The sequence below is a fragment of the Methylobacter arcticus genome (assembly GCF_050917435.1).
Taxonomy (GTDB): Bacteria; Pseudomonadota; Gammaproteobacteria; order Methylococcales; family Methylomonadaceae; genus Methylobacter_A; species Methylobacter_A titanis.
In genome coordinates, this window is the sequence record NZ_CP159583.1 from 1,315,969 (window position 1) to 1,431,311 (window position 115,343).

The following is a 115,343-nucleotide window of genomic DNA, read 5'->3' on the forward strand; positions in this document are numbered from 1 at the left end:
AAAAAATGAATCCCAGCTGCTAAAAAAAGCGATGGAGGTTGGTGAAAATTATGCGAAAAATCGTGGCTACGCAAATTTTGCCTCGACGGATTCATCAAAAGACAAGACTGAATGTCTTTATCGTCTGTTGGTTAATGATCAACTTATTCAGCCGCTGGCGATTGACCAGGAAAACGGGGTGAATATGAAACATAAACTAGCCTTATGGATAGCGCGGCAATTGCCGAAAGATCACCCTCTTTTGTAGTAAACCCTAACTCAAGGTAAATCCGATGAATAACAAAACCAAACTGCGCTGGGGCATTTTAGGTGCGGCGCGCATCAACGAGCGTCTGATGCCTGCTATCGTCGAAGCATCCAATGCCGAGCTGGTTGCGATAGCCAGTCGTCGCCCCGGTGCCGCTGCACAAACGCTGGCGCAATACGCACCGCAACAGCAGCAGGTGCGCACTTACGACGACCTGCAAACCTTACTCGATGATCCTGAAGTCGATGCCATATACCTACCGATGGCCAACCACGAACATGCCGAATGGACGTTGCGCGCCATCGAATACGGCAAACATGTATTGTGCGAAAAGCCTATGGCGTTAACCGTAACCGACATAGCAGCCATTAAAGCCGCCGCACAGCGGCATAAAGTCACCGTCATGGAAGGCTTTATGTACCGATTCCACCCGCAACATCAGCGCGTGCAGGAATTGATTCAGTCGGGAATAATCGGCGAAGTCAGGTCGGTGCGCTCCAGCTTTTCTTTCATGATGAAACCTGCCCGGCTCTATCGCCTGACAGAAAGCGTCGAAAACGGCGGCGGCGCGATGTGGGACATCGGTTGTTATGCGATCCATTCAGCACGGATGTTTTTTAACCAGCCCGCTGTCGCGGTAACGGCCATAGCCAAATATGTCGACAGCGGCGCGGACATTGCGACCAGCGGCATCATCGATTTTGGCGACGGGAAATACGCGCATTTCGATTTCAGCTTTGAACGCGCAAGACGCTGTGAATATGAAATCATCGGCACCAAAGGCGGCATTAAATGTCATAACGTCTGGTCTATGCCGAGCGATGTGCCGGTGGTTTCATGGTGGACTGAAGACGGTCAACTCGGTGAAGAGCCGCTGCCTGCGGCAAATCACTTCCGGCTGGAAATCGAACATTTCAGCGCTTGCGTATTAAATGACACTGCTCCGAAGCTGTCGCTGGAAGATGCCCAAGCCAATTGCCAAATCATCGTTGCCGCCTTGCAATCTTCGGCTAGTGGGCAACGGGTTAAACTGGGTTAAACCACGGACATGCGACAGGGGTTGAGAAGATCGTCAGTGCGGTTCGCCCGTTAAAAATGTCCTCATCGGGATTGACATGACAAACTAGGGGCATCTTTCACTATGTTAGCAAAGTACAGCCGATGTTTTGAGCGCCCAAAGTCCGAATTCCCCTGTTCTTGGTTTATTCCTCAAGTTGCGTAATCATCTCCGCCCCTTGCGGCGTTTCTGCGTGGGGTTGAGGTGATAAAATTCGATTCTTATGTACCTTCCTTCATCACGCGTTTACTTTGTTCTTTTGCTTTGTACATCCTGGCATCTGCTTTCCTGAGTATTTCGCTCATCTCTGTGCCATCGTTGGGATAAACCGCAATGCCTAAACTGAGATTAATATTGAGCTCAATGTCCTGGATAAGCACCGGTCGGGCTAACTTGGCGTGAATTTTATGCGCGACCTTTTCTGCATTCGCATAAGACGTATCTTCCAGTAGGATCACGAACTCATCGCCACTGATTCTGCTCAAGGTATCCTCGTCCCTGATGCACTCATTTAGTAAACCGCCTAAGGTCTTGAGCAGCAAATCGCCAATTTGGTGACCATAGGTGTCATTCACTTTTTTGAAGCCATTCAGATCGAGAAACATAGTTGAAAATGTCAGGCCATTACGTTGTGTCCGGGAACAGGCCTGATTGAATCGATCTTCCAGTAGGGTTCTGTTGGGGAGTCCCGTCAAGGCATCGTGTGTCGCCATGTGGAGCAAGCGCTTTGCCGATATTTTCCTTTGGTCCTCCCGGCGTAAATGGGTGTTCATGAAGAGTAGCAGAAGCGCCAGGAACAAGAGCGAAGTACAGCCTATTGCGATCACAAGTGGAAAGTCAAGATCAGACCAACCCATTTGTTTGTCGACCCTGAATGCGAACGGCTGGCTTCGACTATCCAGCTTCATTTGGGCAGTTAGCTTTGGAAATAGCCAGGCTTCTAATCGATTCGGCGTGGATGCAGCAATATGTAACAACAAGCCTTCCGGTGCATCGCTCGAATAGCTCGCGTAATAAAGACGAAAATCAAGGTTTTTCACCAGAAAAGCAATATTTTTCTGAATCGTTTCAGCATTGACTTCTAGTAGCGCAAATGCTTGTTTCCGCCCGGAATAATCTCTTCCTGGAACATTGGGAACGGGAAGAGATAGGAGATATCCTTGAGACCCTTCGACGAGTTTGTAGGGGATGCTAGCGACGGAGGACTGTAATTCTTTCGATTGATTTAGGGTATCGCGTAGAAAGGGTTCCGAGTCCAGGTCTGCGCCGATCATCTGCTTGGTGTTAGGCGACATCGATTCAATAAAAATAATGGGGTAGTATATCGGCTTTTTTTTAACCCGTTGCTTAGTACGGCCATCAACCCCGTAACTGACCGCTTTCACGTTAAACGAGGGAAACCAAGATCGTTTTTGTCTTGCGATAAACTTCGCTAAATCATGCCGTTCCACGATAAGTGCAACCTCAAGCGCATAAACATGAGGGTAGCGGGAAAGGATTTGTCGTGCATAACGGGATGCGCTTTCTCTATCGGCATATTCAATAGCGCTCAGATAAGCGGAAAAACCTTCCAAAACCGACTCATTGTCCCGAGTCATGAGTTCAATGCTTTCGTGTAGTTGCATTACCCTCTGATTGAAGGCCACTTCCGCTTCGTGCAGCACAAGCTTGTTGAATACCAGACTCATTGTGATCGATATCACCGCAGTCCAAGCCAGAAAAATGAGACTGTAAATCCAGTAGGGTTTTGTCTTGAAAATGATTAGCAAAGTATTTTCCCATTTCTTATGCGTACCTGAGGCTTCAGTCATCGCGCATATTAGTTTAGGGCATTGTATAAAATTTGCCATTTTCTACAAAAAAATAATACCCCACCCATAACCATGATTAAAATCAAGGGTAAAAAACCACTTTGCATCTGCAAAAATTACAGGTATTTCAAGACATTCTTGCGTATCCTCAGATAAAAATCTTCCATAACATCGATAAAAGAGCTAAAACTCCCGTCTTTTTTAATTAACATAGCAGGGATAGTCGCCGGTTGGCTGGGTTCTATGCTTTTTGGCTGATTTCCTGGCGGAATTCTGCAAGTACAGGACGGGGGTAAAAACTATCCACTGACATTCATTCAACGACTGTATTGTTTTTAGCATCACTCAACACTGCCTAAAGGCATAGCTATCTACACAAGTTTTCCTGAATTATGCGTTCCCACGCTCCAGCGTCACTGCCATTAAGTTAAGCGGATTAGATAAAATAATGGCTAATGTGGGGGCGACTTCGCCTAAAGCGCTTACTGTTGGTAGTCGCCCCACAACCCTGTCTATACGTCAACTTAATGGTGGTGGCACTCTGGCGCGAAAGCGAGCGAATAACTTGTGTCGATAGCTATGCCCTGAACGGCAGGGTTTTGCGCTACTGATGATAAATACTTTATTGGGATCTTAGATTCAGAACGGTGTGCAAAAGAGGGTTTTCCAAACCTGTCCAATAAACGTTTAATAGGCGGTGACAGGCAGCTCACGACCCATCAGCGACATTCAGCTATGGATTTAGGCTTCCCTATAGCGGTCATTGGCAAATTAACACTATCAACCCCTTGCCATCGTCGAACCAAGGCAATCAAGTTATTTAAATTAAAGTAGTGGTATTGATACAAACCTCGATTTATCACTTTATCTTATCAATTTTTTTACTAAACGACCTAATGTGTCGCTTATCTCGATATACTGATTACCGTCATCAAAAACAATTGTTTCGGAGTCAGTCATGATCAATCAAAAAATGCCCGATTTTATGCCAGCCGTCAGTACTGCGCGACAAACCAGAGCGGGGCGCAATCAATATATCGCTTATCAACGCTTGGCGGCAATCTATCTGTTGCGGCTAACCCTGGGTTCACAAAAAAATATGAGACGAACCCAACTCTGCGATTTTTTTGAAGATGATTTGGGCCGTATTACAGGACTGGACGACTTTCACCGTACTGGTAATGGCGAAGATTTTAGCGATGATGAATTGCCCTTTTCACACGGCGTCAGTAAAGCGGTATTGGTAAAATGCATGCGTCAGCAGCTGAGTACCTTACTGGAAGAAGGTATCGGATCGTCTGAATCCTTGTTTGATAACATACGTTTGCTGAGCAATACCTTAAAACTTAGTTCAGTCGAACAGGAAATATTGGTGCTACGTTTACTGATGCCCTTGCTGGAAGTATTTCGCGAAACGGTGATCAATCAGTGTGGCACTTGTACCATGCAGTCTACTGTAGATTATTTGCGACTGATGACGACTCGCCCTGCCAGAGAGATTCTGAAGGCACTGCAACCTAATAGCCAATTACAACAAATGGGCTGGTTAAAAATCCATTCCGGAATAGTTGATCTGGAAGATAAGTTGATACTGGCAGAGGGTCTATTGGATATTATGCTACGCCAGCATGACAGTGCCGAAGCGTTGTTTGCCAATTTCTTCCGACCTTCCAGTCGCACCAAATTAGTTATTGATGATTATGGCCATCTGCAAAACGATTTGAATGTGCTGCAACCCTACTTGAGGGCAGCATTGGATGAAAAACAAGCAGGTGTAAACATTTTAATCTATGGCCCTCCAGGCGTTGGTAAAACCCAATTTGCAAAGTTATTGGCTCAAACAGTAAGCGCATCGTTATATGAAGTGTTGTGCGCCGATCAGGAAGGTAACGTTTTACGTGGCAGTGCCCGTTTTGCTGCCTGTAATCTTAGCCAGAAACTGCTTAGTAAAAGCCAAGACAGCTTGCTGTTGTTTGATGAGGCTGAAGATGTATTTCCCTCCCGACACAGTTTCTTTTTCGACGATGATGACGATGAGCAATCGGGCGGACAAGGCGATAAAGCCTGGATCAATCAGCAACTGGAAAATAATCCGGTGCCGGTACTCTGGATCAGCAATCGCACCCAAGGTATGGATAAAGCCTATTTACGGCGGTTTAGTTATTCAGTTGAAATTGACAAGATGCCTACCTCCATCCGTCGCCGTATTGTCAACAAGTACAGTAAAGGTTTAAAGGTGAGTGAAGGTTGGCGAGACAATATGGTTAGCCAAACCCACTTGACGCCAGCGCAAATTGAACAGGCTTGTTCAATTGCCAAAACGACGCAAAAACAGGTTACAGGCCAAGCTGAGCAGATTGCAGAACGGGTACTGGAAGCCAGTATGCGATTACTTAAACAAACCAGTAGTCTGCAAAAAACACCTGCCTGGACACAATATGACCGATCCTTTACTAATACGGACATTGATTTGGATGCATTATTAACTGGCCTTAAACAACATCAACGCGGTAACTTTTGTTTTTATGGCGCTCCGGGCACTGGCAAAACTGCATTAGCAAAACACATTGCCGAAACATTGGGTTTGCAACTGCACATTAAACGCGCGTCCGATCTGTTAGATAAATATGTGGGAGAAAGTGAAAAAAACATTGCGGCAATGTTTGCCGACGCACAAAAACAGGGTGGTATTTTATTGTTGGACGAGGCTGATAGCCTGTTAAGTGATCGCAGTCATGCCGGACAACAATGGGAAATTACTCAAATCAATGAGATGCTTACTCAGATGGAAACCTTTTCAGGTATTTTCATTTGCACCACCAACTTGATGGACAAGTTGGACGCAGCTTCGCTACGGCGTTTTGATTTTAAGGTGAAATTTGACTACCTCAGTCCAGAACAGCGTTGGACCTTGTTTCAGCAAGAAAGCCAACGCTTGGGCGGTAGTCTGCCCGATGATGCTGAAACCTTGGCGATACTCAAACACCAGATTCATCGCCTAACTAAACTGACCCCAGGTGATTTTGCTGTAGTCAGTCGTCAAGTGGCTGTGCTGGGTAAGACTCCGACTCCAGAAAGGATCATTGCCGTGTTAGCTCAAGAATGCAAAGCTAAGGGTGAGACCTTTTCACAAATTGGCTTTGTTCATTGATGTTCTAACGGTTTTTATTAGCTCCCAATAAATCAGAAATCAAAAAAAAACGAAGTCTCAGCTGCACTGCCATTACCCAATTATGCTTTGCTGCTAGATTTTAACAACGGTGAACAAAAGGTTCGACATGATCCCCTATATGAATTACCTTGTTTTTCAGTGATTGCAAAATCTAGGCTTTTTTAAGCTGGTTGAAGTTGATTACGGTTTAGTGGTCTGAACGGGCGCAATTGGTATTGCGCGGGAGACTTTGTATTTGGATTCGGAATTAGCGTAGGCTGGTTGCCCGATTGGATAAGTTATGCAGGATAAGCAATAGGAAACTAAATAGTGAATGCGATTTTGATTAGAACAAGACAACACAATGAACGCTGCCCACAGTGTAAATTAACCGTCAGAAATATGCTTACCAATGTTTTCGGTAAAGTAGAAGCTAATTGGAGTTCGGGGCTGCCGTGTAAGCTAGCTGACTACAATAATACCGATTTGGCTGACTCATTAGGAGCAGTTCATGAGGCGCTTCAAAATCACAGGGGAAATAACCAATTCGTTTTTGTAAATAAACTACCAAGGGTTGATTACTTTATTCCAGACCAGAACCTTATAGTTGAATTCGATGAATCGCAGCATTTTACAAAGCCGAGAAATATTGCGCTTAGTCATTATCCTCAAGGAAAAGATTACGGCTTTAACGTGGAAAAATGGCGTGAAATTTGTCAAAAATTAGACAAGCGTGATAATGATCCGAAATATAGAGACGAACAAAGAGCATGGTACGACACGCTAAGAGACATTGCCCCGCAACTTTTAGGGTGCAAGCAAACAGTTAGATTATATTCTCGCGACCTTGTATGGTGCTCTCTGAATCCCGACAGTGAATCCGATCTGCTTAAATTTAAGCAGATTATTCTTCAAGTAAACGAGTAATAATTATGTCAATGAACGGTAGTGGTTCGCAAAAAGAAAAAACAAACGTATCTGTTTCATTGCTACAACCTAGCTTGAACATTACCAAACTAGGTATTGTCTCTCGTAATTATTGCAATAAGATTGGAGACGACGGGAAGCGTGACTTTAGCCCCATATTAAAGGAAGTATTGGAACTACTGGATAATAAAAAGTGCGATGCTGTTCTTTTCTCATTATTCAGTATTCCAGGCAAAGATTATTATGACCCAATTCCTGCATTCAAGGGGCTTCAATCTATCAATGCGGTATTTATTGAAACGTTTAAAGATAATGTTACAGATAGATTTAATTCTAAAGAAATAGCTATAGAGAGAGAATATATACGATATAAAGTCTACCATAAAGGACCAAGTGGAGAATGGTCTGAGTACCCCTTTGATCAAGTATTTGGCACATTACAAGACATGCCTAAAGGTGGTATTGAAAAATTTGTCAAAGATGATATGCCCAAGAGAATGATGGGAAACTGCTGCGTTTTACTATGCGGGGAATCCAATGGAGTAAAATATTCTAAAGAAAATAAAATAGTGGAAGATACTTTTAAACTTCGACAATCCATTCAAGACGCGAATATAAATATTATTCTTAACCCTATACACGATCGCATGACAAGGTTTGAGATGCCGCTAAAAAGACAATTTTTATCTAAAAACAAGCGATGGGTAATATCTGTCTGGAATAAAGGGAAAAAAAATAAGAAAGGCCTTATTAGGGATGGAGAAAAACCAGCATGGATGGTGTTTTTTAATGGAATAGAAGTTGTTGTTGATCCGATAGTGAACGATTATGGGGTTGAAGTTGGAATATTAGAGTTAGATATACGAAAATATAAACTTGAAAATGGTCAAAAACCATCTGAAGGCAATGATACAGTGTATATCCCAATCAAAAGGTAGTTTTGCATCAACGATGCGGTCATTATGTGATCCATACAAATCAATTCATTATCATATCAGCGGATTGAGCAGGTGTTTTATCAACGTGATCAGTTCACGATAACATAAGCAAATTGTACCTCTATGGACACCATCCTCCGTTACTTTGAAATGCTGCGCTTTATTCCCAAGGAACCAGCCAGTATTTCCACTCCAGATTTACAAAAAAGGCTGCAAGACAACGGTTATAAAATTGATCTTAGAACGGTGCAGCGAGATTTGAATAAACTATCTGCATCGGGTTTGTTTCCCTTTACCAGCACTGAAGACACCAAGCCGCTAAGCTGGTTCTGGCCAAAAGAAACTCCACGATTACAATTGCCGTTAATGACGGCAGATGAGGCTTTGACCTTCAAGTTAGTTGAGACGTTTTTGGAGTCCTTGTTACCGCCTTCAATTAGAATGCACATGGCAGAGTATTTTCAACTTGCTGACAATACCTTAAAGGCGTCTCCTTTGGCCTGCTGGATAGACAAGGTTCGTATCATTCCTAATGGACTATCGCTATTACCTGCTGAAATTGATTCTGTTGTTTTGCCAGTAATTTATGAGGCATTACTAAAAAACTGCCGCTTCGATGCCACCTATCAAGGACGAAAGAGTGTGGCAAAAACTTATGAAATGAGTCCATTGGGCTTGGTCTTCCGCAATAATGTAATCTATTTGGTTGCAACTATTGGCGATTATTCCGACATTAAACAGTTTGCGTTACATCGTTTCAAATACGCAAAAATGGGTGAAAAAGAAATTGCAGTGCCAGTGAACTTCAAGCTAGATGAATACATTGCGCAAGGCGAATTTGATTATCCAATCATTACTAGCCATCAAGACATTGCACTAAAAATCAAAATAACCAAGTTTATGAGTACGCATCTTTTTGAAACGCCACTTAGCAAAAATCAGCACATTACTGAATTGGAAAATGACATGTATTTGTTAGCAGCAAATGTAAAAGATTCAGATCAACTACGGTGGTGGATACGGAGTTTTTCAACCCATATTGAAGTATTGGAACCTTTGGAATTACGGGCTAAATTTGCACAGGAAGCGCGAGCTTTAGGCGAGATGTATCGATAATCTTTCAACGCTAGATTTTGTCGTATGACCTTGGATAATTGTTAGCAACAGCTGAATTATCAATTCGTCTATCAAAACGAGTTATAAGCTCTAAGTCTATCTCCAGTGATGCGTGCCCCAAACATTCATCGAAACCGACCTACTTAAAAAAACATGAATGCATTGGATTGCCTCCATCAATTTATTAGTCAAACGTTTTACGAAAAAAACAGCATAAATACCTTGGATCGCTTCAGAGGCTGTTTACTAGGCTTGGCTGTAGGAGATGCGGTTGGAACTACTCTGGAGTTTAAACCCAAAGGTAGCTTTAAACCGATTAAAGATATGATGGGTGGTGGCCCGTTTCGTCTGAAAGCAGGGCAATGGACGGACGACACCTCAATGGCCTTATGTCTGGCAACCAGTTTGCTTGAATGCCAGGGATTTGATGCGAATGATCAAATGCAACGCTACTGCCGATGGCAGAATGAAGGATACCTCAGCAGCAACGGCAGATGCTTTGATATTGGCATTACAGTCAATAGGGCTTTACACGCGTATCAAAAAGATGGCAATCCTTATGCTGGAGCAATTAATTTCCAGCGTACCGGTAATGGCAGTCTGATGCGCTTGGCCCCGATCCCTTTGTTTTACTATACCGACAGAATCAAGGCGCAGACCTTTGCCGTAGAAAGCTCCAGAACCACCCACGGTGCATCAGAATGCCTTGATGCATGTCTTCTCTTTTGTAACATGCTGCTTCGAGCCCTCGCGGGTGGGGATAAGCAACACATTCTGTTTGCCGATGCAGACTCGTTTGACGGAGAATCCAAGATTATGGCTATTGCCAACGGCGATTATTGCCAAAAAACTGAGCAAGAAATTCGAGGCACCAGCTATGTTGTCGATTGTCTGGAAGCGGCTTTATGGTGCTTCTGGAATACCGATAACTTTGCCGATGCTATTCTTAAAGCAGCTAATCTAGGGGATGATGCTGATACGACGGCAGCCGTTTGTGGACAAATTGCCGGTGCTTATTACGGCTACTCAGCCATACCTCACTCTTGGAAAAAACGTTTAGCCAAGCGTCAAATGCTGGAGCAACTGGCTGACCGACTCTATGCAGTTGGACACGAATGTGGTGAGTCCGATTTCCTCTAATCACCATTCGATAGCCTTCTGTTTCCGGCGATGGTTTTTTGGGGTCGGCTACCAAACTTTTTCTACAATATTCATCGCCGTAAAGCTGCCGGTCGTGGCGGTCAGGTTTTGGCCGACAAGCGACCGTCAGGTTTTTGTATGTGGAAGAAGCTATTTTTAGTGACCGTTTTTTTGAAGTGTAACCCCAGCATCGCGTTATAAATTTTTCGGTTGTAACGGCTTTATTCTGCTAACAGTGTAGCAATAGCCGACTTGGCATTACACTGCGCTATTGCTTCTGCTAGCTGTAATTCATTCAATTTATGTTTGATAGCTTCAGTGCCATTGAAGTCAAATGCTTGATAATCCTTTTTGGCAAAGGTAGCGATTTGGCACTTCTTGAATGGCATATTTTCAAACGGCATTTTTATCGAATCCAGATTCAATGGTGCAGTCCCTTCCAAACTGGGCGCATAAATCAAAAATTCACCTTTCATCGCAAGTACAGCACGATATTGATTGACAGTGGTCAAATATAAACAGCCTACTTCAACCTCTTTTTCTTTTAATCTCATCTTGTTAAATTCCTTGATTTATTTCATCTAATTAAGCATCTGCCGGAGCCTTTATTCACTCAATGGACGATTAAGTTCAGTGCGCCATGTATACGGATCTGGGTTGGACTCAGGGTCTGTTAGATAGCATTCCCATAGGCTTTCTTGCACATTAAGCCCCTCGGCTTCAATCCATTTGCAAAACTCACCCCAGGCTGCACCAAGCCCTTCATATCCACCTTGATAAATAGTCCGGACGACTTTTACGGCGGGCAACTTTCTCATCTTAACGCGACCGGCAGGAGTGATTGGCTGACTAACGGGGAAACCCACCTCGAAATCAAAAATGTCGGTTGGTCTTTTCTGATGATAAGAAAAACACGGTCCGGTAATGGCGGCTCCCTGGGCGGCAAGGGTGGACATGATTTCAGCAATGGCCGGTCCCATAACATTGCTGATTTCAGCACGGGGAACGATGAGATGAATGACTGCGGTTAACTGTTCTTCTGTTTGAATGAGCAGTGGTGTATCAATCATATAACCGCCAAGTTACCTAGATAGTCGTTTTTCCTGGCTAGATATTCATCGACAAATGCCTGCATCGGCTCAGCTTCATAGCCACTCGGCACACTGATCGCTAGTTTTTTAAAGCCCGTGCCGACCACATCTCCGTCCGCCTTGATCTGAAAGTGCAAAAAAGCCGAAGCGCGTTTGCCGTTGACTTCTATCTTCGGTTCCAGCATTTCCACAGACGCCCGCTGAAAATCAAGATGATCAAATGACAGGGTCATGCTTTCGTAAATGACCAGTGGCCGGTTGATGTTAAACATAACGTTTTCCTGGGCTAATAACGGCACCAGCACATAGGGAAAATTTTGCCCTGAAAAAGCCACATAATCGCGAATAAAGCTTTCAATCAATGCTGAGTCCCTACTAAGGCCTCCCGAACGCTCGACCTGCAAATAGGTTTTACCCTGATTGTCGTTTACATCAATCAGTTCGGCATCGGTGTCGGGAAAGTTTAACAAGACGTCATGTCCGACCATGCCGGAAAAGATAAAGTGCATGTTTTGGCTAAGGCCATATTTCTCCAATGCCATTGAAAACAACAAATCGCCTGGTACGCAAAAACGTTTGGCGTCAACATCGTGTAAAGGGTTGAAATCATGCGCCACTTCTTTGGCAAACATGCTGGCTTGTTCGGCGACAATACTGACACTGTCATCATGAATACTATAAAAATCTTTTAAAAACATATTGTTATTTACTAATATGGGTGCAAGGAATAATTCTACGTCAGTAAGTGCTCATATCCGGTTTCATTAACCGGTTCCGCAGAGAATCTGTAGGGCGCTACATCATATCCTCCTAATTAAATTCAAACAATTCTACTGCTTATAGATCAGTGTAATTGAAAAGCTGCATGCGGCTGGTATGATGAGAGACAGTTATTATCGAATAGCAGATGCTCAAAACTGAATTGAAAGAATCAAAAATGTTTTATCAGTGCCATTTTTCCCTGCACCAGCGATCAAGTTGTTTTGCATCAATTAAAAACGTTACAAGCCGAACATCCACACGCCAATCATATTGCCTTTGCCTGCCGTATAAAAACAAATGAAGGCATTATTTATCGGTTTCATGATGCAGGTGAGCCTACAGGTACAGCAGGCAAACCGATCTTTCAACACCTTGAAGGTAAAAACATTATTAATGTACTCATTATAGTGATTCGCTATTTTGGTGGCGTGAAGCTGGGGGCCGGTGGACTTAACAGAGCTTATGGTCAACTGGCGAAACAGGTGATTGATACATCGACATTACAACCTTACATCGAAATGACAACACTTCATTTCACGCTGGATTATGAAAGATTTCAGTCTTTTGATTACGCATTGAAAAAAGTGAATGGGCAAATTCTTGAGCAGGTCTTTGCCGGACAAATTCATCTAACCGTTACACTGCCTGTTGAAAAGCAATGCGACTTGGAAAGCCAATTTACTCCTGTATAACCTGCTGCATGAATAAGAAACTTGATGCTAGAGTTATTAGCAATAACAGACAGGATTAGCCCAAAGGACCAGCGAATACTAATAAATAAGGTCTCGACCAGATTGGAGTCCTTGGAATTCATAGTGTGCACGGGCGGGATCGAATATTCCCAATCACGTGGTCTAAACTGGTTCCGGTGCCAGTTCCGGGGCAACAAAAGTTCAAAAAACTGCAATTGGAGTTCCAATGGACAAGACAGCCCCAGAAGCAGAGCTACACATATAGCCAACCGGATCAACGAAGACCATTGGTGAACATCCGGTTACGACCCACAAGAGACACACAACCCAGATTTCCGACTAGCCGCAAAACCACGGGGAGCGGACAATCGAATTTAGCGTGCTAAGTGGATTATAGGTATTTATACGAATTGTTTTTTTGGTTGTAGTGGTAGGCTGCGTTCCCAATCTGGAGATTGGGAACGAGCACAACAGGCACCGTACTGATGCTTGGTGTATTACTGATGCATTAGATTTATTGATCGGTTAATGGGTTCAAGACAAACTAAACTCTTCGGTAACTTGCCGGATTAAAATAGTGCTTTGTTGGTTAACTTGCATCTTCTCGCACCAAAAGCAAGCACCTTTTACTCGTTGCTGGTTCCCAACCTCCAAGTCGGGAACCAGCCTAACCTCAATCCCTCACCGATCTCGATTTCAAAGCCGCCCTGACGACCAGTATGACGGCAGTCAGAAACCCGATCGTCGTCAGCGTAAAACTCAACCCTGCCTGAAAAGGAAAATGCGGTTCAACCGGAATCGCAGCAACAACAGAGTGCTTCGGCGTCAGGCCTCTGACCAGAAATGCCAAAGGGTTGAAAAAAGCCCCATAGCAGCACGCGGCAACGACCCAGACTGGCGGATCGATGGAATACTGCCGAAACAGCAAGAAAAAGATGAACAGAAATTGGGCCATCATCAGATAGTCGACATGAGCCCTGATAATATCGGCTCGTTCGACAAGGAATCCGGCCAAAACCCCATCGGGAAAAAACAGCGTTATGCCGAGAGTCCAGGCTAGGGCAAGCGCTATCGCCAGACACAGTCCAGCAAATGTCAATAGAAAAAGATTTGTTATACTCATAATTTTTTGGTTTGTCATGGTTACCCTCATCGTTATACGGAGACTTTTGTCCCACCTTGTTGGACGTCAATATCGGCGAATTGCCCAGCCACCGTCACCTAGCCAGGAGTTGCCAATAGTCGGCGATTTGACTAAACTAGACTGCATTGCAACGTTTGCGTTGAATACAGGGCAGTCAAGACAATGTATGGAAGTATAAACAATGGTAGATAGTCCTCGCTTGTATGAACGTGCTGCGCCGGAGGCCGTCGAGTTCGACGCCCTCTGGGACATCAGCGACGGACGCACGTTTTTTACCGGACCACTGCACTACAACGCGAGCCATCAACATGGTGCGCCGGTTTTTCTTGCCGGAATTTATGGAAATTTTCGCCTGCGACTGCATGGCGGCGATTGGCTGTACTGCCGCACCGCCGTCATTCCCGCCGGTGTTCTGCATGAGCTGGATATTGGTGGCGATCCGCTGGCAGTGTTTTATATTGAGCCGAACATCGCCAGGGCCGATGCACTAAAACCGCTCATCCGCAATACGCGCGAGGTAAACGGCGCATTGGTTGGCACTGCCGGTGAAGTTTCGTTCATGCGCGACCTTTACGAAGATCGCTACAATCCTCAATGGACTGCGGAACCATTAGACGATCTAATGGGTTTTTTCAGGCGACGGGCAAGAACCGAACTGATCGATCCTCGCATATCCCAAGTGGTCGAATTTTTATTCAAACACGGCAACGATCTCACCTCGGTAACAACACTTGCCGGAACGGTCGGCCTATCCGCCTCACGATTTCAGCACTTGTTTACGCAACAAATAGGTGTTCCTTTCCGCCGTTATCGAGCTTGGAACCGAATAAGAAAGGCTATACGCGAGATCATAAAAGGCAACAATTTCACTACCGCGGCACACGCCACGGGTTTTTCGGATTCGGCCCATTTTAGCCATGAATACCGCAAAACCTTCGGTGCGCCACCCACGGTAGGACTGCAAAGGCTGGCGCGGTTGCAGCGTTGAAGAACAAGTAGCCCGATGGGGCTTGCGTTATACATGGATTCGTGGCTCCGTTGCTAACATATCAACCTGTCAATGACCGCTATATGCGAGTATTCTGCCATTCGAACAAATGGATTGAATGTCTACAAATGGCCGACAAGCGACCGTCAAGATTGATCAAAAATTGAGATGAGTTGGCTCTCTTTGTTCGTCGGGTGGTTAACGCCCCTTAGCAGTTAGCCGATAAACTACTTCTAAAAGGAGTAACATGAAAATCACCGGCTCATCCGGTGATTTATCGGTTAAATTTCAGGTTTTATGTATTTTTTCCATGAAAACATATTATTGACTTGGTCCGGCCCCATTCACTGGCACTCGATAGCTATTTAATTTTTAGAATTGAGTTGGCCACATGCTGCTAATACATCATCGCCTTTAGCACTTCTTATTAAAGTCGGGATTTTAAAAGTATCTAAAACTTCTTTAAACTTTTCAATTTTATCAAAATCAGGACTCTCATAATGCGATCCTGGGAATGAGTTAAAAGGAATTAAGTTTATATAAGCACTTTTACCCGCCAGTATCGTTCCCAATTTTTTAGCATCATCTGGAGAATCATTAAAATTTTTTATCAGAATATATTCATAAGTAATAAATTGCTTTTTATTTAAAGGTATCTTGTCAATAGTTGCCAATACCTCATCTAATGGATATTTTTTATTAATGGGAATAAGTTCATTCCTCTTTTCTTCAAAGGGTGAATGAAGAGATAACGCAAGGTTCACTCCAGGAATTTCCAGGCTCCATCTTTTAAGCCCAGGAATATAACCAGCCGTTGAAATAGTAATTTTTTGAACACCAATTGAAGTTCCGTATTGTGATAAAAATATTTCGCACGCTTTTTTGACGGCATCAAAATTATGTAAAGGTTCGCCTTGTCCCATAAAAACAATATTTAAAATTCTCTCTTCTCCAGGCCTGTTTTTCGCTAACCAACGCCAAGCCTGTAGAAACTGGCCAACAATTTCACTTGTCGTCAAATTTCTTTTAAGTCCTTGTTTTCCGGTAAAACAAAAAGAACAATTCATTGCACAGCCAACCTGCGATGAAAGACAAATAGAATATTTATTATGAAACGGAATAAGGACGGTTTCGATTTTATGATTGTCTTTAAGCTTAAAAAGAAACTTTACTGTTCGATCTTTTGACTCATGAACCGTATCGATTTCGGGTAGAGAAAAGTCGAAATTATTTTGAAAAAAGGCCAATGAACATTTGGCTATTTTATCGTAGCATTGAGTATTTTCTTTTTTCTTATAATGCCAATTAAAAAGAACTGCCGCTGCTGAGTGGTTTAAATTATTCTGATTTATAACTGTTTCTAAATCAGAATAATTTAGATCATAAAAGGATTGTTTCAAAAAATGTCTCCTGGTAATATCAATATTTTACCAATACCAAATAATTTGAAATATTGGATTTGATATCGCAATTATATTGAACCTGTTTATCATTAAGTAGCGTAAAACTCCGCCGTTCAGGGCGGGGATGTAAGCGGCTCAGTTAGCAAAATAATCTATTTTGGCGTTCTTTGTTGTTCAATGTATTGCCGAATAATAGCTATAGGCGCGCCACCGCAACTCCCGGCAAAGTAACTGGGCGACCATAATGCGCCCCTCCACAATTTCTTTTTGATTTCAGGATAATCCTTCTTGCGAATCATTCGGCTTGATACCCCTTTAAGACTGTTCACCAATGACGAGATCGAAACTTTTGGTGGATAGTTCACCAACAGATGAACATGATCGTCCTCGCCATCAAACTCTACCAGTTCCGCTTCAAAGTCAGCACAAACCTGGGTGAAGATGTCCCTTAGATCATCAATCACGCTTTGAGTGAATACGCCACGGCGGTATTTGGTCACAAAGACCAAATGAACATGAAGATTAAAAACACAGTGCCTACCAGGACGAATGTCTTGATTGTTTTGCATAGACCAATTAAAAATTATGCTAGTATAGCACTATGAAAAAGACTATACGCAAAGCCTTTAAGTTCCAGCTCAAAGCAACGCCAGCGGTTAGCCAGCAATTAGCTAACTTTGCGGGCGGAAGTCGCTTCGTCTGGAATAAAGGACTGGCGCTAAATCTTGATCGCCTTGAACAAAAAGCGCCGTTGCTGTGGTATCAGGAGCTTAACTTCTGGGCAACCTTATGGAAGTAAAACAGCTTATAATTTTTTCCATTGTCAGCACCTGTTTTTCCAGTAAAAGGGGACGATAAAAACCTGTAAGCCTCTGATTTATCATTGCCAGCGGCAAATTAGGACGCTCTTGACGGGCACATTTTCAAAGCTGTTTGACACTTTAAGGAGGTTTGTAATAGCGACTACTAAATTTTATCCGGTGCTGCTTATTGCCGCGTCGTTGCTTTTCAGTCACCGTGCTTGGGCTATTGAACTTAGGCCGTCTGGAGCTAATCTCGCTTTACAAGTAACCACGGCTTCCGAAAAGAAATCAGCTCTGATCAATCGTGGGGAGTATGTGGCCCACCTGGGAGACTGCATCGCCTGCCATACCGTACCCAATGGAAAATTGATGTCCGGCGGATTGGAACTCAAGACGCCGTTTGGCTCACTCTATTCCACCAACATAACACCCGATGTCGAAACAGGCATCGGTAAGTATTCTTTTGAGCAATTTGATCGCGCCATGCGCAAGGGAGTCGCCTCAGATGGGCGCAATCTGTACTCCGCCATGCCATACCCTTCCTACGCCAAGATGACCGGTGAAGACATGCGCGTGTTGTACGCTTATCTGACTCAGGGAGTTGCGTCAGTCAAGCAGCTCAACAAGCCTGCGGAGATGTCCTGGCCGTTCAGCATGCGTTGGGGACTGTCGCTCTGGAACGGGGCATTCCTTGATGGGACTCTCTTCAAGTCTGATACGACCAAAGATGCCAGATGGAACCGCGGAGCTTATTTGGTACAAGGTCCGGGACATTGCGGTGCCTGCCACACGCCCCGCGGCATTGGCTTTCAAGAGAAAGCTATGACTCAAGAAGGTTCTAACGGCAAATTCTATCTTTCAGGCGAAACGGTAGAGGCTTGGCGAGCACTCAGCCTGCGTAACTTATGGGCAGTGGAAGATACTGTCTTGCTGCTTAAGACCGGGCAGAATCGCTTCGGTAGCGTTTCCGGCAGCATGGTCGAAGTCATTCATCACAGCACCCAGTACTTTAGCGATGACGATTTGACAGCCATTGCCATCTATCTGAAATCGCTGCCACCCGGGAAGAACGATTTACCTATACCCGCAGTGCCAGTTGATGCGGCTACATCAACAATTCCTCTCAACCTTTTCTCCACGCGGGGTGGGTTAGGATATCTGCAATTCTGTGCCGCTTGCCATCGTCAGGATGGTGCGGGAGTAAAAGGAATCTTCCCGTCGTTAGCGCAAAACGCTTCTGTTGCATCGTCGGATCCATCGACACTTGTTCATATCACCTTGACGGGTTGGAAAACAGCGCAAACGGCGGCGCACCCGCGCGTATACACCATGCCGGCTTTCAGTCGATTGGCTGATCAGGAATTGGCTGAAATCCTGAGCTTTGTGCGTGAAAGTTGGGGCAATAACGCCGGGCCAATCAATGCAGCTCAGGTTAAGAAATTGCGCCGACAACTCGACTCTCAGACCATAGATTCCCCCAAATTTGAAACTCCGCGTCTAGCGAATCTGCTTACCCAACCCAACCCAGAACAGTTGATTCGCGGCATGCGTTTGCACCTTGAAAGCCAAGCATTATTGCCACAGAACGTCGGTAATGCACTGAATTGCACAAGTTGTCACCTGAACGCAGGCACCGTGGCTGATGGGTCGCCTTTCGTGGGTGTTTCTGCTTTCTTTCCAGGCTATGCCCCACGTGCGTCAAGAATCATCACAATTGAAGACCGGATCAATGGCTGCTTCAGGCGTTCAATGAACGGCAAACCGCTAGCGGTGGAATCCGCAGACATGAAGGCGATGGTGGCCTATTTCAATTGGATGAAAGGTGAAACCAAGTCGCAGGACAAAGTCGCTGGCCGTGGCGTGGGCAAGGTTGATACGGCAATCAAACCCGATATTGAAAACGGCAAAAAAGTCTATTCGCTACAGTGCGCTGTGTGTCACGGCAAAGGAGGCGAAGGCTTGAAACAGGCGGATGGTCGATACATTTATCCTCCGCTATGGGGAGATGATTCATTCAACATAGGCGCAGGCATGGCTCGCACCTATACAGCCGCGGCGTTTGTGAAAAGAAATATGCCAATAGGATTGCACGAGAAGTTTCCTCTGGGGCAAGGCGGTCTTTCTGATCAAGAAGCTGTTGATGTCGCCGAGTATTTCTCCCACCAGCCACGTCCGGATTTCCCGGACAAAGTAAAGGATTGGCCGAAGGATAAAAAACCGCAAGACGCGCGATATTGATTCCCGCTCAACTCAGCGCTCAAGCGGGCCAGTCGCTGAGGCGGCCAGAATGGCGGCAACCCTTACATCTACATTGCCGTGCCGGTAATATTCGAATGCTGCGGCGAGACCTATGGGCGGAAGCAGCACCGCAATGGACGTTCCCGTTGCCATATGCTGAGAGAAACCGGCCCAATAAATAAGTGCCGGTACGATGACGATGCCTCACCGATGCCGAAGAGGCCCGCTGATATACCACCGAGAACACCGATAATTACGAATGTGAGCCATGACGGCATCTGGATTCTCCCTTCAAATTAAAGATAGCTGCACAAGTAGGCGGATCAATAATACGTGCGGCATTCGGCGATATTTAAGGCATTTCATTCGTGAGGCGTATCCAGTAAAATCCGTTTATTGGATATACGTTGTGCGCGTCATTATACCTATTTCTTAGCGTCAGTTTTTATAGGCCACTCGGCTCCTGAGTCTATCCAGGCTTTGAGTAACGCTACGTCTTGTTCGGAAAGTTTGTGCCTTTCTGCCATAGGCATATCTTTTTTTGTACCAGACACAATCGCGATTAACGGGCTTATAGCGCTCTGTTTCGGCATAATCAGGGGGGGACGATCATTACTTCCGAAGAAATCCTCACTGCGATCAATACGAAAATGGGCTAGTTGTTTTTGCGGGCCATGGCATGGTAGGCAATTGTTCTCGAATATCGGATAGATATTTTTCCAAAACTCTATACTCTCTTGATCGATACTGCTCTGCACTTGGTCTGTGGCTAAAGATTCATTAACCTGACGGGTATGCGCCCAGTGTTTTCCCCGCATTGGCCTAGCTGTTTCTTTAACACTATTTTGAGCCGTCCACGCGAAGAGCGTAATCGTAAGAGTGACTATACTCGCTGTTAAGATGCCACTGCGGATGAGTGAAGGGTGTGCAGTCGTTACCAAATGGCAGCGCTTGCCTATAACGGTCACTATCCAGTTCCAATGCAGCACTAAATGAACCACAAGTACCATCAAAAGTCCCTGGCTTATCCAAAAATGGATATCACCCCACTGGTGGCGGGTGTAACCCCATAAACTCAAAGTTTTGTTGCTGCCTGGTGGCAACGGGAAACGCAGTAGGTAACCCGTTGCAATCATGCCTAAAAACAGAAATGCAGCAATTATGTCGATGATGATGTTGGCAATTGTGCGATTCATACTTTTTATTTATTCAATAACGCCGTTTCACAAGCAATCTGATAAACGATAAAATGGATCAACTTTGCTGAACGCAGTGCTATTAGATTAATGAACTTTGGGCTTAAGACGCGAATTTACACGCATTGCGCGGATAAGTCTGCACCGGCAGCCGTTTGTATGTTGGCTTAAAAGTTTAAGCCAACAGTATTGAGCTACATCGTCCCCATTGATTGCTGATAAATTTATTTGGCAGGTGTTAATTCAAAAATAATTAATTCAGCGGAGTCTTCGCCCATGTTTTCAACGGACATCAAATGCCCGGATTCCCAAAAAACATCGCCGACAGAATAGGTGTTGGTTTTGCCGCCTTCAACGACTTTTAGTTTGCCTTTGACAACATAACGAGGCCCCGGTCCTTCATGGGTATGGCGGGGTGTTTTAAAGGCGGGCGGGAATGTGACTCGTATTACTTTGGCATTAACGTTGTTGCCGGGAAGTTCAACCGTGTTTTCTAATAGAACAGCTCTGTTTAAAGTGGGTTTTTCCTGAGCCGAAACAATTTTGATATTGATGAAAAGTAGCGCGGTAAACGTAACCAGAAGTAATCCTGCTAATTTTATGGTTTTTATTTTAAACATCTGCTAGTCGCTCTGCCTTATGTTATAAAAAATAAATCCAGCTATGGGATAAGCTGAAAAGGTTCTTTAAACGGCCTCTAACGCATTTTTCAGGCACGCCACTTCGCTTATCCAAAGTTAATGGAACCGTTTATGTGTCGGGTACTTATTTCGCCTCGTCAACCATCTGGATGATTTTCTCCTCAACCTCTTTGGCAACTTCGACTAATTCGGCATCCTGAGATAGTGCCGAAAGCATTGGCAACGGCTTGATGAGGCCGATCATGGTTTTGCCTCTCTCCGTATACACCGAAATACGACACGGCAACGCCATGTTCAAGCGCATATCGGCGGACAAAACTTTTGCAGCCTGTCCCGGATTGCAGACTTCAAAAATTTTGCACTCGTTATCAAAAGCAATGCCTTTGCTGCGTAGCGTGGCACCCAGGTCGTGGACATGCAATACCCCGAAGCCATGATGTTTAACGGCTGATTCAAGGTCTGCAGATGCTTGGTCGAATGATTTATTGGTTTCAACTATGTAATACATGGAATAACCTCGATCTTTGTGGTCGAAAAAACTTAATAAAAGGATATCCTGTTTAGATAGGAATCGTCACCGCATGATTGAAATATCTTCTGGTCGCTGCACCGAAAACCGCTCTACAACTGTCGTGAAGTTATAACCGGACTGGTTTTCTATTTGTCTCTATAAGTAGCCGCTTCGATATGATGTTTTTTCAGTTTTTGATGGACAGCTCGTGGAGTCATTCCAATTTCTTTTGCGGTTGCACTCACGTTTCCAGAAAATTTCTTTAATGCATCATGAAGCATCTTAACTTCAATTTCACCAGCAACTTTCTTCTTTGTCATATTAAGACTTCCTGTGTAAATATGACCTACATTTAAATCAGTACAATCGACAGAAACATCCTCAATAATAGCTCCCTGTGCGAACAAAAACGCATGCTCCAAAACGCTTTCCAATTCCCGAATATTGCCGGGCCAATCATAGATCATCACTTTGTGCCATGCCTTTTCACCAAGAGTTTTTCTAGGCTTTTGATATTTATTCGATAACTGCTTTAGAAAAAAATTAATTAAAGTGCCAATGTCTTCGCGCCTATCTCGCAAAGGTGGGATCTGAATAGGAACAACGTTTAACCGATAAAAAAGATCTTTTCGAAAATCGCCTGCTAACACCATGTCTTTGATTGATTGATTAGCGGCAACGATAACCCGGACATCCGCTTTGATCGCCTGTCTGCCACCCACTCTTTCAAATTCGCCCTCTTGAAGTACACGTAGCAACTTTGCTTGCCCTGACAAACTCAAACTGTCTATTTCATCCAAAAACAGTGTACCAGTACAAGCCCTCTCGAAAAATCCCTTATGAACATTATAAGCTCCAGTGAATGCACCTTTTTCATGGCCAAATAAAGCACTTTCAATCAAAGTCTCAGCTATAGCCGCACAATTTACAGCGATAAACCTTTCCGGGTTACGTCCGCTTCCGACGTGTATTGCTCGAGCAATAATCTCTTTACCAACACCTGTCTCACCACCTATCAGTACATTAACCATGGTCGGAGCAACTATCTGTATTGAATCAAAAACTTCTCGCATCGCTTGCGATTGCCCAATAATGATATGTTGCGAATTTTGCCGAGGATCAGATTCAGTCGCCCCACAATGGCACCAATTTTTCTCTATCTCCTCTGTTACCTGCACAATAGTTTCGGTAGAATTCAATTTAGAAATGATAGAGCCTTCCTGGTTGTGGTATTCATCCCCAGATCTCGCCTGACTCAGCTCCTTATCCAAATGAATACTGATATCGCAATACGTATCGCCAGTAGCAATCCGTTTTTTTAATTCGACTTTTGCGTACCCGAAATTTCGCGCGGCAATACCACCAAAAACCGAAGATGTCATTTGACACAGCTCAGGCGTTTCTTTTACCATCTCACCAAACGGACAACGTGTATTTTCAACGCGGATAGTACCTACATCGCTTGATACCCTAGAAAATCCGCCACCGATTTGATTCTTAATTTCGATGATAACATCGGCATATTGGTCAGACGTTAATGTATTTTCATACTCTAATTGCTCTCTAACAATTTTTTCTAAAGAACTACTCGCCAACAAGCCAAGATGTTGGATATAGTTGTCATTGCTCTGTTGCCCTAAATTTTTCTTGCGCCATAACTTCATACTTTGAATCACAAAGGCCTGAAGAAATGAAGTTGGAGTTAAGCGAGACAATAATTTATTTTTCATTATCATCAAAGACCATGTCTATGAAAATTTAACTTTATGTATTGCTTGGCACAGCATGTCATGATGACGATGATTTACAACCGCAACTGGGGCCATGTTGATGCCTATTATTCGGTGCTTTCGGTTGTAACGAATGCATCGCCTGTTCGCGACCGATCGTTTTATAACCATGCGCAGCTGGGGGCGATAGAATGAGTTTCTCACATGCCTCGCCGCAAGTCGGACAAGTAGGACGAATAGCATTCATTCGATGATTTGCTTCAAACTGTACCTTGCATTGGGTACATCTATAATCATAAGTTGGCATACTTTACCCTCAACTATAAAAAAACTGGGGAACACATTAAGCATTCTCCAGTTATGTAGGCTTTCTAGCCCCAACGAGCAGGTTGTTTAGTATTCACTCCAAACGCAGTAGAAGAAACATCGGTTCTTAAGCGTTTTTCAGGATCAAGTGTAGGGGCTCTCAATCGCCGGGTTTCAACTTCCCAAATCCAACCACTGATAACAACATCCTTAGGTATAAGTGGGTGATTCTTAAAAACATCAATCGTTCTCATACACGTTACATCGACATCGTCCATCATTCCGATCCACTTTGCAAATGAGCCTTTTTCAAGCTTTAGTTCAGGCAATGTCGGATCAAGCGCTACATTGTCCGTATCGATCCCTTTGTCGCAAAACATTTTTTCAAGATCCTGGGCATTCGCCGAAAGCATACCGCACTGGGTGTGCTGCACAATTACAATTTCCTTGGTTCCGAAAAAATTACACGTCAACATAGCAGAGCGAATCGCATCGTCAGTTACAATTCCACCCGCATTACGAAAACAATGCGCATCTCCACCGCCGACAGGTGTATCTACATGAATGCCCAGTGCTTCGTCTACCGGCAAACGCTCATCCATACAAGCAAGAACCCACAAACTTGCGTTATTGTGTCCTTCAGCCCCATAACGGCGACGTTGCGCCCAATAATCATAATCTGTAGTCCGCTTTTCCAGCTTACCTTTCAATGTTGTCATAATCTTATTATCCTCAATAGTGAAGTAAAAAACTTAAAGCCTGAAATGGTGTCGCCACCACATCATACTTCAGCAATTCACATGCCAATCGTAAAGATAGTTATATGTCAATGACTTACAAAAATAATTAGTTTATACACTGACGCTTATTTCTTCGGAAAACATAACTAAAATAGATTTTTTCTTTAAAAATCAATTGGATAAATATAATTAAGTAAAATCCTTCAACTGAGAAGTAAAGGTTCTTACTAGGAAGTAGAATTTCCTTAAAAAATCCTATAACTCGATGTTCAAGTTTTTAAATTTTTTGCAACTGGGTTCTTGAAAAAGTCATCCGGAAACTCCGTACTGTAGCAAAGTCCTTTGTCCTAGGCGCCCCAAATCTCTCCCAACCCTATGTTTGCCAGAAGGAGCATTAACTGAAAAACATCGTCAACAAGTCCAGCCAATTGTTTAAGCTTATCTGCAAGGGTTTTGATGTTCTTTGGGTTCAATAACCCCAATCCGGGCTTCGTGTATCGGGATGTCGTGATATTCTATGCCAAGCACCTTGGATGCGCATGGCTTCTGTGTACATTCGCTGCGAGCCACGGCCGCTACCAATGCTTTGGAGCATAAAGCCGATATTGCCAAAGTCCAGAAATGGCTGGGCCATGCCAATATTTCAACCACCCGACTGTACGAAACGGCATAGTCGGCCGGAAGATAGTCCGAGTTTTAAGGTGGCGTATTAGGGGGTCGTAAACCCAATATCACTAATGGCAGAAATCAGTGCATCTAACGGAAACGGACAATCAAGCTTATTTTGATAAAACCAAAGCCAGAGAAAAAACCTGTGCCGTATGGTTAAAAGGGCAAAGCAAAGCAGTACGCAAGCCTATTCTCTTAGCCGCAGTTGCAGGAATCACCAACGGTTTTGGCGTCATTGTTCAATCGGCAGTGCTGGCTTTCATACTTCAAGCTATTATTATTGACAAGCTTCCGTGGGCGTCATTAATTACGCCATTCATAGTGCTGGCAGCCGTTTTCATCCTACGCAGCTTATGCATATACGGTCATCAAACCTGGGGATTTGAAGCTGGAGCGCAAGTCCGAGCGTCGGTAAGACAACAGTTGTTCGACAAGTTTTTAGCACTAGGGCCTGCCGAAATCAAGCAACATCAAAGCGGTGAATTGGCGGCGATTACTTTGGAGCAGGTTGATGCGCTGGAAAATTATTTTTCGCGTTATTTGCCTCAACAAATGATTGTCGGTGTATTACCGATCATCATGATTATCGTGGTCATGCCGGTCAATTGGGTGGTCGGGTTGATATTTTTAGTAACAGGGCCGCTGGTGCCAATTTTTATGGCATTAGTCGGTATGGGCGCCGCCTCTGCAAATCGCAGTCAGTTTTTGGCAGTGGCTAGAATGAGCGGCTATTTTCTCGATCGTTTGCAAGGGTTGGCGACACTAAAGATGTTTGGTCAGGCTGCCCGTGAATTGGGAAACATCAACACGATTGCTGATGAGTTTCGGGAAAAAACCATGGCGGTATTAAGGCTTGCGTTTTTATCATCGGCCATTCTGGAGTTTTTTAGCGCGGTTGCGGTTGCGCTGGTAGCCGTGTATGTGGGGCTGGGTTTATTGGGGCAGATTCATTTTGGCCCAGCTGAGCATATCAGTTTAAGGGAAGCGCTGTTTGTTCTGCTGTTGGCGCCTGAATTTTTTATACCACTCAGGCAATTGGCCATCAATTATCATGACCGGGCTGCCGCATTAGGCGCGACTGATGCTATACTCGCCATACTGGAGCAAAACGCTGATGCGATGATTACAATCTGTATTGACGATAGCCCGGCCAACACAATCAGCCTGATCGAATTTAACGATGTCAGCAAATCTTACGGCAAGCGTCAGGTTTTAACTGCCATTAACTTGCACATTGCCGCCGGGGAAAAAGTTGCCCTGGTCGGCGAATCAGGCGCTGGAAAAACGACTCTTTTAAATCTGTTATTAGGTTTTGAGTCAGTAACTGTCGGGCGGGTATTGCTTAATGGCCAGACTGTAAACCGTGAATGCGCCGCAAAAGCTATTGCCTGGGTGGGACAAAACACCTACTTCTTCCACGGAAGTATCAAGGACAATATCGTGCTGGCTAATCCAGATGCCTCTGAACAACACATTATTCATGCGGCACAGGCAGCCGGCGTAACTGAATTCAGCGCACAATTGCCGGAAGGTTTGCTCACCCCGATTGGCGAGCGGGGCTATGGTTTGTCGGGTGGACAGGTGCAACGAATTGCGCTGGCCAGAGCGTTTTTAAAAAATGCTGATATTATTTTACTGGATGAGCCGACTGCCAATCTCGATGCAACTAACAAAACGCTGCTATTGGATGTCATCGATCGATTGTTTATTGATAAAACGCTGATTATCGCGACTCATGATTCTGCAGTGATCGATAGAATGAAACGGCGGATAGAGTTACAGCAAGGACGGCTGGTGTTATGAAAGATTGTTGGTTTTTCCTGAAATTATTCAAACCGCATAGCATCTGGTTATCGGGTGGGATTTTCCTGTCATTGCTGACCGCATTGGCTTCTATTGCTCTATTAACGCTATCCGGCTGGTTTATCAGCTCTTCCGCTATAGCGGGATTAGTCGCTATTGGCGGCAATACACTTGCTTTCAATTTTATGCTGCCTGCCGCGCAGATACGAGCTTTGGCGCTCACCCGCACGGTGGGCCGTTATGGTGAGCGCTTGGTGACACATGAAGCAACTTTTCGGGTATTAGCAGGCATACGCAGCTGGTTTTTTCAACAGCTTATTCCCCTGGTTCCGGGGCGATTGTCGGCTATGCGCAGCGGAGATTTATTATCACGCATGACGGCGGATATTGACGCCTTGGACGCGCTGTATTTACGACTGCTCGCTCCGGCCATTGTAGCGGTAATTGGTGTAACCGCAGTTACCGTATTTTTGGCATTTTATTCGCCGGTAGTTAGCCTGACTACTGGTCTTATGCTGATTATTGCTTCGGTATGGACACCGTGGGTTTTTAATCGTTTGGGACGTGACGGAGCCGAAAAAATCGTCGTTTTGGCGGCAAATTTCAGGATTCGGCAACTCGATATGATGCAGGGTCTGGAGGACTTAATAGCCAATCAGGCTTACGGGCGATTCAGCGGTTTTCTTGAGCAATTTTCCGATGCGATGATTAACACCCAGCGCCGGAACAACTGCTTGTCGGCGATTTCTTCAGCGCTCACCTTGCTGCTGTCGCAGATAACCTTATTAACGGCATTAGTTCTTGCAGCGGTTTCATTTAAAGAAGGACTGTTATCAGGATCGGATTTAGCCCTGGTTATTTTTTGCGTGATTGCAGCTTTTGAGTTAGTGACACCCTTGCCGCAAGCCATGCAAATGCTGGCGAAAACCCAAGAATCCGCCCGGCGTATCAGGCAGGTTACAGAAATGCCGCCGACAATTACTTCGTCGGCTCAGCCGTTACCATTGCCGGGCCGTTATGATTTACAGTTAAACGGTGTGAGCTTTCGCTATTCCGATCAGCAGGATTGGGTGCTGAAAAACATCAGCCTGACTATTCCACAGGGCGGTAAAATTGCCATTGTCGGCCCTAGCGGCTCGGGTAAAACCACCTTATTACAACTGCTAATGCGTTATTACGATCCTGAACAAGGCAGTGTGTTATTGGCCGGACAAAATATCAGGCAATTGGATGCCGATGAATTAATGAGCTGTTTTGGCGTATTGTCCCAGCGCAGTCAATTGTTCGCCGCCACTATTAAAGAAAACCTGTTGATTGCCAAACCGGACGCCTCGGCAATGGAACTGGATGTTGCCATTAAAGCCGCAGGCTTGGAAAATTTTATCGGTTATCTGCCGGAAGGTCTTGATACCTGGGTAGGCGAAAGCGGCGTGAAAGTGTCGGGAGGGGAAGCGCGGCGTATCGCCTTGGCGCGGCTTTATCTTAAAAATGCGCCAATATTAATTCTGGATGAACCCACCGAAGGTTTAGATGGTGAAACTGAACGCGACGTATTCAAAGCGCTGGCGGATTTTGCCAGGGATAAAACCGTGGTCATGGTGACTCACCGCGAGGCCGGATTGGTTTTGGTCGATGTTGTCTATCGAATGGAGCGGGGCGTTTTGCGGGAGTTGTAATTCATTCAACCTAAAAACAGTGGAATTTAGCTCGTAGGATGGGTAGAGGCGATAGCCGAACCCAATAGCCTTATGCGATGGATTTAGCGTTTCTCTCCCATCCTGCGCGCTTTACCTCTATTTTAAACACTAGTTTACACCATCGGCGCAACTGAGGAGGTAGGGTATAGATGGTTAGAATGACGAGTAAATTAACAAGTTAAAATATAAGGAACTTAAAAATGTCTATCGGATGGCAAAACATCAAATCATTTAACAATTCTCAAAATAATGCTTTTGAAGAATTGATTTGCCAACTTGCGAGAGAAGAACCAATTGCCGATAAAAAGGAGTTCTATCGTATAGCAGCTCCAGATGGGGGCGTTGAAGCCTACTGTGTTTTAGAAAGTGGTGAAGAATGCGGCTGGCAAGCTAAATATTTCTCATCTATGGGAAGTTCACAATGGTCACAGCTTAGAGAATCTTTTGAAACAGCACTTAGAACTCACCCAAAATTAACCAAATACTACATTTGTATTCCTTTGGATAGGCAAGATCCAAGACGCGAAAACCAATCGTGGTTTATGGATAAATGGAACGAAAAAACTCAGGAATGGGGTAAATATGCAAATGATCTGGGAAGAAGTATTACTTTTGAATATTGGGGAAGTTCGGAGTTGATTCATCGGCTGTCTAAGGAAGAACATGCAGGCAGAAGATTATTTTGGTTTTCAAAAGAAGAATTCTCGGATAAATGGTTTCAATCACATATTGAAAATAGCATTCACAATTTAGGGCATCGCTATACGCCAGAACTAAATTTTGAGTTAGATATTGCAAAGCACTTCGATGCACTTAGTAGAAACGATAGATTTCGTGGCTATTTCAAAAACAGGCTTCACACCCTTCTTAAAAATTTAAAAAAATTAGATACAGAGTTTTTAGGTCAAGATGCAGCTAGAAATTTGATTGGTCTATTAGATAGAGAATTTGAAATTTCCCAAAAGTCAGAATTACTTTACTTTGACATCGAAGCTATTCAGAAAGATTGTAAATTTATTATAAATTCGCTACACGAATACCAAAATGCCTTAAAAAACAAAGAAAGCGAATTATCTAAAGACACGTTTAACTATAAAAATTTCAATATAAGAAACGCTTACGATGCCATATACGAATTCCAAGAATTTATTAACGAACCGACATTAGTTTTAGCCAATTTACCAATAATGTTGCTCTCAGGTGAAGCCGGAATTGGAAAATCCCATTTATTAGCGGATATTGCTTCAAAAAGGATCAATGAAAATAAATCGTGTGTTCTCTTATTAGGGCAACACCTCACTTCTGAAGAATCACCCTGGACGCAAATTCTTAATAATTCATTACGGCTGGAATGTAACGAAAAAGAATTATTAGGGGCTTTAAATGCTAGAGCGGAAGCACAAGGTGAACGCCTGTTGTTTATCGTGGATGCAATTAACGAAGGCCGAGGGCGTTATTTTTGGAACAATCACATAAGGGGATTTATCAATGATTTTTCAAATTACCCTTGGTTAAGTCTTGTGCTAAGTATTAGAACATCTTATGAAACATTATTAACTCCAAAAGACTTAATTCCTGATGATGTCATCATCAGGGTGGTGCATCATGGATTTGAAAATGTTGAATATCAAGCTTCGAGTTTCTTCTTTTCTCAATATGACATTGAGCAGCCCAGCATACCTTTATTACATCCAGAATTTAGCAACCCGCTATTTCTAAAATTATTTTGCGAAGGATTGAAACGTTCCGGTCAAAAGCAAATTCCAAAAGGTTATGGCGGCATAACCAGCATCATAGATTTCTTTTTAGCAAGTGTTGATGAAAAATTATCACCCCCCTCATTTTTTGACTATCAACCTGCGTCTGGTAAACAGCTGGTAAAAAAAGTAATCAACGCGCTCATCCAACATAAGCTACAAAATGATTTAAGTATCATTCCTTACGACTCAGCAGTTGATATAGCGAATAGCATAGTTTCGAAATATAGTGACAGAAAAGGTTTTATTGATAATTTAATTTCAGAAGGCGTTTTATCTAAAAATATCTATTGGAAAAATAATAATGAAGACATTATTTATTTTGCTTATGAACGCTTTGAAGATCACTTAACTGCCGCCTATTTACTCGAAAGCTATCTTGATAAAAGTAACCCTGAAATTGCTTTCCAAGATGAAGGTGCATTAGCCCAATATGTTAATCATATTTATCGGTATCAAGGTATAGTCGAAGCCTTATCAATTCAACTTCCCGAGAAAATAGACAAAGAATTACCTGATTACCCATAATCCTCAGCCATCTTCAGTAACCGCATAGGCATAGGTGGTGTTCTGACTGCAACGTAACATAGGCGGGGCAGCATATCCTCAAGGACAAATCGCCGATTGAAGCGATAACAAAATTCTGCCAAATAGCGCGGAAGGTGTTTATGATTGATAGCGTGATAAGTCCTGTCAATCGACCTTTTGACATTACCTATCATCGTATTGACCCAAGTGAAGGGTTCCAGCGAGACACATTCAGGGCCTCCACCGGTTACGATGCTGGTATGCTGGCATCCTGCCTTGGTAACAAGGCCAGTCCGTCCGAGACCACGTGACTGTCGGTGCTAAGATGGCGCTTCGCCCAACGAGTGATTTCTTTGGAGCGGAACCCGTTGACCACAGTCATGTTCATGGCAATAGGATGTCCTTTTTCGTTGACCGACACAGCCGCCACAAAAGGTGTTTTGTTGGGTGAACCCCGTCCACGCTTGCCTCCCCGATGTTCGCCGCCCCAATACACGTCATCCAGTTGGATGACGCCGGATAACGGCTTACTATCATCACGCTCCTTCATTACCTGCATCAGCTTCTGTTTGATGCTCCAGGCGGTATTGTATGAAACACCTAATTGACGGCGCAGTGAAAGGGCAGAAACGCCAGTTTTTGCTTGTGTGGTCAAGTGGATCGCGAGAAACCAAGTTGTTAACGGGAGTTTCGTCGCAGAAAAAATGGTGCCACTAATGAGGGAATGTTGATGGTGGCAGTGATTGCACTGATAAACCACTCGTGTTTTCAGGGAGCAGTAGCTTTGCCCACCGCATTCAGGGCAAACATAGCCTTGAGGCCAGCGCCACTGAAACAAGGCTTTTCGGCATTGCCCTTCACTCCCATAATTTTTCATGAACTCGCCCAGGCTATAGCCTTTTTGAAATTGAACTTTGTTTTTCATGACGTTATCCCATCCGTATGGTAGATACTGTCAGTATAGACATTCTTGTAACATTGGCTGTTCTTTATGGGTAATCAGGAAGAATTATATGAATTGGTTTCTGATGAGAAAAAGTCAAACAGGGCAATAGTTGAAGCATTTGTTAAAAGTCTAATCTGGAGAAAACCGGAAACTATCACAGAAAAAGTAAAAGATTATGTCAATCAGCAAGTCTTAGTTGACGATTATACTTTCGACTTGTTTTTTCAAATGGTCTATTCCGTATCGTCAGATCCTGACCATTTCTTTAATGCACATAGCTTGCATCGTTTCTTGATGAAATTCTCATTAGCTGATCGTGATGCTATGTGGACAGCTTATTTACATCATAAAAATGATGAAGTTTCAGCAATGCAAAGGCTTATCGATTGGGCATTGCATGATTGCAATAAAAATTATTTATCCGCTGAATCCAGATTATTATCCTGCAAAGCTTTAGCATGGCTGTTTACCAGTACTAATATCGGTTTTAGAGATATGGCAACAAAGGCATTAGTTTGCGTATTGGAAAATAATCTTCCAATAGTCAATCGGCTTCTGATTGATTTTCATACCGTTAATGATCCCTATGTTTATGAACGCATTCTTGCCGCAGCTTATGGTGCAGTATTACGTTCCGTCGATTTGAATGGATTACTAGAATTATCTGCATTTATTTTGGCAACTTTTTTCGAAAAAGAAGAAGTCTATCCTAATGTGCTAATTCGAGATTATGCCAGGAACATTATTGAATATGCTTTATACAAACAAGTTTTTGCTTTAAAAAATCCACAGGTCATACGTCCACCCTACAAAAGCCAATTTCCAGATGGTTTTCCCAGCAACGAAGAAATTGATGCTTACAAATACGACTACAAATTAAACGATGCAAAAGATCATTGGGGACAAAATGCAATACTGCGTTCTATGGTCACTGAGTATGGCAGAGGCATGTGTAGTTATGGTGACTTCGGAAGATATACTTTTCAAAGTGCTTTATCTGATTGGGGATATAAATTCGACCCTAATGATTTGAGCAATTATGCCTGCAAGTTAATTTTTGAAAAATATGGCTACGATGTCAAAAAACATGGCGAATTTGATAATCATGCCAGCTCTGGCGATAGGCACACGAATAAAAAAGAAAGAATTGGCAAAAAATATCAATGGCTTGCTTTGTATGAAGTGCTTGCTAGGGTGGCTGACAATTATCAAATGCAAGATGGATCAGCTGGCTGGCATGATGATAAAAAATATATTTGGTATCAAGGTACTTGGGAACCTTTTGTTAGGAATATAGACCCGACATCGGTTTGCCGTCCAGGCAATAGTTCTTCGTTTAATCGCAACGAATCTTGGTGGGATAAAGTCGAGTATAACGATTGGTATGGCAGTCATCAAAATTGGCTAATTAGCGCTGAAAACTTGCCGAATCCAAAAGAAATTATTGAGATCAAAGATACCCAAGGCAATGAATGGCTTGTTTTAGAAACCTATCCTAGCTGGGACGAATCGGTGCCTGTTGGGTATGAGCAGCATGAATATCCACACAAACATCTTTGGTATCAAATTAGAAGCTATTTTGTTTCTTCAGAACAAGCAGAAGGCTTGACTGCTTGGGCAAAGCAGCAACATTTAATGGGAAGATGGTTTCCTGAAAATAGTGATCAATATCATGTATTTTCTCGTGAATATTATTGGTCACCTGCTTATCGTTTTTTCGATAACCCTTACTATGGCCGCAGCCAATGGGAAGATGTGCATGAACAAAATGACCATGAACAAGTCATAGGCGAAGTAATGGTCACAACGGAAAGACATAATTGGGAATCAGGAGCCGACTATCGAGAACAACCTTCATATTTTGCTCCCAGAGAGTACATGTATGAAAAAATGCAGCTTCAATATTCAAAAAATATTGGCGAATGGTTAAATACTGAGGATGAAGTTGTTTGTTTCGATCCCTCAGTCAACCAAGAAGAGGGTTCTTGTTTATTAATTAGAAAAGATGCTTTATTGCGATTCTTGGACGAAAATAATTTAAAAGTATTCTGGACTTGTTTGGGCGAGAAACAAATCCTTGGAGACAGTTATGACCGGATTAAATACACACAATGGCTAGAGCTTTCAGGCGTTCTCACACTAAATACAAACGGAGCGGATGGTGTTATAAATCCCTTGATCAAATCAATGGGTAGTTAGGCCTAGCTGTATGAGTAGCTACCTCAACTGGACGGGTTGTTATAAACCCGTCCGTAGTGCTTGTTTCTATAATCGCATTGTTAAAAGTCTGAGATTTATAAACCGCTCTTTGCCGTTGCAATTCTGATCAATTCATCTACTTCATTGGCTGTAGTGGAAAATTTTTTAGGGTAATTGGCGTATTCAGCAACCCCGGTAGCTACTTCAACAATCAAGGCACTGGGCGCTTTAACACGCTCTAAAATTTGATTTTTAATCTGTGTCGCGATTTCCTCGGCTTTTTTCAATGAAGAACCCGGCATCGCAATCAGAAAATCCTGTTCATCTATTCTTGCCGCAATATCGACGCCCGCCCTGATGTCTTGTTTAAAACAATCGGCCACACCACGCAATATGGCGTCCATTTCATAGTCAGGGAAATTATTATGCTTAGTTTTAAAATCCTTTAAGCTGATAAAAATAATGGAAAAAGGAAAGCCGTTGCGTTTGGAGTTCTCGATTTTTTCCTTTAACCGCCCCAGCATCGTGTCTTTGGTCATTAACTGGGTTAGCGGGTCTAAGGGGATATGTTCTTTATCCCATGTTTCCTGCGCCTCCAGCCGAAGCACGTTGATAATGCCTAATGAGCAGGCCAGTAATAATCCAAGTATCCAGGTGAAATACCACATAGCAACCTCCTAATAAGCCGAATGATCGTTCTGATGAATGTGTTCCAGCGTTATTTTGCCGCGCAACACACGGAACACCCAAGTGGTGTAAGCCACAATGAGGGGTAAAAAAATCACCGTTGTCCAGAACATGATTTTTAAGGTGGTAAGACTGGAGCTGGCATCCCACACGGTCAACGAACTGTTCAAAGCCGAGCTTGATGGTATCAGGAACGGAAACATCGACACGCCCGCCGTCAAAATAACGGAAGCCAATACTAATGAACTGGTTATAAATGCCAGACCCGGACGCCCCATTTTCGATAGCGCTAGGGTCATAGCTCCGGCAATAAAAGCCAGTCCGGGAACAGCCCACAGTAGGGGGTAATTCGCATAGTTACCCAGCCATAATCCCGGTTCTTTAGACACTATTTTTGCCAGCGGGTTGGACGGCGCGTTAGGAAGAACTTCGGAGCTGATCTGGTAACCGTCAATATTGGCAACCCAGATGCCCGCCAAAGCAAAAACGGCTAGTGTTATTATTGCAGAAACAGTGGCCACTTTTTTACAGCGCTGATGAATGTCACCCTCGGTCTTAAGCTGCAAATAGACCGCACCGTGCATAATCAGCATCGCCAAGCTGAGCAGTCCCGCCGTCAACGCAAACGGGTTTAATAATGCCCAGAATGAACCGGTATAGAAAATACGCATATCGTTATCGAAATGGAACGGCACACCTTGTAATAAATTGCCGAATGCGACGCCGAAAATTAATGTCGGTACAAATCCGCCGACAAACAAGGCGATATCCCAGTTGCTGCGCCATCGTTGACTGGGCAATTTACTGCGGTAATCAAAGCCTATCGGTCGCAGAAATAACGCGAACAAGGTTAACAATAAGGCAAAATAAAATCCTGAAAACGCCACGGAATAGGCGATAGGCCAGGCAGCAAACAAGGCGCCGCCTGCGGTGATAAACCAAACCTGATTGCCTTCCCAGGTTGCGCCGATGGAATTGATAATCACGCGGCGTTCGCTATCGTTTTTCCCTAAAAAGGGTAATAGGATAGCTACGCCCAGGTCAAAACCGCCGGTAATGGCAAAGCCGATCAATAAAGCGCCTAATAAAGCCCACCAGATCAGGCGCAGGGTTTCATAATCGAAAATCATAGTGACGCTCCTGTGGCGATTTCAAAATGGTAGCGGCCTTTATGCAGGCTGCTCGGACCTAACTTGATAAACTTGAGCATCAAGAACATTTCGATAATCAAAAAAACCGTATACAAACCGATATAGCCCGCCAGACTCAAGTATAAATCCAGTTCGGTTAAGGATGATGCGCTTAAGAATGTCGGTAAAATCTCCGCAATAGTCCACGGCTGACGACCAAACTCTGCTACAAACCAGCCCAATTCAGAGGCAATCCAGGGCAAGGGCATCATATAGAGACTTGCACGTAATAACCAATCCTGTCTGCATTTGCGAATTGAGCTGGCTATAACCGCAAATATAAATATCGCCAGCATGATAAATCCGCATGCCACCATGATCCGGAAGGTCCAGAATAAAGGTACGACTCTGGGGATAGAATATTGCGCCGCCAGTTCTATTTGCTGGTCGGTCGCGTCGACCACGTTCTCCGTATAGCGTTTGAGCAATAGACCGTAACCCAGGTCCTGCTTGTAGTGGTCAAACTCGGCACGGACATTGGGATCCTTGTTGCCCGCTCTTAAGGTTTGCAACAGCGAATAGGCCTTCATGCCGTCACGAATACGCAAGCGATTTTTTTCCAGGATTTCCGATAAACCGGTAATCGGCTCATCGATAGAGCGCGTGCCGATCAAACCCAATACCCAGGGAATCTTTACTGCATAATGCGTTTCCATGGCTTCCTGATCCGGTATGCCGATGACCGTGAATGCAGCGGGCGGCTCTACGGTATGCCATTCGGCTTCGATAGCCGCCAGTTTGGTTTTTTGTACTTCGCCATCGGTATAGCCGCTTTCATCGCCCAAAACAATGACCGACAGGATAGCAGCCAGGCCAAAACCTGCGGCGATGGTATAAGAACGTTGCGCAAAGGCCGCATCACGGCCTTTCAGCATGTAATAAGCGCTGATGCCCAGCACGAAAACAGAGGCCGTGGTGTAACCTGCGGCAACGGTATGGACAAATTTAACCTGGGCGGCCGGGTTAAATAACAGCGCACCGAAGCTGGAAATTTCCATGCGCATGGTTTCATAATTAAACTCGGCTCCGACCGGATTTTGCATCCAACCGTTAGCCACCAGAATCCATAATGCGGATAAGTTGGACCCTAAAGCAACCAGCCAGGTCACCAGCAAATGCTGTCCTCTGCCTAGCTTATCCCAGCCGAAGAAAAACAGGCCGACAAAGGTGGATTCCAGGAAAAAAGCCATCAAGCCTTCGATGGCAAGCGGCGCACCAAAAACATCGCCGACATAATGCGAGAAATAGGACCAGTTCATGCCGAATTGAAATTCCATGGTCAGACCGGTGGTGACGCCCAGCGCGAAATTGATACCGAATAATTTCCCCCAGAACTGGGTCATATCCTTGTAGATTTCCTTGCCGGTCATCACATAGGTCGATTCCATGATTGCCAGTAAAAACGACAATCCCAATGTCAACGGAACAAACAAAAAATGGTATAAAGAAGTTGCCGCAAACTGCCAGCGCGATAAATCAACCACGGCCTCTGAAATCATAAATTCCCCTATATGTAGGTTGCAGTCTTGTAGATCAGAACTTGAGATGAATGGCATTGAAAACAAAGTAAACCACTCCTGTTTGCGATTAGAACAAATTACACTTTGAGAAACAACACATACTTTGAGCGTGCTTTATTCTAACAATTAGACTTGCATGCAAAAATAAAAGCGTGTTACCGTATATTAGTAACAACTAATATAGAGGTGGGCTTTTAAGTTTTTCGATACTTATCTGATCGGTTACGGTTTAATGACTTTTCTTTTTTATTACCTAGTAGACGTACTTATTCACTTTAATGAGATTTTAAATTAACGTTGATGATTAAGGATCGTAATAATAATTATTAATCAGGAGAACATCATGGCTCGTATAGTAATTTTAGGTGCAGGTATTGGCGGCGTACCGATGGCTTACGAAATGAAGGAAACGGTAGGAAAAAATCATGATGTGATTGTGATTTCCGATAGTCCCACTTTTCATTTTGTGCCGTCAAATCCCTGGGTTCCACCCAAATGGCGAACGCCTGAAGAGTTGAAGATTGAATTAGCCCCCATTTTTAAAAAGAAAGGCATCGAATTTATTCAAAAAGCCGCCGCAAAAGTTGATCCGGTTAATAATCAGGTGCAGCTGGATGATGGCTCAGCCGTCGCTTACGACTTTCTGGTTATTGCTACAGGGCCGCGTCTGGCCTTCGATGAAATTCCCGGCTTAGGCCCTGATGGATATACCTCCTCAGTTTGTCATGTCGATCATGCCGAAGTTGCCATAAAAGATTGGGATAAATTCATCGAAGATCCCGGCCCGATTGTGATCGGTGCGGTTCAGGGTGCATCCTGTTACGGCCCGGCATATGAATATTTAATGATTCTTGAAACGGAATTGCGCAAAAGAAGAATCCGCGATCAGGTGCCGATGACGTTTGTTACCGCAGAGCCTTATATCGGTCACTTGGGTTTAGGCGGTGTCGGCGATACCAAAGGTATGCTGGAAAGCGCGTTGCGTGACAAGACCATCAAATGGATAACCAATGCCAAGGTCGACAAAATCGAACCCGGCATGATGTTTGTTACTGAAGTCGATGATGAGGGCAAGGACAAGAAAAAACATGAATTGCCCTTTAAGCATTCAATGATGTTACCTGCTTTTACCGGTGTTGACGCGGTGCGCAATGTCGGCGTTGAAGGCTTGGTTAATCCGCGCGGCTTTGTTTTGGTGGATGAGCATCAGCGTAATAAAACTTTCAAGAACGTCTATTCCGTCGGCGTTTGCATTGCCATTCCGCCTATAGAGCCGACGCCGGTACCGGTTGGCGCGCCTAAAACCGGCTATATGATCGAATCGATGGTGACCGCCACCGCGCATAATATTGCCGATGAGTTGGCCGGCAAAGAGCCGACCCACAGCGCGACGTTGAATGCGTTATGTCTGGCTGATTTTGGCGATTCGGGGGTGGCTTTTTTGGCCAAACCGCAAATTCCGCCGCGTAATGTAACCTGGTCGGCCGAAGGTAAATGGGTGCATTGGGCTAAAATCGGTTTCGAGAAATATTTTATGCGTAAAATACGAAAAGGCATCAGCGAACCTTTCTATGAACGGTTAATGCTCAAATTAATAGGTATAGTTCGGTTAAAAGGAAACTAATATGACTATTGATCGCGTAGTTTTTGCCGTTGCAGGCAGTTTTATTTTGATTAGCCTGTTATTGGCGCATTATCATTCTGAATTGTGGCTATGGTTTACCGCTTTTGTCGGCGCAAATTTGCTGCAATCGGCATTTACGGGGTTTTGTCCGATGGCAATCATGCTTAAAAAATTGGGTGTTAAGCCGGGTAGTGCATTCTGATGGTGTACAGTTTTAACTAAGTTTTCGACGAAAACGCTGTTATATTTTTCACCACGAAGACTACGAAGAAAAACATAACCCTTCGTGGTCTTCGTGCCTTCATGGTGAATCAAAAATGCCAATTTCTTAACAGGTACGTGAAGATTATGCTTAAAATAATAAAAAACAAATTGGCATTAAGTCTGTTACCGATACTCATGTTATCGACCTTGTCAGCCTTAGCGGATCAAGGTCTCAAAAATCCTGCTGATAAAACCGCACCGGAGAAATCAACCCGCCAATCCTTTACGCTGGATCAGGCTATTGATTACGCATTAGCCAACAATCCCGACTTGCAAATTACCGCAGAACGTATCGGGCAAGCTGAAGCCCAATTAGGCGTGGCGCTGTCTGCGTTTTATCCGCAAGTAACCGCCAAGGTCGGTTACGATCATTCCAACAATCCCGCGCAAGTCTTTTCGATGATTGTGGCGCAAAGGGATTTCAATGCCAACTCGATCAATAACATCAATAATCCCGGTTATCGGCAAAACTTTCGCCCCGAAATCATAGGAAAGCTGTCCTTGTTTCGTGGCGGTCAGGATTATCAAAACAGTAAAGCGGCGGAGCTGGGCATAAACGCGGCGGAGTTTGAACGCTCAACGGTGCGCAATGCCTTGATTGAAGCCGTAACCGCTTCTTATTACGCCTATTTGGCCGCGCAGGAAGCGCAGAAGGTCAGCAAGGATTCCATTTTGGCCATTACCAGTGAGCTAAAGCAATCAAAACTAAGGTATGAGGCCGGAACCGTACTCAAATCCGATGTTTTATCGTTGGAAGTGAAATTGGCTGAAGCTCAGGAAACCGAAATCAGGGCCGCCAACGGTATCGAGCTAGCTAAAACCGGCATCGCCACCTTGCTCGGCCTATCGACGGATCACGCATTTACTGTCGCATCGGCATCTTCGATGTTGCCCGAACCTAAAATGACGGCATCGTTTAACGACTTGCTCGAACTTGCGATGACGCAACGCCCGGAAGTTAAAGCGGCCGCCAATCAGGTGGAAATCAGCCAGCGCCGGGTAAAAAGCGAGCAGGGCGCTTATTTGCCCAAAGCCGATGCTTATGTCAGCTACGGTCAAAACAGCCAATCTCCCGGTTTTTCCAGCAGCAAAGACAATGTCACCGCCGGGGTCAGCGTCGAAATGGATTTGTTTTCCGGGCTAGAGACCAAAAACCGCGTCAGTGCTGCGGAACGGAAAGCCGCCGAAGCACGGGAAACGGAACGAAAAACCAAGCTGGCCATTGAGCAGGAAGTCAAAATTGCTTTCCTGAAGCTGGAAGAAGCTCTGGCGCGCATGCGCGTTACCGAAGCCTCGGTGCGATCTGCCGACGAAGCGTTAAGACTGGTCAATGAACAACGACGGGCCGAAACAGTCACGGTTACCCGTTATATCGAATCGGAGGTTGCCAGGAATAAAGCCCACTCCAACACGATTGCCGCGCATTACGATGCGCTGAGTGCCGAAGCAGCATTGAAAAAAGCTATCGGCAACTGGAAATAAAGGAAATCTTATGTCACCAATCGAACCCAAAAATATCAACAAAATCGCCATTATTTCCGCAGCCGTTTTAGCCTTGATCCTGTTACTGCTTTATATGCAAGGCAGTTTTGTCAGCAAAGTGCCGCCCGGATTAAGCCCATTGGTTAATGATTCAAACACGCAGAAAAGCGACACGGCTGTTGTCGAAAAAAAGCAGGTCGACGATATTCTGGCCTGGCCCGGCACGGTAAAGTCGAGAACCGTTGCCAATATCGCCCCTAGAATGACGGCCCGGATTATCGAGATCAAGGTCAATGCAGGCGACAAAGTCAAAAAAGGCGAGGTCATCGCCCGGCTTGACGAGCGTGATATTAAGGCCCAGGAAAATGCAGCCCTGGCCGCGCTCGCCGGAGCAAATGCCCAAGCCAATCGGGCCAAAGCAGACGAACAGCGCATCCGCAGCTTGTACAGTAAAGAGGCGGCAACCCGAGAAAATTTTGATGCGGTAGTCGCCAGGGCAAAAGAGGTGCAAGCCGGCGTGAATCAGGCTGCAAGTACGGTCACTGAAATCCGGTCCCATCTGGCCGATTCGTTGTTGCTCGCTCCATTTGACGGCATAGTTGTAAAACGCCTTAAAGAGCCCGGCGACATGGGCCTGCCCGGCGTCCCCGTGGTGACCTTGCAAACATCGCAAGGATTAAGGCTTGAAGCCGACGTGCCGAGCACTTGCGCCGGACGCTACAGTATCGGTATGGATGTTACGGTGCGTATCGATACCTTGGGCCTAGCAACCCGTGCGCAAATTGACGAGATCAGCCCCGAAGTCGACCCGCAAACTCGCACCCAGCTGATCAAAATCGGACTGCCTGCCATCGAAGGCCTGCAACCGGGATATTTCGGCTGGCTGGAACAAGCCTGCGGTCAGCATGAAGCCTTGCTGATTCCCGCCAGCGCCGTGCACCATATCGGTCAGCTGGAAGTCGTCAAGGTATTATCGGAAGGCCGACAAGTCATGCGTCATATCAGAACGGCCAAAGCCTTCGGCGAGCAAATTGAAGTTATTTCCGGCTTGCATGCCGGTGAAACCGTCATAATTCTTTCACAGCAGGCGCAATAATGGACGACCTGCAAAACCAAACTCCTAAGCGCGGATTGACGACCAAGATTGTCGAAATTTTCACCACCTCCCAGCTTTCGATACTGTTCCTGATTATTTCGCTGTTGGCGGGAGCGGCGGCGCTGATCCTGACGCCCCGCGAAGAAGACCCGCAGATTGTCGTGCCGGTTATGGATGTGCTGGTTGAATATCCGGGCGCTTCCAGCGAGGAAGTTGAAAAACTGGTTGCCACGCCGCTGGAGGTTTTGCTTAAACAGCTTGAAGGCGTGGAATATGTGTATTCCGTCTCCAGACCCGGTGCGGCACTGGTTACCGTGCGTTATTTCGTCGGCCAGGATTTTGAGGACAGCCTGGTTAAGACCTGGGACCGACTGATGTCCAACCAGAACCTGATTCCTTTGGGCGTAACCCAATGGAAAGTGTCGCCGGTTGAAATCGATAACGTGCCTATCGTTTTAATGACACTTTCCGCTCAAAATAATAATTACGATTCGATGGCTTTAAGGCGCATCGCCGACGAGCTGATTATTTCCCTCAGGAGTGTCGGCGATGTCGGCAAAAGCTGGGTCGTCGGCGGCGAGCAGCGGCGGGTCTCGATTTATGCGAACCCTGCCGCACTGGCCGCGCACAGCGTAACCTTGCTTGAAGTCACCCAGGCGCTGGCTGATGCCAACGTTAACCTGCAAGTCGGCAATATTGAACGCGGCAACCGCGAAATCCTGCTGGAAGCCGGACCGCATTTTGAATCATCGGCAGAAGTCGGCGCGACCGTCATCAAAAGCGTTGCCGGACGGCCCGTTTACCTGCGCGATGTGGCGCGGATTGAAGACGGCCCGGCCGATGTCGACCATTACACCCGCATCGGCTTTGGCCCTGCGGTTGATGAGATGCCGACGATAGGCCATGCCACCGGCAACAAGCCGCAAGTCGGACAGGAGCGGCAGATGGTCACCATTGCCGTTGCCAAACGCAAAGGCAGCAATGCCGTACACGTCGCCGAAGCCGTTATCGCTACTGCGGAAAAGCTGCACGGCACGCTGATCCCCGAAGATATTTTGCTGAGCATCAGCCGCGATTACGGCGAAACCGCCAACCACAAAGTCAATGAACTGGTTAAGCATTTGAGTTTTGCTATCGTGATTATCGTGGTGCTGCTGGCTTTTTCATTGGGACTCAAAGAGTCGTTCATCGTGTCGATCGCCGTGCCGATGACCTTGGCGCTGACCTTGTTGCTGGACTATCTCTCCGGTTACACGATCAACCGCGTCACCTTGTTTGCATTGATCCTGTCGCTGGGTTTGCTGGTGGACGACCCGATCGTCGATGTCGAAAACATCCACCGGCACTATAAATTACGCAAGGAATCGCCGCTGCAGGCGCTGTTGACGGCGGTCGACGAAGTCAGGCCGCCGACCATCCTGGCGACTTTTACCGTAATCGTGTCGTTCCTGCCGATGTTTTTCATCACCGGCATGATGGGGCCGTACATGGCGCCGATGGCTTTTAACGTGCCGATAGCGATGATTATTTCCTTGATCGTCGCCTTTACCGTGACGCCCTGGGCGAGCTTCAAACTGCTGCAAAGCGAATACCACAAGCATAGCGACGAAACTCCGCTGGAGCTCAAGCAAACTTTTATTTATCGGACCTATCGAGCTGCACTCGGGCCGCTGCTTGAGACCTCGGGACGCGCCAAATTGTTCTTGCTGATCGTGCTGATAGCCTTTATCGGCTCAACGCTGCTGGCCGTGACCCGCGCCGTTCCGCTCAAGTTATTGCCGTTCGACAATAAAAACGAGCTGCAAATCATGATCGATATGCCGCGCGGCTCGACGCTGGAACAAACCGATGAAGTCGCGCGAGCCTTGGGCAGCTACCTTGCGACCGTTAACGAAGTCACCGATTATCAAACCTATACGGGTCTTGCCGCGCCGATGGATTTTAACGGCATGGTTCGCCATTATTATTTGCGCAGCGGCGGTTATGTCGGCGAAGTCAGGATCAATCTATTAGCCAAAGACCGGCGGGAGCAACAGTCGCACGAAATCGCCTTGCGCATTCGGCCGGACATAGAACGGCTCGGCAAAAAATACGGCGCAAACCTTAAAATCGTAGAAATACCGCCGGGGCCGCCGGTGCTTTCCGACTTGGTCGCCGAAGTCTACGGTCCGCCTGAAGCCAGCATTGACGGCTTGGTCGCCGTATCCAAACGCGTCCGGGCCGATATGGAAAAAACCGAAGGCGTGGTCGATGTCGACGACTATTCCGAAGCGCAACATGACAAGGTGCATTTCCACCTGAACCGGGAAAAAGCCGCCTTGTCCGGCATCAGCGTCGCACAAGTTGCCCAAACGCTGCGCATCGCCGCCGCTGGCCAGACGGTCGGCATCGTGCATGTAGACAGCGAACGCCAACCGCTGGAAATCACCCTGCAACTGCCGCGCGCGCTGCGCTCGTCCATTGCCGATTTATTGGCGTTGCGCGTTAAAACCGGGCAGGGCGATCTGATACCGTTAAGCGAAATAGGCAGCGCCAATATAGAAACCGAAGACCAGCCTATTTTTCACAAGAACCTGCAACGGGTAAATTATGTGGTTGCCGGAATGGCCGGGCGAAGCCCGGTAGAAGCGGTTTTCGACCTGAATGACACTATGGCCGAACGACCGTTGCCGGAAGGCTATACCGCCGAATTGGCCGGGGAGGGCGAATGGAAAATCACCGTCGATGTATTTCGCGACCTTGGCTTGGCCTTTGCGGCCGCGTTGGTGATGATCTATGTGCTGCTGGTCGGTCAAACCGGATCGCTGAGCGTGCCGCTGGTGATGATGATCGCCATCCCGCTGACCGTCATCGGCATCATGCCGGGGTTTTGGATTCTTAACCTGTTTGCTGCGCCTGTGGCAGGTTACCCCAACCCGATATATTTCACCGCCACCGCGATGATCGGCATGATTGCGTTGGCGGGTATCGTGGTGCGCAACTCGATTATCCTGATCGACTTTATCGAGCGCATCCGCGCCCGTGCCGATGTGACGCTGGCGGAAGCCCTGATTGAAGCCGGTGCGATACGCTTGCGGCCGATATTTTTGACCGCCGGAGCGGCGATGTTCGGCGCATTTGTGATTATTTTCGATCCGATATTTTCAGGGCTGGCATGGAGCTTTATCTTCGGTATTTTTGCCTCGACTTTGTTTTCGTTGCTGGTGATTCCGGTGGTTTATTTTTTGATTAACAAGGAAGCTAAAGCAGATAAGCAATCGTTTTAACGAAAATGAACTATCCCGACCTAAACTCATCGCTATCTACACAAATGTTGTTGCCCCTTCTCTGAACGGAGAAGGCTGGAATGAGAGAAATATAAGTGCTTGTTTTTATTATCTTCTCATCAATCCATTGTATTGATGGTACAAAAAGTTGTGTGATAGCTATGGCTTTAGCCAGGGGAAGATGTCAATTTTGTTACCTCGATGCTTTCGAGGGTGGCAGCAGTCGGCCATCCTCCATTTCCACAATTCTATCAAATACATCCAGTGCGCGGACATCGTGGGTAACCACGATGACGCCCGCATTACTTTCATGGGCGACTTGAGCAAATAACTCCATGACTTGGCGGCCACGGTGGCTGTCGAGTGCTGCGGTGGGTTCGTCAGCTAGAATCAGACTGGGTTCATTGGCTAATGCTCGTGCCACGGCAACGCGCTGCTGTTGACCACCGGAAAGCGCATCGGGCAAATTATCGGCGCGGTCGCCGATGCCTAAATGATCGAGCAGATACATCGCCCGTTCCTTGGCGATATGTACCGGTGTGTCATTGATTTCTAAAGCGACTTGTACATTCTCCAGGGCGGTGAGAAACGGGATCAGATTGGCTTTCTGAAATACGAAACCAAGATGCTGACGCCGGAACGTGCGCAGGTCGATCTTGGCGTCTTCGCCGTCCATGACCAGTTTTCCGCCGATAACGATACGCCCCGAGGTCGGCGGATTGATCAGAGCCATTGCGGTCAGCAGCGTGGATTTACCCGCGCCGCTTGGACCCAACAGAGCGACGACTTCCCCACGGGCGACGCGGAGTGTCACATCGTTCAGAGCGATAACCTCGGTTTGGCCGTGGCCATAAACTTTGGTGACGCCAATGGCCTCAATGGCCGGGACTTGATCCGTGACGGTATTCATCAAGCCAGTACCGTGTTTGGTTCGACTCGCATCGCCTTCCATATTCCTAAAAGACTGGCCAGCATTGAAATCAGCACAGTGATAAATGCCAGTTTAATAAGATCTGGCGTCTCCAGCATGACCCGTCGTGGAAAATAAGGGAAGAGGTATTCACCACGCCAGAGCGTATCCAAACGCCCCCATGAGTAAAGCCTGTTGCAGAATAAGACCGACAATGACCCGATTACGGGCGCCGATAAGTTTGAGTAAAGCAATATCGTGAATTTTGTCGAGTGTCAGTGTGTACATGATGAGCGCGATGATGATGGTCGAGATGATGATCAGCAACACGCTAAACAGGCCGAGTTGTCGTCTGGATTTGTCCACCGTGCCGGAAAGCAGCAGCTCTTTTTGTTGCTGTGCGCTATAAACGGTAATATCGGACCATGTCGACTCTGTACCGTTGCTCCATCTGTGCGCTATAAACGGTAATATCGGACCATGTCGACAGGGTGCCGATGATCTGGTCGACATCGGCGCTTGGGTTTAGGGTGACCAGTATGGCACTGACCTGTGGCCGAGGCAGTTCTGAAATGCCGCTGGACGGTCCACCAGCGCGCTCCAATAGCAAAGGTTGTACGCGACCCAGATCCTGATTTTCACTGCGAGCGAGACGAGCGGCGCGTTCCAGGCGTATTGCTTCGCTCGGTGCGTCAAATTGGATGGCCATTGCATCACTCACGGTGAAAAAAGCCAGGCCGTCACCGGCGATGCCGGACATCCCGGTAGTGAGTCCGACTACCCGATACACGTCTTTGCCGAACTTGACTTGCTCGCCCAGCGCCAGTCCCAATGAACGGTCGGCGACCATCTCGAAATGTGCCTGCCCCAACGGGCGTCCTGCAACCAGCGATACCCATTCGCCTTTGTCATCCGGCCATGCAAGGCCCTGAACCATCAAGCGCAAAGGCTTACCATGATGCTCGCGTTGAATCGAATGGTTGACGAACCGGCGTGCCTGGGCAATGCCCGGTACGGTACGGACGCGGTCTTCGAGATTGGCGGGGATGCGCGAGAGCTCGGCAAAGGGGCCGCGTGTGTCGCCTTGTACCACCCACAGATCGGCCCCGATACGATCCACGAGTAAAGTGGCTTCGAAGATGAGGCCTCGATAAATTCCAGCCATGCCCATGACTACCATCAGCAACAGGCCGATACCGACAGTGGTGAAGGCGAAGCGGCTGAAATTGTGGCGAATATCTCGAACGGCCAGATTCATTGCACGCTGATGGCTTGGCCATCTTCCAGAGGTTGCTTCAGGGTCTCAGATAGCATCACGATTTGATCGCTGGCGGAAAGGCCTTTTGTCACCTCAATGTCTTGCTGTCCGTAAAGACCCAAGGCGATGCTTCGCCAGAGTGCCCGGCCATTATAGTTAACGAATACACCGGGTTCGCCTCCGCGCCAGAGCAGGAACTTCTGCGGAATAGCGATGACAGCGGACTTATGCCCGGATTCAATATAGACCTCGGCTCGTTGCCCCACCGCCCAGTTGACAGGCAACTGCTGCACGCGCACGTCCACCAAGAACTCACGGGTCTCGCGGTCGGCTTCGCGGCCCAGCCGTGCTACCGTACCTGAATAATTCCGCGTCGCCTCCGAACGGAATACCACGCGAACCGGTTGGCCCACCGCCAGCGCCGCTATAGAGGTCTCGTCGACCCAGGCGCTGATCCAGATTTCCTTGGTATTAATGAGTTGCAAAATTGATGAGCCGGGGACTACGATTCCACCCGGGTCGCGATCGCGACGCACAATCAGTCCCTCGTAAGGACTACGCAGTTCGGTGAAAGCCAATTGCTCCCGGCGAAGTTGTAAATTGTTTTCAGCGTTAATTATTTGGCTGCGAGCCTCGACGATAACGGACCGAGAACGATTGAGATCAGCTTCGGCTATATGCAGAGTTTCTGTCGCTTTATCAAGCTCTTCTTGCGAGGCTGCCTTACCGGAGACCAGTTCGGCGAGACGCTTATGCTGCAATCGTGCCTGCTGGAGCACGGCCCGGGCACGAGCCTCATCGGTGCGCACGCGTGTGACGGTCGTGCTGGCAGCGGCTAGCGTGGCTTGGGCGACCGCGACCTGCTGTTTCAGTTCCGCATCATCGAGCCGAGCCAGTAGTTGTCCGGTCTTCACCGTGTCGCCTTGATCGAAGAATACTTCAGCCAGGCGCTCCTGAATGCGCGGGCTGATCGTCGTCTTGACGCGCGCTTCCAAGGTGCCGGTCCCCATGACCTCACCATACAAATCGCCGTTGGCGACCGTGTGGGCTATCACCGGAACCGGCTTGAATTTCAGCCAGTACACGGCAAAAAGCAGAACAATGACGGCTACGATTAGCCAGATGAGGTGGCGTGCAGAAAGCTGTTTTTTTAACAAGAGCAGCTTCCTTTGTTTTGTTTACTGGATTTTTTCACGGCATAAGCGGAAATTATTATCAATAAAGCGATTAAGAGAAATAGCGCGGTTAAGTGCTTCATTAATTAATTATTTCCATTTATAGGTGGATAAACTCAACGTGTTTGCCAGCAAAATTAAAGGGTGGTGGATATTTTGCCGCTTATAAAATGCCGTTAATCTGCCTGCTGCTCACTTTCAAAAAACCTACTTAAGTAGTCATTCGAAAGTTATTTGAAAACCAACGGTGATAAACAGTGGGAAGCGTAGACATAAAATGCCGAATAATTGTTACATCATTACTTATTCAGGTGAGTTTTGTAGGAATAACCGGCATCTCTCCACGCAGAAATGCCACCTGGCGCACGGTATACATTGGTGTAGCCCAGTTTTTTTGCCCAAGATGCCGCATTATGTGAGCGACCACACTTGGTAAGACCGCAATAAGCTACGATTTTCTTGTTTTTATCAGCGCCCAGTAAGACACGATAATCCTCTTGCGTTAAATTATTAGGCATTGCTATATCTTTTTCCCAATTACCCGAATGATTGGATTGAAAACCGAAATGCCGTGCGCCATCAATATAAGCCAGATTGTGTTCCTCGGTAGGGTGTGCGTCGATTAGCACAAAGTCTTCTTTGGCATCAAGCATCTGTTTAAGCTCAGCCACGCTCAAAAGCTTATAACCTCCTTGTACGGTTTCTTTAGCCACTTTAAGCGCCACCGCTTCAATGTCCGTTTCTTTTAGCAGGCTATTGCCTGCCAATGCGCCAGTAGTCATAAATATGAGCAATATCGCTAGGATAATGTGTTTTTTCATCGTCTTTCCTTGGGTTATTAGTTTTGCTAGGTGTGTCATTAAATTGCTAGCGTATAAAAGCATCTACATCGCCGCTGCCTAATGACAACGTTAAGGATGCGGCACCGAAAATCGTTCGACAACTGTTGAAAAATTATAACCGGATTGGGTTAGTTTGAGTCCGCGATCTGTCATCATCAGCCCCATAAGAATAACCAGAATAGCCGACACGGCCATTAACTGGCTCTGGATTTTGCCGCTAAGTGCGCTGGCGAATATGCCGAAGGTCAATAAAGGAATTAATGTACCGGTGCCAAAACACAGCAGCAATAAAGCACCTTCTAATGGATCGGCGGTACCGAGTGCCATGATATACATGGCTTGTAGCGGGCCGCAGCCGAGTAAAAATCCGCTTAAAAAACCGACACTAAATGGGTTGCGCCTGGGTTTTAGATCGCGATAAATTCGTTGTGTGACAGATCCAGATTTGGAACGCAGAGACGGCAGACGAAATTTTGGCAACAGCTTGAGCATATTTAAGCCAAACAGCACTAAAAAGATACCTGCTAGAAGTGCGGCGATCCCACGCATATGAGGGGTGATGGTAAGAACGGCACCCAAAGCGCCGAATCCTGCGCCGAGCAGAGCATAGGAGATATTCTTGCCTAGCGCATAGGACAAATGGGCAAAAAATACCGCTCGTCGTCCGCGTTCTTGTAAGCCCTGGGTGTAATTCATCACAAAACCACCGCACATACCGATGCAATGAAAACCGGTGAGAAAACCTACGGTAAAGATTACGCCATAGCCAAGACGCGCATCGAATTGCTTCATCAATCCAGGCATGAGGCTTTTGCCCCAGAAGGCGACTCCGCCCACCAGAGCCAGTAGCACAAAAAATACGGCGAGCTGTTTTAAGCGCGGTCCCCATAAAAATTTTTCGACCTGGATGCCATAGCTATAACCTTTGCTTTCGATACAGGCCAGGATTGCTGAGGGTGAAGCGAGTTCATCATCGAAACGAACCTGTACTTTTTGGGCGACATGATCAGCGCTAACCGTGTCAATCCCCGGTAGCTCCTTCACAGCAGTACAGATAACCGCTTCACAGCCCGCACAGTGCATGCCGCTAATAGGAAACGAAAGTGTTCGTTGGGTCATAGTAAGCTCCTACGCAAAACGATGATGATTTGGCTTGAAAGAAAAACTCGGCAAGCCTTCTCTGTGATCTTCAGCGATAATTGGCACCAAATTTTTATCGCTATTTGTCACTAGAGTGACGAATCAGTGTTCGATATACCGTTGGACGTGAAATTGAAAATAACTCCGCCAAATCGCTGATAGAATATTCGCTAGTGGGTCAAACCTGTAACTTGGCATAAATATCGACGCCAAACTCTACCTTATTGATAGCAGTCCAATGGCGGTATCATACGTCAAAGCTGACTTGGAAAAACAGATAGTTTTTCTTGGAAAATACACGGTGGTGATCGTGACCCATAATCTGGCCCAAGCCCGACGCATTGCCAATTATGCCGGTTTTTTCTGGATCAAGGACCAGCGAGCAGGATGCCTGATCGAATTTGGTCAATGTAAGCAGATTTTTGAAGCCTCGGCGCATGAATTGACGGCGGCTTATGTTAATGGCAGTCGGGGGGTAATTGAGCGACAAGGAGTGGACATTAAATCATCGAGATGCCTGATAAATTAATTGTGAGCCAGGGATTTTTCTGTAAGGTTTCCGCTGAGGTTAACGACTTATTAATTGTTATTATGTACGGCTGCCATCCAGGTTGTTGGCGCCGATTTTTATTTTAAAACACGAGAGCAAACTTATGACAACCAGTATCGAAATCAGCGAATCCGTCCGCCATTATTATGGTCAGGTTTTGCAATCCAGCAATGACCTGAAAACCAGCGCCTGTTGCAGTATCGACACGATGCCGAGTTACTTAAAAGCCTTGCTGGTCGGCTTGCACCCGGAAGTGCTGGAGCGCTTTTACGGCTGCGGCTCTCCGCTGCCTCCGGCTGTCTATGGCAAGACCGTGCTGGATTTAGGCTGCGGTTCAGGGCGCGACTGCTATTTGTTGTCTAAACTGGTCGGCCCTGAGGGCAGGGTGATTGGCGTCGATATGACGCCGGAGCAGTTGGAAGTCGCCGTGCGTCATCGTGACTGGCATGCCGAGCGCTATGGTTATGCCAATGTTGAATTTTTGCACGGCCATATCGAAAATCTTGCCGCTGTCGGTATCGAAGACAACAGTATCGATATAGTGGTGTCCAATTGCGTGATCAACCTGTCGCCGGAAAAATCCAAGGTGCTGGCGGAAATATTTCGAGTATTAAAGCCGGGCGGCGAACTGTATTTTTCCGACGTCTTCGCCGACCGCCGCATTCCTGTCGCCTTGCGCCAAGACCCTGTTTTGCTCGGAGAATGTCTGGGCGGTGCCTTGTATTGGGAAGACTTTCGGCGTATTTTGCATGATCTGGGATGCCCCGATGTGCGCGTGATCAAACAAACGCCCATCAGTATCAACGATGCCGACGTCGACGCCAAAATCGGCATGGTCAAATTCAGCTCGGTCACCGTCAGCGCGTTCAAGCTTCCGTTGGAAGACCGCTGCGAGGATTACGGGCAGATGGCCTGCTATCTCGCCAGCATCCCTGAGCATCTCCACAGCTTTGACCTGGACGACCATCACCACTTCGAAACCGGAAGGCCGCTACGGGTCTGCGGCAACACCGCCGACATGCTGACTGCCAGCCGTTATGCCGAACATTTTCAGGTAGTGGGTGAAAAATCCCGCCACTTCGGCTTGTTTGACTGCACCTCAGGGCTGCAAAGTAACTTGGCAGAAGAAACCAGCGGCTTGTGTTGCTGAGCGACACCGTTACGTTGACAAGCATCTTATTTACCAAAGAGTCCGTAAAGCCCCTTCCTTCAGGCATAACTATCTACACAAGTTTGCCTGAATTTTGGCACCATGCCGGACGGGTTTTGCAATGTCTTTCTCAGCAACCTGTTTCCAAAACCAGCCATTCATGCTTATCGGTTTTTTATCCAGCTACTGAGGTGAAGCATTGAATTTTCTGATTTTCCTTAAAGGGATACCGGTTATTACTTATAATGCCTGTTTCAGAGAAGCCCCAAGGATTTCCTATGACCCTGTTAACAACACCCGAGCCTGAGACATGGCTGCATGACTATGGCGACATGCTCTATCGTTATGCGCTGTTGAGGGTGCGCTCGGAAGCCACCGCTGAAGATCTGGTGCAAGACACGCTGTTAGCTGGACTGCAGGGATTTCAGAATTTTAGCGGGCAATCGACCGTCCGAACCTGGCTGGTCGGTATTTTGAAGCATAAGATCATCGACCACTTCCGAAAAAACCGGCACGAAACGTCAACATTCAGCGAAGCGGACATGGGCGATGATTTATTGGCTTATCAGTTTGATCAAAACGGAAACTGGCAAGTCGAACTGGTGGAATGGGCAAGTCCGGATCAATCGTTAGATAACGAACAATTCTGGCAGGTATTTAATGATTGTCTGTCCAGGCTGCCTAAAAACATGGCTGATTTATTCATGCTGCGTACGATGAACGATTTATCCAGTGAAGACTGCTGTAAGGTTCTGGGTCTTGATTCGACCAATCAATTGTGGGTTGCGTTGTCACGAACCCGCATGAAACTCCGGCAATGTCTGGACACTCGCTGGTTTACTAAAGAGTAAAACAACCATGCTTAAATGCAAACAAATCATATATCTGGCTTCCAATAGCCTCGATACCGAGCTGCCCTGGCGAATGCGCTGGCAAATGAAACTGCATTTGTTGATGTGTAAAACCTGCAGCCGTTATTTTAAGCAATTACAGTTTCTACAAAAGATAACAGACGGCCTACATAATCACTGTCAGTCTATTTCATTATCGGCTCCCGCCCGTAAACGCATTAGCGATAGGATCAAAGGCGACCGGTAATAACACGGCAGGGGTGGTGTCAATAACGCGCCCAAACCCTAGCGATATATATTACAACCAGTTTCGTAAGCGTTGCAGCCAGTTTACGCCGTTGTTGTTACTGTCAACGGACAGGTACGGTAGCGCCTCTTCGAGCAAGCGCCCCAGCAGGTCATGATCGATATTAGCCTGTAAATCGTGGGCGGTGCCAAGCTTTCCGGTGGGTTTAAGCGTAAATTCGCCATGTTGTTTTTGCAGTGAAAAGCCGTTGCCGCACACCCGACAAAAGATCGCATCACCGGCTTTCTGGTATTTATGCACGACCACAACCGGTCCGCACATCGGGCAGTTATGCATCGGAATACCGGCTTCACTGTGGCCGATAATGACATCCAACTCGCCCGACTTGGCCAGCGCGATGAAGTTCAGGCCGAAGGTCTGGTCGAACTGCGTATCCAGATGTTGGCTTATTTGTTCAATGGCCGCGTCCACCGCCATGCCTTGACGATAGGGACGGGTGCTGGTCATCGCATCGAAAGCATCGGCCAGACCTACTATTTTAGCAGTGTCCGACATAGCGCTACCCATCAGTCCGGCCGGATAGCCCCGACCGTCGATGCGCTCATGGTGTCCCAATACCGCATCCATCGCCAGCGACGCCAATGGATGACCCTGCAAAACCTGAGCCCCCAGTTCGGGATGGGTTTTCATCACCGCATATTCGTCATCACTGAGTTTACCGGTGTTGTTCAAAATACTGTCCGGCACCCCCACTTTGCCCAGATCATGTAAAAAACCGCCGAGTCCTGCAACCACCGCCTGCTGTTTGGAAAGGTCGGAAGCCAGCGCCAGCCGGGTCGAAAACTGCGATACCCGCCACAAATGTCCGCCGGTGTAACGATCGCGTGCTTCGACCAGAAACGCCATGCTATAGAGAGTGTGCAGTAAATCCTGGATATGGGCTTTGCTTAAGGCGGGTTTCATGTTGTTTTCCTTTGCTTGAACTAATAAGGGTCAATGACTTGGTTCGCTAACTCATATTAAGTCGAAATAAAAATAATTTCCTTACAAAAGCATTTCAATGACCGGGCAGATTTTTTTTGTCATGACGTAAAAGAAAAATGTAAGGAATGCGGATCGCCTGCGACTGATTAGGCAGGAGAGTTTTTACCGCACATGTTGTGAAAACGCTCCTGACATTTTTAATCACTTTTGGAGTACTTACTATGAACAAAAAAACTTTATCTTTGACTCTGGGCAGCGCGATTGCAACTTCTTTGTTAAGTATGGCACCTGCCATTCAGGCCGGTGAAAACCCGTTTGCGATGTCCAGCGTCAATACCTCACAACAATTGGCTGCAGCTGAAGAAAAAATGAAAGAAGGCGGATGCAGCGGTAAATTGAAAGAAGGCAAGTGCGGTGAAGGCAAATGCGGTGCCAACAAAATGAAAATGAAAGAAGGCGGCTGCAGCGGTGCTACTAAGCCGGAAGAAAAAATGAAAGAAGGCGGCTGTAGCGGCAAGATGTAATATCTTTAAAGCCGCCTGTTATATTAACAGGCGGCTTTTTATTTGAAGCAGGAATACATATCTATGGCGAACATCAAATTAATAGATGAAGCTGAAGCGGTCGAACCGGTCTTATCTATTTATACCGACATCAAGGACATATTCGGCATGGATCGGGTCGAGTCCGATATTTTCCCTAACTAAGCGGGTTCAATAAGCTAAATATGATGAAAACTTTTGCTGTTAACGGGGCAGGGCTGGGACTGCGACGAGAGCTTTTACCGGCGCTGGACGCGGGCGTTCCCGAGGTCATTAAATTTTTTGAAGTGTCGCCCGAAAACTGGATAGATATTGGCGGCAGGTTGGGCAAGGTTTTTCGCGCTTATACCGAACGCCATAGCATTGTGGCGCATGGTCTTTCGTTATCGCTGGGCGGCCCTGAGCCATTGGATATCGCTTTTTTGCAGCGCATGAAAGTTTTTCTCGATGAACATAACTTCGCGCTGTACACCGAACACCTCAGTTTTTGCAGTGATGACCGTCATCACTACGACCTTTATCCTATCCCGTTTACCGGGGAAGCGGTGCAGCATGTTGCCGGGCGAATTCGGCTTGCGCAAGACATTCTAGAACGCCCGATTGCGTTGGAAAACGCCTCTTATTACGTCACCCCGCCGCTTGCGGAAATGGACGAATTGAGCTTTATTAATGCGGTATTGGCAGAAGCCGATTGCGCCTTTCATTTGGATGTGAACAACATTTACGTCAACAGCCTCAATCATAACTACGATGCCGCCGCCTTTTTAGCAGGTTTACCGGGCGAACGCATTGTTTACGGGCATGTTGCCGGACATGATTTGGACAATTCGGGAATGATTATCGACACCCACGGGCAAGCGGCTTGCGACCCCGTCTGGCAATTACTGGAACTGGCTTATCAGACCTTCGGCGTGTTCCCGACCTTGTTGGAACGGGATTTTAATATGCCGCCGTTAGCGGATTTAGTAGAGGAAGTCGAGCATATTGCCATGCTGCAACAATCTTCTGGAGAACGCGGATGATGGCTTTTCAAGCTTTACAACGGCAATTTTTAGCGCATTTGCGCAAGCCCGATCAACAGCCTTTACCTGCAGGTTTTGACCGGCGGGGTGCTGCCATTTATGCCGATCTGCTGTACAACAAATTCAACGACAGCCTGACTACGTGCTTCCCGGTCACCGCTGCGATTTTGGGCGAAACCGCCTGGCAGCAATTGCTCAAAGATTTTATCGGCGAACATCGTTGTCTATCGCCTTATTACCGGAAAATTCCCGACGAGTTCGTGCTGTATCTGCAAAACGAACGTCAGCTGAGAGACGATTTGCCGTTTTTGCCTGAACTGGCGCATTTTGAATGGATAGAGCTTGTGCTATCGGTTGCAGAGGCGGAGCCTGTGGCAGCTGAACCGCTGACGGATGAGCAGCTATTGGATGGGGTGCCGGTATTTGTGCCGGTCATGCAGCTGTTGCATTACCTTTGGCCGGTACAGCAACTCAACCCGGCCTATCAACCGGCCGAGCCGCCATCGGAGGCCGCGCACCTGCTTGGCTTTCGCGATGCCGCTGACCGGGTGCAGTTTATCGCGCTCAATCCGGCGACCGCCAGCCTGTTAATGCACTTGCAAAACGGGCATACGGCAACTCAGGTATTGCAAGCCTTGGGCCAAGACTTAACGCCACCGGAACGATCAAGCCTGACGCTGTTTGGTAAAAACATCCTGGCCGATTTGTATCGTCAGGGCGCCATTATCGGCATTAACACTCTTTGATTATTTAACAAAGAGCATTCATTATGAACGATCATTCCTTATCCGACCCTAACTGCGCCGATTGCGTTATTTCTTCGACGACAGGCCGCGTTTGCGCTATTCCCGGTGAATTGTCCCGATGGTTCGATAGCCGTGCGCAAGGTTTGGCGCCGTTATTTCTGAGGTTGCTGCTGGCTTATGAATTCGGCGAAGCCGGACTGGAAAAACTTAATGGCGACAACTGGTTTGCCGATAGGGTGTTTCCGTTCCCGATCAATCTGCTGTCGGCCGAGCTCAATTGGACATTGGCGACCGGACTGGAAATTATTGCGCCTGCAGCACTGATTCTGGGCTTGGCGACGCGGTTTTTCAGTCTGGCATTAATGTTGTTGACGGTAGTGGCGATTGCCGCCGTGCATTGGCCCGTCGAATGGCACAGCGTTGCCGAGCTGTGGAAAGGCTACGCCATTAGCGATCAGGGCTACGGCAATTACAAATTGCCGCTGATGTATCTGCTAATGCTGACTTCGCTGGTGTTCAGCGGCAGCGGCCGTTTAAGCGTCGATGCCTGGCTTACATCACAACGGCAGTCTGCCCATCGCTAATAAAATTATTCACTATGGAAGACTGCGGCCAAACGCTTTGTTATCCGTATTAAAATCTCCCCGGCTCTGCTCACCTGTTGCATAAACCAGGGTTGCTGCGGATCGTAGTATGGTGGCGCGGCTGTCGATTTCAGTATAACGGGCGCGGGCCAAATCCTTTTGCGCGGACAGCAGCTCTATCACCGTGGAAAAGCCGTGGGTATAAGATTCCTGTGTGGCCGCATAGGATTCTTCGGCAGCTTTCAATAGCGCTAACGCAAACTCGCGTTTTTCCAACGCGGTTTTGGTATCGGCATAGGCTTTCCATATGTCGCGCATAATTTCCAGACGCAAGGCCCCAAGTTGGGCTTTGGAAACCTCTTTCATGGCCTCTGCTTCATGCACGGCATTGCTGCGCTCAAAGCCGTCGAACAAAGTCCATTCCACGCTCAGCATCGCTGTACCGACCAGGTTACTTGCCGAATAACTCTCATTACCGGGTGGATTGGTATGCACATTTCTCCAGGCTTGATTGCCGAGACTGCCTCCCAGGGAAAACTTGGGCCAGAATTCGGCCCTGGCCTTCTTCACTTCGGCTTCGCGCGCACGTAATTCGGCAAGGCGCGCCATCAGATCGGGGCGTTGCTCCAATGCCTGATCGACAATTTTTTCGACCGACTGTACCAGTCCTGCCGGTAAAGGCAGCTTGCTTAAGTCCATCAGTTGCAACGAATAAGAAGGCGAAATACCCAAGCTCGAAGTCAAATCGGCATGTGTCTGAATCACCGAGCTGCGTGTATCTTGCAGGTCATAACTGGCTTTCGCCTGCTCCTGAATCGCCAGCAATAAATCGGGGCGTGTCGCCAGACCTTTTTCGAGTTTCGCCTGAACCGAAGCGGAGCCGGCCCTTGCGGCCTCAAATGTTTGCTCCGCCGCCGTTACCTTGGCCAGGGCGGCCTGATAGGCAAAAAAACCGGTTGCAACCCGATAGGCAATTTCCTGATGTTTGCGGTTGAAGGCAAAATTAGCGGCGCTCAAGCGCTGTGCGCCCACATCGACCAAGGCTTGCCTGCGTCCGAAATCGAACAGTGTCCATGCCAAATTCAAACTGCCCAAAGAGGAGTAACCGTGGCTTACCAGCGCACCTTCGGGGATGGGAAAGCTGTTTTTGAAATATTGCCCGAACGCCATAGCTGTCAGAGTCGGGTACCAGGCACTGCGATTCCTTTCGAGCCGAGCGGCGGCGGCTTTCGCCTCTTCCCAGCTAACCCTGGTTTCCGGGTTAGCGTGCAAGGCCAGATCGACCAGCGCAGGCAGGTCGTAGGTGAGCTTGGTATCGATCGGGCTTTCTTCAAGCGGGTGGCTGGATAGCGGGGGCTGCTGCGTGCCGGTTGTGGTCTTGGTCCGGTAATCATGCCAATCAACGGCATGGTCGGCCGGAGCCGCCGCATAGGGTTCATCAAACTGCACCGCGCTCGGCGGCATGCAGGCTGTCAATGCCATCGCGGCCGGCACAATCGCTCGGCTTATACCTCGCGGCAGATAGGACAACAATGTTAGCCAGTTATCGCACTTACTGCGCCGCAACTTTTGCAAATTTAAACCACCTTATTCAAACGTCAATTTAGTTGCAGGATGTCCCTATTTTCGGAAACTTGAATGAGTTGGTTGACAATAGGGGCTTCAAATACCAGAATCCTGATCGGCTACACTTTAATTAATGCCTTTAGTTTTTACAACTTAAAGATTTATTAATGACCTGATCAATCTTAAAAAAACGCCGCCAAAAATAAATCCAATGGTCATACGAAAATTATTTACGTTCAGTTTCTCCGTTCAGGCGCAAATTATGACCTTCATAACGAGATTACGAAAAACGGCTTTCCCGGTTATTTTTGCGTTTTTTCTGACGGCTTGCGACCCGATGCTGAGTATTCAGGGTTCGTTCTGGCCTGCCTGGATTATCTGTATCCTTGCCGGACTGATGGCGAGCATGGTATTGATGTGGCAATTGGTGCGACACCGGCTGGCGCCGTATCTGGGGCCGCCGCTGTTGATTGCGCCGAGCCTGTGGGCGCTATGCACTTTTGTTATCTGGTTGTTATTTTACCAAAATGCACCGTAAAGCCCCGTCGTTCAGGGCGGGGATGTAAGGTGTGCTCTTGATTTTTTTGACAGAGTAATCGACAAGCCGTATCTTGGAGACCATGAAACCCATAATCAGAACATTATCAGTCAGAGTCCGCGATAAACACGCCATCGTGTTAAATCGCATGGCTTTTGATGCGAATCAAGTCTGGAATGCTGCTAATGCCTATTCTGATGAATTTTCATGGGTTCCTGTGCCGGAAGTCGGCTACATAAACTGTGGCACCTCGGCGTTTGAGTTGATGAAAGACTTGAAAGGCATTCGCAAAGAACGCGGCATGATCATCGACTCGACGGCGGTTCAAGAAGTTATTGCCGTTCATGCCAAAGCCAGAAAGCAATTCAAGAAAAACAAGCTTAATTGGCGCTGCTCTGGTGGAGCAAGACGCGCATTAGGCTGGGTTCCGTTCAAGTCCGGCGCGGCCAAATGGGTTAACGGTCAAATCAGATACGCGGGGCTTTATTTCAAGGTATGGGATAGTTACGGATTAAGTCAGTTTGATCTTCGTTCCGGCTGTTTTAGCCAGGATTCGCGCGGTCGCTGGTATTTCAATATCGTGGTGCATGTTGATGTTGAAATAAGGCAAGCGGCAGGCGGTCAAATAGGCATTGACCTTGGCTTAAAAACCACCGCAACTTGTTCCAATGGCGATACCTTGGCAAGACAGGATTGCTACCGCAACAGCGAAGCCAAGCTGGGCCTAGCGCAACGGGCTAGGGATAAAAATCGGGTTAAAGCGATTCATGCCAAGATTAAGAGCCGACGCAAGGATGCGATCCATAAATTCAGCAACAAATTAGTCAAAGAAAACCATTTAATCGTCGTTGGCAACGTCAGCGCGTCCGGCCTTGCGAAAACTAAAATGGCGAAATCCGTTTTAGATGCAGGCTGGGCGATGCTGAAAACACAACTTGAATATAAGTCGATAGCGACGCAAGGCGTGTTTATAGAGGTCAACGAGTCGTACACTACCCAAGCCTGTTCGTGCTGCGGCTGCATAAGCGCCAGTAGTCCGAAAGGTAGAACAGGCTTGCGAATAAGAGCATGGACTTGTGCCGAGTGTGGCACTACGCATGATAGAGATATGAATGCGGCAAAGAACATTCTCGCGCTTGGGCATAAGCGTCTAGCGGTAGGAATCCCCGTCCTTTAGGTCGGGGAGGATGTGTGCGCCCAGCATGGGCGCGATCTCGGAGGTGAAAGTCCTCCCGTGAGCTGACCACAGCGAGCGAATGGAAGCGCAACTGCGCAAAGGTGACTGAGCGTGGGAAGGAAGCGTGGAAAGAAACCGTGAGCCGATGAACAAAAATCAGATATGAGGCGCGTCCAATCAAGGCGAGCAGGCACATTACTGCGAAGCTTTTGTGGTCAATGAGAGGTGGCGTAGATCTGGCGGTTGTGCGGGGAAGGATCACGTTCTTACCTGGGGAGATCTCGTTTTACGCCTGAAAGGGCGACGGCGTAAGCCGGGACGAGAAGTCAGCAGAGGCCATAGTAGCTGGGTGACCAGCGAAGGGCCAAACGAGAAGGAGAGCTGAAAAGTTATGAATCTTGGAAATGTACTGCATCAGAAGTCCGGGAAACCGGAGCGGGTCGTGACCGGCAAGGGTGAAGCCCAAGCCGATGCGGCACGCGATGAAACACGTCCGGCGTTTCATAAACAAGAAGGCTTGGGGCGGGAGGACTTGCTTGCTCAGGCTCTCTCGCGTGAGAACATGGCTGCGGCGTGGAAACGCGTCAAAGCCAACAAGGGAAGTGCTGGTGTCGATGGACTGACTATCGGGCAGACTCCGGAATTCCTCAAGACCCATTGGCCACGAATCCGGTCAGAGCTTTTAAACGGGACGTATAGGCCTCAAGCCGTGCGGCGCGTGGAAATTCCAAAACCGGCAGGTGGTACGCGGGAGTTGGGGATACCGACGGTTGTCGATAGACTGATCCAACAGGCCTTGCTGCAAGTCTTGCAGCCGCTGATCGATCCGACTTTTTCAGAGTCCAGCTATGGCTTTCGACCTGGCCGAAGTGCGCATGATGCAGTGCTCAAAGCACAGCAATACGCGCAAGAAGGCTACCGGGTTGTGGTCGATGTGGATTTAGAGAGATTCTTTGATCTGGTTAATCACGACATCCTCATGGACAGGCTTGCCAAACGTATTGCCGACAAGGCCGTTCTACGGCTGATCAGGCGGTATCTACAAGCCGGGATCATGGCCAAGGGTATGGTGATGGAGCGAGAACAGGGGACGCCACAAGGCGGGCCGCTGTCGCCGCTTCTGGCCAACGTGTTGCTCGATGAAGTGGATAAGGCTTTGGAGAAACGGGGACATCGATTCGCCCGATATGCCGATGACTGCAATGTTTACCTGCACAGTCAGAAAGCCGGCGAGCGGGTGCTTCGCTTTCTGAGGAACCTGTATGAGAGGCTGCACCTTCGGGTGAACGAGAAGAAAACCGAGGTGGGTCCGGTATTTGGGCGCAAGTTCCTTGGCTACTGCCTTCGGCGGTGGTCAGGCGATACGGTCAAAATTGCTGTGGCACCCAAGGCGCTCGACACGTTTAAGCAACGCATCAGGCTCATCACACGCCGGGTGGGTGGACAAAGCATGGCTCAAGTGGCTGAACAACTGCAAGCGTATATGCCCGGCTGGAAGGCCTACTTCCGACTGGCGCAAACGCCAACGACGTTCAAAGATTTGGACTCTTGGCTGCGACATCGACTCAGGGCGATTCAACTGAAGCACTGGCGGACTGGCACCACAATCTATCGTGGGCTACGAAAGCTTGGCGCGTCACACGAGTTGGCCCTGCAAACAGCGGGTGGTGGTGGTCGATGGTGGAGTCACAGTGGCTCTGCCTTGAACAAAGTCCTCACGGTGAGCTATTTTGACAGCATTGGCATTCCGAAACTCACATGACCTCAACTTCTCGAACCGCCTGGTGCGGACCCGCATGCCAGGTGGTGTGGCAGGGGCGCAGCTTAAAGCTGCCCCCTATGCCGTTCAATCGACGTAAACACGGGTGCCGTCCATCATGGAAAACAGTCAAACTGATAATCACGCTATAAATTTTAAACGCCGCATGATGCTGGGACGCATCATCGGAACGTTAATCGTGCTGGGCGCACTCGTGACCGGGGCGCTGGTCTGGCGCATCAACTATCAGCATCCCCGCACCAACGATGCGATGGTGCGGGCCAACATCGTCGGCATCGCGCCCGAAGTGAGCGGCCGTATCGTGGAATTGCACGTCGAAGACAATCAGTACGTCAAGCAGGGCGATCTGCTGTATGTGATCGATCCCCGCCCCTATCAGGCCAAACTAGCCCAAGCCAAGGCGGAATTGCTGGTGGCCGAAAAAGATGTGGATTCACGCCGCGCCTCCAGCGGCTCCGCCGAGCTGGCCATCGAACGACTGGAACACCAACGCGCCGCCGCCGAGGCTGAAGTCAGCAGGATTGAGGCCGAGGATGAATATCTGCATAGCTATGTGGAACGTCTTGAGCCCTTGGCGGAGAAACAATACGTAACGGCAGACCAGCTCAAGCAGGCCCGATCCAAATACGCCGCATCGCGCGCTGAACTGGCGGACGCTCGGGCCAAGGAACTTTCGGCCCGGAGCGCGATAGACGAAGCCAAAAGCGATAGCCGCCGCGCCGTATCGTTGATTGCCCAGGTCGGCAACGTCAATGCCCGCATCGAAGCGGCCAAAGCGGTCGTTGTCGCCGCTGAACTGGACGTCGAATACTGTTCGGTGCGTGCGCCTTTCGATGCCTACGTCACCAACCTGAACACACGCGAAGGCGAATACGCCAGAATCGGAACGCAAATGTTCGCTTTGGTCGATGACCGCCACTGGTATGTTATCGCCAACTTCAAAGAAACTTATCTACAGTCCATCCGCCCAGGTCAGGAAGCCGACGTATTCTTGGTCGGCTATCCGGGAAAACGCTACCGGGGGGTGGTAACCGGCATCGGTTGGGCCAATTATCCCGACAATATTAAGCAACAAGGGGTTCTGCCGGAGGTTCAGCGCACCCTGAACTGGGTCATTCTGGCATCCCGCTTCCCGGTGCGGATCGAGATACACGAACGCGACCCCGAACATCCGTTGCGCATGGGCATGACCGCCTTTGTCACCGTCCTGGATCGTCCCGCCGAAATTCCGGGGCTTTCGCCTGCCACTGAGGAAGGAGAAAGCAAAGGCCGGATTCCGCAATGAACCACGGCGACGTGTAGCACGCTTCAGCTCTGAACAAAAAGCGAAGCAGACTTTGGTTCGGGACCGGCCTGACGCAATTTCTTAAAGTTGAACTCAAAGATTCTCCAGAGCGGCGCGTAGCCGCATTCCGCCTGTTCATCGTTGCGATGACCATTGCCCTGGTCAGCCAAACCCTGCACGTGCCGCCATTAGGGGCGATCGCACTGCTGATATGCTTGAGTTACGACGCGTATGCGAATGCCGGTCAATCGTTGGCGTTCGGGCTGCGCCAGCTGGGGTATATCATCGTCACCACCTTGGTGTCGGTGTTTACGCTTATGTTTGCCGGCAATGATGCCTGGCTGCTGCTCCCCTTGTCTTTCATCATACTGGCTGTCGCCCTGTTTCATGCCCGCCTGATCGCCTGGCCTACCGGCATCGCCCTCTGGTATTCGGTGGCGGTGCTGTATAGCCCAAGCACTCCCGCTCAAGGCATCTACAACGCCTTGTGGAATATCCCGATCATTGGCGTATTGGCGATTGGATCCTGGACGGTGGTGCATCTGACCATCAAGCCGCAAGACCCGCTCAAACAGCTGAAGACGAGTATCGCTGAACAACTGGCGGCAGTGGAAACCATTTTCAGTGCGCGCTTGGCCGACAGCGGCGTGAATATCCATAAGCGGGTCATCTCAAAATTTTCCAGCGCCGGCAGCTTCGGCAAAATACTGGGGCTGCTGTCAAACGCGGAACTGATACATCCCGCCATGCATGGACGGCATGATACTTATCTTGCCCTGCTGCTTGAAATCGACGGTTTACGGCAGATGGCCATCTGGCTGGATCAGGTATTGACGGCAGAGTATCGCGCTCAACCGATGAATCAGGAAAAATTAAATGTCTACCTGGCTCTGCAAAGCGCCTGTGCAACATTGCGGCAAGGTGTGGAAGAATCGCGCGATGTTTCCGGACAAATAGAGACGCTGCTGACCGATGAAGTGCTGCGCAGTTATTCGCAAACCAACCCTTCGCTGTTAACCGCCATTTGGCGTGCGCTGCAACGTACCGCCGGTTTGATGCATAACTTGCATGAGCCGGCAGCAGCGTCTGAAATTAAAGTCCTAGAGGCCGAAACCGGCAGTAATGAAGCAGATGACTGGTTACCCGCCTGGCTTGGCTATGATTTCTGGGCGACGCATGCCGACAGCCTGCAATTCGGGATTAAATTTTCTCTGGGCGCCATACTCTGCACGCTGATCGTTGAAAGCCTGGGCTGGCCGAACATCAACACCGCCATACCCACCTGCCTGGTCGCGGCACAAACCAGTCTCGGCGCCGACTACCGGCTATCGATATTGCGGGTGTCGGGCGCGATCCTGGGCGGGCTCTGCGCCTACTTTTACGTGCTGATGTTCCAGTCCCAGCTCGACACTATCGCCGGCTTTGCGCTTGCAACGGCTCCGGTGTGGGCCATTGCGGCCTGGATTTCCTCCGGCAGCGAACGTATCGCTTACATGGGAAGGCAACTCGGGTTTTCGTTCGCAATGTTCGTTTTGCATGATTTCGGCCCGGTCACCGATCTGTATCTGCCGCGTGACCGGGTTATCGGTATTTTGCTGGGCATCGTCGTGATGGGAATACTCGACTATGCACTATGGCCGCGGCGTTCGATTGTACTTGCCCGTCACCATACCACAGCGGCATTGCACACACTCGCCAAGTTCACAACCCGGTTGCCGGACCTGAGCCTGATGCTTAAATCTACCTTGCCATTGCGCTTGTCGGCTGAAAAAGATCTGGCTGCTGCACAGGATTTGGTGATTCACGCGGTACTGGAGCCGGATGCAAGATTAACCTACAAAATCAACGAAAGAACGGTGTTGCGTGCGGTTATTGAAGCCGCAGGCAACTTGTCCGGATTGCTACAGATTCGGCGGCGCTATCGCTTGCTAAGCGGCCAACAATTCAGCAGCTTTCCTGATGAACTGCAAAAACATAGCCGAGCTTTCGATGCGGCGCTGACCAGCGCTCTGGAGAATGCGGCGCTGGTGCTGCAAGGCCGGCAACAGGAGATCCGGACTGAGGCTGCCGACATCCACGCGCTACTGAAACAAAGCTACACCGAACATCACCGTATCGGCAGCTTGCCGACCGACTTGGCAATGGAATGGGAACTGCGATTCATGCTGGATCAGCAAATCATGGAACTGGTAGAGCAAATCCAAAAAAGAGCCCTGGATTTTGTTTCATATCGCCTGAAAGCCGGTTCGACTATTGATGAGTAACACTTCAGGTCGTTCATAAAAGACGGGTAAATACCGGAGTTAATAGAGATGAAATGCGAATCAAATGAACGATTAAGTCCTGTTTTGTTTATTCCCCATGGGGGTGGCCCTTTACCCCTGCTTGGCGATAAAAGCCATCAGCATCTGGTCAATTTTCTGCGGGCAATAACGCCAAGTTTGGGGCAGCCGTCAGCCATCCTAGTGGTTAGTGCTCACTGGGAAGAGAACATAGCCACGATAACCAGCGGAGAAACACCATCACTCATTTTCGACTATGATGGTTTTCCTGATGAATCTTACCAAATTCAATATCCAGCTCCGGGCGCGCCTGACCTTGCGGATAAGATTTTTCGGCTATTGCATCAGAGTGATATTGAGGCACGATTAGACCCTCACCGAGGGTTTGATCATGGTTTGTTTGTGCCATTAAAAATCATGTTCCCGGATGCCAAAATCCCCTGTGTTCAGTTATCGCTGATCCATGATTTGGATCCGGAAACACACATCGATATCGGCAAAGCCCTATCGGAATTACGAAAAGAAAATGTACTCATCATCGGTTCCGGTTTTTCGTTTCATAACCTTAAAGCCTTTTTTACTTCAAATGGCGATTCGCCTGATGCCATGAATGCGGCATTTGAAGATTGGCTTATTAATACCTGCACCAATGGCCATCTTTCAGCCAATGAACGAGAATATAGACTCATACATTGGCGTGATGCCCCTTATGCGAATTATTGTCATCCTAGAGAAGAACATCTATTGCCATTGCACGTTTGTATGGGTCTTTCGAGCTCTTTTGCAAAGCTGGTATTCGACGGCGAAGTATTGGGAAAAAAGGCGAGTGCTTTTCTATGGTAATTTTGTCGTATCAAAACTGCTTTCTTACCTACTATCCAGACTGTAATGGTTCCGGGGCAATCGCCCTTAAAATTTCTTGAAAATATCGTTAATTGAAGGCGTGCTATAGTGCGTTATACCTATAATGTATTAGGATATTACTGCGCATAAAAAATGACTATTACCCCCGATGAAGCGGTGTATGAAGGCCTGCTCGGACGATTGGAAAACGGAAAATGAGCTAATTCATTGAAGGCCTGGTGAGGCCGTATGTCATGGATACCCGGATGGATGACGGATATAAGGCGATGGCCGCAGACAAAGAGCGTGAAGATGAAGCTATGGAATGGTGCAACGCCATTGCCAGAGATACGACCAATGAAGCGAGATAAAGTTTGGTGGGTCGAGTTCGCTCCATTTATTAGTAGTGAAATTCGTCAAACGCGTCCGGCTGTGATTGTCAGTAATGACTCGGCTAACCGGAATTTGTTGCGCGTTGTGGTCATACCGATAACCAGCAATACAGATCGACAATATCCAGGTGAAGCGCTGGTAATCTTTGCCTATAAAAAACAAGGGAAAGCAATGGCCGATCAAATTATGGCTGCCGATAAAAGCCGTCTACGACGGCTAGTTTGAGCTAGTCATCCGCAACGCTGGAGCAGAAGTTCCCGCAATGGGGTATAAAACTGCGTTGCAGGTCATCCTGTTCAGAAAGAAATGGGACGATAACCACAAATTTCCTACTAAATCCCGTGGACCTTTAGAGTCTTTTGTTGATTAGCAGCCAAAAATCGACAGGCATAAAAAAACCGGCAGTGCTTTTGAGGCTCTGCCGGTTCTTGAAATTTGGTGGAGGCGGGGGGGATTGGGTTCAATTCCCGAAAATAAACCAAGCGCCTGATTTCCAATATAATATTCTTACCGGATTTGTTGCCGATTGCCACTGTGATTCCGGTTTGTGGCCCTATTGGTGGGATTGATTATAAAGGGGCTGGGTTCAATCCCGCAAGGTGGTGATCTTTATATTGAGCTGAAAATTTAGCCCAGTCGACAATGAGACGGGATCAAATTTGAGTCGGTCTATTTGGTGAACAGCAAACCGCCGCCGTCTACTCCTTGAACCGTAGTTGCATTGCCCAGCTCTGGGTGAGTGATTTTGTGAACCAGCATACCGGCGTGGGCCGATGTCGATATGATTGCCGATGCTTCAAGAATGTTTGAAAGTTGTTCGATGCTGATTGTTTCCATTTTCATTGTTATTGGTTCCGTTTTATTTAAAGAGGTGCAACAATAACACAGCATGCCAAATTGTCTACGTAAAAATACTTACCTAAGTTGTTGTTTTTAGGTAAGTAAGTGGTGACTTATGTATGCTAATGCCTGTTTCCGATGTTGTATTCCAATAATTTTGAGTGCTGGATTTGATTAATAAATACCCTGCTAAATAGTATGGTTTTATTGCTGGCGAATTGGGTTATGTTTTACCTATATTGCAATCCGCCGCTGTGTCAGTCGGTCGTAAAATGAGGGCGATTTATCGCCAGAATTGACCTTTAGATTTTGGCAGTTTTTATGGTTCTTGTAGTCCGCTGTTGTCCGCTACAGCGGACTACAGAATTGAAAGCGTGTGTAGTCCGCTGTGAACAACCATTTTGTAGTCCGCTGTTATGTCTGGTGGCTGGGCGTAGTTCGTGTCCTGTAGCGTTTTTTAAAACATGAAAACATAGGGGCTTTTAAGAGCCCCAGACGGCACTACCCCCCCTACGTATGCACCCACACGCCTACGGGCGACAGTCTCATTAATTCGTTTAATTGTTCTGTTAACATTGGCTCTGTTTGTTTCGACGCCAGTCATCCATTTATAAATTCTTGCTGCATTGGTTGGCGACTTTTCCGCAAGCATGTAACACTCCCAAATTAAGGCGCGATAAGTGGCGACTTTTGGCGTAACTTGATAAACGGTGTCGCTTCTTCGTAACTCACGCTCATGGCGCACTTGTGAGCTCTTTTGTGCTGATTGTAGGAGCGACATCGCGGATAATTTACCCTCGACTGGGTATTTTGCCTTCCTGAGAAAATTAAGGCACCCGATTTGCTGGAATCTGGATAACTCGAAATCGTGCCTGATCTTTTTGGCCGTAGTTATCTGGCGTTCGCCGATACTTACCGCCAGCTCCATACCGAACCCATCAGTAAAGATTGATTGCCATCGCTGGTTAATGGTTTTATGTTTGGGGAATGTGAGTGCTAGCCAATACGCATCGATAATGGGTTCATCCTCCACCAATGCCGATTGTTGCTTTTCAGTTTTACAGGCGTTTTGTAGATTCTGCCATCTTGGAGCAATGCCGTAATTAGATAGGGCTTTGGATGTGCAGAAAACAAACACCCTGAATTTATTCAAATCGGTCAGTAAAATATGAGCCTCTGCTAATTTAGACCGAAGCTTCTCGATAGGGAAGTTCTTGATCGCCATATCAATACGGGCAATATTTAATACACTAACTGGTGATAAAAACACCTCTCTTGCGCTGGGTATTGTTAGCGCAACTTTGCTATAATGTCTGCTCATTGATTTGACTGTCCATGTGTTGAACCCCAAAAGAGCTACGAGCTCTAAGGGGTTTTTTATTGCCTAATACTTAGGGTATAAGTATTCGTTCTAAGCAGCTTCCAGCAGTGAATAGTAGGTAAAGCGACATATCGCTCATTTCCTAAGACTTGTCGACCCATGTTAGGCGTTAGTTGACTGCTACGCCTGAACTGATCGCCGCCGCTGTCCCTGATCGAACGTTAAGCATGTTTTGCCTGCTGGTTTCGTTGCGTAGTTCAATCAAAGCTCTTTGTTCGGCTGATAGTGAGGCTAAGTGCGTTTCCCTCTGCAAATGCTTTGTTTTGCCTGTCAGTGGTCGATGCTGATGTAGGTGGCATGTGGTTATGGTACAAGCCTGAACCTGTTGAACCCATGTTCCCTGATCGGCCTTATCGTAGATGCATTCACGACAGTTGAGTGCAATCGCTTTGCGTGGTGATGTGGTTGCCATTATGCCGCCTCGCTGTAGTACTTCAAACCCGATGCCTTTGCTAACTTAATCGCCAACGCTTTGGCGCAAATGGGTTTCAGTCGCTCCTCGCATAATGCTTGCAGGTCTTCGAGTTCGTAGAATGCGCGCCCTCGCTCATTCTTCCAGTAAGGGACGCATCCATATTTTTTATTATTGCTAGCACGGGAGACACGGCGATTTTCCCTTAAGGCCGTGTCGACGTTGCCCTTGAATACCTCAGCGTAACCATTGCGATTAAGCCAAGTGTTTATGAATCTAACTGCGTCTGCTGGTGATAATTTTGAATTCATTTTGAATTGCCCTGTGTTGATTTAAGTTGTTCTGCCTTACGGCGCTCTTCCATCTCTCTAAGCTTCGGCAATGCTTCCGCCGCATCGCATGCCCACGACGCAATCGCATTCTCTACCACTTCCGCCCTTGAGTTTCCAGAAATGCCGATGTAGTCATCAATTGTTGAGATAGTAATTTTTGACAAGGTAAATTGAATTGCCTGCATGCCTCCTGAGTTTCGGCGTTGCCTGTATGCTCTTGATCTATCTTTAGTACTTATTGCCATTGGTGCAATCCTTTATGGTGCAAGTTACTGATTTTGTTTAATTCTCAATACGGGATAGTTATATCAAATCGTGATCGGTCACACAAGCGTTATTTATAGCGATTCGATAATTATTTGCTTTGGACGTGCTCAGACATACCCAGACATATAAAATAAATTTCAGGCACAAAAAAGCCGCTATGGTTAAGCGGCTTTGATGTCAATTAAGGCGGTAGTGAATTACTCTGCGAGTAAGCGGTAGACCGATGCTTTACTTAGGCTGTACTCGGTCATCAGGTCTTTGATTAAAATGCCACTGGCGCGCTTTTGTCTCATTTCAGTTAGTTGTTGGTCGGTTAGTTTTGACTTTGCGCCCAAATGTACTTTATTGGCTCGGGCTTTAGCTATGCCGTCAGCTTGTCGCTCTGAACGGATGGCGTTCTCGAACTCTGCGACAGCGCCCAGCATATCGAATAATAACTTTCCGGCTGGCGTGGCTGTATCCATGCCTTGATCTAACACAACAAGCTCCACGCCTTTTTTCTTAAGAATATCGGCAATTTTCGCAAGATCGAGCGTTGATCTTGCTAGACGGTCGAGCTTGGTAATAACAAGAGTGTCGCCCTTGCGAACGTGGCGTAAACATTCTGCAAGAGCTATTCTTTTGTCTGTGCTGGTGCCGCTCTTTTTTTCTTGAAAGATTTGACCATCCGGTTCGGTGCAACCATAGGCGGCAAGTTTGTCGAGTTGAATATCTAATGACTGACCGGTTGAGCTTACTCGTGCGTATCCAATTTTAGCCATGATCTTACCCTTTTAATATGTCTTATAAAGCCTAGGCTTAGTGAGTCTTAATAATAAGACATAAAATAAGACACGTCAAGGCCGCATTGTATGGCTGAGTAAAAAAGGTCTTATAGAGTATACACAATAAGACTCGTGCTAAGTGTGAGACTCTGGGTGATTTAATCCAAAATCAATCAGCTTTATCGCATCAAACATCACATCGACGCGATAATCTTTGCCGTAGCGGCCGTAGGTCATTGAATCGCTTTCGTGCCCAATAATAGCCTCAGCCACCTCCACCGGAACCCTATTTTGTTTAAATTCGTTCGTTAGCGTATGCCGGAAAGAGTGAAATACCTTTCCTTTTCCAACAATGCCACATCGCTTCCGGTATCGTGCGAACCATTTTGACGCTTGCGCCCCATATTCATCATTAATCGGATTGAGTTCTTCAAATAATCTCGTTTTGCCGATTGCTCTGAGGTGTTCGATATAATGCAACAAGCCCAGTTCGCATAATTTAGGATGAATGGGAATGGGCCGAAGTGCTGCCTCTGTTTTGCCGTCCCATTCGCCATCCCTACCGATTGCAATGCAGCCGATACCGTCAATTTCTTTAAAATTATAAACCCGTAAGCGACAGATTTCTTCAAGCCTCATACCGGTGTGGAGGCTGATAATTGAAATCCAATATTGATAGGGATGCTTAAAGCCTTTAAGGTATTCTTTCGACTCAAACAGAAGAATTAAGTCATCTTTATCGAAAGCTTGCCGTTCTTCCGATGCTCGTTTTTTCTTCCCCAGCATCAAACCCTCTAATGGGTTCTTATCGATATAATCTTGATCTTTTGCCCAATTAAACAGAACGCTAATTCTAATCAGATTATTATTGATGGTGTTATGCGACAAGCGGTCTTGTTCTGGAATATCGATTGCCAACAATTCAACGATGCTCTTATCTCGATAAGCGACCCTCTTATTCATGTTAGAGGGCAACTTCATGTATTGCTGTTTGAAGCCTCTAGCGCCAGCCTTATCTATGGATTTAATGGGAATATCGCCCACGATGGATTTAAACAGGTCAAGCGTTGATACAACCTGTTCTTTGCTTCGTTCTGTCCACCGTTTGAGGGTTTCGCCCTCTTTAAGGTAAGCTTTAATAACCTCCGACAATAGCGGCGATAGTTCCGCTTGCGGTGTTGTGTTTGTGCTGGACGGGCTTAGTGCTGGCGCTGCGAGTTTGGCTTTGAAGAAAGCGTCTTCCCTTGCTTCGTGGACTTGGTGCTTGGCTTCTCTGTCGAGCTGGTTTAATAGGTATTCCTTGTGCCGTGTGGTGTCTTCATCAAGTGACGATAAATTGCGCTTGATTTCGCCCGTGATAGTCTTTGTTTTGCCATCCGGTAGGGTTATGACCCTTTCGGCTTTTAACGTCACCTCAAGTGCGCCATAGGAGCCGTGTTTAAGCTTATTCATTTTCTTGTCCAATTCTGCTCGATAGGCACGTGCTAACTTTACGGCTTGCCGCAAGCTGTCGGTCTTTAGCGATTTTTTGATTTCTGTGCTGAGGAAGTGTTCCAAAAATTGTTTTGGTATTCTGGCGCGAAAGAAGTAGATACCGCGTTCGTTTTTCCATAAATAGGCGGGGTGATTCATGGTTGCTTGCCGGATGATGTGACCCCATTTGTGGCCCCATTGGTGGATTGAAGAATCCAGCAAGAAAAATTATTAGTTGAAAGTCAGAAAGAGCGGGGGTTCAAACCCGCTCTTGGTGTCGTCTGGTGGAGGCGGGGGGAATTGAACCCCCGTCCGCAAGTACTCCGCCACAAGGTCTACATGCTTATCCCGCTCTTTAATTTAGCTAGTGACCGCCCGTCGGGCCAAGAAAATCACCGGTGATTTCGTAAGGTTTTAGCGCATCCATACCGGACAGACTTCAGCGCGATCTTATGTAGATGACCTCTGAGCGCCTCTCATACCTACGACTGCCACGGATGGCGGAAGTGTCGCAATCGGTAGGAACCGATGCGACAAAGGTACTAAAAACTCCACCCGCATAAGCACAGATGGTCAAAGGAATGGTGCTGTGTTTAAGCAGCTAAAGCCATTGAGTAGTTTTCGTCATTTGCGAATACTTTAGTTTCAGTAGATTTTACGAGGTGTACTGTCCTCGGCATGCACTTAAGGTTTTGCTACCCACGTCGAAGCCATGTCGCCCCCGAGTAGTTTTCAGGCCATAGTCTATGGCCTTTATAAAGAAGTTCAAGAGCTAACATAAAAAATTAGCTGTTTTCTTTATAGTGTATCTTAATTGCCCGCTGTGACGACGTTTTGCGCGACAGCGGGCGTTTGCTACTTAAATGACCGTTACATTTTCAGCTTGCGGGCCTTTTTGGCCTTGCGCTACGCTGAACTGTACTTTTTGGCCTTCATCCAGCGATTTGTAGCCGCCGGAGTTATTGATTTGTTGAAAATGTACGAATACATCGGGGCCTGATGCTTGCTCGATAAAGCCAAAGCCTTTATCTGAATTAAACCATTTAACGATGCCAGTAGTTATTGTAGACATAATGAGTCCTATAAAAATTTGATGATATAAAGCCTTAAAAGAAAGGCGGATTGAGCCGGTAAATTTGGAAATTACAAAATGAAAAACAGGACGAGGAACTACAGAAGATACATCGAAATGGTAAGCAGAGGGTAAATCTTATTTCTAAGCTGGAGCCAGTACGCGCTTCTGATCATGGTGATGTCAAGGTATATTTTTCTATAGCTGAACACGCCAGCTTTAACGGTTAACTATGAATGTATTCATAGTCGATCAACATCGAGTGGTAGCGGCTAGTCTAGTTTAGCTTGCGGTCAGCAGGTGTTGTGAAGCAGAACAGTTTTAAGCGAAGTGAAAACTAAAAGACTTCCAAGTCGTTAAGCCATGGAAGTCTTCAAGATACTGGGTTAAGACCTTCAGTTAGATGAATCAATCCCATGAAAATTGACCGGTTTTGCCCCGTTTACGGTTCAGATTGACGTTACTGGCAATGGCCGCTAAGGCGAATAGCGCAGATGAGATAATGAATTCACCGGAAATAAAGCCCACTAGGCCGATGACAAATACCGTTCCGGTTAGAATATCTTTGTGTAAGTCGTTCATGAGCAAGTCCTCATAAAGTTGAAAGGTTTTTTCATACTACGATTTAACTATAATGAAAATGCCTATTATTGACAATGGCGCTAGGTATTTATGGATTGTTTCCTAATTGGCTACATTAAATTCATCAGCTGTTCATACAGCTAGGGAAGAGCTGATTGCATGCTTCGGCAAGCTCAAGATGTATAAACTTTCATAAGTCTGTAATTACAGCCATAGCAAGCATTGGTCTTGATGATGCCATGAGAGCTGCTACCTATACCACAGCATTGAAGCGCCTGCCGCTTTAAGGGCTGAGATTGACCGACAAGCTTATGCTATTTATAAAATGGAAGGATGTCCGAAATAAGGCCGACTGATGACTTTGTGATCAGTACCTAACTTGCATAAACCGTCCCAACCCATCGCATGACGCAGACGTAAGTCCCAGCATTGTGCTAATCGTCGTTACACAAAAAACCCTTATCCGGAAATTCCGAATAAGGGTTTTCTTTACACCATCACTTAAAGGGGTCTGCCTGAAGGCGTGGACACCTTTAGCGCTTAGTGATTCGCTGCATAAAGATTTTGAATTTCTTTATATCGGTTTGCCGCATCAGTTAACGATTCTTTAGCCGCTTCCAGTTCGTTATTTTTGACCGCTGTACGCGCTTGCTTCAGCACATTGCTGGCTTGGTTGCGTTTCAGATCCAGCACGTTATTAGCAATATCTTTTTGCAATTGGCGGGCATCGCTGATCATCTCTGCGACTACTTCCTTGTCGGCGCCATTGTTCAACGCAGCAATGGTCTCGTCGACTTTAGCCTGGGTATTTTCGATGGCCGTTTTAACGTCTTCATAGGAAGGGTTCGCTACCGCAGAAGCAGTTGATGAAATAGCCGACATAGAGATAGCCATAACAGAAGAAAGCAGAATTTTTTTGAATGTGTTCATGGGGTAAGCCTCACAAGTGATAAATAAAATAGTTCAACCTAACGAATGATTCAAGTGACTCGCTAGGTAGGGATATATCTTAGCATTATTGGTTCTAATTAGTACAATTATTTGTTCTAATTAGAACTATTTTTATTGGACCTGTTTTTTTATCGAGTTCCGTTATCTGACTTTATAAAGCAAGATTTTATTTATCAATTGCTTACGCCGTATTTAGATATCTATATTCACTGGTTTGATGAGTCGTAGACCGCGTACTATTGGCTTCATAACGTCGGCAACACTTGCCGAAAAACCAGAAAATCGCCTTAATGATGGTGCTCAGACACTGTTTAGATGGCAAAGCGGAAGGGTTTTAGATGAATACCGGCAAATTGAGGTAAAAAGCTTGAGACTACGTTTGATTAGGTCTATATTTGGTTCTTATTAGAACTAAATAGGTTTAAATGCTATGTCACCTCCAACGGAATTTCCCCGCGTACTCAGCGAGTTAGTGCGTACGAATCAGGCTTTTTTAAATTATGCGGCCATCCATGCGTACACCTTAGAGCTGACGTTGCCCCAATTAGATATTATTTTGACCTTGGGCCATGCGTTCGGTATGACCTTCAAGAGACTGGGCGAGAAAACCTTAATCACTAAAGGCACTTTGACCGGCATTATCAATCGCATGGAGCATAAAGGCTTGGTACAACGGATTGCCTCGAAAACCGATGGTCGCAGTCAGATTGTCCGACTAACGACGGCGGGACAAACCTTATTTGAACAAGCCGTACCCGAGCATCTGGACTATGTTAACCAACTATTTAAGGAATATTCCCTAGAAGACATTGCGACGCTGGAATCGACTCTGCTGCGGTTGCGTAAGGCGATCTTTGCCGCGCATGGTGACGGCAGTGAAAAGCCAGTTGATGAAATAGCTGGCTGGTGTACCCAGGTTAAGGCGGTCTGTAAAAATTATCAGGAGGGTAATGTGGTCGGGCTTTGCTAATGTACAGTTGAAACGTGTAAATATAGTTGTAATGAGTGCTACAGGTCACTACTATCAATTTACGAGCGAGTCTTTACGCCTCGACCTTCAAGGTCAGCATCACCTGTTACCTTTACGCCTTGCTTCCTTTCGTGCCTACGTATTAGGCATATCGTTACCGCTATGCCTGCATAGGCTTAATACCAAACTCGTGGCTAGCGATTACCTAGGTGGGATTTGCACCCGTTAGTTTATGCAGTATTACCAGGCCGCAACGGGCTTACATCCCTCATTAGGAAAATTATTTACGCCACTAATGCCATTGAGTCCGTTAATAGCGTCATTGGAAAAGCGATCAACCTCAGAAAAATATGTCCCAATGATCAATCTGCAACGAAAGTCATTGATTGTTTAGCCAAGACATTTCCTCTTGATTATCGCTATAAGACCTGTGTGCCTGGAGTCAAACGCCAAGTGGTGGAGATGGCGATCAATGGCAGCGGCATTCGTGATACGGGGGCGAGTGTTGGTGGGGATTAACAAAAACACAGTCATCAGCACGCTAAAAAAAGCAAGCACTGCTTACACAGGTAAACCCTATGGTTGATATGTTGGCTGCGTCAGGCGGTATGGAAGCTAGGCTGGAAGTGTTCGGCGACAATTACTCTGTCCGGGTCGGCGACAACTATCAAAACCGGTTGACCGATATGTAGGACAAGGATGGGTTTCAATTTTATTTGGAGTCCGCTCTTGCCTGGAAAAAGCATCTGTAGCTTCTGACGGGCTTCAATATTTGGCTTTAAATTCGCTATGTCAGTAGATTCATATGCGCCCACTTGCCTTTATTAATTCTTGCGCTGATTTGGTCAGATTCTCACTCAATCGAAAAAATGTTAGCTTTTGTCGCATCCAATCGGAATTAACCAAGAAGATGATGGTTTTTCATGCTTAGTTGTAACGGCTTGCAATTGAGTCGGTTACAGCGTGCATCAGACCATTTAATAAACGTTTGTCGGTCGCAGGTTCAAGGGCTGATCAGGGTCCAATGTTGACCGATAAAACCTTGCAAAGGCTGGTATTGGTCTTTGTAGTTCATTTTTCGGCAGTTAGCAATCCAAAAACCTAGATACAACCATTCCAGGCCCTGATTCTGTGCATGTTGTATTTGCCACAGCACCGCATAAACGCCGAGACTGTAGCTGGAAAACTGGGGGTCAAAGAAGGTGTAAACGGCAGAGAGGGCGTTATCGAGCCGGTCTACAATCGCAACGGCGGCAAGTTTGTCGTCACAAAAAAATTCTATAAATTGGGTGTTACACCAGGAACTGCCTAAAAATTTAATGTATTCATCAGGACTGGTGTTTGCCATGTTGCCTTCGGCATGGCGCTGATTTTGGTAGCGCAGATAAAGATCGTAATGGGCTTGTTCGAAAACGGCGGGCTTAATGATGGCGGTGGTTTGTCGGTTTTTTTGCAAGCAACGCTTTTGGCTGCGGTTGGGCTTAAATTGCGCCACAGGCACACGTACCGGAACGCATTGCGAGCATTGCGCACACTGGGGGCGATAAACATCATCGCCGCTACGCCTGAAACCGTGAGCAATCAGCAGCGAATAAATGACGGTATCCAGCCTGAATGATGGATCAACAAACGCGGATTGTGCCGCCTCATTCTCTAAATAGCTGCAAGGATGCGGGGCGGTAATGAATAAAGGAATAGCGGTCATGGTAAATTCAAGATGTATTTAGTCCGGCAGGATGCATAGATTATCGCAGCTCACGCTGCGGAGATTGTGAAAGTAATAGCCAAATCAAGTTAAGAAAAATTTACCACAGAGAGCACCAAGAACGCGAAAGAAATAATTCGGTTAGTTTCGTATACTGAAACACTTGGTGCTCTCGGCATGCCGCTTTGCTGTTTCGGCAGTGTTTTTAGTGTTGCCAAAGGCGACGCCGGAGTGTTGGGACGATGATAATATTTGGCGGCACAGCTTCTGGAATCCACCATTCACGCGTTTGTCTGCTGTCTTAATGGCTGCTGTTAATCGTTGTAAAGACCTCCAGGGTCGAAACGTAACCGGTAATGCAGCTGATAAAGCCGGCCGCTGCAAACGCTTGACCCCTTGTTGAATGCTTATGATAATAAGCGGCCTTTTCACCGTAGAGACTGTGAAAATAGCCAAATCAACCTAAAAAATTATTTATCACTGAGGACATGGAGAAATGTTTAATTCATTGAAAATTTCGTGTTCTTCGTGGTTATCTCTTAATGTGCACTGAAATATGCATTATTTCACGACCTCTGGAGTGTAAGCACGAGAAAAGAGGTTTGTATTTATATAGGAAAAACCTATTTATGTATAGAGTATCAGTATTGTACAAACGCTTGGTTTTCAGTATACGATTATAAACATTTTATGAAAACGATATGAGAAAGCTATAAAAGTAGCTTTTATGTCTTCAGGTTTCAATGATTCGGTATTTTATCGCTCCTATGCCGGAAAGGCTGATGTAGTCTTAACTAAATCAGCCAAAAAAAGTCATTCATCACAGAGGATATGAAAGACATGGAGAAAACACGCACATTAATTCAAGAGAGTGAATCTCAGTGGTCTTTAAGCTGATGTCTATGGGGCGGCCTTAAATATACCCTACTGCTGAAAGGATTTTTATTCAATGAAATGGGTATTATTATGTGAATTTGATGAATTCCTTTAACCGCACTATTTTTCATAGTAGGAGCTTGGTCAAATGAGCTGTTAAAAACAGTGTATGCAGGGTTTGGGGGCTATGATGTATTCAAATAAATTTTTATTAATGCCGGGAAAGGCGATTGTTAATGAGGTTAATGAAGCGAAAGAAAGCGCCGAGCATTGCACTTTACAAATGGCGAGTAATTTAGAGTCTGGTAAGTCCAGTCTGATTAATATCCTGTCACAATTTCCTGCCACTGCGTTATGGTTGCTTCATCGATACGAAGCCGACGCGTCCAAGACTGAGCAGGCTGTCGAAGCGCTGACGGTTACGTTAGCAAAAATCAAGAGCCATTACTTGCTGGCAAGCCTGTCGTTTTCAGGCCGAGGTTTTAAGCATAAGGTTGATGCCGATGAAAAACAGCAATTAACCGAGGCATTACAAACGTTTCCTTTTTCGATTGAAGACCTGCTGGTGCTGACGGAGCTTATCATTTATGCTTTCAAGACCCGAGGCGATTGCGCTCAATTAGCCAAAAATTGTCCCGATTTGGTTTTCAAACGGCTGCAGGGATCAAGTCGGCGCGACAAGTTAAAACTGCCTGATATAATTGATGCCATGCGCGCTAGTCAATTTGATGAGCAATTTCTGTTTTTATCCGGTGCCGATATGCGTCAATATGTAACGGATATGATTTTTGCAGAACACCTTTGGTTAAGTTCAAGACAGGCATTAGCCGAGGCAAATTCCGGCTTGGTGTTGTTCATAGCCAACCGGTACCGATGCGGGTTTTTAGACTTTGACGATCTGGTTCAGGAAGGTCAAACCGGCTTATTACGGGCTATCGACAAATTCGATTACCGTCTGGGATTCCAGTTTTCAACCTATGCGGCTTATTGGATAAGACAGGCTATGTCCCGCGCTTTGTCTCGTGGCGAAAGAGTCGTGCGTGTGCCTTGTGAACAGGTGGCTAACATACATAAGGTATTACGCGCTAAAACCGAGTTGCTTTCAAAAACGGGCAGAGAGCCTTTGCTTAAAGAATTAAGCGAATACTCAGAAATGCCCGTTGACCAAATAAGTGCTATTTTATCTATCTCGCAAACGGCAGTATCGTTGGAAAATTTAGATGACGATGAAGATTCATTGGCACCGATAGCTTTTTTAGAACAGCAGGTTTTTGATCAGCCGTTTAAAAAAATAGAGCAATCCGACCTTAAAGCCTGGGTTAGCAAGGCGATTAAAATTCTTAATCCACGGGAGTTAACGATTATTTGCTGTCATTTCGGGATCAATACCGATAATGAAATGACTTTACAGGAAATTGGCGCAGAACTTCACTTAACCCGAGAGCGGGTTAGGCAGATTCAAGTGATGGCGCTTAAAAAAATGAAACTCAATTATGGTGAGCAATTAATGAGTTTTTTATGATTAATGCTCGTTATTAAGCGGTCGCATCGGTTCCCTACCGATTGCGACACTTCTGACCTCCATGGATGGAGGAAATGCCGACGACTGCCGGGAGCAGTCGCGGCCACCATCCATGCAGTCGCGGCCAAGAGAGATACCTATGAAAAAAAATTTGTTTAATATTCTGATTTTCGGCGTTGTTATTGCCGGCGTTTATTTAATCTACGACCGATTGCGCTCCACGCCGCCAATACAGGATTCCCTGGCCTATTCGGAATTTATCAGCAAGGTAAAAAGTGGGCAGGTTGAGCGCGTGGAAGTGAGCGGCCAGCAGATTGGCGTTCGGACTTCAGACGGTCAAAACTACCAGACCTTTAATCCCGGCGATGGGCACTTAATCGACGATCTTCTGACTGCCGGTGTGCAGATAAGGACAGTGCCGCCGGAGGAAGAGACCTTGCTGATGAAGATCTTTATTTCCTGGTTTCCGATGCTGTTAATGATAGTGGTGCTGGTCATTTACATGCGCAGAACGCAAAGTGGCATGGGCGGCGGTGGCTTTGGCAAGAGCAAAGCCAAAATGCTGGAAGAAGACAAAATGATGGTTACTTTTAGCGACGTTGCCGGTTGTGAAGAAGCCAAAGAAGACGTGGCCGAGCTGGTTGATTTTTTGGCCGATCCGCAGAAATTTCAAAAATTGGGCGGAAAAATACCGCGCGGTATTTTGATGGTTGGCCCGCCGGGAACCGGTAAAACTCTGATTGCCAGAGCCATTGCGGGTGAAGCGGGAGTGAAGTTTTTTACCATTTCAGGTTCGGATTTTGTCGAAATGTTTGTCGGTGTCGGCGCATCCAGAGTCAGGGATATGTTTGCCCAAGCTAAAGAACATGCGCCTTGCATTATCTTTATCGACGAGATTGATGCTGTCGGTCGCCAGCGGGGCGGTCCGGGCATGGGTGGCGGCAATGACGAACGGGAGCAAACTTTGAATCAATTGCTGGTGGAAATGGACGGTTTCAACGGTAATGAAGGTGTTATCGTGATCGCCGCAACCAACCGCGCCGATGTGCTGGATAAGGCTCTACTCAGACCGGGGCGTTTCGATCGTCAGGTGAATGTCGGCTTGCCCGATGTGCGCGGTCGTGAGCAAATTCTCAACGTGCATATCAAAAAAGTCCCTGCGGCGGCCGATGTCGAATTGAAATATCTTGCCCGAGGTACCCCCGGTTTTTCAGGTGCCGATTTGGCCAATATTGTCAATGAAGCCGCGCTGTTTGCTGCCCGTTCCAACAAGCAGGAAGTCAGCATGAGCGATCTTGAAAAAGCCAAGGACAAAATTCTGATGGGTGCAGAGCGGCATACCATGGTGATGACCGAAGAGGATAAATTGTTAACCGCCTACCATGAAGCCGGGCATTGTATCGTCGGGCAAAAGTCACCGGATCATGATGCGGTTTATAAAGTCAGTATTATGCCCAGAGGCCGCGCCCTGGGGATCACTATGTTTCTGCCTGAGCGGGATCAATACAGCGCCAGCAAACGCAAACTCGAAAGCCAGATAGCCAGCTTGTTTGGCGGCAGGATTGCGGAGTTGATGATTTACGGCGGCGACCGGGTGACCACCGGCGCATCGAATGATATTGAGCGTGCTACAGAATTGGCCCGCAATATGGTGACGCGCTGGGGTTTTTCCGAAAAACTCGGGCCACTGGTTTATGGCGAGGAAGGCGGCCAAGCATTTTTGGGGCATCCGGGAACTCAAGGCAGTTCCGTATCCAGTAATGTCGCACAGCTGATCGATGAAGAAATACGTTCGGTGATAGACCATAACTATCAACGCGCTGAAACTATTCTGCAAGAGAATATCGACATCCTGCACAAAATGGCCGATGCGCTGATGAAATGGGAAACTATAGATCGCTTGCAAATTGAGGATTTAATGGCCGGCAAAAATCCTAGGCCGCCTGCGGAAGACGATGACTTGCAAGTGAACAAGCCTTCGGAACCGGGTGATGAAGCGAAAGATAAAGCCGATAAAACAGCCATTAAGGCGGCGACCAATAAACCTGCAGGGCAGGTTTGATAGGGTTCGCGGAGCGCTTAACTTAAGGCTATGGTATTGTTAAGTGTGGTCTACGGAAGTGCAGGCTTCGCCTGTTGCAAGCGAAGCTTGCACTCCCGTTACCCTGTATTGCTTAATCCCTAATCTTTTCACCCTGTATATAGTCTAAATCTAAAGAGCACATCATGACATCCATAAAAAACAATCTGTTTTCGCCGATATTGTTGGGGGATTTGGCCTTAGCCAACCGGATAATTATGGCGCCGTTGACGCGCAACCGGGCGGGCGAGGGCAATGTGCCTCAGGACATGAATGTGGAATATTACCGGCAACGCGCCGGAGCCGGTTTGATTATTAGCGAAGGCAGTCAAATATCGGCTACTGGCCTTGGCTATCCGGGAACGCCGGGTATTCATTCCAAAGCGCAGGTTGACGGTTGGAAACGTGTTACCGATGCCGTTCATGATGAAGACGGTCGGATTTTTATCCAGCTCTGGCATACCGGCAGAATCTCCCATTCATCGCTACAACCGGGCCAATGTTTACCGGTTGCGCCGTCCGCGTTGAAAGCCGCCGGTCAGGCTATGACCCATCAGGGTTTGCAGAATTTTGAAACGCCGCATGCGCTGACTCTCGAGGAGCTGCCGGGCATTGTTGCCGAGTATGCAAGTGCTGCAGAAAATGCTAAAGCGGCCGGTTTCGATGGCGTGGAGATTCATGCCGCCAACGGTTATTTGCTGGATCAGTTTTTACGCGACGGCACCAACAGGAGGGAAGATGCTTACGGCGGCGATATTGCCAAACGGATGCGCTTGTTACTTGAAGTCGTTGAAAAAACCATCGCTGTCTGGGGCGTACATCGTGTAGGGGTGCGGGTGTCGCCGGAAAACAGCTTTAACGATATTAAAGACAGTCAGCCGCAGCAAACCTTTAACGCGGTCGCCAAAAGTTTATCCGACTATCCGTTGGCCTACCTGCATGTGCTGGAAGGCGACATGCTAACCGGTGAGCGGCAGCTGGATTATCAGGCCTTAAGAAACTGTTTTACCGGTTTCTACATGGCTAATAACGGTTATGACTTGGAGAGCGGCAATAGCGCTATTGAACAGAATCATGCGGATATGGTGGCGTTTGGTAAGTTGTTTATCGCCAATCCGGATTTGCCGGTGCGGTTTGCCAAAAACCTGCCGCTGAATACGCCCGACCAGGCGACTTTTTATGGCGGCGATGAAAGGGGTTATACCGATTATCCGAGGTATAACTAATATTTTCTCTATTGTGGGTGCGAATTGATTCGCGCCCACAATATATTCAGCCATCACTATTTCCGGTTTAATTTAACCAATTCCAGATAGCCGTCTTTATAGCTCGGATAGTGGAATTGATAACCCAAGGCCTTTAACCTGGCATTGCTGCAGCGCTTATTCATTCCGGCATCGGCCGCTTTAGCAGTCGGTCGCAGGCAATGCAGTTGATCTGCCAGCCAGGTCATGACGTCCCAGGTCGGCGCGGGATCATCATCGCTGGCCAGATAGCATTGAGCCAAGGCGTTGCCCGCCAAACGCTGTTCCAGTAAAAAAGATAAAACGCCCACGCAATCCTGCTGATGTATCCGGTTGGTAAAATAAGGCGGAGATTGCTGTATGGCCGGTGTTTGCATGGCCTGTCTTAACAGGTATTCTCGCCCCGGTCCGTAAATCCCGGAAAAACGCACCACGATATTAGCCGGGTTAAAATCCATTAATGTTTGTTCGGCCTGCCTGATCAAGCGGCTGGTGATATTTTCCGGCTGTGCGACTGAATCTTCATCCACCCATTCGCCTTGGATTTGTCCGTAGACGCTGGTCGATGAGACCATCAGCCACTGCGTTTTTGGCAGCTTGGCCAGCAGGTTGCCCAAGCCGGTTTGATAAACAGCGCGATAGCTTTGTTCATTGCGCCCGTCAGGTGAAACGATAAAAAACGCCTGAGTAAAATCGGTGTCCAAATCGCTCAGATCCGCAGCTGAACTTATATCGGCAGTGGCATAGTTGATTAGGCCTGGCGCGGATAAAGGCGGCTTGCGTTTTAGCCCGGTGACATCATGACCTTGTGCCGATAACACCCGACCAAGTTCCGAGCCAATTGCGCCGCAGCCGACGATTAATATTTTTGCCATGATTACAATTGATTGATGAGTTGCAGTTCTTGCGGATAAGGCGACAGGTAATAGGACTCTTCTATATACGGATCGGGGCTTTTGCGGAAATGGTGTTTAAGCAGGGTCAACGGCACTATCAGCGGGACGTAGCCATTGCGGTAATTTTCAACCACTTCGCAGAGTTCGGCTTTATCGTCGGCGCTTAAGTACCTTTTTAAATAGCCCTGAATGTGCTGCAAGACATTGACATGATTTTTGCGGCTGGCCACCTTTTTAAGGGTCGTCATCAGCTGTAAAATGTATTGCTCCGCAGTTTGCGCAAGATTGGCTTTGGTGGCACCGGCTATCCGTTGTCCCAGGTCGCGATAATCTTCATGACTCATGATGATCAGCTTATGGCGGGCATGAAAATGCGTCAGGGCGCTTAGCGTAAGCCCTTCTTCTAGCATGGTTTTCCAGCGGTGGAGCACATAAACGCGCTGGATGAAGTTCTCGCGCAGTCCGGGATCGCCAAGTCGGCCTTCTTCCTCTACCGGCAACAGCGGATTATTGCGCATCATTTCCTGAGCGTAAATGCCTGCGCCATCTTTATGCGCTTGAACGCCGACATAAACCTTGACCCGTTCCATGCCGCAACTGGGCGAACCCTTTTTTAAAATATAACCGCATAAGTCGGCGTGCAGCTCTTTTTGGAATTCAGCATGACTGCGTAACCGGTCGGTTACATCGATTTCAGGGTCTTTAATGCCGACACAGCGTACGGCATTATCTATTTTTACCAGGTGAATGGTGGGGCGCGGCGTACCCAGGCCGATTTCCACTTCCGGGCAAAAAGCTTGAAAATCAAAATATTCGCTCAGGGTGCCGGTGATATAAGAATCCCGTTTGTGGCCGCCATCATAACGGACATTCTGGCCTAATAAACAACCGCTGATACCGATAGGGATTTTTTTCATAGAAGTTTGCTGTTTTTAAAGATAGAATTTTTTACTTTAGCACTAAAACTTGGCGCTGTAGAGATAGTTTTTGTATCGACTCTGCTGGCATTTGTCTGTGATTGATGCGATGCTTTTATTACGGCAGATTTTTTCGAGGGGCTATACTGATGAAATTTAAAACCATTTTTTATATTATCGTTATGACACTAAGCACAGCAATTCAGGCAGCAGAAAAACAATTACCGCCTTGTCCAAGCAGCCCCAACTGCGTGTCCAGTCAGGCGGCAGACGTCGATCATTTTATTGCGCCGTTTAAAATTACCGGCAATGTTGAAGATGCTTGGACGGCCTTGAAAAAAGCCCTGCTTAATCAAAGCCGAACGGTAATCACCAACGAAACCGGCGACATGCTTCATGCCCAGGCAACCAGTCTGGTATTTCGCTTTGTCGATGATATAGATGCGATACTGGATACGGAAGCCAGGTTAATTCATATCCGTTCCGCATCGCGTACCGGTCACGGCGATTTCGGGGTGAATCGCAAGCGGGTGGAAATGCTCCGTGCGCAACTGCAACAGGCGCAGGTTATTGAGTAAAACGGCTAAGGATTAACAATCCTCAGCTTACTATTTTTTCCGCCATTTTTAAAAAAGGCTTCGATGATCGCTTATTCGACTTCATTATTCATCTTCCGTCGCGACCTGCGTCTTGAAGATAATACCGGGCTGCTTGAAGCCTTGCGGCTTTCAGCGCAAGTCATTCCCTGCTTTATTTTCGATCCCCGGCAGATTGAGCCGCATCCTTATCAGAGCCAGCCGGGCTTGCAGTTTATGTTGCAGTCCATTCAGGATCTTCAGCAGCAGTTGCAGTCGGCAGGCGGCAAACTGGCGCTTTATCATGCGCTGCCGGAGCAGGTCGTCAAGCAGCTGGCCGAACAGCAACAGATACAAGCGGTGTTTATCAATCGCGATTACACGCCGTTCAGTCGGCAGCGTGATGATGAGCTGGCCGCCGTATGTAAGCAGTTGGGCATTGCACTGCATACGCTTCCCGATAGCCTGCTTAATGAGCCGGAGCAGGCGGTAAAAATGGATAAAACGCCGTATAAAGTGTTCACAGCGTTTTATAACAATGCCAAACGGTTGTTTCCGGTTGCGTTGCCGGAAACATTGGTTAGACATAATTTTTTGGCGGAAGCTGCTGAATTTAGCCTTGATCAGCTTGATGTATCAGTTGCGGAACCCGCAATCAAGGGTGGTCGCAATCAGGCCTTGGCGATACTGGATCAGCTCGGCGACTGCGCTGATTACCAAAATACCCGCGACTTTCCCGCGCTGGATGCGACCAGCAAACTTTCCGCGCATGTAAAGTTCGGCACTTGTTCGGTTCGGGAAGTTTATTATGCGATTACCGAACAACTCGGCAGTGAACATCCGCTGATAAGGCAGCTTTACTGGCGCGATTTTTTTATCCATATCGCTTATCACTTTCCGCAGGTTTTTGGACGGGCGTTTCTGGAAAAATTTGCCGATCTGCACTGGGATAACAATCCCGATTATTTTCAAGCCTGGTGCGCCGGAAAAACCGGCTTTCCGATCGTCGATGCCGGGATGCGTGAACTCAACGCCACCGGTTACATGCATAACCGGGTGCGTATGATCGCCGCCTCATTTCTGGTCAAAGACCTGCATATCGACTGGCGCTGGGGCGAACGTTATTTTGCCCGGCATCTGATCGATTATGATCCTTGCGTCAATAACGGCAACTGGCAATGGGCTGCCTCGACCGGTTGCGATGCGCAACCGTATTTCAGGATTTTCAATCCTTGGCTACAGCAACTTAAATTTGATCGGGACTGCCGGTATATTTATCGCTGGCTGCCGGAACTGCAAGATTTTTTGCCTAAAACCATTCATCAATGGGACAAGCAACACAGTGCTTGCCGTTATCCCGCACCGATTATTGATCATGCCCGTGAGAGTCAACTAAGCAAAGCCCGGTTTAAACAAGCCGCTACTACCTAAAATTACCTACGTAAGTTTTTCTGAATTTTGGCGTCTGAAGTCGCCGCCACAATCCTGTCCATGTCTTAACTTAATAGCAGTGACGCTCTTGCGTGAGAACAAGAGATAACTTGTATAGATAGCGATGACCTAACACAGGGCTCAGTCGGATTGCTATTGATGCGATAACGCCTCATTTAACGCAGCAGCAAGATCGTCATATTGAAACGTAAACCCCTGCGTCAATAGCCGTTCCGGTACTACGCGCTGACTGCCCAACACCAGCTGCGACATTTCGCCAAGCATTATTTTTAACGCGCAGGCCGGAACCGGCAGCAGGGCAGGGCGTTTCAGGCATTGCGCCAGAATTCGGGTAAATTCGGCATTGGTCACCGGGTTCGGCGCGGTCGCATTATAAGCGCCGCGCATGGTTGCATCGGCCATCATGGTCAGCGCGATGTTGATCCAGTCCTGACGATGAATCCAGGACATCCACTGCCGCCCGTCGCCCAAACGCCCACCCAAGCCCAAGCGAAATGTCGGTAACATCCGTTGCAGAAAACCGCCGCCATTGCCAATAACCAAGCCGGTTCGGATTAGGCAGACTCTGACACCGAATGGTTCGGCCTGTTTTGCCGCAGCTTCCCAATCGGCGCAAAGTTGTTGCGAGAAATCTTCATAAGGCGTCGATTGTTCGGTTAACACCGTGTCGCCTTGGTCGCCGTAATAGCCGATAGCGGAACCGCTGATTAATAATTCTGGCTTAACGTCCATGCGGGCGATACAGGCTACCAAGTGTTCAGTCAGGTCGATACGACTGGCCCGGATCAGCTGTTTGCGTGCCTCGCTCCAGCGGGCGTCAACTATCGGCGCACCGGCAAGATTGATGATGACCTGATAGCGGTCTTCGGCTTTAAGCTGCGTGAGACTACCCAGTGCATGAATGCGCGAACCGTATATTTTGGCAACCGTATCCGGACTGCGGCTCAACACCGTAACAGCATGATCTAGGTCGATCAGGCTTTTAACCAAGGCACTGCCAATAAAACCGGTGCCGCCAGTAATCAGTATATTCATCATCGTGCCCTCATAACTATTGATTAAGTTGAAAACGTTTAGCCACCCCTAAAATTTTCCGTTGGTTTAGTTAACTAGTGGGTTTTGAGCTTGGAACCCAGGATCAAGCCATGGCCAACCGGTAATAGAGTTCGGCATTTTCGGTCAATTTAGCAACCACTTTGGCATCGAGATGGCCGCTGGCAACGCGCGACTGTAAATTGTTAACAATATACTCAAGACTCATGGGGTGGCGATAAGGCCGTTCTTGCGCTAGCGCCTGAAAAATATCGGCAACGGCAATGATGCGGCATTCCAGATCCAGTTCTTTGTTGCCGTTTTTAAACGGATAACCATCGCCGATCAAGGTCTCATGATGGAATCCGGCCCATATCGGTATCTTTGAATCGTCAAAAACGCGCTGCAGAATGCGGAAGGTATCGTAGCTATGGCGGTGCATGGTGGCCCTTTCATCCTGCGTCAGACTGCCGGGTTTGTCAATGATGTCTTCCGATACCCGCAGTTTGCCGATGTCGTGCAACAGTCCGGCGATTTCAATCTGCTCAAGCTCATAGCCTGCAATGCCGAAATCCATGGCCAATTGCCGGGCGATATGCGCTACTCGTTGCGAGTGCTCATTGGTGTATGGAGATTTGGCGTCGACTACGCGCGAAAACAGCCGCGCCAGCTCTTTAAGCGCAGGAATGCCGAGCGGGGTCGTTGGAATATGGCGGCCGATGCGGTGTAAATCTTCATCCAGATATTCGGGTTCCATGGCCAGCCAAAAAGCCTCGACATCAGCGATGTCGGCAAAGGCGTCCACCAGTTCAGGCGCAAAAAATACGCCGGACAGTGTTTTGATATGCGCGATAATTTCAGGATACTCGATCAGAATCCGGTCGCTGTTCAGGAAAGGCGCTTGCAGCATATCGATGCGATCTGCCAGATACAGCAGATTGGCACGCAAGCGCAGTTGATGATCGATAGGTGACTCCAGCAGTTTTTCCCAGCGGGTGTGATGGTAGCGAATCTCAGTGGATAAATGCGCCAACGGCTGACAGGCCGACAAATAAGCGGCGCCACGGATGCAATGATCCTCGGCACCGTCCCATTCCAGTGTTTCTGTGAGCCGACGGTGTTCATGGATTCTGGAAACCCCGCAATCATGGAGCATGCCGGCGTAAAGACTAGACAGGCACTCAAGCTCTGGCCAGTTCAGGCGACGGGCAATAGAATTGGCCATGATCGCCACCCGTTTGCCGTGTCTGACTTCGTCAACGCCGACTAAATCCAGTGCGCAACTTAAGGCGGTAATGGCGTTATGTATATCAACATGTTGCAGTTTCATGGCACGCGGAGCTCTGTTTAGTGACAAATCGGTTCGATGGAAACACCCTGGATTTTGACAGGCGAGCCGCCGATTGTCTTTAAAAATTTGCCGATAATACCTCCTGAGTTGACTGGCAGAATCCTGCTCGTTAAAGTGAGTCGTCTGATGTAGTAAATATCCCTTTTAAAAGGCATCGCGCATGAAAGCATTATTTATACTGATTATTAGCTTATTGACCAGTTGTACCGGTATTCCCGAGGGGATTACGGCGGTTGACGGTTTTGAGGTTAATCGTTATTTGGGGACCTGGTACGAAATCGCCCGGCTCGATCATCGATTTGAACGGGGCTTGGAGAATATTTCAGCGACCTATACCTTACGAGACGATGGTGGTGTTGATGTGCTGAACAAGGGGTGGGATATAAAGGCCGGGAAATGGCACGAGGCCCAAGGCAAGGCGTATTTTGTCGGGCAGACGGATAAAGGCAGGCTGAAAGTGTCTTTTTTCGGGCCGTTTTATGGCGGTTACAATATCATTGAGCTGGATAAAAAAGATTATGCCTATTCGATGGTCACCGGGCCGGATCGCTCTTATTTCTGGATATTGTCCCGAACTAAACAACTGCCCGAGTCGACGTTGACGGCATTAATTGAACAAGCCAAGACGCTGGGTTTTGCAACCGATAAACTTATTTTTCCCAAGCAGAATTAGGGTGCAGATGAATTGTAGGGGCGACCGGTTGGTCGCTCATTGAAAGGCATGAATTATTTGATTTTCAGACCTTATTGCCGATTGTCATCGGCGGGAACCCCGAGTAAACCGGCTAATCCTGATCACTCATATAAAGGTCTTCAAGCAACTTTCTTTCTTCTTGTGTAAGTAAAATCATGGAATATTTTTTTTCGGAACGGAGTTGCTCGGAAAGCTGTTGTAACCGCCGATCAACTGCACGCCTTTCATTAGTGCGTCTGTTCAGGTCACGACGATTGACTTTTGGCCAAGCCAGATAATGTTTTTTTATATTTTCCACCCATTCCGGTGAGCCGAACGGGTAGGGTATCTTGCGTCTGTCAGCCACGCGTCGAGTCATTAGCGACCGGCGCGGGTTATGTCGAAAATCGTACAGGTTCATGTTGGGCGACCTCTGCTGATTTGCTTTTGCGGTGCTGTAAAACCGTCAGGTGTTTGAGCGGAAACGCTTGTTTTCGCTTCCGCTGAAACCGGCCTATGTCGCTATTGTTTGATTTTTAACGGCTTTAGTCTATAGGTTTTCATACCTATTCATGTCAAAAAGACCTGAGTTTTCGGGTTGTTCATCGCGATATTTCTTATTAAACCAATCGTAATACTGCCATATCTCAGGATGGGTACGGCGAATGCCGTAAAGACCGTAAAACAAGTCGGCATCGGTACTGGTTGAACTGTGTTTTAGCTGATCAATGAATCCTGCCAGTTGCGACTGTGGCACACTGAAAAATATATTGGGATAACTGCCAAGAAACCCAGGGACGACGGTAAGCGTATCTTTTTCCGGCTCTCTGCGTAGGTTTTCACCAAAGATGAATGATACATTCAGTAGCTTTTGATTGCGAACCAGGGTGTAGACCCGGTCTGTTGCAGGATCGGCTGTTTTTATGCGTAGAAAGGATAATTCCGGCAAGGCGGCAATTTCTTCGCCTTTTAAATCAGCCAGTTTACGCATCATGGTGTCAATCTGTTGTTGAACCGGTATCGCATCGGCGTTATTGCATTGCGCTTGCAGGCAGCGGTTGATCAAATCAGGCGGCCCGCCGGCTTGTCCCAGCCGTTGCTGTAGACGTTGAAAAAATTCATGCTTGTAATCGGAAGTTTGATAGCGAAGTGCCGGTTCCTTGTCGGTGTTAAAGGCAGGCGTTTCAAAAAAACTGAAAATCTTTAAATCAATACCCTCGTACCAGCTGTTGTGCAGGGCTATGCGTCGTTTGATCGGGATAAATTTTAGAAAATTATTTTCCGCTTCCATACGCAAGAAATCCATATACAGACGCGTGGTGACTTGATGCCCAATGGTGCCGGAGACATTGAATCCTGCGGCCAGCAAATAATGTATGCGTTCAAATATGGGGTAATCAACAACCCAGGCGGTTAACGGCGGCTTGCCCATGAGCCCCTTAATAACGGTGGCACTGTCAAAGTGGCGGAATACCGTTAACAATGCATTCCGGTTATCGCCGTCGCCATCCCAGATCAGGTTCAAATCAACCGGCTGCTGTAATTGGTCGGTGAATATTTCTTTGTGTTTTAGATAATGCCGTTGTAATTGGTTGTATTCCCGCCATTCAAGAAAGCCGATATTTTCGCCGTCAGAGGCGGGCATTTGCAGGTATTGATTATTTTCGGCCAGAAATTGGGTGTATTGCGGGTTAAACTCAGGCTGAGGTTTGACAAAGGCGACCCAGAACTGATCCCTGATCACATTGAGCGAAGCCTGACCTCGGCATACCGGGCCTTTAATAAATCCGGAGAAAAAATATTGGGCATCATCGATCAGGAATTGGTATCGCGATACCGCCGGTAATTGGCTAAAGGTTTTAAACGGATTGGCGGTAGCTTGCTGTTCATAACCCGGCAGTTGAGTAACGCTGAATTTGGGTTTTAAAAATAGTTGCTTAAAACGCTGCATTTTGCTGTCGCTTAATTCATAAACAAAATGATTCTTATCGACTATGGTCGAGGTAACGGGACGCAGTCGGTAATAAAATTTTGCGACGCCGGGGGCATCAAAAGGGCGCACACTTTTCAGTTCATCCACCGGCTGTCCCGAGGGCGTTGCCGAACGGATCAGCTTATAAAATTCATTATGAGGATGGCCTTTAAAATGCAAGTCGCCGATATACAAATGCTCATATAAATAACGCGCGCTCAGTTGCTGTTTTAACGATGAACCGTTAAGAAACTGCTCCCATTTTTTAATTTCAGCAGTAGCGAGGGGCGATAATGACAGTGGCGCTGTATCGGTTTTAGCGCCTGCTTTTAGCCAGTTTAACAGCGTGCTCTCCTCGGTTTCGGACAGCGCGGGCAATCCGTAAGGCATGCCCCAGAGCGGGTGATCTTTTTTGTGTTCGGTAAACTCGTCCACAGTCGGGCATTGCAAAGAGCGCTCCAGAGCCAGTTCTATGGATGTCGGTAATTTACCCTCGGCAGGCAACGGATGGTCGCGTTTTAACAGGAGTGATTTTGCGATCAGCGAGTTATCGATATTGTTTTCAGGCGATTGTGCCTGTTCATTCAGTACCGGGAAAAATTCTTTTTTTCTCCAACCCGCCGGGCTGGTTTCATCAATAAAGAGTCGGCTGGGCTCTACGGCTTTAATGCGTTGATGATCGTAGACCGGGTTCTTGGTAGCGCCTCTTTCTAAACCCTCAAATGAGCCCAAGTTAAGCTGGCAAGGGGAGTCGTAGCAGGAATGGCAGGCCACACAGCGGGAATCGAGGATAGGTTTAACATCGTGGCTATAGGAAATTTGGCCGGCAGCCAGCAGCCTTATATCGGTAAAGCCGCAAGCGATGATGAAAAATATATACAGGGCGGTATTGTTAATCATTGTCCGTCGTCAAATCCTTCTGGTGTCGCGTTAGGTAAGTGTTCGGTGTCTCTCTATTCAAGCGTTTTGCGCTGCTGTTTGACGACCCTCGAATAGCGCGGTAATCAGTAGATAAAGCAGCATCAAGGTACTGGCCAATAGCCACGGCTGCCAAGTGATAAACACCAACAATTGTCCGTGAGCAAAATACAGGCCGATGCCCAGTCCGATATAAGCCAGTATGCGTTTGACCGGGTAATCTACTGGATAATACTTTTGCCCCAACAGGTAGGAAACGATAGCCATGCTAGCATAACAAGCCAGAGTCGCCCAGGCCGAACCGACATAACCGAGCACCGGTATCCACCAGAGATTGAGTAGGATCGTCAGCGCCGCTCCGGCTAAGGATACCAAAGCGCCCAGCAAGGTTCGATCGGTTAATTTATACCAGATGGACAGGTTAATATAAATGCCTAAACAGAGATTGGCCAGCAGCAGAATCGGTACGACTTCAAGTCCTGCACGGAACTCGTCGCCGACAAAATATTGAAAGAAATCGATAAATAAGGTGACCAGCAGGAAGATGAATACGCAGAAAATGACAAAAAACTTAAGCACGACTGCGTAAATTTTGCGGGCATCGCTGTTGTCGGCGTAAGCAAAGAAAAACGGTTCGGCGGCATAACGGAAAGCCTGAATGAACAGCGACATCAAGATCGACAGTTTGTAGCAGGCGCTGTAAATCCCCAGCATCTTCATGTTGGTCTGGACATCGTAAGGCAACAGGTACTTTAGCAGGGCGCGGTCGAGCATTTCGTTGATGATTCCGGCGAAACCGATCACCACCATCGGCAATGAATAGCGCGCCATGCGGCCGAATAATGCCCGGTCAAACCCCCAGGCAAGACCGGATAACTGGGGTGCAAGCAGCAAAAACTTAAAGCCGCTGGCCATTAAATTGGCGATAAAAATATAGCCTATGCCTATTGCGGGGTTGTAGATCAGCGCTATCCACGATTCGGGGTTGGTCGCGTAGACCTTGGGGCAATAGATGATGAAAAACAGGCTGAGCAGCACGGTCAGCAGTATCTCGATGATTTTGACGCCGGCAAAGCGTAAGGCTTTATTTTCGGCTCGAAGCCGGGCAAACGGAATGGCGGCAACCGCGTCCAGGATTAAAATCAGGCTAAAGCACAAGACATATTCCGGGTGATTGGCGTAGTTTAGCGCGGCCGAAAGTTGAGTGTTGACGAGCAGTATCAAGCCAAAAAAGCCGATATTGATCAGCACCACGAACAGCAGCGCCGTCGAATAAGCGAGATCACGGCCGGTGTGTTCCTTGTCGCGAAAGCGGAAATAGCCGGTTTCAAAGCCGAGCAGCAGCAACACCGAAAAAAACCCGGCATAAGCGTAAAACTCCGACACCACCCCGTATTCCGCTGCCGTGAAATAATAGGTATACAGCGGCACCAACAGGTAGTTGAGGAACCGGCCGAAAATACTGCTAAGGCCGTAGACTGCGGTTTGCGATGCCAGTTTCTTTATAATGCTCATGGCGCGAAATTATACATGAACGGGGTAGGGGCGCGGTGTTTATGCCTGAAAGCGTAAAGAATGAATCTTATTTTCTACTCCCCGCGTCGGCTAAAGCGCCTACTGTTGTTGGTTAGAGATAGACCGTAGCGCATCCGGAACATGCGCTAAAGCCTTCCAATTATCAGGCGTGGTTAGCCTTTATCCTCGGCATAAAACCACATTTGATAAATGCTCAGCAAGATTTGCAAGCCCATTGAAATCCCCATTAACGCACCGCTGGCAACGACTACGTAGGCGAATGAAGGAATGGATTTGGTAATAAACCACGACAGCACATCCAATAACATCGCGGCAAAAGGAATGACGACGGCGACTCTTTTGACGAGTGCATTAATGTCGCAAAGCAGGAAAATCTTGCCGATAAAAAATAGAATAAAAGCAATGCCGAATAAATGGATATGGGAAACCCGGATCAAACGCGGGTATGATGCGCCTCCGGAATGTGCGACTTCGGATACGCCTGCGTAATCGGTTAAATCGGGCAGGGAAGGGTTAATGGCGCGTGTATGGCACTTGATGCAGTCGCGGTTTAAGATGGGGGCGATTTTTTGGTCATAATCAGGCTCATCGGCACCGTCTTGTATCCATTTTAAGATGAGGTCCTTATCGTTTTTATATTTCAGGTTGGGTTCCATAATGCCATTAATGGCCGAACCTAAGCGCGTCTGGTCATTTGAACCGTGATAATTAATGGTCACGTCGGCAATGGATAAGCCGGCGATACCGTCACGACCCTGATGGGTATAATACAAATTGCTCAGGGCAACCAGATAGCCGAGTCCCACGGTTAGCAGAAATACAGTGTTTAAAATTCTTTCGCTGACGGAAATATCGCGAAAGCGGGTATAAGATTCGGGCATGATTGCTGGTGGATAGTGGCGATGGGCAGTGTGAGAAGGATTGCTATCCGGATGAACAGCGCCCTGATTGTAACGTTGCAATGATTTGAATAAAAGTTTACTGCGGAGTAAAAATGAGGGCTAATTCAATAAAGCTCCTTTCAATTACCATTGTTGCTTGTGAGTGGTTATAATTGGCTGCGCTGAATACTGATCATAGAGGTGAATTATTCGCCTTGCAGGATGGACAAGTTTAAAACTTGCCTTTATGCCCCTTGTAGGCACTACAATCCAACCGAAAACAGATGTAATTATTTTAATGTTAATACTGATGCCAGAATGCTTGAATCATTCTGTAATATATAGTACCGGGAATTTGTTCTGAGACGCATGTCTGTTAAAACTTCTGCTGCTACCTTATCAAAAATCCTTGTAGGCAATGAACATGCATAAACGAGCGATTTCACGGTTGCTGCTGCTTTATATTTTGGGCGGATGTATCGTCATCGGAATATCGGTTACTTTGCTGGTAAAAAAAGAGGTGCGAACCTCTACCTATCAGTCGCGTTATCTGTCGGAAATAAGCAAACAATTAAGTTCGGAACTTAAACCGGGACCTAGTTCGGCGATACGCTATCCCGATCATGGTCCTTATGATCAGCGTTTGGGTTACACGCTGTTGCCGGGCGAGATCGCCCGTCTGGAAAAGTCGGGGTACAGCGTTATTACGCAGGCAGCTATTTCGCCGATGATGAGCCGGTTGATTGATGATTACGGCCTGTTTCCGATCTATCGCGAGAAAACTCAGGCTGGGCTTCGCATTGTCGATAGAGCCGACCGAACGATATTTAGCGCTGTCTATCCCACCCACGGTTATGCCGATTTTAATGCCATCCCGCCGTTGGTGTTGAATACCTTGTTGTTTATAGAAAACAGGGAGTTGCTTGATGAAAATCACAAAAATATTAATCCGGCGGTAGAATGGGATCGCTTGGGCTTTGCCGCATTGCAAATGATGGCGCGAAAATTGGGCGCGGATCTCAACGTGCCGGGGGGCAGCACCTTGGCTACGCAATTGGAAAAGTATCGGCATTCGCCGGATGGCTATACCGAATCGATAATGGAAAAGCTTCGTCAAATGGGCAGCGCGTCTCTACGCGCCTATTTGCTGGGACCGGATACGCGCGAAATGAGGCGGCAAATCGCGTTGACTTATTTGAATTCTATGCCGCTGGCTGCGACGGCAAAACTAGGCGAAGTGCATGGCTTGGGTGATGGCTTGACGGCCTGGTTCGGAGCCGATTTTAACGAGGTTAACCGACTACTTAGACCGAACGCCAAGGATGCCGGAAGTATCGCAATCGGTACGACTGCGTGGATGCAGGAGGTAAAGCAACGCAAGGAGCCGTTACCGAAAGAACCGATGCAATCGTTCCATTCAACTGAGCGAACCACCCCGCAACAGGCACAGGCTTACCGACAGGTGCTTAGTATCCTGTTGTCGCAAAGACGGCCTTCCTATTTATTAGGTACGGGTTTCAACGCACTGCAAAATCTTACCGACAGTTATCTGCGCGTACTGGCAGAACAGGGTGTTATTTCAACCTCGCTACGGGATGCGGCCTTGCTGGTATCTACAGTTCGTCATTCTACCCCGGATAAAATACCGGCCAAATTCATGTCCGAGAAAAAAACCCAAAATGTGCTGCGCGCTCGTCTTGCCAGGACTGTGGGGGTAAAATCCAACTATGATCTGGATCGTCTGGATTTGACGGCTAAAACGACCCTTGATTACGATGCACAGAGGGCGATTAAGCAGGCCTTACGCCAGCTGAGTGAGCCTGATAAAGCCCGCGCCGCCGGTATACTGGGCTTTAGATTGCTTAATGAAAATGTCGATCTTAGATCTATAGTCTATAGCCTGATGTTGTTTGAGCGTGGCGAAAAAGGCAATCTACTGCGTGTTCAGACCGATAATTATGATCAGCCGCTCGATATTAGTGAAGGCATACGGCTGGATCTGGGATCAACTGCCAAGTTGCGGACACTGGTGCATTATCTGGAGCTCGTTACCGAAGTCTATCAGCAATATAAAGACCAGTCGGCGCAGGAGTTGAAGCGAATTGAACTGCACCCGCGCGATTATTTATCGGCATGGGTTATCGGTCAGCTGCGAGCCAATCGAGAAATTAGTCTGGAAGTCTTACTTGATGAGGCCCTGGATCGACGCTTTTCAGCTAGCCCTTACGAGAACTTTTATACTGGCGGCGGTGTACATCATTTTAATAACTTTACCCGGGATGAAAATCAAAAAATCATGTCGGTGCGTGATGCGTTGCGTGATTCAGTCAATCTGGTGTTCATTCGGTTAATGCGTGAACTGGTTTATTATCATCTTTATAAACCGGAAGGCATCGCGCGATGGCTGGAAATACCCGATGACCCGCGCCGCCAGGAATACCTGGAACGCTTTGCCGATAAAGAAGGCCAGGTTTATTTAAGACGTTTTTACGAAAAATACCGCGGCAAGCCAGCCGAAGAAATTTTGGAGATGCTGACCGAGAGGGTTTTTGCCAAGCCATCACGTTTGACCATGCTTTATGAGGCAATTTATCCTAACGCAGATGCCAGTGGACTAAGAAGTTATTTGAATGCCCATTTGAGTGCCGCTACCTTAGGCCGAGAGGATATTGACCAGCTTTTTTATAAGTATTCACCTGAGAATTTTGACTTACAAGATCAGGGCTATATCACCAAAGTTCATCCCCTTGAATTATGGTTGGTCGGTTATCTGATCCGACACCCCGATGCTACGCGTGCTGAAATTATAACTGCCAGCACCGAACAGCGGCAGAGCGTCTATCGATGGCTATTTAAAAGCAGCAGAAAAAATGCCCAGCAGCGGCGTATTATGACCTTGCTCGAGGATGAAGCTTTTAAACAGATTCATGCGGCGTGGGATCGAGTGGGTTATCCGTTCGGATCATTAACACCTTCTTACGCGACCGCTATTGGCGCATCCGGTGATCGTCCGGCGGCATTGGCTGAACTCATGGGCATTTTACGCAATGACGGCGTAAGATTATCGACAGTCAGGTTCGATAGTCTGCATTTTGCCCAGGGAACGCCCTACGAAACCGTGTTGGATAAAGTGCCAGAGGTTGGCCAGCAGGTACTTGTGCCGGAACTGGCAAAAGTGGCGCGTGGTGCGCTGATCGGTGTGGTCGAGGCTGGAACCGCAGGACGCCTGAAAGGTGTTTATAAGGATGCAGACGGCAAACCGTTATCGGTTGGCGGAAAAACCGGAACCGGAGATCATCGTCGGAAAATATTTGGAGCCGGGGGGCGCTTGATTGACACGGTATTCATCAGCCGTGCCGCCACTTTTACGTTTTTTTTAGGGGATCGTTTTTTTGGTGTGATGACCGCCTATGTGCAGGGATCTGATTCTGAGCGTTATCACTTTACCAGTTCGTTGCCGGTACAAATCATCAAGTTTTTGGAGCCCACGTTAGCACCTTTGATAAATAAAACGCCGGATGGCGGTGTTTCCAAGATGTTGGCAAATTTAAAAACGGCACCGACAGGCAAGGGTTCGGTTTTGGTATCTCCGCCTTAGTTGATGATGATATTTTTTGTTGCGGCCATCCGCTTATAGTGGTTTATCGTTGGCAATTTCCGCAGAATACCGTTGACCGATTCGCTATCCTGATTTCCGTTAACGGCTGATTGCAGCTAACACACGGTAACCCGGTACGACCATAAACCTTGAGTTGCTGCTGAAAATAACCGGGTTTTCCGGCTTCATTGACAAAATCTCTCAACGTTGTACCGCCTTGCCCAATGGCTTGCTGTAAAACCACGCGAATACATTCAGCCAGTTTTCGATAGCGGGCTAAAGACACTTTTCCGGCTGGGCGCGTAGGCTGTATGGCGGCCATGAACAAGGCTTCATTGGCATAAATGTTGCCGACGCCAACAACGATATGGCTGTTCATAATGAATGACTTAACTGCTGTTTTACGGTTTCTGGACAAAGAATAAAGCAGTTCCCCGTTAAAATCGGCTAACAACGGTTCGGGGCCTAAATTTTTGAGCAACGGATGTTCTGCTGCAGGTTCCGATGTCCATAACACCGCGCCGAAACGGCGTGGATCATTGAAGCGCAGTACCGTTCCGTCATTAAAAATAAAATCGATATGGTCGTGTTTGCCGACTGCCTGATCCGTGGACATAATCCGTAAACTGCCGGACATGCCTAAATGCAAAAGCACGGTGCCTGAAGCGGTGGAAAATAGCAGATACTTTGCTCTTCTGGAGACGGATTCAATGGTCAGTCCGGTTAGTATCTGATTGAGTGTTTCGGGCACAGGCCAACGCAGTTTCGGTTGGCGAATAACGACCTGTTTAATCATTTGGCCTTCAATATGCGGCGCAATACCTCGGCAGGTGGTTTCAACTTCAGGTAATTCCGGCATAGGATTTGGTTCTTGATGTGGACTGGTTTTTGATTATGATGTGAATTCTACCATGGATATACCGGTCGAATTTAGGGGCTTTCATCGCTTGCTGGGGGATGCTTTGCTGCTAGGGATGCATCGGCATCATCACATTATGATATGAAATAGTTTACGTGGGTCGTATAACTGATTTTTTTTAAAGCAAGACAGTCTGTTGAAATAGTCTTTTTAATTATTAAACATAAATTATAATCGGTCGGTGTTTAGTTCGCGGTTTGTTGGCTTGGCACTACGTTAGTTGTTTGCAATATGTATTTTACCAAATGAAGAAAAAAAGTATGAGCAGTGCCTGGGCGGTAGGTAATCATGTAAAAGTTCAGGGTATGTCTAGCGATTTTAAAATACTCTCTTATGATTTTATAACGGGTGGTTGTGTTGAAATGATTCTGGAATCACCGGAAGGCAATAGAATTTTTTTAAGGCGTAGAAAATCGGAAATCTCCGATATTGAGCATGAGTATGATTTCGATACCGGATCTAACGATGCGAGTTACGATTAATAGCGTGAGTTGTACTGGTTTTTATTTTGAACTCGCCAGCCAGAAAATAACTGAGGTTATGCGCACCGGCTCAAAAAGCGTATTATTTGAACAAGATTGTGCCGTGCGCGCCTTTTTCGCTACTTTCTGGCGTGCACGGCACGCCCTACACCGGTATCAGTATCCCTTTATTTTTTAATGCTTTTCGCGGATAGCACTTTCTCATGGGATGCGGGTAATCCCGATATCAGCTAGTTGGAGTTCCATGGATGACAAACTAAGATCTACTACGTTACGGGCAAAAGCTGAAGCGCAACTTCCCCATGCACCTGTTACGAAATCAGCGACTCGACCGGCCGAAGAATTACTCGAGGAACTCCATGTCTACCAAATTGAACTGGAGATGCAAAACGAGGAATTGCGGCGCGCTTATAATGCTCTGGATGACTCCCGTGCCCGTTATGTCAACCTTTATGAATTTGCTCCGGTAGGTTACCTGACTCTTACCCACGAAGGCCTAATTGCCGAAATTAACCTCACCGGAGCTAGACTCCTCGGAATGGATCGGGAAAAGCTCATTAACCGTCGTTTCGCTTCTTTAGTCGCAGCTAAGGACGGCGACCGTTGGCATCTTCTGCTTAAGGGTACCTGATTACCCATAAAGAACAGCCAATGTTACAAGAATGTCTATACTGACAGTATCTACCATACGGATGGGATAACGTCATGAAAAACAAAGTTCAATTTCAAAAAGGCTATAGCCTGGGCGAGTTCATGAAAAATTATGGGAGTGAAGGGCAATGCCGAAAAGCCTTGTTTCATTGGCGCTGGCCTCAAGGCTATGTTTGCCCTGAATGCGGTGGGCAAAGCTACTGCTCCCTGAAAACACGAGTGGTTTATCAGTGCAATCACTGCCACCATCAACATTCCCTCATTAGTGGCACCATTTTTTCTGCGACGAAACTCCCGTTAACAACTTGGTTTCTCGCGATCCACTTGACCACACAAGCAAAAACTGGCGTTTCTGCCCTTTCACTGCGCCGTCAATTAGGTGTTTCATACAATACCGCCTGGAGCATCAAACAGAAGCTGATGCAGGTAATGAAGGAGCGTGATGATAGTAAGCCGTTATCCGGCGTCATCCAACTGGATGACGTGTATTGGGGCGGCGAACATCGGGGAGGCAAGCGTGGACGGGGTTCACCCAACAAAACACCTTTTGTGGCGGCTGTGTCGGTCAACGAAAAAGGACATCCTATTGCCATGAACATGACTGTGGTCAACGGGTTCCGCTCCAAAGAAATCACTCGTTGGGCGAAGCGCCATCTTAGCACCGACAGTCACGTGGTCTCGGACGGACTGGCCTGTTTTGCCGCTGTTACCAAGGCAGGATGCCAGCATACCAGCATCGTAACCGGTGGAGGCCCTGAATGTGTCTCGCTGGAACCCTTCACTTGGGTCAATACGATGATAGGTAATGTCAAAAGGTCGATTGACGGGACTTATCACGCTATCAATCATAAACACCTTCCGCGCTATTTGGCAGAATTTTGTTATCGCTTCAATCGGCGATTTGTCCTTGAGGATATGCTGCCCCGCCTATGTTACGTTGCAGTCAGAACACCACCTATGCCTATGCGGCTACTGAAGATGGCTGAGGATTATGGGTAATCAGGTAAGGGTATGATCCGATCCTCAGAAGAGTTGCATAGTTTCGAGCTCGCTATTCAACGCGCGGATAATTCGCTAGTTTATGTCCAGCTTAACTGCCTGCTGATGACGACTGACGATAAGGTTCCGATAGTGTGAATCACGCTCACCGATATTACCGAGCGTAAACAGACACAACAATTAATACACGAAAAGGAAATCGCCGAACGAACCTTGGCCGAACAACGTCAGTTCATTGCCATGGTTTCGCATGAATTTCGTTCGCCGCTGGCCGTCATCGATACGGCTGCTCAGTTGTTGTCTATTAAAATCTCACCGGTATCTGATTGCACACCGATTGTTTCCCGTATTCGTCGTGGGGTTATGCGCCTGTCCAGCTTTCTCGACAATTGCCTGACTGAAGACCGGCTAAATAGTAACGGTCTGGCCTTGGAACCGGCCGCTATTGATCTTCAGGAGCTGACGGCATCGGTCAAAGACAGCGCCAAACTCATATCCGGGGCGCACCAGATCATCACTGAGCTTGAGCACGGTCTGCCGACACTTGAGGCTGATCCGCAACTGCTGCGCATCCTGCTGCTTAATTTACTGGGCAACGCCATTAAATATTCGCCGACAGCAAGCCAGGTCAGGCTATGTATCAGCTGTAATGGCCTGTCCTGCATCTTCAAGGTCATCGATCAAGGATTAGGCATTCCCGCCGAGGAACAGTCTTTGGTTTTTCAGAAATACATGCGCGGCCGAAGTGTAGCCGCTATTCCTGGTGCTGGACTTGGCCTCGCATTGGTGAAAAGTATTGTCGAATTGCATAACGGCAGCATCGAGATAAACAGTCGGGGTAATGTCGGTACCTGCGTCACAGTGGTATTTCCATTAAAATTAGCGATCAATCTGACTACAAAACGCCCTTTATGACGGTTTACACACCACCGCGCATCGCGATTATAGAAGACGACTACGACCTACTGCAAAGCACGCTGGAATATCCGCACATTGCCGGCTATATCGCTTGGGGTGTCGGCAACGGGGACGCTTTTTATAAACAACTGCTGATTAATCCGGTCGATGTGGTTATGATCGACATCGGTCTGCCCGGCGAAGACGGCTTCAGTATCGCCAGGCATCTACGCAGCATACCTCATCTAGCCATTATCATTGTCAGTGCACGCGACACTCTGGAAGACCGGCTCGCAGGCCTCAATGCCGGTGCTGACCGTTATCTGGTAAAGCCGGTCAATCTGGACGAGTTGATTGCCAACATCAACGCGATGGTACGTCGCAAAGACGCGGATGTTGATCCCCCTATCGAGGCTACCCTGATACAATTCGAGGATGCCCTCTGCTGGCGCCTGTCCGGTCAGCACTGGACGCTAACCTCGCCCAGCGGAGCGGTACTGCCGTTGACCGCCCGCGAATATCGCTTGTTGCAGATGTTAATTGCCGTCCAGGGACAGACGATATCCAAATTCGACATTGCCGACGACATCATCGGTCGGCGCATTATTAATCGCAATGAGCGGCTGGATGTGTTGCTGGCCCGCCTACGCAAAAAAGCCAACGCCACGCTAAACGAACCCCTGCCGATCAAAACCGCGCATATGCACGGTTATGCCTTTACTGCCCCTGCCATAATCCAATAACACCCGGTACAAAAAAAACATATTCATGCAATAAACTGCAAGATCTTGCCATGTTTTGACAGCCTGAATCGGTTTATCATTGAGAAAAATTATAAGTCTAATATCTGGTATAGTCGTTCATTTTTTGCTGCTCTGCCACAGAGATTTAATCACTATTTTCTATTACGTTGCGCGAGGCAATTCTATCAATAATCCCATTATTAACACTTAATGAAACCAGAATATAAGTTATGAGAATCAATATGCCGGTAACCCGCGTGGAATACGTCCTTAAAGACAGTGATTCCATTGTTTCCAAGACCGATCTAAAAGGGATGATTACTTATATCAATGACGATTTCCTTCGAGTCAGCGGATTTACCCAAGAAGAGCTGATAGGGACAGCGCACAATATAGTACGCCATCCCGACATGCCATCTGAAGCATTTGATGATATGTGGTCATCACTAAAAGCCGGCCGCTCCTGGACTGGGATGGTCAAGAACCGCTGTAAAAATGGCGATTATTACTGGGTGTTGGCTAATGCTGCGCCAGTCTACGAAAACAATCAGCACATTGGTTTTATGTCTGTCCGCAGCAAACCCAGCTATTTGCAAATAGAGGCGGCAACGGCTGCCTATAAGCTATTCCAAGAAGGTAAAGCCAGCAAACTAAAAATCCAGGATGGAAAAGTCGTCAAAGTAACGTTACTGAACAAACTTAACCTATTGAAGAATTTGAACATCCAAACCCGCTTAACAGCAGTCATAGCCATCATGGCGCTGCTGTTATCGGTCATCGGCGGCATCGGACTATTCGGCATGGGTAAAGCCCATGATGGTTTGCGCACTGTCTATCAGGGTCACACGATTCCGATAAACCAGCTTGCCGCTATCCAGAAACTGCTGATCACTAACCGGCTGCGCATTGCCGCCAGCCTAATCACGCCAACGCCCGAAGCCATTCAGAAAAATACCACTGAAGTGGAACAGAATATCGTAGAAATTACCAGAATCTGGGATACATATAGGGCTGCCACGCTCAGCCCGGAAGAAATAACGCTGGCTGACATCTTAGCCGAAAAGATGAATCACTTCGTCGAATTAGCCCTGAAACCGGCTGTCGGGGCGTTGCGTAGCGGTGATAGGGTTCTGGCAAACAGCATCGCAGTCGACAAGATTCATTCTCTGTACGTGTCGGTCGACCAAGGACTGCAAAAACTGATGCAGCTGCAGCAAGATACCGCCAGGCAGGAATACGAACTATCGCAAGCGCATTATGACCAGACTCAAAAAATTTCCATGGGTTTGATCGGAGCTGGCCTGACACTGATCCTATGGTTGGGTATAACGCTGATCCGAGCCATCGTGCGGCCACTTAAATCGGCAATTGTAACTTTCGGTCAACTCGCCCAGGGCAATTACAGCAACACCATTGAGATTGAACGGCAGGATGAACTTGGCAAGGTGATGGATTCGCTTAAAGCGATGCAGATTAAACTCGGTTTCGATATCGCCGAAATCAACCGTATCTCTGATGAGAATTTGCGCGTCAAAATTGCGTTGGACAGCATCTGCACCGGCGTGATGATTGCCGATAATGCCCGTAATATCGTCTATGTCAACAAAGCGGTGGTCGATATTATGGGCAAGAATGAAGCGGAGATTCGCCAGCAATTACCGAATTTCTCTGTTGCCAAATTAGTGGGCACCAATATTGATGGTTTCCACAAAAGCCCGCCGCACCAGGCTCAGTTGCTGTCATCCTTGACCGGTACTTATAGAGCCAGGATGTTGCTGGGTAGTCACTCTATGGTGGTGACTGCCAATCCGATGGTTAACGCACAAGGATCACGGCTGGGTACGGTCGCTGAATGGCTGGATCGAACCGCCGAAGTCGCCGTGGAAAAAGAAGTGGCCGCTATCGTGCATGCTTCGGTTATGGGGGACTTGAGTCTGCGCCTGGATTTGCAAGACAAGGATGGCTTTATACTGCAATTGGGTTCAGGCATGAATCAGCTGCTGGAAACCAGCGAAAGCGCGCTTAATGAGGTGGCGCGAGTACTGGGTGCTTTATCCCAATGTGACTTGACCGAAACCATCAGCAATGACTATTGCGGAACTTTTGGAAGGCTCAAGGATGACTCCAATACTACCGTAGAAAAACTGAACGACATCATCACCCAAATCAAGGAAGCCACCGACAGCATAAACACGGCATCTAAAGAAATCGCCTCCGGCAATAATGATTTGTCGCACCGCACCGAAGAGCAAGCCGCCAGCCTGGAGCAAACCGCCGCCAGTATGGAAGAGTTGACGTCTACCGTGCAACAGAATAGCCAAAACGCCAGGCAGGCTAACCACCTTGCTGTCAGCGCTTCCGAAATCGCGGAACAAGGTGTCGTGGTCGTCGGTAAAGTCGTCACCACCATGGAAGGTATCAATGAATCTTCAGGCAAGATTGTCGCCATTATTTCGGTGATCGACGACATCGCTTTTCAGACCAACATCCTTGCTCTCAACGCTGCCGTAGAGGCGGCCCGTGCAGGTGATCAAGGCCGTGGTTTTGCCGTGGTGGCCGTGGAAGTTCGTAATCTCGCGCAACGTGCGGCCACGGCAGCTGGAGAAATTAAAAAGCTGATTGCGGATTCGGTAGAGCAGGTTGAAGGCGGCACTAAACTGGTCGCTCAAGCGGGGAAAACCATGGAAGACATCGTAAGTTCCGTTCGTGGCGTGACGGCGATGATGTCAGAGATCAGTGCGGCCTCAATGGAACAAACCGCCGGTATCGAACAGGTCAATCAGGCGATCGCTCAAATGGATGACGTCACTCAACAGAATGCAGCATTGGTAGAGCAGGCCGCCGCCGCAGCAGAATCACTCGAAGAACAGGCACAAAATCTGTCGGTTACAGTGAGCGGTTTTAAAGTGGGCGGTAACTCGCGCAGTACTTCGGGTTCCTTCGTGGACGCTGCACCCAAAATGCAGCAACGGCATCAGCAGGCTGTCAGGAATGCAGGAAGCAATATTAAGGGTCATGCTCCGGTAGCCAAGCCTAAGCCACAGGCGCTATCCTATAATGATGAGTGGGAGGAATTTTAACAAGGTTGAGCGACTTGGCATGAAATACACCAAAAGACATTGCCTTAACATTTTTTGTATTTGGAATAAGGTGTAAGTGTTGCGGTTTGTTTGTATCAGCTAAATATTGACGGATTGACCGGGCTATTGAGCAAATGTAGCCTCATATTGGTCACAATTTCAAAGAAAAAAAGCCTTACAAATATAAATCTGTAAGGCTTTTATTTTATTGGTGGGGTGTCAGGGATTCGAACCCTGGACCTATGGATTAAGAGTCTAGTTTTATCAAAAAACCACAACACAACACAACAAACAATAATAAATAATTCAATGGCTTAACTGTTTTGTCTTGTTGCCTGTTATTGTCATTTATTGCCCTTTTTTATATTCAATTGCAACGTGAGTGCAACGTGAGAGTATAATCAAACCCTAGAAACAAAGCGGCCTCGCGGGTGTATCAGCACCAAGCAAGGCCTTACCAATAACTTAATTCAGGGTTAAGCAATGGCTGAAAGCATCATATCAGAAAGCCGGTTGCTATCCCATAGGGGCAATCATGGCAACTATCACTAAACGACAAACCGCAGACGGTAAGGCGTACTACACCGCACAAATTCGGCTGAAAGGCTACCCAGCACAAACCGCCACCTTTAACCGGCTTACTGATGCCAAGAAATGGGTTCAAGACACCGAGAGCGCAATCAGGGAGGGGCGACACTTTAAAACCACCGAGGCCAAAAAGCACACGTTAGGCGATTTGGTTGACCGCTACATTAAGGATGTATTGCCCACCAAGCCAAAACAAGCCCCGGCACAGCGGCCACAGATGGAACGCTGGAAAGCTGAGCTGGGAAGTTATCTGTTATCGGATATAACACCGGCCTTAATTGTTGAGGTCAGAGACAAGCTATTATCTGAACCCACACCGCGCGGCAATGTAAGAAATCCGGCTACAGTGGTTCGCTACATGGCGGCGTTATCCCATGCGTTCAGTGTTGCGGTTAATGAATGGCAATGGCTGGAAGATTCACCGATGCGAAAAGTTAAAAAGCCCAAAGAGTCAAAAGGCCGTGTGCGCTGGATGGATGACGAGGAACGCGCCAAGCTCTTAACTGCCTGCAAGGAATCACCCAACCCTTTGCTTTATCCGTGTGTCATTCTGGCATTGTCCACCGGCATGAGACAGGCTGAACAAATGGAACTTAAATGGCCGGATGTTAATTTAAAGGACGGCTTTCTAATCCTGCACGAAACCAAGAACGGCGAACGGCGGCGCGTTACATTGGCAGGGCATAGCTTGGAGCTGTTGCGAGAACATGCCAAGGTTCGGCGTATTGATACCACGCTACTATTCCCAAGCAACCGAAACCCACAGAAACCGATTGATTTACGCAAGGCTTTTTTACATGCAATGGAACGCGCACAGATAACAGATTTTCATTGGCATGACCTTAGACATTGCACCGCTTCTTATTTGGCGATGAACGGCGCGTCACTGGCTGAGATAGCCGAAGTCTTAGGACACAAAACCTTAAGCATGGTTAAGCGTTACGCGCACTTATCGGACGGGCATGTAAGCAACGTGGTTGCCAGTATGAACGCTAAAATATTCGGGGGTGTTTGATGGTGACTATAAAAAATCAAACAGCCTTGGAGCATGGGAAAAAATTATTATCTGATGCTCATGGCTATGAGTTTTTATCTGACACATGGCCGGAAAGATTAGGCATTGATGATATTGCAGTTCTTCAATCTGGCGACATAGAAGGCCCGGATTATTTAGCATGGGATGTATGCCTAACAAAAGCAGGGGAAGTGGGAGAACTTGCCACACAACCGCAACAATGGGGTGTTGCTACTGATTCACCGCCGGAGTTTTGGACAGGTGTCGCGCCAACAAGGCATTTTATTATCCCACTATGCCATGAACACTTGATTGATGGTGCTATTTTATGGCCTGTAGGACTTCAATTAAAATACACAATCAGCCCTTTAGACTTTGCCGAATATCTGAAAAAACAGCATGTACAGCCAAGCAAGTTTATTGCTGCATGGTTTGACGCTTTCGAGATTGAAACGCCTACAACTGAACCGCAAGCCGAAGCCGTGGCAAATGATGGCGCGGGTAGCCATGCAGAAACAGAAACAAAGAAGCCATTAACCAAACTAGAAAAACAGCAGGAGGCTATTTTAGATGCTATGAAGATTAAGCAATTTAAGCCGATGCAGATACCAGACGGCGAAAAAGGGACTATCAGATTAATCTGTGAGTCGGATTATTCAGAATTGTTTAAAGCCGAAACAGCTTTTGATAGAGCTTGGAAGGCCGGAATCAACGAACTATGGAGAATGGAACACCACGAAAGTTATGCAAGACGAGGCAAGGAAATAATTAATCATTAAAACATAAGGTTATAAAAAACGCCCACGAACACCCACGAGCCGCCACTTCGAACACCTACACCCGCGAGAGATTTAATTGCCACAAGCCGGAGCAAAACGCACCGGCTAAACTCAACAATAGGCAATTAGATATGACAACGACACCAGTTCTATCAACAGTAAATCAATTCACCGCAAAACAACCAGCTTTCACCCTTGGCGGCCTACGCGCTCTTATATTCAACGAAAACACCAACGGCCTTGCTAAGTCCGGCGCAATTGTTCGCATTGGCCGCAAAGTTTTAATTGATGATGCCAAGTTCTTTGCTTGGATTGAATCACAAAACAAGGCGGTGGCGTAATGAGGCGCCCATTAACCAAGCGAGAACAACGCGCCATTAACGCACTATTAAACGGCGCAGTCATGCGCGAAAACTTAGACTTCATTGCTGGATGCTCCAATAGTCCAGAGCTTGTGGCAGGGCTAAGGCGCAAAGGTCTATCAGTCCCATGCGAACGAGTAGAACGGTTCGACAAAGACGGCAATTCTTGCTGGCCGGGGCGTTACAGTTTTACGCAGGAAGATAGAGTTTTAGCCCGTGAATTGGGGGCATGATGCAGACCGAAATTAAAAAGGCCGCTGACTGTACGACCAGACCAGCGACCCAATACCAAAAACCACAAAATGATTTTACCTTAATTGCTGGCCGCGTAAAGGCTGAATTTATCCGGCTGGCGGTCTGGGTATCAATCGCAAGGGGTGCGTAATTGATGTCTACTTTAAACGATGCAATGAGGGCGGCAGGCTTCGAGCCACCCGACACTATTCCCGTCGGTCAAACATTGAGATTTTCCACAAACGGGAAGAACGGAGACAAGGCAGGTTGGGTTTTTAAATTCGCTGATGGCAAAGGTGCGACTTTTGGCTGTAATCGTACTGGTGAACAGCACACATGGCAGGAAGCACGGGACAAACCATTTAATGAAGCGGAGCAGGCAAAATTCAAGCGGGATTGTATAGCGGCGAACAATGCGCGGAAGCTGGAAAAAGAAGCCCACTATCAGCAAGGGGCCATTCAATCATTGGCTGAATGGGAAGCGTCACCGCCTGCCCCTGATTCAATCCCATATCTGACGCGCAAAGGTAGCAATCCGAACATGGCGCGTGTTGATGTTCACGGAAATTTGTTAATCCCTGTCTACGGTCTGGCCGGTGAGCTTCAATCGCTCCAACGCATAGCACCTGATGGCGGCAAACGCTTTGCCAAGGGCGGGAAAATGCGTGGCGGTCATGTTTGGCTTGGTACACCTGAGAACGGCAACACCTTGCTATTGTGTGAGGGGTTCGCCACGGCTGATACGCTACACAGAGCAACCGGCCACGCGGTTTGTGTGTGTTTTTCGGCTGGCAATTTAAAGTGTGTCGCGGAGGCTATGCGGAAACGTTACCCCAAAGCGACTTTTATTATTGCCGGTGATGATGACACTCAAACCGCTGGCAATCCCGGACGCACCAAGGCAACGGAGGCAGCGCAAGCCATGGCAGGTACAGCCATTTTTCCGGACGGTGGCGGGGATTTTAACGACCTTGAGCAGTCCGACGGTCTGGATGCGGTACGCGGTCACTTCGAGTTGATGCAGTTGCCAGTTGTGCATATTGCCTTTGATACCCCGGCTTTATCGGGTACTGATTCGAGGGATGGAACGGACAACACCCGGCCGCTATCAGAATTAGGCAATGCGGCGCGATTGGAGGATGCCCACGGCGGCGATGTTCATTATGTGCACGATGCCAAGGCGTGGCTTCAATGGCGCGGTGGTGCGTGGAATTGGGACGTTGACGGGGCGATGATTCGAGTAATGGCGGCAAGATTACCGCAACAGATTTATAACGAGGGCGGTTTACATTTGGCTGATGCAGAATATTTTGCTAAGTGGTCGAGAACAAGCCAGAAAGAAAGAACCGTCTTGGCTACCGTGTCATTACTGCAAGACTTCGAGCAGGTACGCTTACCGCTTGCGTTAGTGGATGCCGATTTGTTCAAGGTGGGATTTGATAACGCCAAACAGGTTCTTGACCTGAGAACAGGCAGAGCAAGACCGGCGCTGCAATCAGACTTAATCACCAAGTCATTGAGTGTTGACCGGCTGGGCGATTCATCCAAGGCGGTACGCTGGCAGGCGTTTTTAACGCAAATCTTCGGGGATGATACGGGACTGATAGATTGGCTTAAACGCTGGTGCGGCTACATGCTGACCGGCTCAACGTCGGAGCAGATATTTATATTTTGTTTCGGACTGGGCGCTAACGGTAAATCTGTTCTTGGTGATATTTTGCGTTACATCCTATGTGACTATGCGCGAGCTATTGCTTCGGAGACTTTGACGGAATCTAAGAGGGCAGCAGGAAGCGCAACGCCCGACCTTGCCGAACTGGTAGGCGCAAGAATGGCAGTTTGCGCGGAAACCGAGGACGGCGCGGCATTGGCTGAATCACTGGTTAAGAGTTTGGTATCTGGCGACACCATGACGGCAAGGAAGTTGCATTGTGACCCGTTCCAATTCACACCACAATTCAAATTGATGATGCTGGGCAACCATAAGCCGATTATTAAAGGCAATGACCACGGCATTTGGCGGCGGGTTCGGTTGATACCGTTCAAGCGCACATTCAAACCGGAAGAACGGGACGCGGGGTTATCGGATAAACTCAAGGCCGAAGCTCCACATATTCTGGCGTGGATGGTTGAGGGCTGTTTAGATTGGCAGCAACGCGGATTGAAAGACACGCCCAAGACCATCGAGCAGGCTACCGGAACTTATCAGGTAGAACAGGATTTAATCGGTAACTGGCTGTCTGAGTGTTGCGACCTGTCACCAATGAATGAAGCATCTTCAAGCGACATTTATACCAATTACAAAAACTGGTGCATAGAAAACGGTTTAAGGCCGAATAGCAACATAGCACTAGGCAGGCGACTAGGTGAACGTGGGTTTAATAGCCGCAGGTCAAACGGGGCAAGCCTTTGGTCTGGTTTAACGGTTTCCAATTCGAGCTATTCAGGCGATTACAGAACAGCAAGCGGCAGGTGAATCAGTGCAGACAGTGCAGATAAAACCCGTTTTCAGTATAGCCACACGGAAATTATTTATAGGAGCTAATAAGAAAACACGGTTTATCTGCACTGTCTGCACTTGATACCAAAAAACCGATAACTTTAAATTCCGGTATCTAGTTGTATACCGGCGTTAGTATACAATTAGAAACCTATGAAAATGACAACGAACCGACGATTAACCTTAATGGCAATATCTCAAGACAATGGCGACGCACCGCCTTATTCTGCTTCATCAATTGGCGACATGCTGATGCAAGCCATTACTTATCAATGGCCGGGGAATGGCCTCCCAAAGTGAGATGATGTGCCATGACAGAGTTTGGTAACGATTCAATACCATAATCAAGGCCGGGGAATACCGGCTTTTTTGTGCCTGAATTGTTGGCAACGGTTGCAGTTTATTATAGTTTTTTATTTTCAACTGCAACGTGAGTGCAACGTGAAGGAATTTTAGGTAATAAAAAAGGCCTTCGATTTCTCGTAAGGCCTTGATTTTATTGGTGGGGTGTCAGGGATTCGAACCCTGGACCTATGGATTAAGAGTCCACTGCTCTACCAACTGAGCTAACACCCCAAGATCCGACAATTCTAAAGGATTTACTCACTTAATCCAAGAACAAAATTCCTTTTGCTCTACTCGCAGTGCTTATTTTATCAGGTCTTCAGTTTAATTTACCCAGTACCGCGGATAATTCCTGACTGAATTCACTCAGGATTTGGTTCAGTGCTTTGACGGTAGACGGGTAGGATGAGTCGTTTAATGGATGCTCAATTTTTGTGTGACCATTGCTTAGCAAAGTATGTTTCTTTTCATTCATTATCGACCAGTTGGCTTCAAAATTTACGCTCTGTTCAGGGCGGGTGTCGAATCTGATGATGTCTATGACGATGCGATAATCGACCGTTCCGTAGGCGCTCCAGGGATAGGCCCTGATCAGGTCGTTTGGTTGCAATGTAGCCAGGTTATGGGTTAGCACTTGTGCGACATTATTTTTTAAAGGCGATGCCCATTGATGAAATTCGGCGATTTTTACGCTGTTATCCGGTAACCGGGTGACAATTTGCTTGCGCTCCAATAAGGCCGGTATGGATACCGGGCCTATGCCGATCTGGCGTTTTTTTTCTGCTGTCGCTGAGGAAGAAGGTGGCTCACTCAGCGGTTCTAATAGATAAAATTGGGTGGGTGGCGTCGATAGGCATGCAGAGAGCAGGGTGCAGGCCGGTAGTAATATTAACCATTTTGAGAGTTGATTTGCCATTTTACTGCTCTTGTTTGCCGCGAATTAATGAGCTGGGATTTTGTTCCAGATAATCGGCTAGTTGTTTGACCGAGCCTGCCGCCTGGGTCAGTTCTTGGAGCAATTGATCCAGTTCGTAGTGGGTGGTTGAGCCGGGTTCCAGCGTGCTTAATAGCTGATGTGCCGAAGTCATGGTTTTGTCGGCGGTATCGAGTGTACCTTTAGCGGTCGCCAGCATGCCGCTTGCCGCTTTTGACGTGCTTTGCAATGCTTGCAGGGTTTTATTGGCTTCAGTCGTTAAGTCTTCCAGCGGCAGTTTGGCGACCTTATTCATGATAATGTTGGCCGAATGGGTAAATTGATCCAGCGAGCTGGCGGTGGTGGGAAACTCGGGATAGACGCTTTTATTGTCGCTGAATACAATCTTGCTTTCCGGATGAAAATCGAGATCGACCAACAGTTGCCCGGTCAGCAGGCTGCCGGTTTGTAATTGTGCGCGCAGGCCTTTGTTAATCAGTTGCGCCATCATGTCTTTATCGCTGATATGTTTTGGGTTGTTGATTTCTATGATGCGATCCGGTTCCAGTTCCACGGTGACCGGAATATGAATTTCAGCGGTCTTCTTATCCAGCTCCAGATTGATGTCGGTAACTCTGCCGATAGGAATGCCGCGTAATTGCACCGGCGCACCTACGGTTAAGCCGCGTACCGAGCCGTTAAAATACATGACGTATTTTAAGGTGTTTTGATAAACAACCTGAGTCGATAGCGCATAAGTATCGTACAGTGGGAAGATACTGTTTTCAGGGCGGATATTCTCATTCGTGTCTTCGGCAGAAGCGCGAAAGGCAATGCCGCCGCTTAATAAGGAAATCAACGGCCCGGTTCTGACTTTAAAACCATCGGCACTGGCAGATAAATCGACGCCGCTGTCTATCCAGAAACGGGTGTTTTTCCTGACGAACTGATCGTAGGGTTTGTTGATAAAAATGGTTAAGCGTATCGCATCCGCTTCGTCAGATAGCTTGTGACTGAGGACTTCGCCTACGATGATGCCGTGAAAATTGATCGGCGTTCCAGGCCTCATAGAGCCTAGATTATTGGTTTCCAAAATAAAGTGCGAGCCTTCGGCGTCGTTTTTTAACAAGGGCGGGGTGGTCAGGCCGGTAAAATGATCTTCTTTGTTGCCATCGCCCGGTTTGATAGCGATATAAGGTCCCGAGAGCAGTGTACCCAGCCCGGAAATTCCACCCAAGCCCACTTGAGGCCGAACCACCCAGAAGCTGGTATTTTTGTTCAAATAACCGGCCGCAGCGCTGTTCATTTGCGCGGTAATCAGAATGGTTTTTAAGTTGTC

The 115,343-nt window shown here is 47.3% G+C and carries 104 protein-coding genes, 1 tRNA gene, 1 other RNA gene and 3 pseudogenes (2 of these 109 only partly in view); 58 read left to right on the forward strand and 51 right to left on the reverse strand.

The features are described from left to right. Together ABXJ76_RS06440 and ABXJ76_RS06445 are read left to right on the forward strand one after the other, a co-directional pair. On the forward strand, positions 1 to 247 hold the 3' portion of the coding sequence (locus ABXJ76_RS06440; protein ID WP_432745292.1) for a DUF5062 family protein. It extends 11 nt beyond the left edge of the window; only the last 247 of its 258 coding nucleotides appear in the window; its start codon lies off the left edge, out of view; it ends in the stop codon at positions 245 to 247. A 25-nt stretch (positions 248 to 272) separates the two neighbouring features. Continuing rightward, entirely contained in the window at positions 273 to 1,286 is a 1,014-nt protein-coding gene (locus ABXJ76_RS06445) for a Gfo/Idh/MocA family protein (protein WP_432745294.1), read from the forward strand. A 239-nt stretch (positions 1,287 to 1,525) separates the two neighbouring features. Here the strand turns inward: ABXJ76_RS06445 and ABXJ76_RS06450 are convergent, their stop codons facing one another. Beyond that, positions 1,526 to 3,115 (reverse strand): diguanylate cyclase domain-containing protein, encoded by a 1,590-nt coding sequence (locus ABXJ76_RS06450; RefSeq protein WP_432745296.1) that lies wholly within the window; start codon positions 3,113 to 3,115, stop codon positions 1,526 to 1,528. A gap of 958 nt (positions 3,116 to 4,073) precedes the next feature. On the opposite strand from ABXJ76_RS06450, the gene ABXJ76_RS06455 reads away from it, so the two are divergent. From ABXJ76_RS06455 to ABXJ76_RS06475, 5 genes are all read left to right on the forward strand, one after another. Further along, the gene (locus tag ABXJ76_RS06455; protein ID WP_432745298.1) at positions 4,074 to 6,266 is read left to right on the forward strand and encodes an AAA family ATPase; all 2,193 of its coding nucleotides are present in this window, start codon (positions 4,074 to 4,076) and stop codon (positions 6,264 to 6,266) included. Between the two features lie 330 nt (positions 6,267 to 6,596). Next, the gene (locus ABXJ76_RS06460) at positions 6,597 to 7,193 is read left to right on the forward strand and encodes a hypothetical protein (RefSeq protein ID WP_432745300.1); all 597 of its coding nucleotides are present in this window, start codon (positions 6,597 to 6,599) and stop codon (positions 7,191 to 7,193) included. Between the two features lie 5 nt (positions 7,194 to 7,198). Beyond that, the gene (locus tag ABXJ76_RS06465) at positions 7,199 to 8,131 is read left to right on the forward strand and encodes a hypothetical protein (RefSeq protein WP_432745302.1); all 933 of its coding nucleotides are present in this window, start codon (positions 7,199 to 7,201) and stop codon (positions 8,129 to 8,131) included. A gap of 123 nt (positions 8,132 to 8,254) precedes the next feature. After that, entirely contained in the window at positions 8,255 to 9,247 is a 993-nt protein-coding gene (locus tag ABXJ76_RS06470; protein WP_432745303.1) for a helix-turn-helix transcriptional regulator, read from the forward strand. A gap of 222 nt (positions 9,248 to 9,469) precedes the next feature. Then, complete coding sequence (locus tag ABXJ76_RS06475; protein ID WP_432745305.1) at positions 9,470 to 10,387, forward strand: ADP-ribosylglycohydrolase family protein; 918 nt, start codon at positions 9,470 to 9,472, stop codon at positions 10,385 to 10,387. A 221-nt stretch (positions 10,388 to 10,608) separates the two neighbouring features. On the opposite strand, the gene ABXJ76_RS06480 is transcribed toward ABXJ76_RS06475, so the two are convergent. Genes ABXJ76_RS06480 through ABXJ76_RS06490 form a run of 3 tightly spaced genes read right to left on the reverse strand, consistent with a single transcriptional unit; the run spans position 10,609 to position 12,176 of the window. Next, on the reverse strand, positions 10,609 to 10,941 hold the full coding sequence (locus ABXJ76_RS06480; protein WP_432745306.1) for a hypothetical protein: 333 nt from the start codon (positions 10,939 to 10,941) through the stop codon (positions 10,609 to 10,611). A gap of 51 nt (positions 10,942 to 10,992) precedes the next feature. After that, on the reverse strand, positions 10,993 to 11,457 hold the full coding sequence (locus ABXJ76_RS06485; protein ID WP_432745308.1) for a GyrI-like domain-containing protein: 465 nt from the start codon (positions 11,455 to 11,457) through the stop codon (positions 10,993 to 10,995). Further along, positions 11,454 to 12,176, reverse strand: a complete 723-nt coding sequence (locus ABXJ76_RS06490) for a DUF3581 domain-containing protein (RefSeq protein ID WP_432745310.1) — start codon at positions 12,174 to 12,176, stop codon at positions 11,454 to 11,456. The genes ABXJ76_RS06485 and ABXJ76_RS06490 overlap by 4 nt, the downstream gene beginning before the upstream one ends. Positions 12,177 to 12,461: 285 nt before the next feature. On the opposite strand from ABXJ76_RS06490, the gene ABXJ76_RS06495 reads away from it, so the two are divergent. Next, positions 12,462 to 12,932, forward strand: coding sequence for an IMPACT family protein (locus tag ABXJ76_RS06495; protein WP_432745312.1), 471 nt, complete (start codon positions 12,462 to 12,464; stop codon positions 12,930 to 12,932). Positions 12,933 to 13,605: 673 nt separating this feature from the next. On the opposite strand, the gene ABXJ76_RS06500 is transcribed toward ABXJ76_RS06495, so the two are convergent. Further along, entirely contained in the window at positions 13,606 to 14,073 is a 468-nt protein-coding gene (locus tag ABXJ76_RS06500) for a hypothetical protein (RefSeq protein WP_432745314.1), read from the reverse strand. A 184-nt stretch (positions 14,074 to 14,257) separates the two neighbouring features. On the opposite strand from ABXJ76_RS06500, the gene ABXJ76_RS06505 reads away from it, so the two are divergent. Then, positions 14,258 to 15,064 carry a helix-turn-helix domain-containing protein gene (locus ABXJ76_RS06505; RefSeq protein WP_432745316.1) on the forward strand — a complete coding sequence of 269 codons (807 nt, stop codon included), beginning with the start codon at positions 14,258 to 14,260 and terminating at the stop codon, positions 15,062 to 15,064. Positions 15,065 to 15,429: 365 nt separating this feature from the next. Here ABXJ76_RS06505 and rlmN read toward each other — a convergent pair whose 3' ends face one another. Then, positions 15,430 to 16,464 (reverse strand): 23S rRNA (adenine(2503)-C(2))-methyltransferase RlmN, encoded by a 1,035-nt coding sequence (gene rlmN / locus ABXJ76_RS06510; protein WP_432745318.1) that lies wholly within the window; start codon positions 16,462 to 16,464, stop codon positions 15,430 to 15,432. Between the two features lie 155 nt (positions 16,465 to 16,619). Next, on the reverse strand, positions 16,620 to 17,036 hold the full coding sequence (gene tnpA, locus ABXJ76_RS06515) for an IS200/IS605 family transposase (RefSeq protein ID WP_432745320.1): 417 nt from the start codon (positions 17,034 to 17,036) through the stop codon (positions 16,620 to 16,622). A gap of 32 nt (positions 17,037 to 17,068) precedes the next feature. On the opposite strand from tnpA, the gene ABXJ76_RS06520 reads away from it, so the two are divergent. Both ABXJ76_RS06520 and ABXJ76_RS06525 read left to right on the forward strand, forming a co-directional pair. Further along, the gene (locus tag ABXJ76_RS06520) at positions 17,069 to 17,266 is read left to right on the forward strand and encodes a helix-turn-helix domain-containing protein (protein ID WP_432745322.1); all 198 of its coding nucleotides are present in this window, start codon (positions 17,069 to 17,071) and stop codon (positions 17,264 to 17,266) included. 109 nt (positions 17,267 to 17,375) lie between these two features. Then, positions 17,376 to 19,508, forward strand: a complete 2,133-nt coding sequence (locus ABXJ76_RS06525) for a c-type cytochrome (protein WP_432745324.1) — start codon at positions 17,376 to 17,378, stop codon at positions 19,506 to 19,508. A gap of 12 nt (positions 19,509 to 19,520) precedes the next feature. Here the strand turns inward: ABXJ76_RS06525 and ABXJ76_RS06530 are convergent, their stop codons facing one another. The 7 genes from ABXJ76_RS06530 to ABXJ76_RS06560 form a co-directional block, all read right to left on the reverse strand. Further along, a complete protein-coding gene (locus tag ABXJ76_RS06530; RefSeq protein WP_432745325.1) occupies positions 19,521 to 19,661 on the reverse strand; it encodes a hypothetical protein in 141 nt (46 codons plus the stop codon). A 272-nt stretch (positions 19,662 to 19,933) separates the two neighbouring features. Beyond that, positions 19,934 to 20,704, reverse strand: a complete 771-nt coding sequence (locus tag ABXJ76_RS06535) for a DUF4405 domain-containing protein (RefSeq protein ID WP_432745327.1) — start codon at positions 20,702 to 20,704, stop codon at positions 19,934 to 19,936. A 224-nt stretch (positions 20,705 to 20,928) separates the two neighbouring features. Beyond that, the gene (locus tag ABXJ76_RS06540; RefSeq protein WP_432745329.1) at positions 20,929 to 21,324 is read right to left on the reverse strand and encodes a cupin domain-containing protein; all 396 of its coding nucleotides are present in this window, start codon (positions 21,322 to 21,324) and stop codon (positions 20,929 to 20,931) included. 145 nt (positions 21,325 to 21,469) lie between these two features. After that, entirely contained in the window at positions 21,470 to 21,853 is a 384-nt protein-coding gene (locus ABXJ76_RS06545; protein WP_432745331.1) for a DUF302 domain-containing protein, read from the reverse strand. A 149-nt stretch (positions 21,854 to 22,002) separates the two neighbouring features. After that, positions 22,003 to 23,586 carry a sigma 54-interacting transcriptional regulator gene (locus ABXJ76_RS06550; protein WP_432745333.1) on the reverse strand — a complete coding sequence of 528 codons (1,584 nt, stop codon included), beginning with the start codon at positions 23,584 to 23,586 and terminating at the stop codon, positions 22,003 to 22,005. 58 nt (positions 23,587 to 23,644) lie between these two features. Next, positions 23,645 to 23,893 carry an FmdB family zinc ribbon protein gene (locus ABXJ76_RS06555; protein ID WP_432745334.1) on the reverse strand — a complete coding sequence of 83 codons (249 nt, stop codon included), beginning with the start codon at positions 23,891 to 23,893 and terminating at the stop codon, positions 23,645 to 23,647. A gap of 64 nt (positions 23,894 to 23,957) precedes the next feature. After that, on the reverse strand, positions 23,958 to 24,611 hold the full coding sequence (locus ABXJ76_RS06560) for a beta-class carbonic anhydrase (protein WP_432745336.1): 654 nt from the start codon (positions 24,609 to 24,611) through the stop codon (positions 23,958 to 23,960). Between the two features lie 538 nt (positions 24,612 to 25,149). Here ABXJ76_RS06560 and ABXJ76_RS06565 point away from each other — a divergent pair. The 4 genes from ABXJ76_RS06565 (at position 25,150) to ABXJ76_RS06580 (ending at position 31,086) form a co-directional block, all read left to right on the forward strand. Then, entirely contained in the window at positions 25,150 to 25,305 is a 156-nt protein-coding gene (locus ABXJ76_RS06565) for a tyrosine-type recombinase/integrase (protein WP_432745338.1), read from the forward strand. Between the two features lie 77 nt (positions 25,306 to 25,382). Further along, positions 25,383 to 27,104 (forward strand): thiol reductant ABC exporter subunit CydD, encoded by a 1,722-nt coding sequence (gene cydD / locus ABXJ76_RS06570; protein WP_432745339.1) that lies wholly within the window; start codon positions 25,383 to 25,385, stop codon positions 27,102 to 27,104. Beyond that, positions 27,101 to 28,780, forward strand: a complete 1,680-nt coding sequence (gene cydC, locus ABXJ76_RS06575) for a thiol reductant ABC exporter subunit CydC (protein WP_432745341.1) — start codon at positions 27,101 to 27,103, stop codon at positions 28,778 to 28,780. Before cydD ends, cydC begins: the two co-directional genes overlap by 4 nt. 221 nt (positions 28,781 to 29,001) lie before the next feature. Then, positions 29,002 to 31,086 carry a hypothetical protein gene (locus tag ABXJ76_RS06580; protein ID WP_432745343.1) on the forward strand — a complete coding sequence of 695 codons (2,085 nt, stop codon included), beginning with the start codon at positions 29,002 to 29,004 and terminating at the stop codon, positions 31,084 to 31,086. On the opposite strand, the pseudogene ABXJ76_RS06585 reads toward ABXJ76_RS06580, so the two are convergent. Continuing rightward, a pseudogene (locus tag ABXJ76_RS06585) lies at positions 31,077 to 32,011 on the reverse strand (IS1595 family transposase). The gene ABXJ76_RS06580 and the pseudogene ABXJ76_RS06585 sit on opposite strands and share 10 nt — an antisense overlap. A gap of 66 nt (positions 32,012 to 32,077) precedes the next feature. On the opposite strand from ABXJ76_RS06585, the gene ABXJ76_RS06590 reads away from it, so the two are divergent. Then, positions 32,078 to 34,231, forward strand: a complete 2,154-nt coding sequence (locus tag ABXJ76_RS06590; protein WP_432745345.1) for a hypothetical protein — start codon at positions 32,078 to 32,080, stop codon at positions 34,229 to 34,231. A 95-nt stretch (positions 34,232 to 34,326) separates the two neighbouring features. Here the strand turns inward: ABXJ76_RS06590 and cydX are convergent, their stop codons facing one another. The 3 genes from cydX to ABXJ76_RS06605 are packed head-to-tail and all read right to left on the reverse strand — an operon-like array spanning position 34,327 to position 37,607. Beyond that, entirely contained in the window at positions 34,327 to 34,899 is a 573-nt protein-coding gene (cydX, locus tag ABXJ76_RS06595; protein WP_432745346.1) for a cytochrome bd-I oxidase subunit CydX, read from the reverse strand. Positions 34,900 to 34,908: 9 nt separating this feature from the next. Next, the gene (gene cydB / locus ABXJ76_RS06600) at positions 34,909 to 36,048 is read right to left on the reverse strand and encodes a cytochrome d ubiquinol oxidase subunit II (RefSeq protein WP_432745348.1); all 1,140 of its coding nucleotides are present in this window, start codon (positions 36,046 to 36,048) and stop codon (positions 34,909 to 34,911) included. Continuing rightward, positions 36,045 to 37,607, reverse strand: coding sequence for a cytochrome ubiquinol oxidase subunit I (locus ABXJ76_RS06605; RefSeq protein ID WP_432745350.1), 1,563 nt, complete (start codon positions 37,605 to 37,607; stop codon positions 36,045 to 36,047). Before ABXJ76_RS06605 ends, cydB begins: the two co-directional genes overlap by 4 nt. A gap of 364 nt (positions 37,608 to 37,971) precedes the next feature. Between ABXJ76_RS06605 and ABXJ76_RS06610 the strand changes: the two genes are divergently transcribed. The 5 genes from ABXJ76_RS06610 to ABXJ76_RS06630 all read left to right on the forward strand — a co-directional run bounded on the left by ABXJ76_RS06610 (position 37,972) and on the right by ABXJ76_RS06630 (position 45,360). Further along, positions 37,972 to 39,252 carry an NAD(P)/FAD-dependent oxidoreductase gene (locus tag ABXJ76_RS06610; RefSeq protein ID WP_432745352.1) on the forward strand — a complete coding sequence of 427 codons (1,281 nt, stop codon included), beginning with the start codon at positions 37,972 to 37,974 and terminating at the stop codon, positions 39,250 to 39,252. Between the two features lies 1 nt (position 39,253). Next, complete coding sequence (locus ABXJ76_RS06615) at positions 39,254 to 39,454, forward strand: YgaP family membrane protein (protein WP_432745354.1); 201 nt, start codon at positions 39,254 to 39,256, stop codon at positions 39,452 to 39,454. A 146-nt stretch (positions 39,455 to 39,600) separates the two neighbouring features. Then, positions 39,601 to 40,998: a TolC family protein gene (locus tag ABXJ76_RS06620; RefSeq protein WP_432745356.1), complete on the forward strand. Its 1,398-nt coding sequence runs from the start codon at positions 39,601 to 39,603 to the stop codon at positions 40,996 to 40,998. Between the two features lie 10 nt (positions 40,999 to 41,008). Next, on the forward strand, positions 41,009 to 42,094 hold the full coding sequence (locus tag ABXJ76_RS06625) for an efflux RND transporter periplasmic adaptor subunit (RefSeq protein WP_432745358.1): 1,086 nt from the start codon (positions 41,009 to 41,011) through the stop codon (positions 42,092 to 42,094). After that, on the forward strand, positions 42,094 to 45,360 hold the full coding sequence (locus ABXJ76_RS06630) for an efflux RND transporter permease subunit (RefSeq protein WP_432745360.1): 3,267 nt from the start codon (positions 42,094 to 42,096) through the stop codon (positions 45,358 to 45,360). Before ABXJ76_RS06625 ends, ABXJ76_RS06630 begins: the two co-directional genes overlap by 1 nt. Before the next feature lie 193 nt (positions 45,361 to 45,553). Here ABXJ76_RS06630 and ABXJ76_RS06635 read toward each other — a convergent pair whose 3' ends face one another. Next, positions 45,554 to 46,135 carry an ABC transporter ATP-binding protein gene (locus ABXJ76_RS06635; protein ID WP_432745362.1) on the reverse strand — a complete coding sequence of 194 codons (582 nt, stop codon included), beginning with the start codon at positions 46,133 to 46,135 and terminating at the stop codon, positions 45,554 to 45,556. Positions 46,136 to 46,204: 69 nt separating this feature from the next. On the opposite strand from ABXJ76_RS06635, the gene ABXJ76_RS06640 reads away from it, so the two are divergent. Continuing rightward, entirely contained in the window at positions 46,205 to 46,408 is a 204-nt protein-coding gene (locus ABXJ76_RS06640) for a hypothetical protein (RefSeq protein WP_432745364.1), read from the forward strand. 12 nt (positions 46,409 to 46,420) lie between these two features. Here ABXJ76_RS06640 and ABXJ76_RS06645 read toward each other — a convergent pair whose 3' ends face one another. From ABXJ76_RS06645 to ABXJ76_RS06670, 6 genes are all read right to left on the reverse strand, one after another. Then, entirely contained in the window at positions 46,421 to 46,636 is a 216-nt protein-coding gene (locus ABXJ76_RS06645) for an FtsX-like permease family protein (protein ID WP_432745366.1), read from the reverse strand. Positions 46,637 to 46,673: 37 nt separating this feature from the next. Beyond that, a complete protein-coding gene (locus tag ABXJ76_RS06650) occupies positions 46,674 to 47,450 on the reverse strand; it encodes an ABC transporter permease (RefSeq protein WP_432746463.1) in 777 nt (258 codons plus the stop codon). Positions 47,451 to 47,524: 74 nt separating this feature from the next. Continuing rightward, positions 47,525 to 48,685, reverse strand: a complete 1,161-nt coding sequence (locus tag ABXJ76_RS06655; protein WP_432745368.1) for an efflux RND transporter periplasmic adaptor subunit — start codon at positions 48,683 to 48,685, stop codon at positions 47,525 to 47,527. A gap of 317 nt (positions 48,686 to 49,002) precedes the next feature. Continuing rightward, on the reverse strand, positions 49,003 to 49,524 hold the full coding sequence (locus ABXJ76_RS06660) for a rhodanese-like domain-containing protein (RefSeq protein ID WP_432745370.1): 522 nt from the start codon (positions 49,522 to 49,524) through the stop codon (positions 49,003 to 49,005). A 90-nt stretch (positions 49,525 to 49,614) separates the two neighbouring features. After that, complete coding sequence (locus tag ABXJ76_RS06665; RefSeq protein ID WP_432745372.1) at positions 49,615 to 50,664, reverse strand: sulfite exporter TauE/SafE family protein; 1,050 nt, start codon at positions 50,662 to 50,664, stop codon at positions 49,615 to 49,617. A 100-nt stretch (positions 50,665 to 50,764) separates the two neighbouring features. Further along, positions 50,765 to 50,836: a hypothetical protein gene (locus ABXJ76_RS06670; protein ID WP_432746465.1), complete on the reverse strand. Its 72-nt coding sequence runs from the start codon at positions 50,834 to 50,836 to the stop codon at positions 50,765 to 50,767. Positions 50,837 to 50,923: 87 nt separating this feature from the next. Between ABXJ76_RS06670 and ABXJ76_RS06675 the strand changes: the two genes are divergently transcribed. From ABXJ76_RS06675 to ABXJ76_RS06690, 4 genes are all read left to right on the forward strand, one after another. Then, on the forward strand, positions 50,924 to 51,214 hold the full coding sequence (locus ABXJ76_RS06675; RefSeq protein ID WP_432745374.1) for a hypothetical protein: 291 nt from the start codon (positions 50,924 to 50,926) through the stop codon (positions 51,212 to 51,214). Positions 51,215 to 51,338: 124 nt separating this feature from the next. Beyond that, complete coding sequence (locus ABXJ76_RS06680) at positions 51,339 to 52,385, forward strand: methyltransferase domain-containing protein (RefSeq protein ID WP_432745376.1); 1,047 nt, start codon at positions 51,339 to 51,341, stop codon at positions 52,383 to 52,385. A 278-nt stretch (positions 52,386 to 52,663) separates the two neighbouring features. After that, complete coding sequence (locus tag ABXJ76_RS06685) at positions 52,664 to 53,236, forward strand: sigma-70 family RNA polymerase sigma factor (protein WP_432745378.1); 573 nt, start codon at positions 52,664 to 52,666, stop codon at positions 53,234 to 53,236. Positions 53,237 to 53,243: 7 nt separating this feature from the next. Beyond that, positions 53,244 to 53,483: a zf-HC2 domain-containing protein gene (locus tag ABXJ76_RS06690; protein ID WP_432745380.1), complete on the forward strand. Its 240-nt coding sequence runs from the start codon at positions 53,244 to 53,246 to the stop codon at positions 53,481 to 53,483. A gap of 51 nt (positions 53,484 to 53,534) precedes the next feature. Here ABXJ76_RS06690 and ABXJ76_RS06695 read toward each other — a convergent pair whose 3' ends face one another. Further along, positions 53,535 to 54,446 (reverse strand): HD-GYP domain-containing protein, encoded by a 912-nt coding sequence (locus ABXJ76_RS06695; protein ID WP_432745381.1) that lies wholly within the window; start codon positions 54,444 to 54,446, stop codon positions 53,535 to 53,537. Positions 54,447 to 54,688: 242 nt separating this feature from the next. Here ABXJ76_RS06695 and ABXJ76_RS06700 point away from each other — a divergent pair, with 242 nt between their 5' ends. The 4 genes from ABXJ76_RS06700 (at position 54,689) to ABXJ76_RS06715 (ending at position 57,361) form a co-directional block, all read left to right on the forward strand. Then, the gene (locus ABXJ76_RS06700) at positions 54,689 to 54,991 is read left to right on the forward strand and encodes an HvfA family oxazolone/thioamide-modified RiPP metallophore (protein WP_432745382.1); all 303 of its coding nucleotides are present in this window, start codon (positions 54,689 to 54,691) and stop codon (positions 54,989 to 54,991) included. Between the two features lie 206 nt (positions 54,992 to 55,197). Further along, positions 55,198 to 56,031: an HvfB family MNIO-type RiPP peptide maturase gene (locus ABXJ76_RS06705; RefSeq protein ID WP_432745384.1), complete on the forward strand. Its 834-nt coding sequence runs from the start codon at positions 55,198 to 55,200 to the stop codon at positions 56,029 to 56,031. Then, positions 56,028 to 56,777 carry an HvfC family RiPP maturation protein gene (locus ABXJ76_RS06710; RefSeq protein ID WP_432745386.1) on the forward strand — a complete coding sequence of 250 codons (750 nt, stop codon included), beginning with the start codon at positions 56,028 to 56,030 and terminating at the stop codon, positions 56,775 to 56,777. Before ABXJ76_RS06705 ends, ABXJ76_RS06710 begins: the two co-directional genes overlap by 4 nt. Positions 56,778 to 56,800: 23 nt before the next feature. Then, a complete protein-coding gene (locus ABXJ76_RS06715) occupies positions 56,801 to 57,361 on the forward strand; it encodes an HvfX family Cu-binding RiPP maturation protein (RefSeq protein WP_432745387.1) in 561 nt (186 codons plus the stop codon). Positions 57,362 to 57,373: 12 nt separating this feature from the next. On the opposite strand, the gene ABXJ76_RS06720 is transcribed toward ABXJ76_RS06715, so the two are convergent. Further along, positions 57,374 to 58,936: a TolC family protein gene (locus tag ABXJ76_RS06720; protein WP_432745389.1), complete on the reverse strand. Its 1,563-nt coding sequence runs from the start codon at positions 58,934 to 58,936 to the stop codon at positions 57,374 to 57,376. Positions 58,937 to 59,189: 253 nt separating this feature from the next. Here ABXJ76_RS06720 and ABXJ76_RS06725 point away from each other — a divergent pair, with 253 nt between their 5' ends. The 7 genes from ABXJ76_RS06725 to ABXJ76_RS06755 all read left to right on the forward strand — a co-directional run bounded on the left by ABXJ76_RS06725 (position 59,190) and on the right by ABXJ76_RS06755 (position 67,450). Next, complete coding sequence (locus tag ABXJ76_RS06725) at positions 59,190 to 59,465, forward strand: YtcA family lipoprotein (protein WP_432745391.1); 276 nt, start codon at positions 59,190 to 59,192, stop codon at positions 59,463 to 59,465. Positions 59,466 to 59,547: 82 nt separating this feature from the next. Continuing rightward, complete coding sequence (locus ABXJ76_RS06730; RefSeq protein WP_432745393.1) at positions 59,548 to 60,642, forward strand: RNA-guided endonuclease InsQ/TnpB family protein; 1,095 nt, start codon at positions 59,548 to 59,550, stop codon at positions 60,640 to 60,642. Between the two features lie 391 nt (positions 60,643 to 61,033). After that, on the forward strand, positions 61,034 to 62,404 hold the full coding sequence (gene ltrA / locus ABXJ76_RS06735) for a group II intron reverse transcriptase/maturase (protein ID WP_432742924.1): 1,371 nt from the start codon (positions 61,034 to 61,036) through the stop codon (positions 62,402 to 62,404). Between the two features lie 115 nt (positions 62,405 to 62,519). Beyond that, positions 62,520 to 63,707, forward strand: a complete 1,188-nt coding sequence (locus ABXJ76_RS06740; protein WP_432745395.1) for a biotin/lipoyl-binding protein — start codon at positions 62,520 to 62,522, stop codon at positions 63,705 to 63,707. Between the two features lie 146 nt (positions 63,708 to 63,853). Next, positions 63,854 to 65,971, forward strand: a complete 2,118-nt coding sequence (locus ABXJ76_RS06745) for an FUSC family protein (RefSeq protein WP_432745397.1) — start codon at positions 63,854 to 63,856, stop codon at positions 65,969 to 65,971. 48 nt (positions 65,972 to 66,019) lie between these two features. Beyond that, positions 66,020 to 66,832 carry a DODA-type extradiol aromatic ring-opening family dioxygenase gene (locus ABXJ76_RS06750; RefSeq protein WP_432745399.1) on the forward strand — a complete coding sequence of 271 codons (813 nt, stop codon included), beginning with the start codon at positions 66,020 to 66,022 and terminating at the stop codon, positions 66,830 to 66,832. A gap of 357 nt (positions 66,833 to 67,189) precedes the next feature. Next, positions 67,190 to 67,450 (forward strand): type II toxin-antitoxin system PemK/MazF family toxin, encoded by a 261-nt coding sequence (locus tag ABXJ76_RS06755; RefSeq protein ID WP_432745401.1) that lies wholly within the window; start codon positions 67,190 to 67,192, stop codon positions 67,448 to 67,450. Between the two features lie 444 nt (positions 67,451 to 67,894). Here ABXJ76_RS06755 and ABXJ76_RS06760 read toward each other — a convergent pair whose 3' ends face one another. From ABXJ76_RS06760 to ABXJ76_RS06810, 11 genes are all read right to left on the reverse strand, one after another. Then, on the reverse strand, positions 67,895 to 68,068 hold the full coding sequence (locus ABXJ76_RS06760; RefSeq protein ID WP_432745403.1) for a hypothetical protein: 174 nt from the start codon (positions 68,066 to 68,068) through the stop codon (positions 67,895 to 67,897). A gap of 454 nt (positions 68,069 to 68,522) precedes the next feature. Further along, positions 68,523 to 69,386, reverse strand: a complete 864-nt coding sequence (locus tag ABXJ76_RS06765) for a hypothetical protein (protein WP_432745405.1) — start codon at positions 69,384 to 69,386, stop codon at positions 68,523 to 68,525. Positions 69,387 to 69,555: 169 nt separating this feature from the next. Continuing rightward, on the reverse strand, positions 69,556 to 69,858 hold the full coding sequence (locus ABXJ76_RS06770) for a hypothetical protein (RefSeq protein ID WP_432745407.1): 303 nt from the start codon (positions 69,856 to 69,858) through the stop codon (positions 69,556 to 69,558). Then, positions 69,858 to 70,169 carry a hypothetical protein gene (locus ABXJ76_RS06775; RefSeq protein WP_432745409.1) on the reverse strand — a complete coding sequence of 104 codons (312 nt, stop codon included), beginning with the start codon at positions 70,167 to 70,169 and terminating at the stop codon, positions 69,858 to 69,860. Before ABXJ76_RS06775 ends, ABXJ76_RS06770 begins: the two co-directional genes overlap by 1 nt. Next, positions 70,166 to 70,435, reverse strand: a complete 270-nt coding sequence (locus tag ABXJ76_RS06780) for a hypothetical protein (RefSeq protein ID WP_432745411.1) — start codon at positions 70,433 to 70,435, stop codon at positions 70,166 to 70,168. Before ABXJ76_RS06780 ends, ABXJ76_RS06775 begins: the two co-directional genes overlap by 4 nt. Positions 70,436 to 70,654: 219 nt before the next feature. Next, positions 70,655 to 71,218, reverse strand: coding sequence for a recombinase family protein (locus ABXJ76_RS06785; protein WP_432745413.1), 564 nt, complete (start codon positions 71,216 to 71,218; stop codon positions 70,655 to 70,657). Positions 71,219 to 71,356: 138 nt separating this feature from the next. After that, positions 71,357 to 72,853 (reverse strand): DUF6538 domain-containing protein, encoded by a 1,497-nt coding sequence (locus ABXJ76_RS06790; RefSeq protein ID WP_432745415.1) that lies wholly within the window; start codon positions 72,851 to 72,853, stop codon positions 71,357 to 71,359. Positions 72,854 to 72,976: 123 nt separating this feature from the next. Continuing rightward, positions 72,977 to 73,417: a transfer-messenger RNA gene (gene ssrA, locus ABXJ76_RS06795) on the reverse strand. Between the two features lie 136 nt (positions 73,418 to 73,553). Next, positions 73,554 to 73,766 (reverse strand): cold-shock protein, encoded by a 213-nt coding sequence (locus tag ABXJ76_RS06800; RefSeq protein ID WP_340122123.1) that lies wholly within the window; start codon positions 73,764 to 73,766, stop codon positions 73,554 to 73,556. A gap of 408 nt (positions 73,767 to 74,174) precedes the next feature. Further along, entirely contained in the window at positions 74,175 to 74,348 is a 174-nt protein-coding gene (locus ABXJ76_RS06805; RefSeq protein ID WP_432745417.1) for a hypothetical protein, read from the reverse strand. A gap of 540 nt (positions 74,349 to 74,888) precedes the next feature. Further along, positions 74,889 to 75,278 (reverse strand): hypothetical protein, encoded by a 390-nt coding sequence (locus ABXJ76_RS06810; protein ID WP_432745419.1) that lies wholly within the window; start codon positions 75,276 to 75,278, stop codon positions 74,889 to 74,891. A gap of 451 nt (positions 75,279 to 75,729) precedes the next feature. Between ABXJ76_RS06810 and ABXJ76_RS06815 the strand changes: the two genes are divergently transcribed. From ABXJ76_RS06815 to ABXJ76_RS06825, 3 genes and pseudogenes are all read left to right on the forward strand, one after another. Continuing rightward, complete coding sequence (locus tag ABXJ76_RS06815; protein WP_432745421.1) at positions 75,730 to 76,269, forward strand: MarR family winged helix-turn-helix transcriptional regulator; 540 nt, start codon at positions 75,730 to 75,732, stop codon at positions 76,267 to 76,269. A 270-nt stretch (positions 76,270 to 76,539) separates the two neighbouring features. After that, positions 76,540 to 76,653, forward strand: a pseudogene (locus ABXJ76_RS06820) (transposase); the annotation flags it as partial. Next, positions 76,654 to 76,898: pseudogene (locus ABXJ76_RS06825) on the forward strand (IS1-like element transposase); the annotation flags it as partial. Between the two features lie 374 nt (positions 76,899 to 77,272). On the opposite strand, the gene ABXJ76_RS06830 reads toward ABXJ76_RS06825, so the two are convergent. Further along, entirely contained in the window at positions 77,273 to 77,974 is a 702-nt protein-coding gene (locus tag ABXJ76_RS06830; protein WP_432745423.1) for an arginyltransferase, read from the reverse strand. Between the two features lie 1,063 nt (positions 77,975 to 79,037). On the opposite strand from ABXJ76_RS06830, the gene ABXJ76_RS06835 reads away from it, so the two are divergent. The 3 genes from ABXJ76_RS06835 (at position 79,038) to ABXJ76_RS06845 (ending at position 83,678) form a co-directional block, all read left to right on the forward strand. After that, positions 79,038 to 80,372 (forward strand): sigma-70 family RNA polymerase sigma factor, encoded by a 1,335-nt coding sequence (locus tag ABXJ76_RS06835; RefSeq protein ID WP_432745425.1) that lies wholly within the window; start codon positions 79,038 to 79,040, stop codon positions 80,370 to 80,372. A gap of 139 nt (positions 80,373 to 80,511) precedes the next feature. Further along, positions 80,512 to 82,434 carry an ATP-dependent zinc metalloprotease FtsH gene (gene ftsH / locus ABXJ76_RS06840; protein ID WP_432745427.1) on the forward strand — a complete coding sequence of 641 codons (1,923 nt, stop codon included), beginning with the start codon at positions 80,512 to 80,514 and terminating at the stop codon, positions 82,432 to 82,434. 164 nt (positions 82,435 to 82,598) lie between these two features. After that, entirely contained in the window at positions 82,599 to 83,678 is a 1,080-nt protein-coding gene (locus ABXJ76_RS06845) for an alkene reductase (protein WP_432745430.1), read from the forward strand. A 56-nt stretch (positions 83,679 to 83,734) separates the two neighbouring features. Here ABXJ76_RS06845 and ABXJ76_RS06850 read toward each other — a convergent pair whose 3' ends face one another. Further along, entirely contained in the window at positions 83,735 to 84,571 is an 837-nt protein-coding gene (locus ABXJ76_RS06850; RefSeq protein ID WP_432745431.1) for an SDR family oxidoreductase, read from the reverse strand. 2 nt (positions 84,572 to 84,573) lie between these two features. Continuing rightward, positions 84,574 to 85,509, reverse strand: a complete 936-nt coding sequence (locus tag ABXJ76_RS06855; RefSeq protein WP_432745433.1) for a YbgA family protein — start codon at positions 85,507 to 85,509, stop codon at positions 84,574 to 84,576. Positions 85,510 to 85,691: 182 nt separating this feature from the next. Between ABXJ76_RS06855 and ABXJ76_RS06860 the strand changes: the two genes are divergently transcribed. Together ABXJ76_RS06860 and ABXJ76_RS06865 are read left to right on the forward strand one after the other, a co-directional pair. Continuing rightward, positions 85,692 to 86,087, forward strand: coding sequence for a DUF1499 domain-containing protein (locus ABXJ76_RS06860; RefSeq protein WP_432745435.1), 396 nt, complete (start codon positions 85,692 to 85,694; stop codon positions 86,085 to 86,087). A 63-nt stretch (positions 86,088 to 86,150) separates the two neighbouring features. After that, positions 86,151 to 87,515 carry a cryptochrome/photolyase family protein gene (locus ABXJ76_RS06865; protein WP_432745437.1) on the forward strand — a complete coding sequence of 455 codons (1,365 nt, stop codon included), beginning with the start codon at positions 86,151 to 86,153 and terminating at the stop codon, positions 87,513 to 87,515. 153 nt (positions 87,516 to 87,668) lie between these two features. Here the strand turns inward: ABXJ76_RS06865 and ABXJ76_RS06870 are convergent, their stop codons facing one another. Together ABXJ76_RS06870 and ABXJ76_RS06875 are read right to left on the reverse strand one after the other, a co-directional pair. Continuing rightward, positions 87,669 to 88,571 carry a TIGR01777 family oxidoreductase gene (locus ABXJ76_RS06870; RefSeq protein WP_432746467.1) on the reverse strand — a complete coding sequence of 301 codons (903 nt, stop codon included), beginning with the start codon at positions 88,569 to 88,571 and terminating at the stop codon, positions 87,669 to 87,671. A 103-nt stretch (positions 88,572 to 88,674) separates the two neighbouring features. Then, complete coding sequence (locus ABXJ76_RS06875) at positions 88,675 to 89,898, reverse strand: HD-GYP domain-containing protein (RefSeq protein ID WP_432745439.1); 1,224 nt, start codon at positions 89,896 to 89,898, stop codon at positions 88,675 to 88,677. Between the two features lie 181 nt (positions 89,899 to 90,079). Between ABXJ76_RS06875 and ABXJ76_RS06880 the strand changes: the two genes are divergently transcribed. Then, positions 90,080 to 90,592: a lipocalin family protein gene (locus tag ABXJ76_RS06880; RefSeq protein ID WP_432745441.1), complete on the forward strand. Its 513-nt coding sequence runs from the start codon at positions 90,080 to 90,082 to the stop codon at positions 90,590 to 90,592. Between the two features lie 112 nt (positions 90,593 to 90,704). Here the strand turns inward: ABXJ76_RS06880 and ABXJ76_RS06885 are convergent, their stop codons facing one another. The 4 genes from ABXJ76_RS06885 to ABXJ76_RS06900 all read right to left on the reverse strand — a co-directional run bounded on the left by ABXJ76_RS06885 (position 90,705) and on the right by ABXJ76_RS06900 (position 95,899). Further along, positions 90,705 to 91,013, reverse strand: a complete 309-nt coding sequence (locus ABXJ76_RS06885) for a hypothetical protein (protein ID WP_432745443.1) — start codon at positions 91,011 to 91,013, stop codon at positions 90,705 to 90,707. Between the two features lie 129 nt (positions 91,014 to 91,142). Then, positions 91,143 to 93,464 carry a fatty acid cis/trans isomerase gene (locus tag ABXJ76_RS06890; RefSeq protein ID WP_432745445.1) on the reverse strand — a complete coding sequence of 774 codons (2,322 nt, stop codon included), beginning with the start codon at positions 93,462 to 93,464 and terminating at the stop codon, positions 91,143 to 91,145. A gap of 57 nt (positions 93,465 to 93,521) precedes the next feature. Beyond that, on the reverse strand, positions 93,522 to 94,997 hold the full coding sequence (locus ABXJ76_RS06895; protein ID WP_432745447.1) for a lipopolysaccharide biosynthesis protein: 1,476 nt from the start codon (positions 94,995 to 94,997) through the stop codon (positions 93,522 to 93,524). Positions 94,998 to 95,170: 173 nt separating this feature from the next. After that, on the reverse strand, positions 95,171 to 95,899 hold the full coding sequence (locus tag ABXJ76_RS06900) for a hypothetical protein (protein ID WP_432745449.1): 729 nt from the start codon (positions 95,897 to 95,899) through the stop codon (positions 95,171 to 95,173). A gap of 418 nt (positions 95,900 to 96,317) precedes the next feature. On the opposite strand from ABXJ76_RS06900, the gene ABXJ76_RS06905 reads away from it, so the two are divergent. Then, complete coding sequence (locus ABXJ76_RS06905; RefSeq protein WP_432745451.1) at positions 96,318 to 99,497, forward strand: transglycosylase domain-containing protein; 3,180 nt, start codon at positions 96,318 to 96,320, stop codon at positions 99,495 to 99,497. A gap of 43 nt (positions 99,498 to 99,540) precedes the next feature. On the opposite strand, the gene mutM is transcribed toward ABXJ76_RS06905, so the two are convergent. Next, a complete protein-coding gene (mutM, locus tag ABXJ76_RS06910) occupies positions 99,541 to 100,356 on the reverse strand; it encodes a bifunctional DNA-formamidopyrimidine glycosylase/DNA-(apurinic or apyrimidinic site) lyase (RefSeq protein ID WP_432745453.1) in 816 nt (271 codons plus the stop codon). A gap of 320 nt (positions 100,357 to 100,676) precedes the next feature. Here mutM and ABXJ76_RS06915 point away from each other — a divergent pair, with 320 nt between their 5' ends. From ABXJ76_RS06915 to ABXJ76_RS06965, 11 genes are all read left to right on the forward strand, one after another. Further along, positions 100,677 to 100,898: a hypothetical protein gene (locus tag ABXJ76_RS06915; RefSeq protein ID WP_432745455.1), complete on the forward strand. Its 222-nt coding sequence runs from the start codon at positions 100,677 to 100,679 to the stop codon at positions 100,896 to 100,898. Between the two features lie 244 nt (positions 100,899 to 101,142). Continuing rightward, positions 101,143 to 101,529 carry a PAS domain S-box protein gene (locus tag ABXJ76_RS06920; protein WP_432745457.1) on the forward strand — a complete coding sequence of 129 codons (387 nt, stop codon included), beginning with the start codon at positions 101,143 to 101,145 and terminating at the stop codon, positions 101,527 to 101,529. 74 nt (positions 101,530 to 101,603) lie between these two features. After that, complete coding sequence (locus ABXJ76_RS06925) at positions 101,604 to 102,548, forward strand: IS1595 family transposase (protein ID WP_432741523.1); 945 nt, start codon at positions 101,604 to 101,606, stop codon at positions 102,546 to 102,548. Between the two features lie 240 nt (positions 102,549 to 102,788). Continuing rightward, positions 102,789 to 103,463 carry a sensor histidine kinase gene (locus ABXJ76_RS06930; RefSeq protein ID WP_432745459.1) on the forward strand — a complete coding sequence of 225 codons (675 nt, stop codon included), beginning with the start codon at positions 102,789 to 102,791 and terminating at the stop codon, positions 103,461 to 103,463. Then, positions 103,460 to 104,188: a response regulator transcription factor gene (locus ABXJ76_RS06935; protein ID WP_432745461.1), complete on the forward strand. Its 729-nt coding sequence runs from the start codon at positions 103,460 to 103,462 to the stop codon at positions 104,186 to 104,188. Before ABXJ76_RS06930 ends, ABXJ76_RS06935 begins: the two co-directional genes overlap by 4 nt. A gap of 230 nt (positions 104,189 to 104,418) precedes the next feature. Next, a complete protein-coding gene (locus tag ABXJ76_RS06940) occupies positions 104,419 to 107,268 on the forward strand; it encodes a methyl-accepting chemotaxis protein (RefSeq protein ID WP_432745463.1) in 2,850 nt (949 codons plus the stop codon). A gap of 535 nt (positions 107,269 to 107,803) precedes the next feature. Further along, entirely contained in the window at positions 107,804 to 108,871 is a 1,068-nt protein-coding gene (locus ABXJ76_RS06945; RefSeq protein ID WP_432745465.1) for a tyrosine-type recombinase/integrase, read from the forward strand. Beyond that, entirely contained in the window at positions 108,871 to 109,650 is a 780-nt protein-coding gene (locus ABXJ76_RS06950) for a hypothetical protein (RefSeq protein WP_432745467.1), read from the forward strand. The genes ABXJ76_RS06945 and ABXJ76_RS06950 overlap by 1 nt, the downstream gene beginning before the upstream one ends. Before the next feature lie 131 nt (positions 109,651 to 109,781). Continuing rightward, positions 109,782 to 109,991 (forward strand): hypothetical protein, encoded by a 210-nt coding sequence (locus tag ABXJ76_RS06955; protein ID WP_432745468.1) that lies wholly within the window; start codon positions 109,782 to 109,784, stop codon positions 109,989 to 109,991. Next, positions 109,991 to 110,245 carry a hypothetical protein gene (locus ABXJ76_RS06960; RefSeq protein ID WP_432745470.1) on the forward strand — a complete coding sequence of 85 codons (255 nt, stop codon included), beginning with the start codon at positions 109,991 to 109,993 and terminating at the stop codon, positions 110,243 to 110,245. The genes ABXJ76_RS06955 and ABXJ76_RS06960 overlap by 1 nt, the downstream gene beginning before the upstream one ends. Before the next feature lie 155 nt (positions 110,246 to 110,400). Next, the gene (locus tag ABXJ76_RS06965; protein ID WP_432745472.1) at positions 110,401 to 112,722 is read left to right on the forward strand and encodes a phage/plasmid primase, P4 family; all 2,322 of its coding nucleotides are present in this window, start codon (positions 110,401 to 110,403) and stop codon (positions 112,720 to 112,722) included. 524 nt (positions 112,723 to 113,246) lie between these two features. Here the strand turns inward: ABXJ76_RS06965 and ABXJ76_RS06970 are convergent. The 3 genes from ABXJ76_RS06970 to ABXJ76_RS06980 all read right to left on the reverse strand — a co-directional run. Then, positions 113,247 to 113,322 (reverse strand) — tRNA-Lys (locus ABXJ76_RS06970). Positions 113,323 to 113,410: 88 nt separating this feature from the next. After that, positions 113,411 to 114,007, reverse strand: coding sequence for a PqiC family protein (locus ABXJ76_RS06975; protein ID WP_432745474.1), 597 nt, complete (start codon positions 114,005 to 114,007; stop codon positions 113,411 to 113,413). Position 114,008: 1 nt separating this feature from the next. Beyond that, positions 114,009 to 115,343 carry the 3' portion of an intermembrane transport protein PqiB gene (locus ABXJ76_RS06980; RefSeq protein WP_432745475.1) on the reverse strand. It continues 246 nt past the right edge of the window, so 1,335 of the gene's 1,581 nt are visible here — the last part of the coding sequence; its start codon lies beyond the right edge, outside the window; it ends in the stop codon at positions 114,009 to 114,011.

Coding starts and splice junctions, on each gene's coding strand:
- ABXJ76_RS06590 (WP_432745345.1), top strand. CDS start 32,078: ATGGGTAATCAGGAAGAATTATATGAATTGGTTTCTGATGAGAAAAAG.
- ABXJ76_RS06605 (WP_432745350.1), bottom strand. CDS start 37,607: ATGATTTCAGAGGCCGTGGTTGATTTATCGCGCTGGCAGTTTGCGGCA.
- ABXJ76_RS06450 (WP_432745296.1), bottom strand. CDS start 3,115: ATGACTGAAGCCTCAGGTACGCATAAGAAATGGGAAAATACTTTGCTA.
- ABXJ76_RS06620 (WP_432745356.1), top strand. CDS start 39,601: ATGCTTAAAATAATAAAAAACAAATTGGCATTAAGTCTGTTACCGATA.
- ABXJ76_RS06445 (WP_432745294.1), top strand. CDS start 273: ATGAATAACAAAACCAAACTGCGCTGGGGCATTTTAGGTGCGGCGCGC.
- ABXJ76_RS06665 (WP_432745372.1), bottom strand. CDS start 50,664: ATGACCCAACGAACACTTTCGTTTCCTATTAGCGGCATGCACTGTGCG.
- ABXJ76_RS06505 (WP_432745316.1), top strand. CDS start 14,258: ATGGTAGATAGTCCTCGCTTGTATGAACGTGCTGCGCCGGAGGCCGTC.
- ABXJ76_RS06485 (WP_432745308.1), bottom strand. CDS start 11,457: ATGATTGATACACCACTGCTCATTCAAACAGAAGAACAGTTAACCGCA.
- ABXJ76_RS06760 (WP_432745403.1), bottom strand. CDS start 68,068: ATGAAAATGGAAACAATCAGCATCGAACAACTTTCAAACATTCTTGAA.
- ABXJ76_RS06975 (WP_432745474.1), bottom strand. CDS start 114,007: ATGGCAAATCAACTCTCAAAATGGTTAATATTACTACCGGCCTGCACC.
- ABXJ76_RS06955 (WP_432745468.1), top strand. CDS start 109,782: ATGACAACGACACCAGTTCTATCAACAGTAAATCAATTCACCGCAAAA.
- ABXJ76_RS06710 (WP_432745386.1), top strand. CDS start 56,028: ATGATGGCTTTTCAAGCTTTACAACGGCAATTTTTAGCGCATTTGCGC.
- ABXJ76_RS06930 (WP_432745459.1), top strand. CDS start 102,789: ATGGTTTCGCATGAATTTCGTTCGCCGCTGGCCGTCATCGATACGGCT.
- ABXJ76_RS06745 (WP_432745397.1), top strand. CDS start 63,854: ATGACCATTGCCCTGGTCAGCCAAACCCTGCACGTGCCGCCATTAGGG.
- ABXJ76_RS06500 (WP_432745314.1), bottom strand. CDS start 14,073: ATGACAAACCAAAAAATTATGAGTATAACAAATCTTTTTCTATTGACA.
- ABXJ76_RS06565 (WP_432745338.1), top strand. CDS start 25,150: ATGCCAAGCACCTTGGATGCGCATGGCTTCTGTGTACATTCGCTGCGA.
- ABXJ76_RS06865 (WP_432745437.1), top strand. CDS start 86,151: ATGATCGCTTATTCGACTTCATTATTCATCTTCCGTCGCGACCTGCGT.
- ABXJ76_RS06520 (WP_432745322.1), top strand. CDS start 17,069: ATGAAAAAGACTATACGCAAAGCCTTTAAGTTCCAGCTCAAAGCAACG.
- ABXJ76_RS06895 (WP_432745447.1), bottom strand. CDS start 94,997: ATGAGCATTATAAAGAAACTGGCATCGCAAACCGCAGTCTACGGCCTT.
- ABXJ76_RS06940 (WP_432745463.1), top strand. CDS start 104,419: ATGAGAATCAATATGCCGGTAACCCGCGTGGAATACGTCCTTAAAGAC.
- ABXJ76_RS06805 (WP_432745417.1), bottom strand. CDS start 74,348: ATGAACGACTTACACAAAGATATTCTAACCGGAACGGTATTTGTCATC.
- ABXJ76_RS06750 (WP_432745399.1), top strand. CDS start 66,020: ATGAAATGCGAATCAAATGAACGATTAAGTCCTGTTTTGTTTATTCCC.
- ABXJ76_RS06625 (WP_432745358.1), top strand. CDS start 41,009: ATGTCACCAATCGAACCCAAAAATATCAACAAAATCGCCATTATTTCC.
- ABXJ76_RS06950 (WP_432745467.1), top strand. CDS start 108,871: ATGGTGACTATAAAAAATCAAACAGCCTTGGAGCATGGGAAAAAATTA.
- ABXJ76_RS06630 (WP_432745360.1), top strand. CDS start 42,094: ATGGACGACCTGCAAAACCAAACTCCTAAGCGCGGATTGACGACCAAG.
- ABXJ76_RS06855 (WP_432745433.1), bottom strand. CDS start 85,509: ATGAAAAAAATCCCTATCGGTATCAGCGGTTGTTTATTAGGCCAGAAT.
- cydB (WP_432745348.1), bottom strand. CDS start 36,048: ATGATTTTCGATTATGAAACCCTGCGCCTGATCTGGTGGGCTTTATTA.
- ABXJ76_RS06800 (WP_340122123.1), bottom strand. CDS start 73,766: ATGTCTACAATAACTACTGGCATCGTTAAATGGTTTAATTCAGATAAA.
- tnpA (WP_432745320.1), bottom strand. CDS start 17,036: ATGCAAAACAATCAAGACATTCGTCCTGGTAGGCACTGTGTTTTTAAT.
- ABXJ76_RS06695 (WP_432745381.1), bottom strand. CDS start 54,446: ATGAAACCCGCCTTAAGCAAAGCCCATATCCAGGATTTACTGCACACT.
- ABXJ76_RS06730 (WP_432745393.1), top strand. CDS start 59,548: ATGAAACCCATAATCAGAACATTATCAGTCAGAGTCCGCGATAAACAC.
- ABXJ76_RS06755 (WP_432745401.1), top strand. CDS start 67,190: ATGAAGCGAGATAAAGTTTGGTGGGTCGAGTTCGCTCCATTTATTAGT.
- ABXJ76_RS06770 (WP_432745407.1), bottom strand. CDS start 69,858: ATGGCAACCACATCACCACGCAAAGCGATTGCACTCAACTGTCGTGAA.
- ABXJ76_RS06545 (WP_432745331.1), bottom strand. CDS start 21,853: ATGTATTACATAGTTGAAACCAATAAATCATTCGACCAAGCATCTGCA.
- ABXJ76_RS06810 (WP_432745419.1), bottom strand. CDS start 75,278: ATGAACACATTCAAAAAAATTCTGCTTTCTTCTGTTATGGCTATCTCT.
- ABXJ76_RS06875 (WP_432745439.1), bottom strand. CDS start 89,898: ATGAAACTGCAACATGTTGATATACATAACGCCATTACCGCCTTAAGT.
- ABXJ76_RS06455 (WP_432745298.1), top strand. CDS start 4,074: ATGATCAATCAAAAAATGCCCGATTTTATGCCAGCCGTCAGTACTGCG.
- ABXJ76_RS06535 (WP_432745327.1), bottom strand. CDS start 20,704: ATGAATCGCACAATTGCCAACATCATCATCGACATAATTGCTGCATTT.
- ABXJ76_RS06480 (WP_432745306.1), bottom strand. CDS start 10,941: ATGAGATTAAAAGAAAAAGAGGTTGAAGTAGGCTGTTTATATTTGACC.
- ABXJ76_RS06490 (WP_432745310.1), bottom strand. CDS start 12,176: ATGTTTTTAAAAGATTTTTATAGTATTCATGATGACAGTGTCAGTATT.
- cydX (WP_432745346.1), bottom strand. CDS start 34,899: ATGTGGTATTTCACCTGGATACTTGGATTATTACTGGCCTGCTCATTA.
- ABXJ76_RS06560 (WP_432745336.1), bottom strand. CDS start 24,611: ATGACAACATTGAAAGGTAAGCTGGAAAAGCGGACTACAGATTATGAT.
- ABXJ76_RS06945 (WP_432745465.1), top strand. CDS start 107,804: ATGGCAACTATCACTAAACGACAAACCGCAGACGGTAAGGCGTACTAC.
- ABXJ76_RS06725 (WP_432745391.1), top strand. CDS start 59,190: ATGACCTTCATAACGAGATTACGAAAAACGGCTTTCCCGGTTATTTTT.
- ABXJ76_RS06935 (WP_432745461.1), top strand. CDS start 103,460: ATGACGGTTTACACACCACCGCGCATCGCGATTATAGAAGACGACTAC.
- ABXJ76_RS06900 (WP_432745449.1), bottom strand. CDS start 95,899: ATGCCCGAATCTTATACCCGCTTTCGCGATATTTCCGTCAGCGAAAGA.
- ABXJ76_RS06465 (WP_432745302.1), top strand. CDS start 7,199: ATGTCAATGAACGGTAGTGGTTCGCAAAAAGAAAAAACAAACGTATCT.
- ABXJ76_RS06675 (WP_432745374.1), top strand. CDS start 50,924: ATGGCGGTATCATACGTCAAAGCTGACTTGGAAAAACAGATAGTTTTT.
- ABXJ76_RS06845 (WP_432745430.1), top strand. CDS start 82,599: ATGACATCCATAAAAAACAATCTGTTTTCGCCGATATTGTTGGGGGAT.
- cydC (WP_432745341.1), top strand. CDS start 27,101: ATGAAAGATTGTTGGTTTTTCCTGAAATTATTCAAACCGCATAGCATC.
- ABXJ76_RS06915 (WP_432745455.1), top strand. CDS start 100,677: ATGAGCAGTGCCTGGGCGGTAGGTAATCATGTAAAAGTTCAGGGTATG.
- ABXJ76_RS06740 (WP_432745395.1), top strand. CDS start 62,520: ATGGAAAACAGTCAAACTGATAATCACGCTATAAATTTTAAACGCCGC.
- ABXJ76_RS06470 (WP_432745303.1), top strand. CDS start 8,255: ATGGACACCATCCTCCGTTACTTTGAAATGCTGCGCTTTATTCCCAAG.
- mutM (WP_432745453.1), bottom strand. CDS start 100,356: ATGCCGGAATTACCTGAAGTTGAAACCACCTGCCGAGGTATTGCGCCG.
- ABXJ76_RS06920 (WP_432745457.1), top strand. CDS start 101,143: ATGGATGACAAACTAAGATCTACTACGTTACGGGCAAAAGCTGAAGCG.
- ABXJ76_RS06680 (WP_432745376.1), top strand. CDS start 51,339: ATGACAACCAGTATCGAAATCAGCGAATCCGTCCGCCATTATTATGGT.
- ABXJ76_RS06830 (WP_432745423.1), bottom strand. CDS start 77,974: ATGACCGCTATTCCTTTATTCATTACCGCCCCGCATCCTTGCAGCTAT.
- ABXJ76_RS06610 (WP_432745352.1), top strand. CDS start 37,972: ATGGCTCGTATAGTAATTTTAGGTGCAGGTATTGGCGGCGTACCGATG.
- ABXJ76_RS06960 (WP_432745470.1), top strand. CDS start 109,991: ATGAGGCGCCCATTAACCAAGCGAGAACAACGCGCCATTAACGCACTA.
- ABXJ76_RS06685 (WP_432745378.1), top strand. CDS start 52,664: ATGACCCTGTTAACAACACCCGAGCCTGAGACATGGCTGCATGACTAT.
- ABXJ76_RS06780 (WP_432745411.1), bottom strand. CDS start 70,435: ATGGCAATAAGTACTAAAGATAGATCAAGAGCATACAGGCAACGCCGA.
- ABXJ76_RS06850 (WP_432745431.1), bottom strand. CDS start 84,571: ATGGCAAAAATATTAATCGTCGGCTGCGGCGCAATTGGCTCGGAACTT.
- ABXJ76_RS06580 (WP_432745343.1), top strand. CDS start 29,002: ATGTCTATCGGATGGCAAAACATCAAATCATTTAACAATTCTCAAAAT.
- ABXJ76_RS06965 (WP_432745472.1), top strand. CDS start 110,401: ATGTCTACTTTAAACGATGCAATGAGGGCGGCAGGCTTCGAGCCACCC.
- ABXJ76_RS06615 (WP_432745354.1), top strand. CDS start 39,254: ATGACTATTGATCGCGTAGTTTTTGCCGTTGCAGGCAGTTTTATTTTG.
- ABXJ76_RS06860 (WP_432745435.1), top strand. CDS start 85,692: ATGACACTAAGCACAGCAATTCAGGCAGCAGAAAAACAATTACCGCCT.
- ABXJ76_RS06785 (WP_432745413.1), bottom strand. CDS start 71,218: ATGGCTAAAATTGGATACGCACGAGTAAGCTCAACCGGTCAGTCATTA.
- ABXJ76_RS06905 (WP_432745451.1), top strand. CDS start 96,318: ATGAACATGCATAAACGAGCGATTTCACGGTTGCTGCTGCTTTATATT.
- ABXJ76_RS06650 (WP_432746463.1), bottom strand. CDS start 47,450: ATGGTAGTCATGGGCATGGCTGGAATTTATCGAGGCCTCATCTTCGAA.
- ABXJ76_RS06880 (WP_432745441.1), top strand. CDS start 90,080: ATGAAAGCATTATTTATACTGATTATTAGCTTATTGACCAGTTGTACC.
- ltrA (WP_432742924.1), top strand. CDS start 61,034: ATGAATCTTGGAAATGTACTGCATCAGAAGTCCGGGAAACCGGAGCGG.
- ABXJ76_RS06555 (WP_432745334.1), bottom strand. CDS start 23,893: ATGCCAACTTATGATTATAGATGTACCCAATGCAAGGTACAGTTTGAA.
- ABXJ76_RS06690 (WP_432745380.1), top strand. CDS start 53,244: ATGCTTAAATGCAAACAAATCATATATCTGGCTTCCAATAGCCTCGAT.
- ABXJ76_RS06890 (WP_432745445.1), bottom strand. CDS start 93,464: ATGATTAACAATACCGCCCTGTATATATTTTTCATCATCGCTTGCGGC.
- ABXJ76_RS06715 (WP_432745387.1), top strand. CDS start 56,801: ATGAACGATCATTCCTTATCCGACCCTAACTGCGCCGATTGCGTTATT.
- ABXJ76_RS06870 (WP_432746467.1), bottom strand. CDS start 88,571: ATGAATATACTGATTACTGGCGGCACCGGTTTTATTGGCAGTGCCTTG.
- ABXJ76_RS06550 (WP_432745333.1), bottom strand. CDS start 23,586: ATGAAAAATAAATTATTGTCTCGCTTAACTCCAACTTCATTTCTTCAG.
- ABXJ76_RS06765 (WP_432745405.1), bottom strand. CDS start 69,386: ATGAGCAGACATTATAGCAAAGTTGCGCTAACAATACCCAGCGCAAGA.
- ABXJ76_RS06790 (WP_432745415.1), bottom strand. CDS start 72,853: ATGAATCACCCCGCCTATTTATGGAAAAACGAACGCGGTATCTACTTC.
- ABXJ76_RS06925 (WP_432741523.1), top strand. CDS start 101,604: ATGAAAAACAAAGTTCAATTTCAAAAAGGCTATAGCCTGGGCGAGTTC.
- ABXJ76_RS06700 (WP_432745382.1), top strand. CDS start 54,689: ATGAACAAAAAAACTTTATCTTTGACTCTGGGCAGCGCGATTGCAACT.
- ABXJ76_RS06530 (WP_432745325.1), bottom strand. CDS start 19,661: ATGGCAACGGGAACGTCCATTGCGGTGCTGCTTCCGCCCATAGGTCTC.
- ABXJ76_RS06835 (WP_432745425.1), top strand. CDS start 79,038: ATGATGTATTCAAATAAATTTTTATTAATGCCGGGAAAGGCGATTGTT.
- ABXJ76_RS06705 (WP_432745384.1), top strand. CDS start 55,198: ATGAAAACTTTTGCTGTTAACGGGGCAGGGCTGGGACTGCGACGAGAG.
- ABXJ76_RS06540 (WP_432745329.1), bottom strand. CDS start 21,324: ATGTTTAAAATAAAAACCATAAAATTAGCAGGATTACTTCTGGTTACG.
- ABXJ76_RS06885 (WP_432745443.1), bottom strand. CDS start 91,013: ATGAACCTGTACGATTTTCGACATAACCCGCGCCGGTCGCTAATGACT.
- ABXJ76_RS06815 (WP_432745421.1), top strand. CDS start 75,730: ATGTCACCTCCAACGGAATTTCCCCGCGTACTCAGCGAGTTAGTGCGT.
- ABXJ76_RS06660 (WP_432745370.1), bottom strand. CDS start 49,524: ATGAAAAAACACATTATCCTAGCGATATTGCTCATATTTATGACTACT.
- ABXJ76_RS06775 (WP_432745409.1), bottom strand. CDS start 70,169: ATGAATTCAAAATTATCACCAGCAGACGCAGTTAGATTCATAAACACT.
- ftsH (WP_432745427.1), top strand. CDS start 80,512: ATGAAAAAAAATTTGTTTAATATTCTGATTTTCGGCGTTGTTATTGCC.